The organism is Chryseobacterium sp. 2P (assembly GCF_059579425.1).
Window position 1 is genome coordinate 1,095,756 of sequence record NZ_CM184194.1, and the last position, 115,343, is coordinate 1,211,098.

General features: G+C 34.0%; 111 protein-coding genes, 1 pseudogene and 1 riboswitch (2 of these 113 cut by a window edge). Of the genes and pseudogenes, 60 read left to right on the forward strand and 52 right to left on the reverse strand.

All coding sequences use genetic code 11. The features are described from left to right. The 9 genes and pseudogenes from AC52CF_RS04960 to AC52CF_RS05000 form a co-directional block, all read right to left on the reverse strand. Positions 1–1,416, reverse strand: a pseudogene (locus AC52CF_RS04960) (TraG family conjugative transposon ATPase); it reaches 1,645 nt to the left of the window's first position. Between the two features lie 12 nt (positions 1,417–1,428). Further along, on the reverse strand, positions 1,429–1,734 hold the full coding sequence (locus tag AC52CF_RS04965) for a DUF4133 domain-containing protein (protein WP_002977321.1): 306 nt from the start codon (positions 1,732–1,734) through the stop codon (positions 1,429–1,431). Between the two features lie 3 nt (positions 1,735–1,737). Then, positions 1,738–2,073: a DUF4134 domain-containing protein gene (locus AC52CF_RS04970; RefSeq protein WP_002977322.1), complete on the reverse strand. Its 336-nt coding sequence runs from the start codon at positions 2,071–2,073 to the stop codon at positions 1,738–1,740. Positions 2,074–2,212: 139 nt separating this feature from the next. Next, entirely contained in the window at positions 2,213–2,749 is a 537-nt protein-coding gene (locus AC52CF_RS04975) for a hypothetical protein (protein WP_002977323.1), read from the reverse strand. A 6-nt stretch (positions 2,750–2,755) separates the two neighbouring features. After that, positions 2,756–3,142 (reverse strand): hypothetical protein, encoded by a 387-nt coding sequence (locus AC52CF_RS04980; RefSeq protein WP_002977324.1) that lies wholly within the window; start codon positions 3,140–3,142, stop codon positions 2,756–2,758. Then, positions 3,130–3,765 (reverse strand): ParA family protein, encoded by a 636-nt coding sequence (locus AC52CF_RS04985; protein WP_002977325.1) that lies wholly within the window; start codon positions 3,763–3,765, stop codon positions 3,130–3,132. The genes AC52CF_RS04980 and AC52CF_RS04985 overlap by 13 nt, the downstream gene beginning before the upstream one ends. Further along, complete coding sequence (locus AC52CF_RS04990) at positions 3,762–5,201, reverse strand: relaxase/mobilization nuclease domain-containing protein (protein WP_002977326.1); 1,440 nt, start codon at positions 5,199–5,201, stop codon at positions 3,762–3,764. Before AC52CF_RS04990 ends, AC52CF_RS04985 begins: the two co-directional genes overlap by 4 nt. Continuing rightward, a complete protein-coding gene (locus AC52CF_RS04995) occupies positions 5,198–5,572 on the reverse strand; it encodes a hypothetical protein (RefSeq protein ID WP_002977327.1) in 375 nt (124 codons plus the stop codon). The genes AC52CF_RS04990 and AC52CF_RS04995 overlap by 4 nt, the downstream gene beginning before the upstream one ends. 142 nt (positions 5,573–5,714) lie before the next feature. After that, positions 5,715–7,364: a helix-turn-helix domain-containing protein gene (locus AC52CF_RS05000; protein WP_164720332.1), complete on the reverse strand. Its 1,650-nt coding sequence runs from the start codon at positions 7,362–7,364 to the stop codon at positions 5,715–5,717. Positions 7,365–7,707: 343 nt separating this feature from the next. Between AC52CF_RS05000 and AC52CF_RS05005 the strand changes: the two genes are divergently transcribed. From AC52CF_RS05005 to AC52CF_RS05015, 3 genes are all read left to right on the forward strand, one after another. Then, positions 7,708–7,908 (forward strand): hypothetical protein, encoded by a 201-nt coding sequence (locus AC52CF_RS05005; RefSeq protein ID WP_002977329.1) that lies wholly within the window; start codon positions 7,708–7,710, stop codon positions 7,906–7,908. A 241-nt stretch (positions 7,909–8,149) separates the two neighbouring features. Then, a complete protein-coding gene (locus tag AC52CF_RS05010; protein WP_228457751.1) occupies positions 8,150–9,574 on the forward strand; it encodes a MauE/DoxX family redox-associated membrane protein in 1,425 nt (474 codons plus the stop codon). A gap of 28 nt (positions 9,575–9,602) precedes the next feature. Continuing rightward, the gene (locus AC52CF_RS05015) at positions 9,603–9,872 is read left to right on the forward strand and encodes a DUF6520 family protein (protein WP_002977331.1); all 270 of its coding nucleotides are present in this window, start codon (positions 9,603–9,605) and stop codon (positions 9,870–9,872) included. A 10-nt stretch (positions 9,873–9,882) separates the two neighbouring features. On the opposite strand, the gene AC52CF_RS05020 is transcribed toward AC52CF_RS05015, so the two are convergent. Genes AC52CF_RS05020 through AC52CF_RS05030 form a run of 3 tightly spaced genes read right to left on the reverse strand, consistent with a single transcriptional unit; the run spans position 9,883 to position 16,767 of the window. Further along, positions 9,883–12,375 carry an alpha/beta hydrolase family protein gene (locus AC52CF_RS05020; RefSeq protein ID WP_002977332.1) on the reverse strand — a complete coding sequence of 831 codons (2,493 nt, stop codon included), beginning with the start codon at positions 12,373–12,375 and terminating at the stop codon, positions 9,883–9,885. Beyond that, positions 12,375–13,748, reverse strand: a complete 1,374-nt coding sequence (locus AC52CF_RS05025) for a RagB/SusD family nutrient uptake outer membrane protein (RefSeq protein WP_027383741.1) — start codon at positions 13,746–13,748, stop codon at positions 12,375–12,377. The genes AC52CF_RS05020 and AC52CF_RS05025 overlap by 1 nt, the downstream gene beginning before the upstream one ends. Positions 13,749–13,758: 10 nt before the next feature. Continuing rightward, the gene (locus AC52CF_RS05030) at positions 13,759–16,767 is read right to left on the reverse strand and encodes a SusC/RagA family TonB-linked outer membrane protein (RefSeq protein ID WP_002977334.1); all 3,009 of its coding nucleotides are present in this window, start codon (positions 16,765–16,767) and stop codon (positions 13,759–13,761) included. Between the two features lie 642 nt (positions 16,768–17,409). Here AC52CF_RS05030 and AC52CF_RS05035 point away from each other — a divergent pair. Next, positions 17,410–17,670 carry a helix-turn-helix domain-containing protein gene (locus AC52CF_RS05035; RefSeq protein ID WP_002977335.1) on the forward strand — a complete coding sequence of 87 codons (261 nt, stop codon included), beginning with the start codon at positions 17,410–17,412 and terminating at the stop codon, positions 17,668–17,670. 31 nt (positions 17,671–17,701) lie between these two features. Here AC52CF_RS05035 and AC52CF_RS05040 read toward each other — a convergent pair whose 3' ends face one another. The 10 genes from AC52CF_RS05040 to AC52CF_RS05085 form a co-directional block, all read right to left on the reverse strand. Then, on the reverse strand, positions 17,702–17,851 hold the full coding sequence (locus tag AC52CF_RS05040; RefSeq protein ID WP_336690452.1) for a hypothetical protein: 150 nt from the start codon (positions 17,849–17,851) through the stop codon (positions 17,702–17,704). 28 nt (positions 17,852–17,879) lie between these two features. Further along, positions 17,880–18,434: a hypothetical protein gene (locus AC52CF_RS05045; RefSeq protein WP_002977337.1), complete on the reverse strand. Its 555-nt coding sequence runs from the start codon at positions 18,432–18,434 to the stop codon at positions 17,880–17,882. 45 nt (positions 18,435–18,479) lie between these two features. After that, complete coding sequence (locus tag AC52CF_RS05050; RefSeq protein WP_002977338.1) at positions 18,480–18,830, reverse strand: immunity protein Imm33 domain-containing protein; 351 nt, start codon at positions 18,828–18,830, stop codon at positions 18,480–18,482. Between the two features lie 24 nt (positions 18,831–18,854). After that, positions 18,855–19,205 carry a hypothetical protein gene (locus AC52CF_RS05055; RefSeq protein ID WP_002977339.1) on the reverse strand — a complete coding sequence of 117 codons (351 nt, stop codon included), beginning with the start codon at positions 19,203–19,205 and terminating at the stop codon, positions 18,855–18,857. 4 nt (positions 19,206–19,209) lie between these two features. Further along, entirely contained in the window at positions 19,210–19,554 is a 345-nt protein-coding gene (locus tag AC52CF_RS05060) for a hypothetical protein (protein WP_027383739.1), read from the reverse strand. A 48-nt stretch (positions 19,555–19,602) separates the two neighbouring features. Further along, positions 19,603–19,971 (reverse strand): hypothetical protein, encoded by a 369-nt coding sequence (locus AC52CF_RS05065; RefSeq protein ID WP_002977341.1) that lies wholly within the window; start codon positions 19,969–19,971, stop codon positions 19,603–19,605. Between the two features lie 10 nt (positions 19,972–19,981). Continuing rightward, positions 19,982–21,097 (reverse strand): RHS repeat-associated core domain-containing protein, encoded by a 1,116-nt coding sequence (locus AC52CF_RS05070; RefSeq protein WP_002977342.1) that lies wholly within the window; start codon positions 21,095–21,097, stop codon positions 19,982–19,984. A gap of 8 nt (positions 21,098–21,105) precedes the next feature. Continuing rightward, positions 21,106–22,212, reverse strand: coding sequence for a hypothetical protein (locus tag AC52CF_RS05075; protein WP_002977343.1), 1,107 nt, complete (start codon positions 22,210–22,212; stop codon positions 21,106–21,108). Positions 22,213–22,222: 10 nt separating this feature from the next. After that, on the reverse strand, positions 22,223–23,656 hold the full coding sequence (locus tag AC52CF_RS05080; RefSeq protein ID WP_027383737.1) for a transglutaminase family protein: 1,434 nt from the start codon (positions 23,654–23,656) through the stop codon (positions 22,223–22,225). A gap of 442 nt (positions 23,657–24,098) precedes the next feature. Further along, positions 24,099–24,833 (reverse strand): hypothetical protein, encoded by a 735-nt coding sequence (locus tag AC52CF_RS05085; RefSeq protein WP_002977346.1) that lies wholly within the window; start codon positions 24,831–24,833, stop codon positions 24,099–24,101. Positions 24,834–25,000: 167 nt separating this feature from the next. On the opposite strand from AC52CF_RS05085, the gene AC52CF_RS05090 reads away from it, so the two are divergent. The 11 genes from AC52CF_RS05090 (at position 25,001) to AC52CF_RS05140 (ending at position 34,178) form a co-directional block, all read left to right on the forward strand. Beyond that, positions 25,001–25,840, forward strand: a complete 840-nt coding sequence (locus tag AC52CF_RS05090; protein WP_002977347.1) for a hypothetical protein — start codon at positions 25,001–25,003, stop codon at positions 25,838–25,840. A 274-nt stretch (positions 25,841–26,114) separates the two neighbouring features. After that, a complete protein-coding gene (locus AC52CF_RS05095) occupies positions 26,115–26,798 on the forward strand; it encodes an AbiU2 domain-containing protein (protein ID WP_002977348.1) in 684 nt (227 codons plus the stop codon). 40 nt (positions 26,799–26,838) lie between these two features. Then, complete coding sequence (locus AC52CF_RS05100) at positions 26,839–27,828, forward strand: hypothetical protein (RefSeq protein ID WP_002977349.1); 990 nt, start codon at positions 26,839–26,841, stop codon at positions 27,826–27,828. 61 nt (positions 27,829–27,889) lie between these two features. After that, positions 27,890–28,591 carry a hypothetical protein gene (locus tag AC52CF_RS05105; RefSeq protein WP_002977350.1) on the forward strand — a complete coding sequence of 234 codons (702 nt, stop codon included), beginning with the start codon at positions 27,890–27,892 and terminating at the stop codon, positions 28,589–28,591. A gap of 124 nt (positions 28,592–28,715) precedes the next feature. After that, entirely contained in the window at positions 28,716–28,838 is a 123-nt protein-coding gene (locus tag AC52CF_RS05110; protein WP_002977351.1) for a hypothetical protein, read from the forward strand. 79 nt (positions 28,839–28,917) lie between these two features. Next, on the forward strand, positions 28,918–29,448 hold the full coding sequence (locus AC52CF_RS05115; RefSeq protein WP_002977352.1) for a hypothetical protein: 531 nt from the start codon (positions 28,918–28,920) through the stop codon (positions 29,446–29,448). A gap of 90 nt (positions 29,449–29,538) precedes the next feature. Continuing rightward, on the forward strand, positions 29,539–30,564 hold the full coding sequence (locus tag AC52CF_RS05120; protein ID WP_002977353.1) for a hypothetical protein: 1,026 nt from the start codon (positions 29,539–29,541) through the stop codon (positions 30,562–30,564). Between the two features lie 82 nt (positions 30,565–30,646). After that, a complete protein-coding gene (locus AC52CF_RS05125; RefSeq protein ID WP_002977354.1) occupies positions 30,647–32,392 on the forward strand; it encodes a DUF262 domain-containing protein in 1,746 nt (581 codons plus the stop codon). Positions 32,393–32,447: 55 nt separating this feature from the next. Continuing rightward, positions 32,448–32,897: a hypothetical protein gene (locus AC52CF_RS05130; protein WP_002977355.1), complete on the forward strand. Its 450-nt coding sequence runs from the start codon at positions 32,448–32,450 to the stop codon at positions 32,895–32,897. Positions 32,898–32,908: 11 nt separating this feature from the next. Continuing rightward, positions 32,909–33,757: a restriction endonuclease gene (locus tag AC52CF_RS05135; protein WP_002977356.1), complete on the forward strand. Its 849-nt coding sequence runs from the start codon at positions 32,909–32,911 to the stop codon at positions 33,755–33,757. A gap of 79 nt (positions 33,758–33,836) precedes the next feature. After that, positions 33,837–34,178: a DUF2511 domain-containing protein gene (locus AC52CF_RS05140; protein ID WP_002977357.1), complete on the forward strand. Its 342-nt coding sequence runs from the start codon at positions 33,837–33,839 to the stop codon at positions 34,176–34,178. A 16-nt stretch (positions 34,179–34,194) separates the two neighbouring features. Here AC52CF_RS05140 and AC52CF_RS05145 read toward each other — a convergent pair whose 3' ends face one another. After that, positions 34,195–37,269 (reverse strand): DNA polymerase III subunit alpha, encoded by a 3,075-nt coding sequence (locus AC52CF_RS05145; RefSeq protein WP_002977358.1) that lies wholly within the window; start codon positions 37,267–37,269, stop codon positions 34,195–34,197. 8 nt (positions 37,270–37,277) lie between these two features. Next, entirely contained in the window at positions 37,278–38,423 is a 1,146-nt protein-coding gene (gene dinB, locus AC52CF_RS05150) for a DNA polymerase IV (protein WP_027383735.1), read from the reverse strand. Positions 38,424–38,484: 61 nt separating this feature from the next. Here dinB and AC52CF_RS05155 point away from each other — a divergent pair, with 61 nt between their 5' ends. The 16 genes from AC52CF_RS05155 (at position 38,485) to AC52CF_RS05230 (ending at position 63,531) form a co-directional block, all read left to right on the forward strand. Then, positions 38,485–39,261 carry an XRE family transcriptional regulator gene (locus AC52CF_RS05155; RefSeq protein ID WP_027383734.1) on the forward strand — a complete coding sequence of 259 codons (777 nt, stop codon included), beginning with the start codon at positions 38,485–38,487 and terminating at the stop codon, positions 39,259–39,261. 145 nt (positions 39,262–39,406) lie between these two features. After that, on the forward strand, positions 39,407–40,012 hold the full coding sequence (locus tag AC52CF_RS05160; protein ID WP_002977361.1) for an alpha-ketoglutarate-dependent dioxygenase AlkB family protein: 606 nt from the start codon (positions 39,407–39,409) through the stop codon (positions 40,010–40,012). Positions 40,013–40,084: 72 nt separating this feature from the next. Then, positions 40,085–41,158: a ComEC/Rec2 family competence protein gene (locus AC52CF_RS05165; RefSeq protein WP_002977362.1), complete on the forward strand. Its 1,074-nt coding sequence runs from the start codon at positions 40,085–40,087 to the stop codon at positions 41,156–41,158. Beyond that, on the forward strand, positions 41,155–46,032 hold the full coding sequence (locus tag AC52CF_RS05170) for an NACHT domain-containing protein (protein WP_002977363.1): 4,878 nt from the start codon (positions 41,155–41,157) through the stop codon (positions 46,030–46,032). The genes AC52CF_RS05165 and AC52CF_RS05170 overlap by 4 nt, the downstream gene beginning before the upstream one ends. 56 nt (positions 46,033–46,088) lie before the next feature. Next, positions 46,089–47,360 carry an ATP-binding protein gene (locus AC52CF_RS05175; RefSeq protein WP_002977365.1) on the forward strand — a complete coding sequence of 424 codons (1,272 nt, stop codon included), beginning with the start codon at positions 46,089–46,091 and terminating at the stop codon, positions 47,358–47,360. A gap of 468 nt (positions 47,361–47,828) precedes the next feature. After that, positions 47,829–48,107 carry a DUF6660 family protein gene (locus tag AC52CF_RS05180; protein ID WP_496518207.1) on the forward strand — a complete coding sequence of 93 codons (279 nt, stop codon included), beginning with the start codon at positions 47,829–47,831 and terminating at the stop codon, positions 48,105–48,107. A 156-nt stretch (positions 48,108–48,263) separates the two neighbouring features. After that, on the forward strand, positions 48,264–52,628 hold the full coding sequence (locus AC52CF_RS05185; protein WP_002977367.1) for a CusA/CzcA family heavy metal efflux RND transporter: 4,365 nt from the start codon (positions 48,264–48,266) through the stop codon (positions 52,626–52,628). A gap of 4 nt (positions 52,629–52,632) precedes the next feature. Next, positions 52,633–53,946: an efflux RND transporter periplasmic adaptor subunit gene (locus tag AC52CF_RS05190; protein WP_002977368.1), complete on the forward strand. Its 1,314-nt coding sequence runs from the start codon at positions 52,633–52,635 to the stop codon at positions 53,944–53,946. 38 nt (positions 53,947–53,984) lie between these two features. After that, positions 53,985–54,749 (forward strand): methyltransferase family protein, encoded by a 765-nt coding sequence (locus AC52CF_RS05195; protein WP_228370503.1) that lies wholly within the window; start codon positions 53,985–53,987, stop codon positions 54,747–54,749. 17 nt (positions 54,750–54,766) lie between these two features. Beyond that, a complete protein-coding gene (locus AC52CF_RS05200) occupies positions 54,767–55,645 on the forward strand; it encodes a bestrophin family protein (protein ID WP_002977372.1) in 879 nt (292 codons plus the stop codon). A gap of 27 nt (positions 55,646–55,672) precedes the next feature. Further along, complete coding sequence (locus tag AC52CF_RS05205) at positions 55,673–56,566, forward strand: cation diffusion facilitator family transporter (protein WP_002977374.1); 894 nt, start codon at positions 55,673–55,675, stop codon at positions 56,564–56,566. Positions 56,567–56,726: 160 nt separating this feature from the next. Next, a complete protein-coding gene (locus AC52CF_RS05210; RefSeq protein ID WP_002977376.1) occupies positions 56,727–58,685 on the forward strand; it encodes an LTA synthase family protein in 1,959 nt (652 codons plus the stop codon). Between the two features lie 21 nt (positions 58,686–58,706). Further along, positions 58,707–59,159: an MgtC/SapB family protein gene (locus AC52CF_RS05215; protein WP_002977378.1), complete on the forward strand. Its 453-nt coding sequence runs from the start codon at positions 58,707–58,709 to the stop codon at positions 59,157–59,159. A gap of 30 nt (positions 59,160–59,189) precedes the next feature. Further along, positions 59,190–61,250: a heavy metal translocating P-type ATPase gene (locus tag AC52CF_RS05220; RefSeq protein ID WP_002977380.1), complete on the forward strand. Its 2,061-nt coding sequence runs from the start codon at positions 59,190–59,192 to the stop codon at positions 61,248–61,250. A gap of 95 nt (positions 61,251–61,345) precedes the next feature. Continuing rightward, positions 61,346–62,191, forward strand: coding sequence for a phosphatase PAP2 family protein (locus AC52CF_RS05225; protein WP_375181531.1), 846 nt, complete (start codon positions 61,346–61,348; stop codon positions 62,189–62,191). Between the two features lie 266 nt (positions 62,192–62,457). Then, entirely contained in the window at positions 62,458–63,531 is a 1,074-nt protein-coding gene (locus AC52CF_RS05230) for an endonuclease (RefSeq protein ID WP_002977387.1), read from the forward strand. A gap of 282 nt (positions 63,532–63,813) precedes the next feature. On the opposite strand, the gene AC52CF_RS05235 is transcribed toward AC52CF_RS05230, so the two are convergent. Then, positions 63,814–65,066 (reverse strand): IS3 family transposase gene (locus AC52CF_RS05235; protein ID WP_496517313.1). Its coding sequence is split into 2 segments (ribosomal slippage): positions 63,814–64,739 and positions 64,739–65,066, totalling 1,254 coding nucleotides; the frame shifts between segments, so codons are not numbered across the junction. Positions 65,067–65,170: 104 nt separating this feature from the next. Next, entirely contained in the window at positions 65,171–65,728 is a 558-nt protein-coding gene (locus AC52CF_RS05240; protein ID WP_214590570.1) for a hypothetical protein, read from the reverse strand. A gap of 113 nt (positions 65,729–65,841) precedes the next feature. Here AC52CF_RS05240 and AC52CF_RS05245 point away from each other — a divergent pair, with 113 nt between their 5' ends. Continuing rightward, the gene (locus AC52CF_RS05245; protein WP_214590569.1) at positions 65,842–66,357 is read left to right on the forward strand and encodes a DUF255 domain-containing protein; all 516 of its coding nucleotides are present in this window, start codon (positions 65,842–65,844) and stop codon (positions 66,355–66,357) included. Between the two features lie 50 nt (positions 66,358–66,407). On the opposite strand, the gene AC52CF_RS05250 is transcribed toward AC52CF_RS05245, so the two are convergent. The 4 genes from AC52CF_RS05250 to AC52CF_RS05265 all read right to left on the reverse strand — a co-directional run bounded on the left by AC52CF_RS05250 (position 66,408) and on the right by AC52CF_RS05265 (position 67,587). Then, complete coding sequence (locus tag AC52CF_RS05250) at positions 66,408–66,803, reverse strand: DUF7674 family protein (protein ID WP_214590568.1); 396 nt, start codon at positions 66,801–66,803, stop codon at positions 66,408–66,410. Positions 66,804–66,854: 51 nt separating this feature from the next. Next, the gene (locus AC52CF_RS05255; protein ID WP_256041157.1) at positions 66,855–66,986 is read right to left on the reverse strand and encodes a hypothetical protein; all 132 of its coding nucleotides are present in this window, start codon (positions 66,984–66,986) and stop codon (positions 66,855–66,857) included. Positions 66,987–67,064: 78 nt separating this feature from the next. Beyond that, the gene (locus AC52CF_RS05260; protein WP_214590567.1) at positions 67,065–67,421 is read right to left on the reverse strand and encodes a DUF7674 family protein; all 357 of its coding nucleotides are present in this window, start codon (positions 67,419–67,421) and stop codon (positions 67,065–67,067) included. Position 67,422: 1 nt separating this feature from the next. After that, positions 67,423–67,587 (reverse strand): hypothetical protein, encoded by a 165-nt coding sequence (locus tag AC52CF_RS05265; protein ID WP_214590566.1) that lies wholly within the window; start codon positions 67,585–67,587, stop codon positions 67,423–67,425. 208 nt (positions 67,588–67,795) lie between these two features. Between AC52CF_RS05265 and AC52CF_RS05270 the strand changes: the two genes are divergently transcribed. From AC52CF_RS05270 to AC52CF_RS05285, 4 genes are all read left to right on the forward strand, one after another. Then, positions 67,796–68,809 carry a nucleoid-associated protein gene (locus AC52CF_RS05270; protein ID WP_214590565.1) on the forward strand — a complete coding sequence of 338 codons (1,014 nt, stop codon included), beginning with the start codon at positions 67,796–67,798 and terminating at the stop codon, positions 68,807–68,809. A 384-nt stretch (positions 68,810–69,193) separates the two neighbouring features. Further along, entirely contained in the window at positions 69,194–71,386 is a 2,193-nt protein-coding gene (locus AC52CF_RS05275) for an ATP-binding protein (protein WP_496517913.1), read from the forward strand. Positions 71,387–71,411: 25 nt separating this feature from the next. Then, entirely contained in the window at positions 71,412–71,963 is a 552-nt protein-coding gene (locus tag AC52CF_RS05280; RefSeq protein ID WP_290266596.1) for a biliverdin-producing heme oxygenase, read from the forward strand. 203 nt (positions 71,964–72,166) lie between these two features. Beyond that, positions 72,167–73,093: a malate dehydrogenase gene (locus AC52CF_RS05285; protein ID WP_029294870.1), complete on the forward strand. Its 927-nt coding sequence runs from the start codon at positions 72,167–72,169 to the stop codon at positions 73,091–73,093. A gap of 59 nt (positions 73,094–73,152) precedes the next feature. Here the strand turns inward: AC52CF_RS05285 and AC52CF_RS05290 are convergent, their stop codons facing one another. The 5 genes from AC52CF_RS05290 to AC52CF_RS05310 all read right to left on the reverse strand — a co-directional run bounded on the left by AC52CF_RS05290 (position 73,153) and on the right by AC52CF_RS05310 (position 76,774). Next, positions 73,153–73,791, reverse strand: a complete 639-nt coding sequence (locus AC52CF_RS05290) for a hypothetical protein (RefSeq protein ID WP_214590539.1) — start codon at positions 73,789–73,791, stop codon at positions 73,153–73,155. A gap of 66 nt (positions 73,792–73,857) precedes the next feature. Then, positions 73,858–74,613, reverse strand: coding sequence for an ATP-grasp domain-containing protein (locus tag AC52CF_RS05295; RefSeq protein WP_214590538.1), 756 nt, complete (start codon positions 74,611–74,613; stop codon positions 73,858–73,860). An 85-nt stretch (positions 74,614–74,698) separates the two neighbouring features. Then, on the reverse strand, positions 74,699–75,235 hold the full coding sequence (locus AC52CF_RS05300) for a GNAT family N-acetyltransferase (RefSeq protein ID WP_496517914.1): 537 nt from the start codon (positions 75,233–75,235) through the stop codon (positions 74,699–74,701). A gap of 3 nt (positions 75,236–75,238) precedes the next feature. After that, on the reverse strand, positions 75,239–75,562 hold the full coding sequence (locus AC52CF_RS05305; RefSeq protein WP_214590536.1) for a hypothetical protein: 324 nt from the start codon (positions 75,560–75,562) through the stop codon (positions 75,239–75,241). A gap of 288 nt (positions 75,563–75,850) precedes the next feature. After that, the gene (locus AC52CF_RS05310; protein ID WP_214590535.1) at positions 75,851–76,774 is read right to left on the reverse strand and encodes a hypothetical protein; all 924 of its coding nucleotides are present in this window, start codon (positions 76,772–76,774) and stop codon (positions 75,851–75,853) included. A 523-nt stretch (positions 76,775–77,297) separates the two neighbouring features. Here AC52CF_RS05310 and pafA point away from each other — a divergent pair. Beyond that, positions 77,298–78,944: an alkaline phosphatase PafA gene (gene pafA, locus AC52CF_RS05315; protein WP_214590534.1), complete on the forward strand. Its 1,647-nt coding sequence runs from the start codon at positions 77,298–77,300 to the stop codon at positions 78,942–78,944. A gap of 53 nt (positions 78,945–78,997) precedes the next feature. On the opposite strand, the gene AC52CF_RS05320 is transcribed toward pafA, so the two are convergent. The 7 genes from AC52CF_RS05320 to AC52CF_RS05350 all read right to left on the reverse strand — a co-directional run bounded on the left by AC52CF_RS05320 (position 78,998) and on the right by AC52CF_RS05350 (position 83,505). Continuing rightward, positions 78,998–79,594, reverse strand: a complete 597-nt coding sequence (locus AC52CF_RS05320; protein WP_214590533.1) for a Crp/Fnr family transcriptional regulator — start codon at positions 79,592–79,594, stop codon at positions 78,998–79,000. A 217-nt stretch (positions 79,595–79,811) separates the two neighbouring features. Beyond that, the gene (locus AC52CF_RS05325; protein WP_214590532.1) at positions 79,812–80,120 is read right to left on the reverse strand and encodes a barstar family protein; all 309 of its coding nucleotides are present in this window, start codon (positions 80,118–80,120) and stop codon (positions 79,812–79,814) included. Positions 80,121–80,208: 88 nt separating this feature from the next. Next, on the reverse strand, positions 80,209–80,709 hold the full coding sequence (locus AC52CF_RS05330) for a ribonuclease domain-containing protein (RefSeq protein WP_214590531.1): 501 nt from the start codon (positions 80,707–80,709) through the stop codon (positions 80,209–80,211). 304 nt (positions 80,710–81,013) lie between these two features. Then, on the reverse strand, positions 81,014–81,805 hold the full coding sequence (gene nadE, locus AC52CF_RS05335) for an NAD(+) synthase (protein WP_375181568.1): 792 nt from the start codon (positions 81,803–81,805) through the stop codon (positions 81,014–81,016). A 27-nt stretch (positions 81,806–81,832) separates the two neighbouring features. After that, positions 81,833–82,342 (reverse strand): hypothetical protein, encoded by a 510-nt coding sequence (locus AC52CF_RS05340; protein WP_375181567.1) that lies wholly within the window; start codon positions 82,340–82,342, stop codon positions 81,833–81,835. Further along, on the reverse strand, positions 82,335–82,862 hold the full coding sequence (locus AC52CF_RS05345) for a GNAT family N-acetyltransferase (RefSeq protein ID WP_375181566.1): 528 nt from the start codon (positions 82,860–82,862) through the stop codon (positions 82,335–82,337). Before AC52CF_RS05345 ends, AC52CF_RS05340 begins: the two co-directional genes overlap by 8 nt. A gap of 4 nt (positions 82,863–82,866) precedes the next feature. After that, positions 82,867–83,505 carry a leucine-rich repeat domain-containing protein gene (locus tag AC52CF_RS05350; protein ID WP_214590529.1) on the reverse strand — a complete coding sequence of 213 codons (639 nt, stop codon included), beginning with the start codon at positions 83,503–83,505 and terminating at the stop codon, positions 82,867–82,869. A 51-nt stretch (positions 83,506–83,556) separates the two neighbouring features. Here AC52CF_RS05350 and gldB point away from each other — a divergent pair, with 51 nt between their 5' ends. From gldB to AC52CF_RS05425, 15 genes are all read left to right on the forward strand, one after another. Next, on the forward strand, positions 83,557–84,540 hold the full coding sequence (gldB, locus tag AC52CF_RS05355; protein WP_290266594.1) for a gliding motility lipoprotein GldB: 984 nt from the start codon (positions 83,557–83,559) through the stop codon (positions 84,538–84,540). Positions 84,541–84,595: 55 nt separating this feature from the next. Next, a complete protein-coding gene (gene gldC / locus AC52CF_RS05360) occupies positions 84,596–84,922 on the forward strand; it encodes a gliding motility protein GldC (RefSeq protein WP_076396489.1) in 327 nt (108 codons plus the stop codon). Positions 84,923–85,012: 90 nt separating this feature from the next. Then, entirely contained in the window at positions 85,013–86,152 is a 1,140-nt protein-coding gene (locus AC52CF_RS05365; protein WP_214590527.1) for a cystathionine gamma-synthase, read from the forward strand. Positions 86,153–86,312: 160 nt separating this feature from the next. Beyond that, positions 86,313–86,795, forward strand: coding sequence for a nuclear transport factor 2 family protein (locus AC52CF_RS05370; protein WP_250902177.1), 483 nt, complete (start codon positions 86,313–86,315; stop codon positions 86,793–86,795). A 60-nt stretch (positions 86,796–86,855) separates the two neighbouring features. After that, a complete protein-coding gene (locus AC52CF_RS05375) occupies positions 86,856–87,296 on the forward strand; it encodes a GNAT family N-acetyltransferase (protein ID WP_214590526.1) in 441 nt (146 codons plus the stop codon). A gap of 87 nt (positions 87,297–87,383) precedes the next feature. Continuing rightward, positions 87,384–87,887 carry a DinB family protein gene (locus AC52CF_RS05380; RefSeq protein WP_214590525.1) on the forward strand — a complete coding sequence of 168 codons (504 nt, stop codon included), beginning with the start codon at positions 87,384–87,386 and terminating at the stop codon, positions 87,885–87,887. Next, on the forward strand, positions 87,887–88,312 hold the full coding sequence (locus AC52CF_RS05385; RefSeq protein ID WP_214590524.1) for a hypothetical protein: 426 nt from the start codon (positions 87,887–87,889) through the stop codon (positions 88,310–88,312). The genes AC52CF_RS05380 and AC52CF_RS05385 overlap by 1 nt, the downstream gene beginning before the upstream one ends. Continuing rightward, positions 88,305–88,901 (forward strand): hypothetical protein, encoded by a 597-nt coding sequence (locus tag AC52CF_RS05390; RefSeq protein WP_496517915.1) that lies wholly within the window; start codon positions 88,305–88,307, stop codon positions 88,899–88,901. The genes AC52CF_RS05385 and AC52CF_RS05390 overlap by 8 nt, the downstream gene beginning before the upstream one ends. Before the next feature lie 119 nt (positions 88,902–89,020). Further along, complete coding sequence (gene tnpA / locus AC52CF_RS05395) at positions 89,021–89,446, forward strand: IS200/IS605 family transposase (protein WP_214590522.1); 426 nt, start codon at positions 89,021–89,023, stop codon at positions 89,444–89,446. 472 nt (positions 89,447–89,918) lie between these two features. After that, positions 89,919–90,467 carry an L-threonylcarbamoyladenylate synthase gene (locus tag AC52CF_RS05400; RefSeq protein WP_087709123.1) on the forward strand — a complete coding sequence of 183 codons (549 nt, stop codon included), beginning with the start codon at positions 89,919–89,921 and terminating at the stop codon, positions 90,465–90,467. A 100-nt stretch (positions 90,468–90,567) separates the two neighbouring features. Continuing rightward, entirely contained in the window at positions 90,568–90,912 is a 345-nt protein-coding gene (locus AC52CF_RS05405) for a nuclear transport factor 2 family protein (protein WP_214590521.1), read from the forward strand. A 24-nt stretch (positions 90,913–90,936) separates the two neighbouring features. Further along, a complete protein-coding gene (locus tag AC52CF_RS05410) occupies positions 90,937–92,358 on the forward strand; it encodes a CCA tRNA nucleotidyltransferase (RefSeq protein ID WP_214590520.1) in 1,422 nt (473 codons plus the stop codon). Next, positions 92,359–92,661, forward strand: a complete 303-nt coding sequence (locus AC52CF_RS05415; RefSeq protein WP_214590519.1) for a hypothetical protein — start codon at positions 92,359–92,361, stop codon at positions 92,659–92,661. Between the two features lie 105 nt (positions 92,662–92,766). After that, positions 92,767–93,810 (forward strand): hypothetical protein, encoded by a 1,044-nt coding sequence (locus AC52CF_RS05420; RefSeq protein WP_290266590.1) that lies wholly within the window; start codon positions 92,767–92,769, stop codon positions 93,808–93,810. Continuing rightward, complete coding sequence (locus AC52CF_RS05425; RefSeq protein ID WP_290266589.1) at positions 93,770–96,115, forward strand: hypothetical protein; 2,346 nt, start codon at positions 93,770–93,772, stop codon at positions 96,113–96,115. The genes AC52CF_RS05420 and AC52CF_RS05425 overlap by 41 nt, the downstream gene beginning before the upstream one ends. Before the next feature lie 57 nt (positions 96,116–96,172). On the opposite strand, the gene AC52CF_RS05430 is transcribed toward AC52CF_RS05425, so the two are convergent. From AC52CF_RS05430 to cdd, 3 genes are all read right to left on the reverse strand, one after another. Then, positions 96,173–97,216 carry a YncE family protein gene (locus AC52CF_RS05430; RefSeq protein WP_496517916.1) on the reverse strand — a complete coding sequence of 348 codons (1,044 nt, stop codon included), beginning with the start codon at positions 97,214–97,216 and terminating at the stop codon, positions 96,173–96,175. Between the two features lie 16 nt (positions 97,217–97,232). Then, positions 97,233–99,062 carry a TonB-dependent receptor plug domain-containing protein gene (locus AC52CF_RS05435; protein ID WP_496517917.1) on the reverse strand — a complete coding sequence of 610 codons (1,830 nt, stop codon included), beginning with the start codon at positions 99,060–99,062 and terminating at the stop codon, positions 97,233–97,235. Between the two features lie 31 nt (positions 99,063–99,093). Next, positions 99,094–99,269, reverse strand: a riboswitch (cobalamin riboswitch). Positions 99,270–100,211: 942 nt separating this feature from the next. Further along, positions 100,212–100,694 carry a cytidine deaminase gene (gene cdd, locus AC52CF_RS05440; protein ID WP_214590514.1) on the reverse strand — a complete coding sequence of 161 codons (483 nt, stop codon included), beginning with the start codon at positions 100,692–100,694 and terminating at the stop codon, positions 100,212–100,214. Between the two features lie 98 nt (positions 100,695–100,792). Here cdd and AC52CF_RS05445 point away from each other — a divergent pair, with 98 nt between their 5' ends. From AC52CF_RS05445 to AC52CF_RS05455, 3 genes are read left to right on the forward strand one after another with little or no spacing between them, the layout of a single operon-like run. After that, a complete protein-coding gene (locus AC52CF_RS05445; protein WP_214590513.1) occupies positions 100,793–101,845 on the forward strand; it encodes an NADH:flavin oxidoreductase/NADH oxidase in 1,053 nt (350 codons plus the stop codon). A 38-nt stretch (positions 101,846–101,883) separates the two neighbouring features. Next, positions 101,884–102,177 (forward strand): DUF2752 domain-containing protein, encoded by a 294-nt coding sequence (locus AC52CF_RS05450; RefSeq protein ID WP_214590512.1) that lies wholly within the window; start codon positions 101,884–101,886, stop codon positions 102,175–102,177. 17 nt (positions 102,178–102,194) lie between these two features. After that, the gene (locus tag AC52CF_RS05455; protein WP_214590511.1) at positions 102,195–102,527 is read left to right on the forward strand and encodes a CCC motif membrane protein; all 333 of its coding nucleotides are present in this window, start codon (positions 102,195–102,197) and stop codon (positions 102,525–102,527) included. A gap of 71 nt (positions 102,528–102,598) precedes the next feature. Here AC52CF_RS05455 and AC52CF_RS05460 read toward each other — a convergent pair whose 3' ends face one another. Next, entirely contained in the window at positions 102,599–104,659 is a 2,061-nt protein-coding gene (locus AC52CF_RS05460; protein WP_214590510.1) for an endonuclease, read from the reverse strand. A gap of 139 nt (positions 104,660–104,798) precedes the next feature. Then, complete coding sequence (locus tag AC52CF_RS05465) at positions 104,799–106,334, reverse strand: endonuclease (RefSeq protein ID WP_214590509.1); 1,536 nt, start codon at positions 106,332–106,334, stop codon at positions 104,799–104,801. A 222-nt stretch (positions 106,335–106,556) separates the two neighbouring features. Between AC52CF_RS05465 and AC52CF_RS05470 the strand changes: the two genes are divergently transcribed. Then, positions 106,557–106,871 (forward strand): hypothetical protein, encoded by a 315-nt coding sequence (locus tag AC52CF_RS05470; protein WP_336690488.1) that lies wholly within the window; start codon positions 106,557–106,559, stop codon positions 106,869–106,871. A 63-nt stretch (positions 106,872–106,934) separates the two neighbouring features. Here the strand turns inward: AC52CF_RS05470 and AC52CF_RS05475 are convergent, their stop codons facing one another. Then, on the reverse strand, positions 106,935–107,459 hold the full coding sequence (locus AC52CF_RS05475) for a DUF4136 domain-containing protein (protein ID WP_076396528.1): 525 nt from the start codon (positions 107,457–107,459) through the stop codon (positions 106,935–106,937). 1 nt (position 107,460) lies between these two features. Continuing rightward, positions 107,461–107,643 carry a C1orf53 family protein gene (locus AC52CF_RS05480; protein WP_029294953.1) on the reverse strand — a complete coding sequence of 61 codons (183 nt, stop codon included), beginning with the start codon at positions 107,641–107,643 and terminating at the stop codon, positions 107,461–107,463. A gap of 40 nt (positions 107,644–107,683) precedes the next feature. Between AC52CF_RS05480 and AC52CF_RS05485 the strand changes: the two genes are divergently transcribed. The 4 genes from AC52CF_RS05485 (at position 107,684) to hemL (ending at position 111,581) form a co-directional block, all read left to right on the forward strand. Beyond that, entirely contained in the window at positions 107,684–108,010 is a 327-nt protein-coding gene (locus AC52CF_RS05485; protein ID WP_235129940.1) for a hypothetical protein, read from the forward strand. 230 nt (positions 108,011–108,240) lie between these two features. Continuing rightward, positions 108,241–109,149, forward strand: coding sequence for a 1-aminocyclopropane-1-carboxylate deaminase/D-cysteine desulfhydrase (locus AC52CF_RS05490; protein ID WP_375180776.1), 909 nt, complete (start codon positions 108,241–108,243; stop codon positions 109,147–109,149). A 15-nt stretch (positions 109,150–109,164) separates the two neighbouring features. After that, on the forward strand, positions 109,165–110,223 hold the full coding sequence (locus AC52CF_RS05495; protein ID WP_235129942.1) for a glucosaminidase domain-containing protein: 1,059 nt from the start codon (positions 109,165–109,167) through the stop codon (positions 110,221–110,223). A 74-nt stretch (positions 110,224–110,297) separates the two neighbouring features. Beyond that, entirely contained in the window at positions 110,298–111,581 is a 1,284-nt protein-coding gene (gene hemL / locus AC52CF_RS05500; RefSeq protein ID WP_375180774.1) for a glutamate-1-semialdehyde 2,1-aminomutase, read from the forward strand. A 103-nt stretch (positions 111,582–111,684) separates the two neighbouring features. Here the strand turns inward: hemL and AC52CF_RS05505 are convergent, their stop codons facing one another. The 3 genes from AC52CF_RS05505 to AC52CF_RS05515 form a co-directional block, all read right to left on the reverse strand. Then, positions 111,685–112,848 (reverse strand): beta-helix domain-containing protein, encoded by a 1,164-nt coding sequence (locus tag AC52CF_RS05505; RefSeq protein WP_375180773.1) that lies wholly within the window; start codon positions 112,846–112,848, stop codon positions 111,685–111,687. 195 nt (positions 112,849–113,043) lie between these two features. Further along, positions 113,044–114,462: a beta-helix domain-containing protein gene (locus AC52CF_RS05510; RefSeq protein WP_375180772.1), complete on the reverse strand. Its 1,419-nt coding sequence runs from the start codon at positions 114,460–114,462 to the stop codon at positions 113,044–113,046. Positions 114,463–114,508: 46 nt separating this feature from the next. Further along, positions 114,509–115,343, reverse strand: partial view of a TonB-dependent receptor gene (locus AC52CF_RS05515; protein ID WP_496517918.1) — the 3' end only. Its footprint extends 1,967 nt past the window's final position; 835 of the gene's 2,802 nt are visible here — the last part of the coding sequence; its start codon lies off the right edge, out of view; its stop codon occupies positions 114,509–114,511.

The following is a 115,343-nucleotide window of genomic DNA, read 5'->3' on the forward strand; positions in this document are numbered from 1 at the left end:
TGAATATACTTCCCATTCTTATATTTTGCCGTCCCGCTGTAACTGTCTCCGGTGTCCACAATTACAACATCATAATTGTAGGCTAAATATTGTTCAATGATATTATTCATCAAAAAAGATTTTCCGCTTCCTGACGGTCCAAGAACAAATTTGTTTCGATTATTGATTCTGCCGATCTGCATTGGCAGATCAGCGGTGTCGACCTTTAACGGAACTCCCTGTCTGTCCGTAAATCTCAGGTAAAAACTGGATGGTTCATCTACGGGGTAGCTCTCTTTAAAAAAAAAAGCACAGCGAGGCTTCACTCGTTGTGGTAAACAAATCGTATTCTTTTAGTTCATTGGCATTCCCCGGTAGTGATGCTCGAAACAACTCCAATTGATTGAAAGAATTTTTACTGGAAATTACTCCTTTTTGAAAGAGCTGGTTCTCAATCATCGACTGGATTTTTTCCAAATCCTCAATAGTTGGGCAGCTGGTGACAAGACTGTAATGTGCGTCAACAATAAGCTGACCGTCCTTAGCAATATTATCCAGCAAAATACCTATTTCTTCGGCGCAGATCCTATTCAAAGGTTCATTCTGAAATCCTTCGTGACGATTTTTTTTATTGGCTAAAAATTTAACTCTTTCCGTCTGATCAGGAATGACAATAATTTGGTTGTAAATAATGGTATTGTACAGTTCCAGGTCATTAATAAAAGAAAAATTGTCAACTGCGGTATCTTTGATAGCTCCGTTTCCACCCAACGTTGTGTAAGGGTAAATTTCATTGGGCAGTTCAATATTTTCAACATCTACTAAAGAAATGGTCTTCACATAGGAATTACCAATCTGGAGATTACTGTCAAGTGACCTTATATTGTCAAAAGCTTTTGTTGATCTGCCAAAGTTCATGGAAAGAATAGAGGAGATGTAATACTCAAAATTCTTTTCAAAGAAAAAATGGGGCTCAAAATCATTTTCCTTCAGAAGCATAAAGATTTTTTCTGCTTTGTCTCGCAATTCCTTATACTTTTTATCTGAATATTTGTACTGGTTTTTCTTTTTGCTTTGATCGATCCTGTGGGTAAATACCAGAATGCTATCGATTGTTTTGTAAATTCTTCCCGCAAAATGTTCTGAATATTTTTGCTGTAAATATTCTTCATGTGCTTCCGCCTGGTAGATCTTTTTATCGAAAATGTCCAGCTTCTGAACGATATATCCTTCTCCAATAATACTGATAATATTAAGTAGTATTGAATGATACTTCAGATACAAGGCACGGTCTGCCGAATACTGTGTGACAATATTTTTAATTTGGATGGCAATGATCGGGTTTCCAAATTCACCGATAAGAACATCATAATTAACATTAAATTCTGAACCGTAGTCGTAGCCAATAAATGGCAGACTAAAGCTTTTCTTTTTCATTGTGTGTATTTCCTAACGTTTGTACTTCTGCTTCAGTTTTATTTTTACAGGAATCATAAAAATCTCATTTTTGTTAAGCGTTTTGTTAAAAAGACCTTTGGTTTTCTGTAATCTGAAGACATTCCAAATCAATCCTGCACCAATACCTAAAGCAAGAACTATCCCTATAAAGAATCCTATAACTTTGCTTAGAATGATGCCTAAAACCATTGTGCCGGCAAATGAACCACCGGCATAATAGATATACTTTCCTTTCAGACCTTTAAACACAAGGGGCTTCTTTAGCCCCTTGTATAGAAAGAAACTCTTTTCTTCCATTTCTTATATTCCAAAAAATGCCTGAATTACTGTGGGAACGAGAAGCAGGAAGATACAGGCACCTCCCCAGCCAATCAGTTCTTTATTGACGTCTTGGTCACCATTGTTCCATTTGTTGTAAATTCGGACACCTCCGACAATGCCTACGATCGCACCTATCATTTGAACTAAGTTTGAGACTGGCTCAACGTACTCTTCGATATCCGATGTTGCCGAAGATATAGCTCCGGCGCCTCCTGTCTGAGCAAAAAGTAAATTTGTGCATAATACCAAGATTGCGGAGAACAGCGCTTTTTTAATTTTATGGTGTTTATTAATGCTTGTAATATTATTTTTCATTTGATTTTTAAAATTTTAATTGAACAATAATTGAATTGTTTCATTTGAAACCGTCTGGTAAAAAAAGATTCCAAAGCTCCATAAAGTGCTTTGGAATCGAAACAGATACGGCGTTTTCCGTATCATTGACTGAATGTAATTAAAAAACTAAACTTGATTTGTAAAAACTCTGACCGCTTTCAGAGCCGACAACGATATGTCTTGATGCTTTTTCAAAGAAATTTCGAAACATCTCATCCGAAATAACTGACGGAATTATTTCCTTCTGATGAGGTATTGCCTCCGAATTTTTGCTTCCGATCACTGAACTTAAATTTGAAAGAAATGATTGACGCACTTCTTTTTCATCTTTGCCCTGTTGATTGTCGCCATAGAAGTTTTCAATTTCCCGCTCTTCCTCAAAACGTCGATGGTTAAAAGGTTCGCCGTTTTCTTCGGAGGATAATTCTGTCTCTTCATAATCATAGGAACTTGGTAAGTTTAAATTCTCTACGTCATCTTCATAAATATTTATTATTTCTCCTGGAGTTTCTTCAATAAAGTTCTCAAGGCTGATCAATTCGCCATCATTTTCATTTCTATTTACGATCTGTTTTTTTATAAATAAGTCATAAACTGCAATGCCGGTATAATATAGAATGTATAGTAAACCAGTAATCATTAGGACTTTTCCCATAAATTTTCACTTTTTTAAAATGTTTAAGAAATTTTCATAATCGTCAGATTTTAGAGCGAGATGCACCGCAAAACTTACAAATTCGCTTACAGATATCCCGTCAGCACGAAGGCCCACCAACTTTCTGTAATGATGATCCTGTATCCTTATCATTCTGCTGGTTTTGTCATTACTCTTGTAAGAGTCAACAAATTCATTAATTATGCATAAGGTTTTATCATCAAGTTCGGTTAGATTGGTTGGTTTTTTCTTTGTCCGAGTGTTTTTTGCTGCATCTGCTGTTTTGTGTTTAATGCCCTTTTTCGATAAGACTGCCTCGTCACTCAGAATATTGAGATTCTTTGCTAATTCCTCTTTATCTTCATCGGTCGTATAGCGGTCTAAAATTCCCATAGATGATAAATTAATTCATCGAATGTTTCTTTGACAGCTAACTTTTGTTCATATGTCAGTCCTTTTGTGTTGATGCTAAGCATACATTTTCTGGTTAGAACTGATCCGCCAATTACTTTCCCTATCGTATTGAATTCAGCATCCATTACAGGTTTCAATTCGTAGCTGTCGTCTTTGCGCATATTATTTCTGATGAAATATATTTTTGCCTTGACTTTGATAAGCTTAAGAAGATTGAGAAACAGTACTGTAGACATCATTGTAACACTGGAGTATCCATAAGGAATTATTATGGCATCACTGTATTGTAATACCTGCGTGTAATTATTCTGAATATTTCCGGCGGTATCAAAAAGAATAACCTCCTGACTTTCCTTTAACTGCATTAAAACTTTTTCATTCTGCGTGAGATGAATATTTTCTTCCGAAATTTTCTCTACTTCATAAAGATAATCTGCTTTTAATTCTTTGTCTTCTGACCATTGCCTGTAAAATGAACGCTGAAAATCAAAGTCGATGACATTTACCTTTTTATCGGTAAACATAGAAAGATAGTTGGCAAATGCAATGGCTAAAGTGGTCTTGCCAACTCCGCCCTTCTGATTTGCAAACGTAATAATCATCTCTTTTTTTTCTTTTTTCTTCTTCTATTTTCTAGTTCTTCGCTTGATGGCGGAGAAGCTGCTGAAATATCAAATAGGGAAGTGCGTTTTAACATTTCTTCTAAACTTGATGCTTCTGCAGCTTGCACGCCATTGACAATAGACTGGTGTCCTGGATTTTGAGGATTTAGTAATTGAGATAAATAAAGGTTGTAATAGTAATCTCCGACCAATTCTTTTACGGTAAAGACAACATTGTCAATCTTATTAATGACGAATGCCTCATTTGAGAAACTGACGATCTTTATTTTATCCTGCGAATTATTACTTACTTTCCTTAAGTTTAGGATGTGATCTATTGTTGAATTTCGTGTGTCTTTCCAGATATTATAATTTGTCTTTTTCGATTGTTTCAAAAAAAGCATATAATCCTGGATTTCGCATTTGTACTCTTGTTCCAAATGCTTTTTAAAAACGTTCTTCGTTTCGATTGTCAAATTTGAATTGGCCAGAATGTCAAAGATCTTTTTGTCTAATACTTGGGAGCTGATAATGAATAGGTCACTCATTTTCATTATATCACTGCCTTTGTAAATCGTATTGGTTTTGTGGTCGATGATGGAATAGCCGAAAGGCTGTTTATCATCTTTGAATGAAAGAACAACATCAATCCCAAATTTTTTCTTCAGATGGTATTGAAGCTCTGATTGGTAGGAGGCATGGTTTTTATCCGATACTCTGAAAACCGAGTTGGAAAATACCTCTTTGTATTTTTTGAATAGAGCAAATATCTGTTTTTTTCTTTTCTCGTCAAAACTTTTTTTTGAAAAATTTAAATCATTGACATTTAAAACTTTGATAAAAGCGCCGTTTTTTGTAATATTTAACTTATCATTTTTTTCATAATAGCCGTATCCATTAAGTTCCAGCAGTGTCTTAAACTGATGTAACGTACTATAATTATAATCAATCAATTTTTCTAAATTTTGATGTACGTCAGTACCGTACAACTCTTTAATTGTTTCCTGTAAAGCAGTTTGACTTTTATATTTTTCGAAATCTCTCTCAATACGCTTTGAGCTGTCTTTATTAACCCTTGTACTTACAATATGAATGTGGTTGTTGGCAGTATCATTATGAAAAACAACAATGTACGGTTGTTCACCATAGCCCATTTTATCCATGAATTTATCTGCTGTAAGCGCCAATTGTTCCTTAGAATATTCGCGTCCTTTTGCGGATATTGTAGCGTGAAACTGCGGATTTTTTATTCTTGAATTATTTTTGGAAACTGCTTTCAGATAGTTTTTTATGTCTGGAGCTCCCGAAGAGTGATTAAGATGAGCCGGGAAATTTTTAATTGATAAAAGTTCTCCCTTTCCTTTTTCAATTTTCTTGTCATTATAAATCACACCATTGAACTCACTGGATGATTTGTTTAATATTTTAACAATCATTTTGCAAGTTCAATATAGATTTTTTTGATTATTCTGTTTTGCTCAATTTTCAGACTGTTGAGAATTTCAAGCTTTGAATTATAATCAGATAAAAGGGTAGTGGGTAAGTGCTTGTTGGTGTTGATATGTTTTGCAATCTGATTGATATTATTCTCAATTTTAGAGAATAAATTAACCTGATTTTCGATGAAATTCATGATTTCTTTCCTGTCATTATCAAGTAGCTTTCCTTCGACGCCGCTAATGATATAATCGGAAAGATGAAGGTTGTATTTATTACAGTGATTCAGCCATTTTTCTTTTACTTCGTCATGTAGCCTTAAAGTAATTCGTGCAGTCTTTGATCTGCCTGAGGTTTTTAAATCTTTCATTTGGCAATTTTTTAAAATAGTTAAGGCAATCCTAATTAGGATTCGCACATTTCAATTTGCAAACGAGAAGATTCTTCTCCTGATTAGATCATCAAAATTATGTAAAATTCACTTGAAAATTATAGATTAGTATTTTCGATTTCTATTTACCGTTATTATTTTTTTGCTCTTCTTTCTTTTTTTTGATAAAATCTGTTGGACGCATCCCATTAATTTCATAAAAAAGATCTGAAAAATTCTGACGGGATGCTATACCGCATTTTTCAGCTAATGCTTCAATTGTGTATTTCAAGTAATTTTTATCAGTATTCATTAGATTGGTAATGTAATCAATTCTAAGATTGTTTAGGTAATTTTTAAAATTAACGCCTTTTGATTCGTTGATAAAAGTTGATAAATATGTTGTATTAGTATTGAATTGAGCCGCCAACTGATTTAATGTTAATCCTATTTGAGTATATTCTTGTCTATCCTCAAATGATTTTATTTTTAATAGTAAATCTTGGTAAATCTCCTTACTAATTATCGATGTCTTCTCATCCTCGTAAATGGTATCGGGACTATGTTGATGTAGCATTTTTTCAAGCTGACGATTGTCAAGCTTTATCTGCAGTATCCTGTAATTCAGCATGATCTTCTTATTCTTCCTATATTTAAAAATGTATAGTGTGATAAAAAGCAGCGAAAGACATATAAAAAATATTACCATTAAGGAAGTGAGAAGATTTCTCTTCTCTAAAGCTTCTTTGTTATCTAACAATCGCTTCGTGTCGTATTCTTTGTGAATTCTTGAGGTCAAATAGTAAAACTCTTTTCCTAATAAGCTGTCAACTGATAAGAGCTGTTTAGTGTAGTACAGCTCTTTCTTTGTGTTGTTCAGGTTATTAAAATGGTTTATTAAAATTTCGTAGCTATCACGTGTCTCCGGTAAAACAAAATTTTTATGAACGAAAATTGAATCTACCATCTCAAAATAATGGAGTGCTTTTTCCTTATCAGAATGATAGTAGCTCTTTCCTAAGTAAGAGTAAATTAATGATGCAGTCGCAAAATCATCTACCTTCAATATTTTTGGTAAAGATTTATTTAAGATATCGATTGCATGCTTATAATTTTGACGGTTATATGCTGAAATGCCTTTGCACTTTAAAAAATAACTCTTTTCCAAAGAAAATTCATCAATCCCCTCAATTTCTTTTAGCCCAACATTTATTAAACTATCAGCAGCAGCAAAATTTTTTAGATTTCTCTGACAGATTATTAACTGGTGAAGAGAGTTAAAATATCCCCTTTTATTATTGAAAACTTCATTTGGATGAAGTTGTTTAACTGATTCATTATTAAAAAATTTAATGCATTCTTCGAAATTTTCTTTAGATTCTGAATAATAGCCTAGGTAGCTTTTGACGACTCCCATATGATAGACGACCTTATATTTCAAATACTCGTCTTTAGTATTTTTTAAATAGTTATAAGCTTTTAAATATTCATCTAAAGCCGGATCAAATTTTTTATAGTTAAAGTAATAGATAATCCCTTTTCCCAAATAAGCTAAACCTATCAAATCTTTATCTCGTGATTTTAAAGCGGCATAGATCATACTATCGGAATATACTAATTTTTGCTTTTCATTTTTAGTAAAGAAAACGGCATCCCGATATCCTTGGGTTAAATGTTCAAAATCATTTTCATTTTTCGATTTTTGAATATAAGTCTTTACATAAGGAATTGCTCTTTTATCATTTTTAGGAAGATTCTCATAATTTTTTCGGATAATCTCATATTCGCTCATCTTCTGCGCATTTAACAGCAGAAAAAAGGGGAATAATATCAAAATGAATGAAAATCCTTTAAGCATGGTTAGTAGGCTTCAATTAAGAACCGCCAAATTTATGTAAAATCTCCATAAAACAGGGCTTTTCCCAATATTCTATTAAGATATTTAATTATTATTAAAAACAATTGATAATGAAGCGGTTTCATTGTTTTTTGTTGTCGTGCTTTATAAAACACGACGTCGTGCTTTGTAAAGCACACCCACATATGCTTGTTTGGACGGTCTTTTCGACAATACCTTTGACTCCAAGAATTCTGAGAAAAACCGGCCGGGATAATCCTTAATAAATTTTACTATTATGAAAAAAGTTATCCCATTTTTAATTCTTATTGTGGGTTTATGTGCGCAAAGTTGCAGACAAGTTGATGAGCAAGTAGATAATGATTTTGCACTATCTAGAGTTGCAAAGGAAAGTAATAAAACATCTGATTCAACTAGAATGAAAATTGAATTAGAAAAAGATCCCCCTGTAAAGGATGGTCAAGATTGGAAACACTAAATGAAATGATATAAAGATTCCCTATACCTCAAAAATATAATATCCAGCCAACGACGTTAGATCGGGTATAGGGAAATCTTTCAAAAATTGACGAAGAAGATAATAATGAAAGGGCAGATTTTGATTTTAAAGTTTTTTAATAAATTTTTTAGCCATGAAAAAATCAGTCTTCCTTCAAGTGCCGCTAATAACGGCCTGTTTTTTTATTCTTTTATTCTGCTACGCTAGCGCAAGCAAAATAATGGATTTTGGAAATTTCCAGGTTCAGATCGCACAATCACCACTTTTAAGTGCTTATGCTGGATTTATTTCTTATGCAACAATAATTGTTGAGCTTCTTATTGTAGTTACTCTTATAGTTCCCAAATTTCGATTAATTGGGCTTTATAGCTCTATGGGAATTATGATAGCCTTTACAATCTATATTTATCTTATCCTAAATTTTAGCGACTTTGTTCCCTGTTCTTGCGGCGGGATACTTGAGAAAATGGATTGGACAGAACATCTATTATTTAATCTTGGATGTATTTTACTTTCTTTTATTTCCGTAATTCTAGTTGAGGTTATTAATAGACAAAAATTCATCATCTATTTTGTGAAAATTTTTGTAGTCTTTGTCGCGAGTACTTCTCTTGTTGTTTATCTATTTTATTCTTCAGAATACATTATAAAAAAAGAGAATAATTTTGTTAGAAGATTTCTAATACATCCAGTACTAGAAGATAAATCAATAGATTTAAAGCTGGATTCATACTATATTGCAGGCTCAGATAGTAAAAAAATATATCTTGGAAATATAACAGCTCCATTATTATTTTCTGAAATTAATTATGATTTATCAAATTTAAGCCAACAAAGGATAGAGCTGGATGAGAAAGACTATTCCTTTAAAAATCTATGGCTTCAGACCTTTAAAAACGATTATTTTCTTTACGATGGAAGTGTCCCAATAATTTACAGAGGTAAAATTGGTGACCAATATGCAGAAACAATAAGTTATCAGAACGCATACTTTACTCAATTATCCGTTTTAGATTCGGCTAGATTTGCACTAAGAACGCAGAGTAAAAGTACACAGCAATACACTTTGGGTAGCCTTGATTTAAATCGAAATCCAAAAGTTGTATTGAATCCAGATATTCTTCAAAAACAAATTGACGGAGTATTTGACAGTGACGGAAAATTGTTGCTCAACCAAAATTTTAAAAATCTTATATACATATATAATTACAGAAATGAATATATGATCATGGATGAGGATCTTGAATTGAAATCTCGCTTAAAAACAATTGACACCATAAGCCGAGCTAGATTTAATGTGGTTAAAATTCCAGACGGTCGACATAAAATGAATGTTCCAAGTTTAAAAAACAATCAAAATCCTACAACTAATCAAAACCTCCTTTTTGTGGAATCAAAGCTTATTGGCAAGTATGAGTCTAAGAAAGCATGGAAGAAAAATTCAATCATTGATATCTACAGGATTGACCGACAGGAATATGTAGGAAGCTTTTATATTCCTAAAAAGGATGATAAAGCGCTAACACAGATGTATGCAACCGACATGTATCTTTTTGTTTTAATTGACAAAGAATTGAAAAGATACAAGTTTACTAGACTGATTCTTAATTTATATGAAAAGGGGAATGCCGAAAACCTAAAATAGAGTAGGCAATAATTCAAATTTCTTTAATATGAAAAAATTAATGATTCCTGTAGTCACAGTATTACTTGGCACAGGCGCAGCATTTGCAACTAGTGCTGCAAAAAGCAATTCAGCAAAAGCAATTGTTGACGCTTACAGAATTGATGCCGTTACTGGCGAATGTCTAAACGCACAACAACAGTGTAACACAGTGGGCACAGCCCCATGTGTTTGGTCGGGCGACAGCAGTTCGTCTTTGCACGAGAAAATTTCGGACAACCCGACAATGTGCGGAGAGGAACTTTTCAGACTGCAGTAAAAAAGGGATGCTATAAAGCATCCTTTTTCATTTGTTTGTTAATCCAATCTATGTTTGTTTTATCTTTTAAAAAATAATCCCACCATTCTAATGTTCGATAATAAAGATCTTTTCTATCCTCTGAATTAAAACTTGGATTATGCCCCTGATTTGGATAAAACAGAGCTATAACATCTTTATTATTCCTTTTTAACCCAATATAAAATTCCATGACCTGATCCCATTTTATGTTTTCGTCTTTTTTACCAGCCCATAAAAGAATGGGCGCATTCACTTTCTCAACATTATAAATGGGGTTGTTGTCAAAGTACAATTTTTTGTTTTCACTGAAAGGAAATTTCAATTCATATTGTCCATTTTCATATTGCCAGTAAAATGGGCTGTGGAAATTATAATTGTAAGAAAAATAGGAACGTACAATATCACTATTACCAGCACCAGATAAATACGCTGCAAAACGGTTTGAATGTGTAGCAATAAAGTTTGTCTCATATCCCCCATGGGAATGCCCTGTTAATCCGATTTTCGACTGATCAATATACGGTCTGTTCTGAATTGTATCCAATGCTTTATTGACGCAGTCTAATGCTGAAAGACCTGTTCCTTTTGGACCAAATACAATATCGGGTAAATAAACGAAATAGCCTTGGTCAAGTAAAGTTCTCAAATCAAAAGAAGCAGGATTATTATAGCCTATAATATCATATTGATTTGCCGAATCATTCTGAATTTGATAAATTCTTACAATCATAGGATATTTTTTTTTAGGCTCAAAGTTAGTTGGGTAATATAAAATACCCTTCAACTTCTGATAATCCGAATTAATATAATTTATTATTTCAATTTTAAGATTCTTTACTGCAGCATCTCGATTTTCATTGGTTAAAAGAATTATTGGTTCTTTTTTATGATCATCAACGTAATATAAAGACATCGGTTTGTTGTAATTTTCTAATGTATAAGCAAAAAAATTTGCGTTTCTGTTGTAGTAGAAATCTCTAATATAATTTTCTGAGGATTTTATTATTGATTTTAAATCTTTATTTACAATGGTATAATATGACGTTTTGTTTTCTTCGTCATCTCTGACTTTTATTAAAACTGAATTATCATTCTTTAGGTACGATCTGTAAATCTTGAAATAGCTCCCAATTAATGGTAGACTCTCTTTATTCAAAATTTTAACTTTTTTACTTAGATTTTCGCTAATTTTGATCAGTCTATCCTTCTGAATATTATAAACGAAAATACCTTTTTGAGAATCAAAGTAAATTAATGACGCGTCTTTACTAAAAACAGGATTTTGCAGACTGTGATCTTGAATATATCCTTTTTTCATCGTAGAAAGATTACATAACACCCATTTATCCTGCAAGTCTCTGTAAATACTAAATTCTCCATCTTTGGATAGAGTGAAATATGCACTTTTTACAATATCAAAGGGTTTGGCTGTATTATTCTGAGTATCTAAAATCTGTAAATCAATATTTTGATTATCTACTGTATAATTTTGAAGTTTTCCTCTTTTAAAAGCGAAAAGATATTTATCACTGCCAGATAAAAAAATCTTTTTCGAATCTTTATTATCAATTGCGCTTACATGATTATTGTTTGTAATTATCCAATATTTGTCAATTGGATCAAAACCAGTGTCATGCTTGCTTAAATCACCATCATTTCCATACCATATTTCGACATTTTTGTTTTTTGGTATCTTCGTTTGGCCATTTACAAAATACTTTCCTTCTTCATTCATTTCACTAACTACAATGTAATCTCCAGTATCTATATCTTGTAAAATTGGTTTTGAGATATTGCCAGATTTGATATCTAATAAAACTAAACTTTCCGTTTTATCAGTACTGTTTTGTTCAATTATATAAAGTGTTTTCTTTGAATCACTTATTTCAATTCTCTTGATAAGCACAGGGCTCTCGTAGATCTTTTTTTTATTTTGGGAAGAAGTGTCGTAGATTTCGTATTTATTTTCACCCTTTCTTACGACAAAAATTTTACTTACATTATCTTTCGTAATATTGACTACACTATCTATTTCGTAGTATGATGCCCCTTTGTTATTATAGACAGACAATTTATCGGCAGTGTTTAGTAATGCAAAAGTTCCTGTGTCTGAAGACGCAAAAACTCTTTTAATATTGTCAAAAACCTTCTGTCTTCTATCATTCAGACTAACTAAGACAGCTTTATCTTTTGCCAATGCTACCACAGCTTCTTCTTGTAAAAAAATTGGAATATCTAAGGTTTTCGTTAACAGATGAGGTTTTTGAATTTTATTCTTTGTTGAAAAAATTTCAATAGTATCTTTGTTAATATCATAATGTTTTCCTGCTATAACCCAGTTTCCCTTTGGAGACATCGCAAGAATTTTTATTCGATATTGCTGAGCCATTTTTTTTTCTAATGTGCCTCTCAACGTTTGACCTTGACAAAAAGAAATCCCTACAAGTAACAGTAAAATTATTATATTTTTAAATGATCTCATTAGTAACCTGGATTTTGGGGATTTAAATTTGAATTTAGTTCAAGATCTTTTTGAGGAATTGGCCACAGTTGATGATTAGTCTGCCAATTAGGTTTTGAGGAAATAAGAGAATTTAAATTGTTATTCCTTTTGAGATCAAAGAAACGATGCCCCATCTCTGTAAAGAATTCTCTACGGTTCTCACTTGCGATTTCAGTAATTAAATCAGACTGTGAAATGCCTGAAGTTACCGCCGAAAGTCCAGCACGTTGTCTTGTAGCATTTAAATATAGCAGTGCTTCATTGAGTTTGTTTTGTTTTGCCAAGCTTTCGGATAATAGTAGGTAAACTTCTTCAAGCCTGAAAACAATGGAGTACTCTGTGGTATTATTTGAGCGATTTTTATATTTATCGGCTCTATACCAAGTGTTTGCGCCCACAGTAATTACTGCCATCCAGTTCGATTTTCTGAAATCCGATGATGCAAAGGAGGACATAAGAGATGTCGATAGTGCGTAGCTCGAAGGTGCTGCACCTGTGAAATAATATAAACTTGCCTCTTTTGTTGCATCTCCTGAATTTTTAGGTTTTAATTGCCACAAAATATGTTTTCCTGACTTTTGAAAGACTTTAGCAATGTCAGTTTCGAAAGTATAAAGAGAACTTTGAGCTATTGATTTTAATTTAGCTTCCGCATCGGCTGGTCTCTGCTCTGCAAAATATACCTTTGCCATCATCAGTTCTGCAACTTTACGATTGACAAAAATTCTTTCGGAGTTACTGTATTCGTCTGCTAATAATATATAACATTCGTTCAAATCGTTTTCAAGTCGAACAAGAACATCATCAGAACTCAATTTTGATGAGGTGTTGTTAGCAGTGTAATCAGTTGTAGTTAAATAAGGAATATCTCCATATATTTGCTGTAAATAGAAATATAAAATACAGCGTATCAGTAATGCTTCACCTTTCATTCTTCTTTTGTCTGTGTTTGAAATTCCTGATGATTTTTCAAGACCTTCTAAGATAGAATTGGAGAAATAGATTTGTTGATATGTATTTGACCACAGTGAATAAACTGCAGCATTGCTGGAAATGAGTTGATTTTGTGAAATTTCATAGATTCCATTTGTTGCGGTAGTTGCATAACAAGTGAGATCATCTGTATAATTGCTCAAAAATAATCCCATCTTATCACCTGCCAGTAGAGAATTATCTCGTAAACTCGAATATAATGCCGATAATGCGGAATTTGCTGTTTGAGTGTCCTGAAAAACATTGTTTTTATCAATTTGATTTTCCGGTACATCAACTTCCAGCATCTCTTCACAAGAAATCAGATTGAGTAGTAATAGTGAGAATAATAATATAGTAATGTTTGTAATTGTTTTCATTTCAAATTTTTTAAAGATTGAACTGTAACCCAAAAGAGTATGTTTTCAGAGGTGGCAGATAGCCCAGTGCTAAAAACTCAGGATCAACACCAAAATATTTGGTTACCGTGAGAAGATTTTGTCCTTGAATGTATATTTTGACATTTCTGAAGACGCTGTTTTTTAATGGAATCTGATATCCCAATTGTACATTTTTTAATCTGATAAATGATGCGTCCGACACTGATGCTGTACTGTTTTGAAAAAATGTGTGAAGCGTGTTTACTCCGGAAGTATATGGCATATATGTACCAGTAGGGTTGTCCGTTGACCAGACATCTAAAACTTCGACTGGCTGATTATTCATACTGCCAGGAACAGTTATAATACTGTTGTAATTTCTGTTTTTTTGCTTAACGAACTGAAACAAAAATGAAACGTCCCAATTTTTATATCTGAAACTGTTCGACCACCCACCGAAGAACTTTACACTTATGTCCTGAGCAACTTTGTTATCTTCAGGTGAAGATATCTTTCCATCTCCATTGAAATCAGTAAAACTGTATTTTCCTGTTTTAGGATCGATACCTTCAAGTTGATACAATTTGATAATTGAAGTAGATTGCCCAATGATAAATTGATTGGCATACGTTGAACCTTCCAGTCCCGGAAATGAAACTAATTTGTTTGTTGGAAAACTAATGTTGAAATTAGTATCCCATTTAAGAGACCCTGTTTTTAGTGGCTGAGCTGCCAACTCAAATTCCCATCCTTTGTTTTCGACCGTAGCATCAAGATTTGCCAATACACTTGTAAAGCCAGTGATTGAAGGCAGCTGGTAGCCCACCAATTGATTTGAAGAAAGATTTCTATACCAAGCTGTCGTAATATTAATATGGTCTTTGAAGAGCCCAAGTTCTAAAGCAACTTCTAGCTTTTTAGTTTTTTCCCAACTATAGTTACCATTATAGAGTCTTGACGGAATCAATCCTGTAACTGAATTATAGATATATGATGATGAGACAGTATAAGTATCTAAATATTGATAGTCTCCAATGTTGTCACTACCTGCAGTACCATAACTTCCGCGAAGCTTTCCAAAACTTAACCATTCTAGATTTTCGGCAAATTTTTCTTTTTTAAATAACCAAGCTCCTCCAACTGCTGCAAAATTGGCAAACTTTTTATTTGGACCAAAGCGACTGCTTCCATCACGTCTGCCAGTCAGATTAATTATATATTTATTTAAATATTGATAATTAAGCCTCCCAAAAAATGCGGCGTATCTGTATTCATTTGTGATTTGGTCTGAAACTGTTTTTGTTCTTGCAGCACCGATATTTGTTATAAAAGCATTACTTTCAAAGCCTACACCTACAATTGACCCTTGTTCGTTTGTCTCTCTTTGAAATGTTCCTCCCGCCAAAGCATCGATTTTATGATGTTCAGATTGGTAATTCCAGTTAATTTGTGGTTCAATGATGAAAGAAAATCTGTCCTGATTATTCTTAGATGCTGTCGAAGTTGCGCTTGACTGACCCGCAGCATAAGCCGGATTATAAATTGTATTGGGCTGTAACGAAAGTTCTTCAAATGTCTGGTAGTTAAATCCACCATTAAGCTTTAGCAATAAGTTTTTATAAACCTCATACTGTGTTGTAATACTATTAAGAAATTGCTTGTTTTCATTTGTATAGGTGCTATTGTAGGCTGCCACAGGATTGGCAAATGTATTATTCTGCCAGTTTAATCCACCTTCAGAATTGTAAAGCTCAGGTGCATTTGGAACTAAATTGTACGCCTGCCTCGTAATATCTGTTCTAATGACATTGTTTTTCTGAATTGAAAAACTATTGGCAATATTCATCTGAAATTTATTGTCTGCAGATCGATGCGAGATATGGCTGGAAATGTTTTTGCTTTTGTATTTAAAGTCTTCCCCAAAAACAGTGGTCTGCTCATTATTTGAAAGGCTCAATAAAAAATTGGTTGTTTCTCCACCGCCATTTAATGATAATTGTGTGTTTGACAAAGCTGCTGTGTTCCCAACTAATTTATCCGGCCAGTTTGTATATCTATCTTGATTCCAAGTTCCATTGATATCATAAGCCGTTGCAGGATAAGTACTGATTCCATCATTTTCAAATGCTTTTTTTCTCATAGATAAATATTCTGATGTATTAATCAAATTGAGATTAGAAATCACTGTACTTAATCCATAGGATGTATTAAAATTTAAATTCAGTCGTTTTGACTTTCCTCTTTTAGTAGTTACCAAAACAACACCATTAGCACCACGGGAGCCATATATTGCTGTTGCATCAGCATCTTTTAAAATTTCAATTTTTTCAATGTCGTTTGGATTGATGCTGTTGAGAGGATTAAGACTTCTTCCGGGTAGAATAACAGTCGAATAGAGTGATGTCATTTCTCCACCCATCGGAACACCATCGATCACATAAAGTGGCTGATTTCCATCAATTGTGCTGTTGTCCTTGTTTCTTAAACTGTTTCTACCTCTTATTTGAATATCATAACCACCTCCGGGAACTCCTGAATTTTGAGTGATAGTAACACCCGCAAGTCGTCCCTGAACACTAGATAGAACATTAGTCACAGGCTGATTTTCTATATCCTTCGCTGAAACTTTTGCAATACTACCGGTACTTTCTTTCTCTTTTACTTTATAATATCCGGCATTGACAACAACTTCTTCAATGCCCTGTACTTTCTGATCTAATGAAAGATTAATAACAGCTTTACCATTTACGGTAATTCTTTTTTCTGCATACTCAGGATGTCGGAAAATTATGATGGGATTTTCACCGTTTATTTGTAAGATGTAAAATCCTTTCGAATTGGTCTGTGTAACTTGATCACTGCCTTCCTGAGATACATTGACTCCAGAAAGTGGTGTCTGATTCTCGCCGACAGTAACTGTTCCGGTCACTGTCTTGGTTTGTGCTTTTGCATTACTGCATAATGCAGTTAACAAAAAGACAATACCAATACTTCCTATTTTAGAATAGGATTTTTTCATAGTTTTGTATGGGTTTTTTGATTAAACTCCTTGATAAACCTAGCTCTTTCCTGAAGTCTGCAAACTGAATAGGGAAGGGCTTTCTTATTTATAAGGATTATTTTTTATTTCATTTTTTAGTTATTATTACTTCTGGATTCAGGTATTTGAAAACAAAACTTTCTTAGTGCCTTTTGGATAGGGGATAGTCGTTAGTTAACCGCAAGGCACCTAAAAGCCATTTAATATGAATGAAATTGTGTCCCGAGAAAGCTTTAAAAGCCGCAATGAGTTGTACACCTCATTGTATCATATAATCTGATACTATTTTTGGAAGGTGCTTAGAAGTAGAAAAGCGAACAGCATTGGAAAAAGACGGCGTGGAACTCTACATTATCCAATTCGGGGTACTGGTATACCTTGTATACAGATAAGAGAGCCCACGCCTAGGTCGTGAGCTTCCTGCTTATCGTCTCGTATACTAAAATTACCAGTTTTCGAATTGAGATTCTAAGCAATAGCTTCTATTATTCTTTGAAGTATCGCAAAATTACATATTCTGTAACTTATTTTACAAATATAGTAATTTTATTTATTGTATGGTAATATATTACCACGAATTTTCAAATCAAAAATCCAAAATTGCCCATAAATACATTATTTATGGATAGCAAAGAAGTCTTAAGATTATTTATGCTTGAGTTTTCAGAAAATTTGAAAAAGATTCGAGCTACAAAATATAACTCAATGGATGAGGTTGCGCAGAATTCAAATTTCGATTCAAGCAATTACAATAAATTTGAAAATGGAAAGGGCAATCCAACTATAGAAACGATGTTGAAAATGTCATCAGCTTTTGGTATTACCCCAAAAGAACTTTTTGACTTTGATTTCGATATTAATAAATATAAGATTGACGAATAAAAAAATCCTAACTAATTTGTTAGGATTTCTTTTACTTATTAATTTCCTGATAATACCAATCAGAGCATTGATCAAGAACTTCTTCTGTTTCTTTTAATTCTTTTTTAGTTGAGTAAACCCAGACTGAAAGTCCAACTATTACCAATGTTGCTACAATACTGTAGATTTTTATTGCTTTCATATTTATGCTTTTTGTAAATATATGAAATTTATCGCATCGGAGGAGGTGGTAATGACTTGCTTGGAAGATAATTATCAATTTGGTTCTGTGTAATGATTTCTTTTTCTACTTTTTTGAAATCTATAGGAGATGCTTCAGTTCTTTGAGATTCGTCCTGCAAATAAATTTTGTCTTCCAGCGAATCTATTACCTTCTTAAAATCAGAATCCATAAAAGGTAAAATAAAACATATTTTGTCTTCCTTTCCATTTACCTTAAAACTTAAGTAATTTCTACTGCCTGCATAACCTTGATTTGCATCCAGCGCTTTTTTTATTACATATTTATCCAAATTTTTATCTGATAAGCTATTGATTTCATCAAGTTCACTCTGGCTTAATTTATATTGATAATATACTTTATCTCTTTCTCTATCAAGATAAACATTTAGAACTCCATCTTTGTCCAAAGTGGTATAAGCACTAATGGACAGTTCGTTGTTTGATTTTATATCATAGCTTACGAGCTTAAAATCAGTAACCTTTTTTTGACAGCTAACAAATATAATTTGTATTAGTAGCAAGAAAAGAAGTTTTGTTTTCATAGTTATTTTATTGTTGATGATTGAAATTAATTAAAAGTTATAAGATTATACATCCAACAAACTTTCATCATACCAAATATCCTCGTAGCCGTTACTATCTATTAAAAAACGATTACCAGCCGGAAGCCCGAGATATTGAATTATAAAAGAAGCATCTTCCAACAAATGATAGGCGTGAGAAGGCTGAAAAAAATCATCTGCATAAGAAAACTCACCTGACCAAATATACCAACCAGTTAAACCTTTTGTTCGGGGATGTCTAAGTCCATTTATTTGAATGTTGGGATTAAAATTTCGACCCAATGCAATTACGGTATTTAACTCTACTACATCAGAAATTTGAGAATTCTTTTCACAAATTTTCAATTGGTCTTGTAAATAATCTTGAGTATCCATTCTTTTTGAGATTCTATAATTATTTTATATAAATGTTAGATTTCCTTTTTTCCACTCGTCTAAAGTAATTTCAGCTGTTGAACCAATTATTCCCGATTGCTTTATTATTTCTTTTAAAACTTTGACCGCTTTCTTTTCATCAAGATGTAAGATATAACAGGCAGACCATAATCGCGGACCTTTATGCTGATGGTTTAAAAACTGAAATAAACTTTCTATTGAATTTTGGTTTTTAAGAAATGAAGCTGCATTCATTACCTTCTCGTAATTTTTATTTCCTACTTTAAAATTACCATTTTCTGTAGATTCTACTTGAATAATTGAAGCCTCCTCAAACATTTTTAATGCAGTTTCAATGTCTACTATTTTCTTCATAATCTCATAATAATAGTTCTAATTTTCCTTCTTTCCACAAATGAAGAGTCGCAGAGGCTGTCATTTTTACTTTCGAATTTGTAGATAATTTTTTTAGGATGTTCTCAGCTATATCAGGTTTTGATTTTAAAGTAAAAATGGCCGCCCACAATTTTACATATTCGTCAGGATTATCCAACATTTCACTAAAAAGCTCTTCTTCACGTTGCTCCTTTGCATGGTTATAAAGGTTATGTAATTCTTTGTGAAGTTTATTTGCTTTTTTATAATCTCCGTTTACATAAAGTACTCCGTGTTGAACTGAATGTTGTAAAAATTTCTCTTCTATTTCTGTTCTGCTTATTTCCAATCTTTTAGTCAAAAATATTATAAGACATTTTCAATAATGTCATTGGGATTAATACTCGATATTTTCTTCGATAATTTTAACCGACTTTCCTTCGAGATAATACTTATAAACTAATTCAAACCAATCCTTACCATTTGATGTATTGTAAATAATAATAACATCGCCGATTTCTTTAATTTTAGCATCTACGCAAACTGCTCCAAACTCAGTGTTACCCTCATTAAAATCTTCTATAATAGTACTAATTAAAAAATTTTTCATTTGATCCGATGTAAGGTTTTCGTCATATGCGCCAAGATCAATCCATTCATTATTTTTAAATATTAAACCAAATGGAGCAAACTCTTTAAATTCATTTAAAAATGCTTGAGCAGTTTTGACAACTTGTTTTATGCCTGTAATATATTTGTCTTCCATAATATTTTAATTAAATACAACCTGGTATTCCTGCACAAGGATCTTTTTTTACTGGGACAGGTTTAATTTTTGGAGCTGGGTTGTTATTTACTCTAATGTTATCTGTTTTTGCAGGAGCTGGTCCTGTTAGGTTATAAGGTTGAATTTCAATCCCTGAATCTTTTAAAGGATTTGATAAATTTGCATCCTTGTTTATCCTCAAAATTAGCCTTTTTCCATCAACTAAATTGTCCTGAAATCTTAATTGTCTTGTAAGAGATTGATTTTTTACATTTTTTATTTCCACAGGATTTCCTTCTTTGGTGAATCCATCAGGTCTCGTTCCTCCTGTTTTACCTGTTTTCGAATCTGTTGCTTCAAAATTTTTAGTATTCTTTGTAACATTTTGTCCTTCTTCATTCATTCTGTTTATTTGCTCTGGTTCCATCTGCCTACCTCTGTTAAAATGTTCCTGAGATTTTGTAGTTGCTTCACTAGTTTTTGTCATTGTTTCAACAACAGGATTAGGCCTCACATTTGAGCCACCTTCAAAGATTGGCATAAATCTCACTAATCCACTTATACCAAAAAGACAACATTGTTCTGATTCTTCAACTGCATCTTCGGTAGACCTTCCATCCGGATCAATAAATCGCAATGGATTGTTCATTGCGTAGTTATATGGTGACCAACGTCTGTATTCTTCGCTTAGTGGATCAGGAGAAAACCAGCGACCTGCAGTATCAAGATATGGTTGTGAGTCAGCATTTTCTATGTTGATATCTAATAATTCAACAATTTCATTGGTTCTTGCATTGTAACGGACTGATCCAATGCTTACAATACTGTCTAAGTCGTGAGCTTCTAAATATTTACCTTTGCTTAATGTAGCAATTTTAGGATAGAAGCCATATTTCTTAAAAGGATTTCCTGCTTCAATGTTTTGTCTTCTCCGCTCTGCTTCGGCTGGTGTTAAAGTATCCCTCGTTTTTAGAACTTCGTCCATATAAGGACGCAATCTTTCTTCTTTGGTAAGTTTTACGGGATTTACGTAAATCTTTTCAGGATTGTTTGAAACATTCTTTTCTACTTGAGCATTGAGAAAAACTGCGATTATCAAAAAGAATACATAAAATAGTTTTTTCATTTTCGTGGTTATTTGAAGTTGTTTTTTAATTTTTTATTTTCATATTTATTTCTTTCTGTTTTCAGAGATACAAGCCAATCCAAATACATTCCTTCAGGCATTTGTCTGTAACCAAGCTTGTAAAGCGTACTGTATTCCTGAACCATCAGATCATATATTTCTTTTGCTTTCGGATTTTCTAAAGCCAGTTTGATATTATTTGAAGACCCACTCTTTAGATCTTGTCTATCCATTAATTTTTGAAATCTGGCTTTATACGTTTCAGCTTTTAGAATGCGTGCTTTTGCGAAATTTGGATAAACTTCGAGAGCTTTATTGAGGACTTTTAGGAGAAATTCGCCATCGTTGGAAGGAAAGCTTCTGTTGTAAGCTTGTGCTAGATCAAATAGGCATAATGCTAAACTTTCTTTGTTATCCAAAGCTTTCATAAACATACCGTTTCTGATGGCGTCCAGATGGATATATCCAGATGCCATTAACCAACCATCTTCAGGGAAAATTCCACTCGTCAATTCGGTATTAAACCATCCTAAAGACTTTACATTATGCTTGATGTAGACGTGATTAGGGGCTAAAGCCAGATTGGCATCAACTCCCAATTCTTCAGCAAGGATTTTGTACAAATAGGGCATCGAGTTGCAATTTCCTTTTTTTGTTGCAAGTAATTTGGAAACAAAGAGATTGGGTAAATCATCGTGACCAAAGACGTCGGTAAAATCGTAAGAGAAAGGTTTGTATTGAATGGTAGAGTCTTTCACAATCACTGGTATCGGTTGGCAGATGATCGAGTAAAGAGCCGCATATTTGCTGACTTTATCTTTATCATTTCCCTGATAGGTCAGTTCTCTGCTTTTAACTATTTGCTCTGCAAATGATTTCAGGAATTTGAGTTCATTATTAATCGCTATCGTGTCAATCTTTCCCTGGTAATAAGACTGCTCAACACTTAAGACAGCTTTCTTAAAACTATACTTTTCCTTGCCACTTAGCATATTGTCAATGTGTGCATAGGCCTCCTCGTAAAATTGATTACGCTGAGCTTTGACAGTAATAACCATTGAGACTATTACAAGCAAAGCAAATTGCATTGATTTTCTAAAATATTGATTTTTCATCTTGATGTTTTTATGTTAGAAGAGGTTTAGGTTTATTTTTTTCCTCCTCTCTTTTTTTCTCTTTTGCTTTTCTACGCTCTTCCTCCAATTTCTTTTGTTCTTCTTCCTTCTTTTTTCTCTGTTTTTCTAAATTGGTAAGACGAATTTTCTCGGCAAGCTCTTCGCTCCTTTGTTTGTTGGCTTCACGGTTCATATTGCTCAACCATTCTGAATAAGCTCCATCTGGCATAAATTTGAATCCGAGCTGGTCGATATTGTTGAACTGCATCTTTGTTTCTTTTAAAAGTTCCAGACCTTTCGGGAAATATTTTATATTTTCAAGTTCTGCAGGATTTTCTACATTTTGAATTCCTAATTCTGCTGCTACATATTCAAATCGCGCCTGCTGATACATTGATTTAAGTAAATTAGCATACATATTATTGGGATAAAGTTCAAGAGATTTATCCAATGCTTTTCCGACAAATTCATCCATTCCGTACTTATGAATATAGCCATTGGCTAAGTCTGCATATAACAATGACATAAGCTGTTTTTTACTTAAACTATTCATATAGACATCATTCAGTAAGGCTTCGGAGCCAATGTAACCGGATTCTAAAATCATAGCATTTGTACTAAGGATTCCATTAGTCAATTCTATATTCTGCCATTGATTATCATCGTCTTTGAAACGGATATACGTATGATTGGGAGCCATAGCCAATGAAGCATCTGCCCCGATTGATTCTGCTACCATCAAATAAAGTAGAGGCATTGAGTGACATTGTCCTTTTCCTGTTTTTAGTAATTTGGAAACAAACATTTTGTTCCATTCTTTCTTTCCCATAAAATCATCAAAATCATATTTGTAATTCTTTGAGAAATGCTTAAACAAAGCAATGTTTTTCAGAGTATTATCGACTGGGGTCACCTTTCCGGATTTCATTTTTTGCAAAACCTGAGAAGCTATTTTTGAAATGTTGGCTTTGAAATTAGAATAGTGTAGCTTCCTTTCAGAATAAGCATTTTCAACAATGAAATTCGCTTCAGCTAATGAATAATTGCTTTGATCTAAATTATTAAGTTGAGACAAGGCATCATAATAGAAGTTAGTTCCTGAATTAGCTGATAGTGATGGCAGATTATAACCGGAAATTTCTAGATTATTTACTTTTTGTTCAAACTGTTTTTGCTCTTTCTCTCGATTTTCTTTCTCTACGATTTTAAAATCGTTTTGCTGCATTTCCCAGTTTCTTCTTTCAATTTCTGACTTTCTTGAAGAATTATTAACTGAGGGAATGGATACCGTATTTTTTGACGTAGAATTGTTTCTGAAAGATATTTCAGAATAATTTTGAATTGGGGAAGTCGATGCACTTGGTCCTGTCGGCAGATTTGGAATCTGAGCGGATAATCCTGTACTAAAATACAGCAGTATAATAGAAATTGTACTGTTTCGCATAATTTGTGTTTTGTTTTTTTATTGCAATATTACTGGATGTCATTTTAAATTGATACCGTAGTATTACGGTGATTCCGTCCAATATTACTTCAGGGATTTTCATTATATTTTTAGTTTTTGGTTGTAGTTTTTGGGCATAAAAAAAGAGCGTGAATTAACTGACACTCTAAACTCAGGATACTGGTATAATCCCTCTAAGAAATGCAGCAAAACACGCCCCAGAAGGGCGAATCTTGCAGTTACATTTTCTTAGAATTCTTATAGTACCAGTATTTGAGTTTAGAAAATAACTGCTTAACGCAATGTTTTTATATGTATTTAAGATTTATTTATTCTTATACTTTTTTTATTTTTTGTTTACCACAAATATATTAAGAATACTTCATGGAGCAAAGTCTTAAGTGGATCAAAAAAATCCGAAGGACTGACAATTACATTAATACTATCTGGTTAGTGGTACAACAACTGTTTCTTCCTGAGTTGATATTGAATATCCAAATATTTTATTTTCTTTTTCATCTTTTATAAAATAGTAATTAGAAGTCTTATAAAGATAGAACCTTGTACTACTTTCCTCCGTAAGAATTGGTTGCTCCGAGTGTTGCTTTAAGTATATTGTAAATTTTGGTTTTTCTTTTAATATATACTTTGCTTCCTGTGCAGCGGTTGCGTACATATAGATAAATGCGAATGCTAAATGCATCCAAAATCCAAGATTTCGACTTTCAAAAAAGTAAACATAGCTGGAAATAGTGATAATTGTTATAAAAACAATATTTACTGGCGTAGCAAATTTGTACATATTGATTAGTACACCGAAACCACAAATTAATAATACGATAATTACAATTAATGTAATTATTGATAAACCTTTGCTTCTTGACTTTAAGTCAGTCAGCAACAAACAGACGATTCCTGGTGAGAATAACACTCCAATTAAAATCATTAACATTAGGTTTTCATATAGTACAGCAATTGCGTCCGACAGATTGAAATATCGATAGTAGCTAATTCCTAATAAATCAAAATAATGCCACAAATAAAATAATCCAAGTGCAGGCAATATAGCTGTTAATTCGGCAATTTTCACAAACGGCTTATCCTCTACTGGAATGTATTTTTTATTCAACTTATGATTAATAATTCTTAATTTTCGGATTAATCTTTGTCTGTTCATGTTTATTTCGTTTTAAAATTGTTTTGTATTTGTAATTTATTAGTTTAAAAGTAGAAATATTTTAATTTTAATAACATTAAGTTAGTTCGTAATTTGGATATGAAAATTTCTCTATTTTGAGAACTTATATTTGTATATTTACCTCATAACCAAAAAACTAATAAAACATGAAAACAATTATTCTGGGATTGTTTATGCTTTTCAGCATGATCACTTTTTTACATTCACAAACTAGCAGCTACAGACTCAAATTTCGTTATCACATTTCTAAAGAAAAATTGAAAGATTTAAATGATCAAGGGTATGTGATTACTGACGGTACTACGACTAATTACAGTTTTTGTCCTGCCTTAAATAAATCTTTTAAATGTTTAGTAACCAATAAGGATGGAGAATTATTTATTGACCCTTGGCAAATAGAGCATGATAAAGGAGGCTCTGATGCTAAAGGCGCAGTAGATCCCTGTTACGGTCAGGAAAGAATTATTAATGCAGCTACTCCTAATAAACTTAAACTTGTGAAATTGAGTAGAGATAAAGTGGGCGATCCTACAAGAAGCATTACTCTGCATTACCAGACCGTTATTGTCGGAATTAACGCTATAGGTGTAAAAGTTAGACCTTCAGTTGTCGACTATAATAATAATCAGTACTCTGCTAATGTCGTAACTGGGAATATTAATTTGGGTTTTTCTGTTGGATATTCATGGGGTTGGACAACTTTTTCACACAGGTCAAGTACCAGCTGGTCGGTAACTCCCGGAGCTTCATTCGGATTCTCATCAGCAAGCTTGGGAAAAGAACCGCTGAAGAAAAAAGTTGTTACTACTTATAATCCAAGTAATCTTGTTCTTTCTCCTTCAGCAGGTTTAACGATTGCAAGAAATGATATAGGAATTATTTTTAGTTATGGATATGATTTTATGACAGGAAGTAATGCAGATGCTTGGGCATATCAAGGAAAAAGATTCTTTGGATTAGGTATTGCAGCTGGACTAAAATTGTAAAAAAATTCTTTAATACTGTAACAAATCTATAACTAAACCTTAAAGATTATCAACCTAGATAATAATAAAATAAAAATATAAATCTTACAGAAGATCAACTGGAAACAGTTGCAAAAATTGTTAACCAAGAAATTAAAGATTACGCGGGGGTCTTGCATGAAGTCATTTGCGGAAAAGATCTGGATGATACTCGATTTAATGAGCTGAAAAAGCTTGTCTACACGGATGTAAATGTTTGGAGAAACAACTAAAAACAATTTTTTATATTAGTTTAATGAAAAATATTTTTACAAAAGATGAGCTGAATAGCTTTATGCAGTATTTCCAAATTATGATTCGTGATCTAGTTATCTGCACTTCAAATATTGACGAGATTATTGAGCAAAATAATGAAAGCAGAGAAAAAATTGCTCCTTTTAGTTATTTTTTAGGGCATTATGTAGCACTAGCTTATTCCTTTGCAACACTAACATTGTCTAAACTGTTTGTTCAGGATGAAAAACGCAGCCTGAAAAAATTGATGAATAAGTTAGAAAACAGCGATTTTGACGAAGAACTCAAAGAGATGCTGACTAAAAATCGTAAGCTTTCTGAAAATGGTAGTGAAGGTGAATATGACTATCTGTTTAAACATAAAGCAGATATTAAAAATGCTATTGCTATTTCCAGAGAAGAGATTAATCAGGCGGAGTTTTTGGTTGAGAAAATTAAAGCAAGACGAGACTCTTATTATGCTCACTTCGATCCTGATAAACTTGGTGAGATAGAAGTTGAAAGCCTCGCTGAAATAAAGCAACTTTCTGATATTGCGGAGGGAATCTATAACCGCTTTAATTCTGGATTTAATAATTCCACTTTTATGTTTACAAACCTTTGGAATATGAAAGATTTATTTGCCATAATTAATGACCATCATGACGAACAGGTTAAAAAAAGAAATGACTTAGATAAAGAATAACCAAATTATTGTAAAAACTAAAAACTAAAAACTAATTACTATGAGTGATATTTTATATTACCCTTATATCAATGTACCGGATAATGACTGGACTATAAGAACTCTTCTTTATTACAAGGATATTGCTGCGATTGTACCTCAGGAATATCTTTGGCAACCAGAACGGAATTATGACCCGTTTATGATGGAGCTTGTTAGAATGTCTCTGATAGTTCCTATAAATCCTATTGAGATATTTGATGAACCTTGGGAAGTAACAAAACCTTTCGTTACCGAGATTGAGAAGAATAAAAATTCACTTGAAAAAGCACAAAATCGATTCTATAATAGTCAAAGGAATTTAGTGCATTCTCAGAAGTTTTCTTCTGCCAGAATACACGCTGATAAGTTTGATGATAATGTCTTCTATAGTCTTGAAAATTTAGGGCTTGCCAGTAGAGCAGAGGGAAATTGGTATGCAGTGGAAACAAAAACGGCAGATCAATTAATGAAGTTCGTAGCTACCATAATTGGAGCTAAGACGAACAGAATTCCTATGACTGATAATTTAAGGTCAAGGTTTTACAGTATTAAAAATCTAAAAAACCAAAAAAAAAGGCAGACGATTTTAGAAAGTTTGATCCCATTTCCACAAAATATAAAGTTAGATAAAATGTTGCGCTTCAAGGAGAAGCATGGTGATCTGTTAGATGCTTTTACAAGCAGAGTTGAATTACTTGTGCTTGATCCCACAGTAATAGAGGGGACAGATTTATTTAACGAAAAGATCAGAGAATTGGTGATTAGAAAAGGTGAGCTAACCGCAAAAATGGGAGAGAGTCAAATAGGAAATATTATTTTCGGATCAGTATGTGGGATTATTGGTGCCACGCAAGGAATTGTAGCCACCGGAGATTTAAAATCTATGCTTTGGGGATTACCAGGATTTGCAAATGCTGTATATTCCGCGATGAAAATTGAAAAAACGGAAAATGTCTTTGACCAATCAGGAATGAAATATCTTGCTTTAGTAGACAAAAAACTCAGATAACTTTCGTATTTGAAGTAAAGCGGATTGAAATAAATAAAATATAAAAATTAAAAAACTATCTATGGAATTTGACGAAAAGATTGAACTAGTATCGAAATTACTAAATTTTGCATCTTCTAATAATAATCACGGTGATCTGGAAGATGTTAGAAACATAACAATGGATGCTATTGCATCAAGCATTCAAAATTACCTGATTGCTCTTAAATTATCGACACACTTAAGTGATATTAAATATCTTCAAGAAAATATTTGGGAAGGATTTGTAGAAAATGATCTGGTTGATCTAGATCATAATTTTAATGGATTCATTAAAGATGCCTTTTATAATGCTCTGTTTATTTCCATTGAAACCAACTTTAGAGCTATAGCAAAGCACTTTGAGGCAAGGGCTAATACAATTAATAAAACTTCTATAAAGGAGACTTTTGAAAAGTTATTAAGTATGATTTCCTTTTTTGCAGGTATTACAGCTTATGAAAGAGATGTGATTATCTATTTTTTCTATTTGCGAAATACAATGCACAATTTTGGAATTCACACTAAGCCGAATCATAGTTTAGAAATTGAAGATAACACTTCCGTAATAAATAAGTCAAAAGTTAAATTAGAATTGATTCAAAACCAACCTAATAATATTACTGGTAAAGAACAACTTCTTCTAATTGAGCAGGTAATTAAAGTTATAATAAGATTCAATTCTCTAATTCCGACCGCTGAAAGAGTAAAACATCCATTGGCTGATTTTGATTATAATGGATAGCTCCTAAAATAATTTCTTATTTTAACTTTTTTTAACATTTGGCACGTATTTCGATTACATGATCATGTCAAAACTAGCCCAACATCGACGTTAAAAGTAGTAGGCACTAAAACAAATTAAAATAATGAGTAATTCAAACAAAAACTGGCCAAGTAAAACAGGAAATCCTTCTGGAGGAAATAGGGGAAACAATCCTGCTAAAACTTCAAGTGGAGGAAGTAGTAAGCCTTCTACACCTAAAAAATAACTCTGTTTAAAACATTCTAAAGTCTGAATATCTATTCAGGCTTTTTTTGTAAATTTATAAAAAACTAATAATTTACGTTATGCAACATTCCATTATTGAATTCTTGAGAAGAAATAATTTAAAAATTGATCAGGATTTCAATTGTTTTTGCTCAGTTATCAAGAAACATGATTCTATAAAGCAAGTAGAGAAAAGCCCATTCAGAATCATTTTCCAAGAAAAGTCAGTCGTTCTTTTAAGGATTAATGCTCCAAAGCCAAAAGAATATCGTTTTGGGTACGAACATATTATAGATCATTCTTTGCATGGTAATAAACTTAGACTCTCAGTAAAAGATTGGTTCTACGATAATATGTACTTTGAATTTGACTTTCTATTTATTTTTAATAAATATATTCTTGATCCCTTTAGTGTAAAAAAAGCTGATTTTGAAACTGTTGTTGGTAAAGAATTATATGTAGTTTATTCAACTTCTTGGTATGACGATAAGAAAGAAATGGAAGGTGTTTTAACAAGAGTTGGTGATTTGAGAATATATATTGATGATATTAATAATCAAAAACAAGAAATTGAAATCTTTGATCTTGCATATTTCTTTGCGAGACTTTAGCAAACTAAGTCATTCACTCTAAATCTAAGAGTCACTTTCCCAGTGATTCTAAAAGTTATTTTCTTAAAATCCAAAACTAATTGCCACTTCATGAGAGAAGAATTTAATGAATTAAATGTACCGGATGGTCATTACCTTAAAATTGCAAAAAATTCCGGAAATATTTATTTTGATGAATTTATTGAATCTGTTTCAAAAATTAAACAGTTTATATCCAATAGAGATTTCAAGGATCTCTGGGGAAATAAGTTACAGCTAAAAAAAGCAAAATTTGACGAAAAAGCTTATATTCAAAGTGCCTGTGAGCTGGCAGTTGCAAATTATTTTTGTGAGAAAAATGGTTTCAGGGTCGAAGCTAAAGTAAACCCTAAAAATCAAAAAGATGTAGACGTTAAATTTCAGTCTAACAATTTCACATACAATATTGAAGTAAAATGTGCGGCTTTTACTAATAGAGAGAAGGTACAAAATACAGAATCTTTCAAATATCAAACTTATGGTCGACTTGACAATAGGCTAGACATAATGTCAATACTTTCCAATGCGATAGATGAAGGTTTAATAAAGCAAGGTAAATCTCTGAAAGAACATTCTGAGTTAAAAAGTATGGATAATAATCTTAAAGATTTTCTGATTAACGCGCACGAAAAATTTAATGATTTATCAAAAGAAAATGAGATCAATATTTTATTAATATGCTGTGGTGATAGAGAGGATATGCAGAGCTGGGTAGGTTATCTTAACGGCCCCGAAGGTCTGTTTACTAATGGTTCTTTTTGCGACCCTGCTGATTACAATAATGTAGACTTAGTGATTTTAACTAACTTATATTACAAGCACAAAGATTTCTATAATAAAAATATTGAGAATTCCTGGAACTTGAATGAAACCTTAAATCTAAGTATTATAAATCCTTACTGTAGATTACGTAAACCAAAAGGGATTGAAAATTTTGATAGTGAAATGATTAATTATAATTCAGAGATTAATCAATTTAAAGTGCCTGGACTAGCACCAGAAGTCCTGAAGGATGCCAGAAAAGTTGTGCATTTTGTAATCGACTATCTCGAAATACAAGAAGGCAAATATTTGTTTGATAAAAAGAGTAGTAATTGATATTCTCTTTGTTATCTCGACCTTTATAAGTGATCAACATAAAGTTCTTAAAGCTAAAAACATTAAAATTAAAAAATAAATTATGTCATTTTTTCCTCCGCTTTCAATTGCAGATGCAATCGATAAAATAGATTACAATCAATATTTACTTCCTGCAATTCAACGAGATTTTGTTTGGTCATCTGGAAAAATAGAGATGTTATTTGACTCACTTATGCAACAATATCCAATTGGTTCAATGTTGCTTTGGAGAGTTGAAGGTAATAACACACAAAACCAACGATTTTATGGGATCTTAAAAAAATATAGAGAAAGATTCCTCAATAGATCAGAAGAAGTTGATACAAAAAAACTTCCTAGCTTCGAAGTCGTTTTAGACGGGCAGCAGCGCCTTACTGCACTTTATCTGGGGTTGAAAGGTTCTTATGCTTATCACGAATATAATCTGGCTTGGAAAGATAATGAACACTCTATTCCTACAAGATATCTTTATTTAAATCTTAAATATAAAAAGGATTCTAGCAAGGACTTAAACGATAGTGACGATGATAGAAAATATGAATTCTTGTTTTTAAAACCTTCAGAAGCAAAAAATGAAGATGGAAATAAATGGTTCAAAGTCGGAGATATTTTGGGTATTCGCGGAATGGCACAGCTGAATTCTTATTGTAAGAAACACGAAATAGAAGATCAGGATGCTCAGGAGATATTGAGTCGGCTTCACGATATTGTTCATCTTGAGAAACTTATTCACTACTATCTTGAAAAAGGTTCTGATTTTACCAGAGCATTAGATATTTTTATACGAATAAATTCAGGCGGTATTAACTTAAGTTATTCGGATTTAGTAATGTCAACAACTATTTCAGGTTGGATGATTCTAGATGCCCGCAAAGAAATTAATGGATTAGTTGATGAAATTGTAAAGGAATACGGCTTTGCCGTAAACAAAGATTTGATTTTGCGTACCTATCTGATTTTGTACAACGATGATATTAAATTTAGAGTAACCAATTTCAGTATTAAGAATGCTAAAGATTTTGAAAGTAAATGGGAAAATATTAGGAAAGCAATTAAAGAAGTCTTTCAACTTATTGTAGACTTTGGATATGCTCCAAAAACACTGACATCATTAAATGCTGTTCTTCCGATTATATATTATTTATACAAAACTGATAAAGTAAAAGATTTTCATAAGAAAGTTGCATATAAAGATGATAGAGCAATTATTAAAAAATGGCTTCATGTTGTTTTGCTACATCAAATATTTGGCGGGCAAGCTGAAGGTGTATTAAAAGCTATCAGAGATACTTTGAAAAAAGAAATTGCTAAGTCTCCGGCAGTTTTCCCTGCTGCCGCTATTGCAAAGAGGCTTTCTAAAACCAATAAAAGTATAAACGTCGATAAAGAGTTTGTAGAAAATCTTTTATATACTCAGAAAGAAAATAGATACGCTTTTCCCATACTCGCATTACTTTATCCTAACTTAAAATATAAGGATGGAGATTTTAATCTTGATCATTGTCATCCGATATCAAATTTCAATGAAAAAAAGCTAAAATTAAATAATATCCAATTGACTGATTCTAATAGAGAATACTTTACAGATCCGGAGTATTTTAATTCCATTATTAATCTCCAAATGTTAGATGGTAATGAAAACAAGTCAAAAGGTGCAAAGCAACTTGCAGATTGGGTTTCTACAAATAAAATTAATAAGAAAAAGTACTATTTTCCCAATGATTTAAATTTTTCATCATTTGATAAATTTGCAAAACAGCGTCAAGTTATTTTGACAGTAAAACTAATGGAGGAACTTAAATTCTAATTTTTTTTGTTTAGTTAACAGTTTGATAATCTTATTTTTTAATAAAATGTACACTATGATATTAGAGATTAATGAATCCAGAAAGTTTATTTTTATAAGTACTAAAAATAATGTGACTTATCAATTTACTTCTAGATGTACTTATATGTTTAATGAGACATATAACGGTTTTACTTATGTATTTGAAGTGTATGAAGAGTCAAAGGAAAGTGATGATTCTTTTAGTCTCATTTTATTAGAGATGGAAAATGAAACTGATTTAAAAGTAGTTGACTTATATCCTGACAGTAGTAAGTACTATTTGGGGAAAGGAATTTCGATCAGCCTTCTTCTAAAGTGTAGAGAAATTTTTGGAAAGAGGATAATTTCCAGTAGTAATTTGAAAAAATCTGATAATTATTGTGAGTGGAATACGCCAGAAGCAATTGATAAAGTTTGGAATCCTTTGGTAAAATCAGGGAAGGCTATATATGATCAAGATGAAGACCTATATGTTGTAATTTGATGTGAAATACGATGGATGAATTAAACAGTCTTGATTGGAAGATTTATGAATCTCTGACAAAATATATTTATGATACTTTAAAAAAAGAATATCATATTCCAGTGGAGGGTTATGGGCAGAATTGTAAAATAAAAGGTAATTCAGGGGTTATGCATCAAATTGATGTGCTGACCGCTGAGTTTGATGGTTGCCAAACTTACAAAACGGCTATCGAATGTAAATACTGGAAAAAAAAAGTAACTAAAGATACAGTTATGAAGCTTCTTTCTATCATCAATGATACCGATATACAAAGAGGAATTATTGTGTCAAGGAATGGATTTACTCGGGATGCACAAATGTTTGCAGAACATCATAATATAAAGATAGTGCAGCTGAGAGAATCTGAAAATAATGATAATGAACAGAAGGAAGTTGAATTTGGAATTTTAGATTTATTTTTCAAGATCAATGTGAGCAGACCAGAGGTCACAAGAATAGTTGTTAAAACAAATGACGATAATGAAATTATACTTCCTGAAACACAGCAATATTTGGTTTATATTGAAAATAAAGATGGCACAAAAATAAGATTGTATGATTCTGTAATGGTTTTTAAAAAAAATCTACACACTCAAAAACCTTTTGAAATGGTTTTGAAATCTTACGATTTTACAGATCATAGACTGTTTTTTAATGGAAATTATCAAAAGATAAAAAGCATTACCTACACAGGTTTACTAACTATTATTAATAAGGACCATCAAAAAACATTTTCTCTAGTGGATAAAGTATGGATGATTATGAACCAAATCTTTGAACAAAAGACATTTCTTATAACCCAGCTTGGTATTGTTGTGAATAAAGAAGATTTGTCATAAATACTATTTATGTTCTTAGTAATACGGTTTCCCGTAATGTCAATTTAGTTTTCAAATCTATCTTTGACAAAATTAAAAAATGAAAGCTATTTACAGTTTATTACTTTTAGTATTAATATTATCGTGTTCTAACCCAGTCCAGCGAAATACAATAAAATTTTCAAAGCTGGAGTATGGAGAAAAATGGCCATTTTCAGTTGATGAAGTTGAAGTTTATTGTTCTGGATATAAAGAAATTTACTGCAAGGCCAGCAATGGAAAGACATATGCTTTAAATGGAACTGCTAAAGGTGTTTCACATAATAATGCTGCTATCAGTAAAGTTGATGAAATATGGTTGGATGATCCCAAATGGGCTGGATTAAAAATTTCATACGGAGATTTTATCACTAAAGGTCTGGAACTTTGTGAAAATAAATAACAAGAATACTAAAGAATCAGTTTATCTTTTTTCTTGGTAATCCAATTTCATGTTCCTGTGGATAGGGATTTCGGTGAGTCATACTAACGTCTTCCCGTAGACTTCTTTCCATTTCTTTAGATTTTTCATCATCCATCGAATATCGCGGATCGGCAATCAAAGGCATTTTTGCCATTTTAGTAATGGTAATAGTAGGAAAATGATAATCTACTTCAACAGTTCCTAATAAAAGGTAGACTCCTCCTTCCTTAAAGGGAAATTGTTTTAAACTGTCGGGAAAATGTGCCGTGTCAAAATACTCACCTTCAGCATCGATCCATGTTCCGAAATACATATCGTCTTTCTTTCCAGGATGATTTCTCATCTTGATAGGAACGTGTTTCCTGGAAATTAAATATGCCAGCATTTTAACCTGTTTTTTATGATACTTCAAGAGATCTTTAACCAAAACGTGACCTCTGTATTTAGTCTTGAGTAAATCAAAGATCGAATAGGAAACTGGAAATCCTAAAATTTCAATTTCATCAAAAGCGTCTTCAAAAGGGTTTCTATCTATTGTCGGTAGCTTATAATCTTTTTGAGGTTCCTCAAATAATGATATGATCTTGCTTTTATATTGATTCTTTGAAAGTAGGAATCTTGCTTCAATTAAAAGTTCGTGTTTCTGCTTTCCGGTAAATCTGAAAGCCCCGACAAAAATTAATATCTGTAAAGTTTCAATACCAATGTTGACTCTTTTTATAAAATCTTCTAATGATCCGTAATCGCCGTTTTCTTTCCTTTCTTCCGGGATATTTACTTTGATAGAAGCTTCAAGTTTTTCAATATGCATTAGACCTAAGTACACATCTGTTCCATATAATGTTGTATGAAATTCGCTTAGGTTAATGCAGGGGTTATGAATTTTAGCACCTGACATCTTCGCCTCGTGTACATAAACTTCTGTTCGGTAAAAACCACCGCCATTATTAATAGCAGATACCATAAATTCGATAGGGTAATAGGCTTTCAGAAACAGACTCTGATAGCTCTCCACGGCATAAGAAGCAGAGTGTGCTTTACAAAAGGAGTAGCCGGCAAAAGATTCAATCTGTCGATATACTTCCTGAGAAAGCTGCTCAGGATGTCCTTTCCTTTTGCAGGATTCAAAGAAATCATCTTTTAATTTTTGTAAAGCTGAAAGTGATCGTCCTTTACCACTCATAGCTCTTCGAAGAACATCTCCATTAGCTGCAGAAACTCCACCAAAGTGCATCGCAATTTTAATGACATCTTCTTGATAAACCATAATGCCATAGGTTTCGCCTAATTCTTTTTCAAATACATCGTGGAAGTATTCAAATTGACCGGGATGATTGTGTCGGAAAATGTACTCCCGCATCATTCCACTCTGTGCAACTCCTGGACGAATAATTGATGATGCAGCAACCAATACTTTGTAATTATCACATTTTAATCTTCTCAAAAGTCCACGCATAGCTGGAGATTCAATGTAGAAACAACCAATGGTCTTTCCAATGCTCAAAAATTCATTGCACTTGACTTCATCCTTAGAGATTCTGGTATCTTCAATATCTACATTGATTCCCTTTTTTTCTTTAATTAGATTAACGGTATCTTTAATCGTTCCCAATCCTCTTTGTGAAAGAATGTCAAACTTTTCCAGACCAATATCCTCAGCTGTATGCATATCAAACTGAACAATTGGAAATTCTTTTGGAGGAAATTCTAAAACTGAATAATTTGTAATAGGTTCTTCGGAAATAAGAATCCCACAAGAATGCATACTTCTTTGATTGGGAAATCCAACTAACAACTGTTCATACTTATAAATCTCTTGAACAATTGAATTTTGATCGTGTAGTTCTCTCGGTTTTTTTGAAAGCTGATCTAGTTCATCTTTCGGCAGTCCAAAGACTTTTCCCAGTTCTCTGAATCTCGATTTTCTCTTGAACTCCACATTAGTTCCACAAAAAGCAACGTGATTTTTTCCATATTTATCAAAAATGTATTCCAAAATAGTGTCACGATTCTTCCAACTCCAATCGATGTCGAAGTCGGGAGGACTTTTACGGTTTAAGTTTAGAAAACGCTCAAAGTACAAATCTAGCTCTAGAGGACATATGTCGGAAATGCCTAAACAATAAGCTATAATACTGTTAGCGCCACTTCCTCTTCCGACGTGCATAAAACCCATACGCTTACTGTATTGAATAATATCCCAAGTAATCAAGAAGTAGCCGCAAAAATTAAGTTGATGAATAACTGTTAATTCTTTTTCAGCTCTCTCAATAGCCTGTCTGTTATTATCAGGATATCTATGAGATAAACCTTCATAAGCAAGCTGGGATAACAATTTAAAGTCATTTTCCTTGCTGTCAGTATAATATTTTTTATTCTTCGGGGTTTTAAATTCAAAATCAAAACTGCATTGACTGACGATAAATTTCGTGTTTTCAACGATTTCTGGGTAATGCTTAAACTGATCGAGAAGAGTTTTCTTACTCATAAACAACTCATCTTTTCTACAATAATCTTTTTCAGCCAGTTTTGTAAAAAGAATATTACCATCTATGGCTCGTAATATTTTATGAAGTTCGTATTCGTCATCAGTCTTAAACGTTACCGGATGAAGGATAACCATTTTATGAGTGAGGGATTTGAATTCAGAATTGATTAAAAGGTTTAACTCATCTTGTCTGATTCCGATAAACTCGTGTTCCAATAATATATCAGGTTTATTTTGTAAAGTATAAATCACAAAGCAGTTTTCTAATTGAGGATTAGATTTTGGAATTTCAATATTTTCACAATTATAATCGGTCAAAAGCCTGTTGACTTCAGCTATTCCTTTCGGGTTCTTCGCTAAGCATATATAATACTGCTCATTTTCAACTCTGACATCAACGCCTACAATAGGTTTAATGCCTTTATCTTCACACAGTTTATAAAACTGATAGATTCCCGTTACGGTATTGATATCAGTTAGCGCAAGAACTTTCAGCTTATAATCCATAGCCAGATCAACTAATTCTTCAACAGAAATAGTCCCATAACGAAGGCTATGATAGGTATGACAATTGAGGAACATAATTTTATTTATTGAGTCAAAAAACCGGAAGCCCTTCCAAGGCTTTTAGCACCAAAACGGTCTTTCATTTTATCCATGGTCTGATATAATGAGATCAGCTCTTCGGTATCTTCAAAAAGATTCATCTGATGGCTTCCGTGAACCAGTCCTGTAAACTTGACACCTACAAGACGAATTCTCATTCTTCGGGTATAAACTTTCTTGAAGAGTTCCAGAATATATTTCAGCAATGTGTGGTCTGCTGAGGTATAAGCCACCTTACATTGTTTAGTCTCTGTATCAAAGTTGGCATATCTTATTCTTACTGATACCGTTGAGGTCAGCCATTTTTCCTGTCTTAACTGGTAGCATAACTGTTCAACCATTCCGGAAAGAATACTTCTGATATTCGGAATATCGATGGTGTCTTCGGAAAAAGTTGTTTCAGTTGATATGGATTTACGCTCTGAATATTGAATCACAGGATTTAAATCAATGCCATTGGCTTTTTTCCATAACTCAGTTCCATTTTTTCCAATTAATTCCTGAAGCACATCCACTGGCATTTTAGCAAGTGTTTCAATCTTTCTTACACCTAATCTTGAAAGGAGTTCAAAGGTCACATCACCAACCATAGGAATCTTTCTGACGGATAAAGGATTTAAAAAAGGCTGTATTGCGAGCGGTTTTAATTCTAATTTACCGGCTGGCTTTGCTTCACCTGTTCCAATCTTTGAAACTGTTTTATTGGTAGACAATGCAAAACTAATAGGTAGACCTGTATTTTTCTTTACCGCTTCCGCAATTTCGGTTGTCCATTGATAGCAGCCGAAGAACTTATCCATGCCCGACAGATCAAGATAGAACTCGTCTACACTTGCTTTTTCCATAACAGGAACTTTTTCCTGAATGATTTCAGTCACCAAATGTGACATTTTGGAATAATACTCCATATCACCTTTGATAACCTGCGCTTCGGGACATAAGCGTAAAGCCATTCGCAAAGGCATCGCAGAACGAACCCCAAATTTCCTGGCTTCATAGGAACAAGATGCTACTACACCACGATCTCCGCCACCTATGATCACGGGCTGATTCTCCAATACAGAGTCTCTCAGCCGTTCACAGGAAACAAAGAATGTATCCAGATCCATATGTGCAATCGCTCGTTCCATTTGACAAAATTATCACGATTTGTAGCAAAAAATTGTATATTTGTTGCTATAATTTATAGCAATGTCAATTTTATCAGAAAACATGCGGTATTTAAGAGGTAAGCTCAATCTGTCTCAACAAAAGGTTGCCGATGATCTTTTAATTACCCGAGGCCGATATAGTAAGTATGAAGATGATGCCGCAGCGCCACCCCTTGATATTTTAGTGAAAATTTCAAGATATTATAATATCAGCATCGATTTACTTTTGACCATCAACGTCAGCAAATATTCGATTGATGAGATTATGGAGCTCCCTGACAATAGGATTGTTCTGCCTATCAGGGTTGATCAGGATGGAAACGATCAGATTGAGATTATTCCACAAAAAGCCTCTATGGGTTATCTGAACGGTTATGGAGATCCGGAATACATAGAAAGTTTGGAAACGATATCCTTACCTTTTTTAAAAGGTGGGAAGTTTAGAGCGTTTCCAGCGGACGGAGATTCTATGCCGCCTTATAAGAACGGAACTTATATTGTTGGAAAATATGTAGAAAATCTTTCTGATCTGAAAACGGACCGGACTTATATTTTCATCACCACTAATGATGGAATCAGTTACAAAAGATTCCAGTTTCATGAAGCAGACAGTATATGGGTAAAAGCTGACAATCAATTTTATGAGCCATATAAAATTCCATTATCTGAAATTAAAGAGATCTGGGAATTTGCCTGTAGTATCAATACGATAGAATATGGAGCTGATGAATTTGCAGAACGTAATATTCAAAACTTTATGACAGAGATCAAGACCGATATCAAACAGATTAAAGAAAAAATAGGAGATAAGAATTGAATTCATTTGAATAAAGCTCAAAAATAAGTTTCCTAACATTACTTCATAAAAAAAAATCTCCTAAGGGAAGCAAAAACACAAATGATGAAAAAAATCCCGTATAAACGGGCCAGATCAAATATAAATATTTTAATAGAAAATTGCAATGAGTCAGCTGAGTTTATTTGATACGGAAGAGTTTTATAAATTTCCAAAAGACCTTTTGGAATACAAGGAACATTTCCTGAGCAGCAAAGAAGCCGATGAATTGAAAGATATACTGCTGAAAACGACACCTTGGGAACAGCGAACTCAGAAGATGTATGATAAAACAGTTGTAACACCCCGCCTTACTGCTTGGTATGGAGGAAATGATAGCTCTTACGATTCAGACGGAAATGTTTCAGGAACTAATCCTTGGACTCCCGAGCTTTATACTTTAAAAGAAAGGATAGAAAAAGAATTTGGGTATCAGTTCAATGGTGTTTTATTAAACCTGTATCGTGATAATAATGATTCCGTGGCATGGCACAGAGATAAAGAAAGCCGCTATGGAAAACGACCTGTGATTGCATCAATCAGTTTAGGTCAAACCAGAAACTTTGATTTCAGAAAAAAAGACCATCATCAGAGCAAATACAGTTTGCCATTGCCTCACGGTTCGTTACTCATTATGAAAGGGGATTTACAGGAAAACTGGGAACATCGAATTGCTAAATCAACAGTAAAAATGAAAGAAAGGATTAATTTGACCTTTCGTTTAATTATTTAAATAAACTCTTACTTATCCAATTAACTTTTCCTATTTTAGAAAAAATAAGAAAGTATTAATAACCATTATTTTATGACTCAAAAAACACATCGGATTAGTTTTCATTTTTTCGATATCGGCGGCGGTGATGCTATTTTTATCAGATTTTTAGGAACAGATTCCCAATGGCATAATATACTTATTGATGGAGGATATGGTAAAGAGTACAAAAATTCTTTTGCCCCATTAATAAAAGAAATTTTGTCTTCTGGCGAACAAATTGAAAATTGGATTATCAGCCATATAGATCGCGACCATATCGGTGCCGTAAAAGGTTTTGTCGTGGACAAAAAAATTGAAAATAAACAAGACGCTGTAAAGAATTTTTTATTTAATCATTCTCCTGAGATGATAAAGGAATCTAATGGGAAAATCTCAGTCGGTGACGGGATTTTACTTAGGGATTTTTTAACTGCAAATAATCTTCTTACCACAGTGCCAATAAATACTGAAACATTACCAATTGAATGTTTTGGTTTTAAAATGACCATTCTTTCACCTACACCTGAAAAGGAAGCTGCTGCAACAGAATTGTGGAAAGAAGAAGAAAGTAATGGTAAAATTGGTAGAAAAGAAAATCAATCCGACCATAAAAAAATAATTGAAGAACTTACAGGGAATGAATTTAAACCGGATACAGATCCTGTTAATGGAAGCTCTATTGCTGTTCTTGCCGAGTTTGATAAGGTAAAAGTACTCTTATTAGCCGACAGTCATCCCTCTGATATAATTGACAGTTTAGATGCATTGGGGTATAATAAAGATCGGCCACTGCCCGTGAAGTTTATGCAATTATCACATCATGGCAGTAAAGCCAATACCTGCCCTAAATTGCTGGAAATAGTTCAGACCAATTGTTATGTGATAACTGGAAACGGTATCCATAACAGACATCCGGATAAAGAGACTATAGTTAGAATCATTACGAACGAGAGAAGAAATTCTGAAATTATCAAAATTCATTTTGCTTGTGATACTCAAGAATTGAGAAATATCTTTGAGGTCGATGACGACGCTTTTGAAAGATATACATTTGAATGTGATTATTCACAAATAGGACCTGACAGCTTAGAACTTTCGTACCTGCCCTTAACTCATAAAATATGAATGAAAATATACCACAGCTTTCTACAATCAAAATCAGATGTAACCACGAAATTGCTACAGCAGTAATTTTCTACCCGAGTCCTGATGTTGATGACGTGTATGTCTTGACTGCAAAACATTGTTTAGAAGGTAAAAAGTTCGATAAAGAATATGTAAATACGGATATTAAACTTGAAGAGATTTTTAATCAGGAAACATCAGAATTTCATTCATACAATTTGACCGAAACAGATATTGTTATTGTGTCAGATGATGATGAGGATATGGCATTGTTGATTCTTTCTAAAAAGAATATTCTTCCACTTACAGGTAAACAATTTTTTTGTCAGGTAATTGATACTGATGAAATGGTGGAAGATTATCAAATTAGAGGGTATGCTAATTTTAATGATCAAGAGGCAGATCGATCTTTTCCTATGAAATTTATCGAAGATATCAAGAGCAATCGATATAAATTTACACTAAAGTCTGAAAATTCTCTCGATACATATTATCAACAGGCCTTGGAAAATGTTGAAGGATTGTCTGGAAGTGGCGCTTATTCTATCTTGTATGGAAAAACTTATTTTACAGGTATTATTCATACATACGAGGACGGTGGATTTTTTTTGGCGACCAAAGTTTTAGCATACAATAAGCTGATTCCATATCCTAAGTTCAGTCTGATCAATTCTATCAAACCGGAGACAGATAAAGATGTTCTCTTAAGTTATGAAGAAATGGAAAAAAATGAACAAACCACTAATTCTAGAACTAGAGAAAAAATCGGAGATTTTAATGTTCCTCGTGATAATATAGACCTCCTGCAATTGCTTAAAGAAAAGAATCTTGTAGTGGTTCATGGAAACCCGGGAGTTGGAAAATCGGCTTTGACAAAATCAGCTGTAAGTGATTTGAAAATGTCTGGAGATCGTAGTGTTTTAACTTTTACCGCTGAAAACCTGTATTGTGAAACAATTAGTGAAGCTTTGATAAAAGCCGGATGTAAAGTTAGTATCGAACAAATATTGGCAAGTCCTTTATCAAATAAGTATTTTTTAATTTGGATAGAAAGCTTTGAAAAACTAATAGAGTCAGGTAGCTCGGGAGCATTTAATGAACTACTTCAGATACTGGAAAAAAATAAAAATATAACTATAGTTTTAACAATAAGAGACTACTTATTACAGAAGTTTAAAATCGATTACTATTATGAGCTGCCAGAAAATATTGCTTATTTTCAAGTAGGTGAATTTAATGATGCTGAGGTTGAATTAATCGTTGAAAAAATTCCTGACTTACTGCCATTGATGGAAAATTCTAAGATTAAGCATCTTTTGAGAACTCCTTATTATCTTGATAAAGCTGTACGAATTATACCAGAACTATTAAGTGAGGAACACTTGGACGAGTTACAATTTAAAAGGTTAATGTGGAAATATATTGTTGAAGACAATCAATCACGACGAGGAACTGTTTTCTATGAGATTTGTCTTAAAAGATCTAGAGAAATGTCTCTTTTTACAACATATGAGAGCGATAACAGTGTGACTGCTGATCTTGTTAAAGATAATATTCTACAGTTGGATGATATGTCCGATACCAGTGCTTACAGTCCTTCTCACGACATATTGGAAGATTGGGCATTGATCAGATTTATAAGAAATCAAAAATCGGAGATTGCAAACTCAAAAGATTTTTTACTTTCGATAGAAAATACTCCCGCCATGAGAAGGGCATTCAGATTATGGATGGAAGAGTTTTATGAATATGAACCGGAAGCTTCCGTATATTTTATGCACGAGCTCTTAAGTGATGATACTTTGTCCCCTTCATGGAAAGATGAGCTACTGATTGTTTCACTTAGATCAAATCATTCCAAAGTACTACTGGATAGTTTAAAAGTACAGCTTCTTGAAGATGAAGCGAAATTGTTGGATCGCATAATCTATTTACTACAAACGAGTTGTAAAAAAATAGATCCTCAAAAAAGAAATTTTAATGATCTTCTGCCTATTGGCTCCGGATGGGATTATATAATTGATTTTATCAAAGCTAATATTAATGAAATTAAGCTGCAAAATTTTGAATTAAAACATTTGACTCTTATTGAATCATGGTCAAAACAGCTCCCTGAATTTAACCAAGGCATACTTCCATCTGGTGCAAAAAGCGCTGCTTTTCTGTTGGAAGATTTTATTTTTAGGTTGCAGGGTCGTTCAATTCAGAGGAGATTAGGCAGGAGATCTTCTGAATATTTAAAAAAATATATTAAAATTCTTTTTAAATTGACGGCAGCCGATCAGGAACTTATTGCTTCGATTATTCAAGCTTGCTTGATTCCTGAAACAGGTAATGAAAGATGGACTGATCCTGCTTTTCTACGAGAAATAAGAGCTTATATTACCGGAGGTGTTATTTCAGATCAAATTTGTCGCTTTTTCCCTGAAGAAGTTATTCAAATGGCTACTGAAGACTGGGCTCAAAAGGAAGAGAAATATGCACCGGGGAGTATTAATAGTATGCTTATTCGAGAGCCTAAAGTAAATGATTTTGGTTTAAATAAAGATTTAGAATATGATTATGGATTACCATCAGGTTATCAGACTTTTTTTTATTGGATGTTTTTGTATCACGGTGAAAAAGCTCTTGATTTCCTTATTCCATTTTTAAATGATGCTTTTGAAAAAAATTATGAAATTCTTCTGTCTTTAAAAAAGAGAGGGGTGGAAAGGATTGAGGTTGTTTTTGAAGATGGATCGTGTGGTGTATACTATGGGAATCCTGAGTACTGGTCTATGTACCGAGGATTTTCAATTTATGATAAGGTCTTAATATCAGTGCTGATGGCTTTGGAAAAGACTTTGTTAGAAATTGGGGATAAAAAAGATTTTTCAACAGCACGCATATTTTTAGACAGGTTGATAAGAGAGTCTAACAATATTGCCATTTTAGGAGTGGTCTGCAGCATTTTACAAGCATTTCCTAATTTAGTTGATGAAACTTCTGTCTCCTTATTAGGTGTCCCACTGTTTTTTAAGTGGGATTCTACAAGGTCTACTTCGGATATGATGAGAAGCAATGTCTATAATGACGAAGAATTCGAAAGAAAAGAACGAATTGCCGCAAATCAAAGAATTCATCGCAATAAGTATTATGTAGGTTTAGTTGGATTTGTGGCTGACTATATGTTTTATCAACGAGAGTATAATGAACTTTTATTCAAACAGGTCGACAGAATGTGGGAGAATGTCAAGGAAGATGATTGGCTTTTTAAAAAGTTTTTGTTTGATATGGATGCTAGAAAGTATGAATTTAAACATTTTAATCAAAAGGGATATGAAAATTATGTTCAGGTAGTTCCCGGATATGATGATACAATTAGAAATGTTGTAGAAAGTGGGAATGATTATACAGTTCCGACAGCTAATACGACTTGGGCAAGAAAAGTTTTCGAATACGAAGAAGTTGATGATCATAACTATGAAACTTGGAAAATAGGATATGAATTTATTTTGCAACTAGATGGTAGACGAGAAATTATGGTTTCTCCAGGTACTATGGCGTCTATTGCTCTTCGTGACTTTTCAAATCAACTTCAACCTGATGAAATTGCATGGTGTTGTGAAACTATTATCAATTTAGAAGCAAAAAAATTAGCGAAAACAGATCCATACGCTATTAATTTTGATTTATTGGATAATATACCTTCTCTTAAAGGATTATGCTATATTTTTAAAGTTGATATTGAGCAAGATTTAAAATTGAAGGTTAAAGAATTAATTTTCCGTTTACTTTTAAAGGGTCTTGACGCTAGGGAACGAATCGCTTTGCAGCACGCTATTTTACAGGAATTAGTATTATTTGAACCTGATTTTGTTTTAAACTGTTGGTATGGATTAGCAGAAGCCATCGTAATTCTAAAGGCACAAAATAAAGAAAGCGAGAGAAAGCGAATGTTATATCATCAAGGGAAATTAAGTGCTCGTGATTTTAATAAGTCGGAAGAAGACAATTGGTCGGAAGTACTAATTAATTCTGTTATCAAAGGAAGTATAAACATACCTGATGAAATTATCGTTTCATTAGACTTACATACTCAGTGGTACTTGGATGACATGCTTCGTATCATCCCATGGAATACGGCTCTTCCTGCTCACCACAAATTTATTCAGGATGTTCTGACACTACACACTGTTTTTTTAAATGATCCCAAATCAAGCATGCTGGATTTTTATGAAAGTAGACATGCATTTACTTTTTATTATCCACGATATCTGCTGAATCAGCCTACAGAATTATCATTACCTCTCTTAAAAAAAATACTTGATTCAAGTATAGAAACACCTGAAAAAAGTATCCCTGATGATTATTTAAAATTTATATATAAGTTAGTTGAAGAGTTTATTAGAGCAGCGATAGGTAGAATTCAACTCGAAAATTTCTGGATATTTTGGGAATTTTTGAAAGATTGGATGATCAATAACAGCAATGCGAGATTTCTACCAATTTTTCTTTTTGACATTGACTGGGTGGAGAGCTCTGAAAAATGGTCAGTATTGGATGGTAAAAGCTTATATTTCAAAGATTTTATAATTACTTTAGGATTTAACAGAATTAATTCATCGATAAAATTTTTAAGTGGCATTGCATTTTATAATTTTATGCCTAACTCAATATCATGGATTGTTCCCATGCTCCAAAGCCAAAATGCTGAACTGGTCGAGAACGATATTTTAGAAAAATTCGTTGAAAAAGCTTTTTATAAATATGGTGGTAAAATAAAAAGAGATAAAAATACTTTAGCTGACTTTCTATTTATTTTAGATTTTCTAGTCAAAAGAAGTTCTCCTAAAGCCTATATGTTACGAGAAGAATTACTTCAATTTAAATAATTAACATTTTGTCGTGAGATATTTTTGGGAAATATATTAATAAAATTGGAAAATAAATGAATACAGAAGATTTTATAAGATTGATTGAGGGTCAAACGGAAAGCCCTTCACTAGATTTTAAAGCAAACAGTCCTTGGGATTATAAGAAGCTAACAAAAGATATCTTGGCAATGTCAAATCTACCAGATGGAGGTCACATTGTAATTGGAATTGAGGAAAAGGATAATGAATTTATTAATGTAGGAGTTGACCAGAAAAATATTATCACTTACAAATATGATGAAATGCGAGATCAGGTTTCAAAATATGCAGAACCAATGGTAGATTTCAATGTCTATTTTCCGGAAGATAGAAACGAATTAAAATATGTGGTAATCAAGATCTTCTCTTTCAAAGAAATTCCAACTCTTTGTAAAAAAACTCTGGACGGAGAAATGAGAGCAAGTACTTTGTATTATAGAAATACAAATAAGAGACCTGAAAGCGCAGCCATATCAAATGTCAGCGATTTGCGAGATCTCATTGAGTTGGCAGCCGTTAGATTAATGCAACGCAGAAAAAGTTTTGGCTATACCATTCCCAATATTGACGCAGAAATATTTGACGCAGAAATAAAAGCTTTTCAGCAGACATCATCATATGAATTAATAAAATCGAAAGGCAATTGCGAAGTTTATATAACTCCTCTTCAAAAAGGTAATTTACATAGTCTTAAAAGATGTCTTGAAGTTGTCGAAAAAGCACAGGTAAAGGCGTCATGGTCATTGCCATTTATACCAAGAACGTTACACGAGGGTAGTTTAGTTACTGCTGAAAATTCTTACGAGGCTTTTTCCGATTTAGGAGCTCGAAAAGAACTGTGGAGAATGTATTTGTCAGAGAGTTTTTGCATGATTAACAGCTTTGTAGAAGACTGGCTAGAAGGTGATCATTTGAGAGGGGCTTGGGCATCAAAATTTCCTTCTGGTCAATACTTGTTTTATTATACAAGTATTATACATTATCTTACTCAACTATATGTTTTTATTGAACACTTAACAATAGAAGGATTATATAAAGAAGGTTTGAGTATTTCTATTATATTTAATGAGTTAAAAGATAGAAGATTACATTTGGACAGCGAGAATCACATGCCGCTTATGAAGATAAGAACGACAAAAACAGATAAAATCACTATTAATGAGGAATATTCACGATTAGAAATTCTGGAGGGAGGTATAAATATTTCAAGTTCTATAATTTTAAAAGTTTTAGATTACTTTAGTTTTTACCCTTCAAAAGAGTCAGTTTTACAGATTCAGAAACAGTTCTTAGAAAAAGGTTACTAAAGAAAATTACGTAAATTCAGTTCAATTTTAGAACCTATTTTAAGATGATTTTTTGAATATTTAATATGTACATCTATATTAAAGAAGTATTATAATTTGGAAAGACCAATATTGATATAAGAATTTAATATATTATTCATCTAAAAATCAAGTGTAAATTAATATATAATTTTGTTTTGAAAAAAATGAAAATTAGTTTACTGAAAAATTGAGTTAAAATTAAATTATGGTGGCAATATTATTTAAATGTACATATCTAATTTTATCTAAAAGCATCAGTTTTTTTCTATAATTATAAATGACTTAGATGTATTGTAGGTATTTTATTTTTTTGATTCGGCATAATCAAATGTATAATTTCCTTAAAATTTTAGGATAAAATATTTTTTTGGTAATTATATTTTATACATTTGCATTATGAAATTTGTAAGACTACTTTTCATCATCTATTTTGTGGCGTTATCCATAATGCCATGTCTAGATAGTGCAAATGCTCAGTCTTTTAAGCAAGATTTCAATTATTCTTTAAGTTCAAAGACACAAGAAGATTCACATTCGAAGGCAGATTCTTGTTCTCCATTTTGTTCTTGCAACTGTTGCAGAACCACGGTGGCATCTTATAAAATCGAACCAATTCTAGTTTTTTCAAGAATCGCTACTGCGTTTTTTTCTAAGAAAATCCATTTTCAGAAAAACGACTTCGCTTATTTGGTGTACGACCAAATCTGGCAACCGCCTAAAATATAATTTTTATTGATATGATGGAAGGATTCCCTTTCATCTAAATTGTCTTGGAAACTTTGCAATATCATTGCACTGTAATCCTATTCATCTTTGCATCATCTTTTAAATTCAGTTTTATACTGATTTTAACTTTGGGCAATCCAATAAAAATTAAATTCAATGTTAGATAAAATCATAAGATTTAGTATCAAGAACAAGATTGTCATTGGTATCATGACCTTGTTATTGATTATTTGGGGAGTTTGGAGCGCAACCAAACTGCCAATTGATGCTACACCGGATATTACCAATAATCAGGTGCAGATCATCACAGTATGTCCCACACTTGCTGGACAGGAAGTAGAACAACTTGTTACCTTCCCAATTGAACAAAGTATCGCAAATGTACCAGATATTGAGGAAACTAGGAGTATTTCTAGATTCGGTCTATCAGTGATTACAGTTGTTTTTAAAGAAGAGGTAGATATTTATTTTGCTCGCCAACTGGTTACTGAAAAATTAAAACAAGCAGAAGAAGAAATTCCCCAAGGTGTTGGAACTCCTGAACTTGCCCCTGTTAGTACTGGACTTGGAGAAGTTTATCAATATATCCTGCATCCCAAAAAAGGCAGTGAGAAAAAGTATGATGCTAAAGAACTGCGAACAATGCAGGACTGGATTGTGCGAAGACAGCTTAATGGAACACCTGGAGTTGCAGAGATCAACAGTTTTGGCGGTCAGTTAAAACAATACGAGGTCGCTGTAAATCCAGACAGATTAAGAGCGATGGGCGTAAGTATATCTGATATTTTTACCGCTCTCGAAAAAAATAATCAGAATACAGGAGGTGCTTATATTGATAAAAAGCCAAATGCATATTTTATCCGTGGAATCGGTTTGGTAACATCTTTAGAAGACGCAGGGAACATTGTAGTTAAAAATAATACGGGCAGTGTTCCAATCTTCATAAAAGATGTTGCTGAAGTGCGTCTGGGAAGTGCTGTGAGATATGGTGCAATGACTTTTAATGGTCAGGTCGATGCTGTGGGAGGTGTTGTTATGATGCTAAAGGGAGCCAACAGTAATGAAGTGGTGAACAGAATTAAAGAAAAGATACCAGTTATACAAAAATCTCTTCCTGCAGACGTTGTAATTGAACCTTATTTAGATAGAACCGACCTGGTTGGAAGAGCAATCGACACAGTAGAAAAAAACCTAATTGAAGGTGCACTCATTGTCATCTTCGTACTTGTTATCTTCTTGGGTAATTTAAGAGCAGGTTTAATTGTAGCATCAGCTATTCCATTATCATTACTGTTTGCATTAGGAATGATGAATGTGTTTGGTGTGAGTGCTAACCTGATGAGTTTAGGAGCGATTGATTTCGGGCTTATTGTTGATGGGGCAGTTATTATTGTGGAAGCTACCTTACATCATTTAGGCTTGAATAAATCAAAAAAAATGCTTACCCAAGCAGAAATGGATGAAGAAGTTTTTCTTTCTGCATCCAAAATCAGAAGTAGTGCAGCATTTGGAGAAATCATTATTCTAATTGTATACATTCCGATTTTAACATTGGTGGGAGTAGAAGGTAAAATGTTTACGCCTATGGCTAAAACTGTGGGATTTGCTATTTTGGGCGCTCTGATTTTATCATTGACTTATATTCCGATGATGAGTGCTTTATTCTTATCAAAAAAGATGAGCCACAAAGAAAATTTCTCTGATAAAATGATGAACAGAATTCAGAAAGTTTATCAGCCTTTATTGGAAAAAGCATTAAAAATAAAATATTGGCTGGTTGGAGGAACCGTAGCTCTCTTTGCTGTAGCAATATTTGTTTTTGGGAGAATGGGTGGTGAATTTATACCTCAGTTGCAGGAAGGCGATTTTGCATTCCACTGTATCCTTCCACAAGGAAGTTCCTTAAATCAAAGTATTGAAACTTCAATGCAGGCTTCAAGAATTATAAAACAGTTTGATGAGGTAAAAATGGTTGTTGGTAAAACTGGCGCTGCTGAAGTACCTACCGACCCAATGCCACCGGAAGCTACTGATATGATGGTTATCTTGAAACCTCAGAAAGAATGGAAAACAAAGAAAACGTATGACGAACTCGCTGATGAAATCTCAGAGAAATTAGAAGTGATTCCTGGAGTTTTCTTTGAAAAGAACCAACCTATCCAAATGCGTTTCAATGAGTTAATGACAGGTATTAGACAAGATGTTGCAGTTAAAATTTTTGGTGAAAACTTAGATTCTCTGGCAATTTATGCTGATAAGACTGCTAAGGTAATACAGTCTGTTAAAGGTTCTACATCTCCCCAAATTGAGCGTGTAAGCGGACTCCCTCAGATTAACGTAGAGTATGACAGAACCAGAATGGCCAATTACGGATTAAACATTGAAGACGTTAATAATGCAGTAAGTACAGCTTTTGCAGGTAAATCAGCAGGTCAGGTTTTTGAAAATGAAAGGAGGTTCGATCTGGTTGTAAGATTAGACAGTTTACACAGAACAAATATTGACGATGTTAGTAATCTAATGATTTCTACTGCCTCTGGAACGCAAATTCCACTCGCCCAGGTTGCTAATATTAGTTACAAATTAGGGCCTGCCCAAATCAGCCGCGAAGCGGGAAAAAGAAGGATTGTAATAGGTTTCAATGTGAAAGACCGTGATGTTGAAAGTGTAGTTAAGGACATACAATCAAAGCTCGATAAAGAAGTAAAACTTCCTGCAGGATATTATTTTACCTATGGAGGTCAATTTGAGAATCTTCAGGCAGCAAGTAAGAGATTAATGATTGCAGTTCCAGTATCGCTATTCTTAATCTTTATGCTGCTTTATTTTACATTTAATTCATTTAAGCAAGCCACTTTAATTTTTACGGCTATTCCTATGAGTGCGATTGGTGGTGTATTCGCATTATTATTGAGAGATATGCCATTCAGTATCAGTGCCGGAATTGGCTTTATTGCTTTATTTGGTGTTGCCGTTTTGAATGGAATTGTATTGATTGGAACATTTAATCAATTGGAAAAGGAAGGCGAGACCAATATTCTGAAAAGAGTAATGGAAGGTACAAAAACAAGATTAAGACCTGTTTTAATGACTGCAACAGTAGCTTCATTAGGATTTTTACCGATGGCTATTTCTACAGGTGCAGGAGCTGAAGTGCAAAAACCTTTGGCGACAGTTGTTATCGGAGGTTTGGTTACGGCGACTTTCTTAACATTATTTGTCTTACCAATGTTGTATATTATTTTTAATACCAAGATTAATTTAAAAAAGATCAATAACAAATCGGTAACCGCCATTGTGGTTTTAGGATTTTTATTTTTAGGACAGACTTTTAGTGCACAACAGGGAAGAACCATAACAGTCGAAGAAGCTACACGTACTGCTATTGAGAATAATCAATCAATCCGATCGAGAGATCTGGATATTAAAGCTACACAGGCATTGATTCCAACGTCCAAAGAGCTCCCGAAAATGAATGTGGATGCTCAATTGGGGCAGTATAACTCTAAGAAATTTGACCAATCATTTTCGATCTCCCAAACGATTCCATTTCCAACTTTGTTCAAAGCAAGAAAAGAGTTGATTGCGGAACAGATTAAAGGAAAGCAAATCAACAGGGAAGTTTCTATGAATGAATTAGCGAAACAGGTTCGAACGTATTATTATCAAATTGAGTATTTACAATTTAATAAATCCAAGCTTAGCAATCTGGATAGTTTATACAATGACTTTATCAGAGTTGCAACGGTTAGGTTTAAAGCCGGAGATATTAAAAAAATTGAAATCAATACAGCTGAAACACAGAGAGGGGAAATCAACTTATTGCTTAAACAGAATGAGGTTTATCTTACCAATGCCTATAAAAATTTAAAAACATTGCTAAATATTGAAGAGGATATTTCAGTTCCATTTGATCAGAACTATCATCCGCTACAAGCACAATATGTTTTAGACAGCAGTGCCATTGCACAGCATCCTACCGTAAAAGCTTTTTATCAGGAAATGCAGATTGCGGAAAAAAATAAGAAAGTTGAAAAATCTTTGGGACTTCCTGACTTTACCATCGGATATACTAATCAGTCATTGATAGGATTTCAAACCATCAACGGGATGGATCAGTATTTCAATGGAGGAAACAGGTTTCATTCGGCAACAATTGGTGTTTCTATTCCTTTGACATTTGGAGCTACGAAAGCAAGAATCCAGTCTTATGAATATCAGAGACAAATGGCAGAATCAAATGCAAAATTCCAGCAAAAGCAGCTTGAAGCGCAATTGCAAAATGCATTTAATCAATATCAGCAAAATGTTAATCAGTATGACTACTACGTTAATCAAGCGATTCCAAATGCTGAGAAAATTGCCAAAGCAGGACAATTAGGTTATAAAACAGGAGAAATTTCTTATGTAGAATATCTTTTTGCACTGCAGACTTCCACCAATATTCAGCTTAAATACCTGGAATCTATTCAACAGGTCAACGAATCTGTAGTTATCATTAATTCAATCATCAATAAATAGACAAATGAAAATCAAATATAGCATTGTATCTCTAGCCTTAATTTCTATTCTAGCGGTCAGCTGTGGAAAAAAAGATGCTCCGGCAGAAGGAGAAGAGAAACCAAAAACAGAACAGGCAGAAGAAAGTCACGAAGAAGCTCCGCAAACTATTGCGGAACTGACTGAAGAACAGATGAAATCTGTAGGAATCAGTCTTGGAACTTTAGAAATGAAAGATTTAGCCTCAACTATTAAGGCAAATGGTGTTCTTCGTGTACCCAATAACAGAAAGGCAACGGTCACTTCACTGTATGGAGGTGTCATTAAGACATTAACCGTTCAGATAGGAGATTATGTAAGACAGGGACAGGTTATTGCTACAATCAGTAACCCTGAATACATTCAGTTACAGGAACAATATCTGACTATTAACAGCAGAATAACTTATGCAGAGCAGGAATTCAGAAGGCAAAAGGAGCTTTTTGACAATGATGCCGGAGCAAAAAAGAATCTGCAAAGTTCTGATGCGGAGCTAAAAAGTTTAAGAACCCAGAGATCATCGTTACAAAGACAATTACAGCTAATGGGAATCAGTCCTGGGAAAGTAAGCAATGGAAACCTAAGATCAGGCTTGGTCATTACATCGCCAATCAGCGGAACAGTTAGTACGATTAATGCACAGATAGGAAGTTATGTTGATGTATCGTCACCGGTTTTGGAGATCATCGATAACAGCTCAATTCATTTGGATTTACAAGTCTTTGAAAGAGATCTTCCCAAAATGAAAGTTGGTCAGATTGTGCAGTTTAAGCTCACCAACAATCCGGAAGAAACCTTTAATGCAAAAGTGTACAGCATCGGATCATCTTTTGAAAATGAAAGTAAAACGATTTCAGTTCATGCAATGGTTACCGGGAACAAAGCTGGCTTGATTGACGGAATGAATATTACAGGAAATGTAAGCCTTGGAAATTCACAAACTCCCGCCGTTCCAAATGAAGCTATTGTAGAAGCCGATGGTAAATTCTATGTATTTGTACAAACTTCTAAAAAAGTGGAAGAGCACGCTGAAGAAAAAGGAGATGACGATCATGGTCACGGGCATGATGAAGGAGAGGCGGAACACGGTCACAAAAATGAAACCGAAGCAGGAAACCATGCAAAGGAGCAGGCTAAGAAAATGAATTTTGAAAAAATTGAAGTGGTAAAAGGGACTTCAGATATGGGTTACACAGCGATTACGCCTGTGAGTGCAATTGCACCTGATGCAAAAATTGTGGTAAAAGGCGCATTCTTCGTGAATGCTAAGCTTTCTAATGCAGGAGACCACGGACATTAATTAATCAATAATCAAGTGAAATCCTATCTTGATTTCACTTGATTTTAAAAATATTAGTTATGCCTTTAAAACAAGAATTAGAAACCCAGGGAAATTGGCTGTTCAGATACAGAAGTTTTTTGCCGATTATCGTTCTGGCGCTTGGCTTAGGAGTTTTTATCCAAAATGTTTTGCTGAAAAACGATAATGATTGTTCACTTTTCTTTGAGATGCTTTGTTTAGCTGTAAGCATTTTAGGTTTGATTATAAGAGTGTATACTGTTGGTTTTACTCCGCATAATACTTCAGGAAGAAATACAAAAGCAGGGCAGGTTGCAGATGAATTAAACACTACAGGTATTTACAGTACAACCAGAAATCCATTGTACTTAGGTAATTTTTTTATGTGGCTTGGGCTTGCGATGTTTACTGAAAATCTGTGGTTTGTAATTTCATTTGTGTTTTTTTATTGGGTCTATTATGAAAGGATTGTTTTTGCTGAAGAGCAATTTTTAGAAAGAAAATTTGGAGAGCAATATACTAAGTGGGCTGATAAAGTACCGGTTTTTATACCGAATTTATACCTTTTCAGAAATACTCATCTTAGCTTCAGTTTAAAAAAAGTTCTATTAAAAGAAAAAAACGGACTTTTTGCCATGTTTCTGATTTTTACTGTTTTTGAAATTACCGGAGAAATTATCCTAAGACATACGCATTATAATATGATTTTTATTGTAGGCTGTATTCTTACTATGATTCTATACATTATTTTAAAAGTAATAAAAAAACGTAAAACAATGTTGCAAAATAAATTTAGTCAATAATTAAAAAATCCTCAATTATGCTTTTAAACAAAAGAATTTCGGTTTGGTATTTTGTTAAACAGATTAAATTTCAGATCGTTTTGATTGTCAGCTTTGCTTTTCTAATAGGCTTTTTAGACGACATTGATTTTTTGAAAAAAATTACCATACCATTGAGTATTCCTGCACTTTTAGGAACTGCTGTCTCTTTACTTTTAGCATTCAGGACTGCACAATCTTATGAAAGATGGTGGGAAGCAAGAACCGTTTGGGGCGCTATTGTGAATGATTCAAGATCATTTATGAGATTAATAAAACAATTTTTCCCTAACTCAGAAAACGATACATCTGAGTTTGCAGAACGACATATCATCTGGCTGAATGCTTTAGGAGAAAGTTTAAGAAAAGTACCTTTTTCAATAAGAGTAAGAGAATACTTAGAATCGCAAAACATCAATGCTTTAAATATTCCCAATGCCCTTTTAGATAAACATTCTGATCACCTTAGGAAATTGGCAGAACAGGAGAATTTATCTGAATACAAATTGGTACAGATGAACGATATGGTCATCAGGTTTTGTGACAGTATGGGAAAATGTGAGCGTTTAAAAAATACTGTTTTCCCTCGTGCCTACAGCATTTTGCTGCATACATTGATTTACGTTTTTGCATTTCTTCTGCCATTTGGACTGGAAGACTCACAACTTGGTGTTGAGATTGCCACGACAATTATTGTACCTGTGATTTTTATAGCTATTGAGAAAACAGCAATCATAATGCAGGACCCCTTTGAAAATACACCGGTAGATACTCCAATGACATCATTAGCAAAAACAATTGAAATCAATCTTTTGCAAATGATCGGAGAGAAGAATGTACCAGTTAAAGAAGTGAGTACAAGCTATTATGAAATGTAGGCTTAATCTAATACAAATCTTAGTGTTATGAACGATCAGAATAAAAATATTTCGGCTTCTGCAAAACATAAAAGAAATCTTTTAATTGTCTTATGTTTAAGTGGCACTTATATGATTGCCGAAGTTATTGGCGGTTTAGCTACTAAAAGTCTTGCGCTACTTGCCGATGCAGCTCATATGCTTACTGATGTGGTCGGATTATTCCTTGCTTTTATAGCAATCAAAATTGGTGAAAGAAAAGCCGATGCACAGAAAACATTCGGCTATTACCGAACAGAAATTCTGGCGGCAGTAATCAATGCGGTAGTTCTGTTGGGAATTTCTGTATATGTATTGTTTGAAGCATGGCAAAGGTTCAAAAATCCCCCTGAAGTACAGAGCACAGCTATGATGATCGTTGCCGGAATAGGCTTGCTGGTGAATATTATCGGAATCATGATTATTAGAAAAGATTCAGGTGAAAGCCTAAATATGAAGGGTGCCTACTTTGAGGTTCTTTCTGACGCGCTTACCTCAGTAGGAGTAATGATTGCCGGAGTTATTATGTTGACGACAGGATGGTATTATGCTGATCCCCTTATTTCCGCTGTGATAGGGTTATTAATATTTCCGAGAACCTGGAAGCTCTTGAAAGAAGCTGTGAATGTTTTATTAGAAGGAACTCCAAAAGATGTCAATATAGAAGAGCTTAGAAATTCTTTGGAATCTGTAAAAGGAGTTATTAAACTTCATGATCTCCACGTTTGGTCATTGACTTCCGGCGTTAATGCGATGAGTTCCCACGTAGTAGCCGACCATCAGGAAGATCTCAATAAACTTTTGAAAAATTTGTCAGATAAAGCCACCTCTGAATTTAAAATTAGCCATACTACATTCCAAATTGAAACTGAAGGGCACCAAGAGGGGGAGGTTCATCTATAATAGCAGTTGTGCCATCTTGCATTAATAGATGAAATAAGTAAATGGGAAAATTTCTAAAACATCAAATAGACTATGAATTATAAAAATCTGGGTCTATTCAAGATGAATTACATACTTACGTATTTTTTTACGCAATTAATCATTTCAAATATTTAGATATATGAAATTAAAACAAAACTATTGGGGCAATTACACATTACTGGTTTATTCTTTTTTATTTTATCTGGTATCGTCTTTACTTCTCCGATTTGGATTTTTAGCAGTCAGTTTTCAAAAGGCTGATTTATCTCTGTTACCTATAATGAAAATTTTTCTTCTGGGATTTTTGTTTGACTTTGGAGTTGGATTATTCTTTCTGCTACCATACAGTTTTTATCTATTGATTTTTCCTCAGAAATACATAAGGTCTTTATTCAATAAAATTATTACCTACAGCACTTTTATTATTTTTCTTCTTATACATTTATTTTCATTTTTTGCCGAGGTTACATTTTGGCAGGAGTTTGAGAGCCGATTTAATTTTATTGCTGTAGATTATTTGGTATATACTTACGAAGTTATTAATAACATAAATGAGTCTTACCCTTTACCCGTTTTGATATCATCGATACTTCTGCTTATGACCTTAATATTTATTTTGTTTTACAAAAGCAAAATATTCTTTTTTTCATTTAACGGACAACATAAATTTTCGGTTAGACTAATTGTTTTTTTAGGATTTTTCTGCCTTACCATAATATACTCTTTGTTTATCAGTAATAGTTTAGCAGATAAAAGTGTCAATCGTTATCAAAATGAAATTTCTAAGGCAGGAATTTATTCGTTTTTCTCCGCCTATAAAAACAATGAAATCAATTACGATCATTTTTACAAACTAATTGATAACGAAAGCGCTTTTAAAATAGTTAGAACTGATTTGAACGATAATCAAAGATTTTTCTCAAATAACCTTTCTATAGAACGAAAAATATCCAGCAAACAAAATCTTATAAAGCCAAATGTTATAATGATAACAATGGAAAGTTTCAGCGCGGACTTTATGGGTACTTTCGGGAATAAACAAGGGCTTACTCCAAATTTAGATTCTTTAGCCGGCGGTGGCATTTTATTCTCACAAATGTATGCTACAGGAACCAGAACAGTGCGTGGAATGGAGGCTTTGTCGTTAGCTGTCCCACCAACGCCAGGCAACAGTATTGTCAGAAGAGAAGATAATGATCATCTTACAACTATAGGCTCAATTTTTAGTGCACAAGGTTACGATAACACATTTATTTATGGAGGAGATGGATATTTTGATAATATGAATAAATATTTTGGAAATAACGGATATGATATTATAGATAAGAAGAGAAATCCTTTGGCAAAAGAAAACTATCAGGCATTGAGGACGCCGATCAACCAGAAAGAAATTACGTTTGAAAATGCATGGGGGATTTGTGACGAAGATTTATACAATCAAGTGATTAAACAGGCAGACCAGAAATATAAACAAGGAAAATCTTTTTATGATTTTGTGATGACCACTTCCAATCACCGTCCGTTTACATATCCTGATGGCAAAATTGATATACCATCCGGTTCGGGTAGGGAAGGTGCAATAAAATATACAGATTATGCTATCGGACAATTCTTTAAAAAAGCTAGAAGTAAGCCGTGGTTTAAAAATACAGTATTTGTGATTGTAGCTGATCACTGCGCAAGTAGCGCAGGTAAAAATGAAATTGATATTTCCAAATATCATATCCCAGCAATGATTATAAATCTTCCGAACCAAAACTCTTTAAAAATTGAAAAAATGTGTTCACAAATTGATCTTTATCCAACTTTATTTGATTTAATGGGATGGAACTACAGAAGTAACCTTTATGGTAAGAATGTTTTGAGCGACAATTATATTCCTAGAATTTTTGTAAGTACCTATCAAAAGTTGGGATATATGGAAAACGATAAACTTGTGATATTGAGCCCTCAGCAGAAAGTGGAAGCTTATTTATATAATAAAACGCAAAATCAACAGATACCAAAGATTTTTTCTGATCAGTATATTAACAAGGCTGTCGCAAATTATCAAACTGCATATTATCTCTATAAAAATCAAGGTTTGAAACAAAAATAATCAAGTAATGTTAGATACAACATGGATATAAAATTTGAACTTATTCTTTCAGGCAAATTGCTGCTATCTATATTATTCGGCAGCATTATAGGTTATGAAAGAGAAGCAGCTCATAAAGATGCCGGTATACGAACGTTTGCTATTCTTTGCTTGGCATCTTGTCTTTTTGTTGCGGTTGCCTCTCATCTTACAGATGATAAATCAGCGATAGCCAGAATGCTTGCAGCAATTCCGGCAGGACTTGGATTTATAAGTGCTGGATTAGCATTAAAAGATAAATCAAGCAATATGCAGGGATTAACAACATCTACAGCACTATGGGCAGCGTCAGCTATTGGAGCGGCTCTTGCCTTAAATATGTTTTTATTGTCATTTTTAGCAACTGTTCTCACCCTTTTTGTATTAAGCCTGAATAAATTCAAATGGTATAAAAACTGGATTGCAAAGAAGGAGCAAAGTAAAAATTTAAAATAAAAAATTAAAAATCACTTAAAATATACTTCTATGAAACATCAACACACTTACGATGAGCAAGGTAACCAGCTTTGCTGTACGCCTCAGGAAGGCAAGATTTATAAGGATGCAGGAGCCAAAAAACTCATTGTTGAGGATAATGGCTGTTGTTCAACAAATGTAAAGAAAGAAGTACAGCATCATTCCGATGACGATGGACATAACCACGATCATGACAATAGTGATAAGAGTACTTTTCAGATGTTCCTTCCCGCAATAGTTTCATTGTTATTGCTTCTGTTGGGAATTGCGTTAGATAATTATTTTAAACCAGACTGGTTTAAAGATTGGATTCGTATTGTTTGGTATGCAGCAGCTTATGCCCCTGTCGGGCTTCCTGTTTTAAAAGAAGCTTTTGAAAGCATTAAGGATGGTGATGTTTTCTCTGAATTCTTTTTGATGAGTATCGCAACTATAGGAGCTTTTATAATTGGTGAATATCCTGAAGGTGTAGCTGTTATGTTATTTTATGCTGTAGGGGAAGTTTTTCAAACACTAGCAGTAACAAGAGCAAAAAGTAATATTAAAGCTCTTCTTGATCAAAGACCGGATGAGGTGACAATTATTGAAAATAACGAAACAAAAACTATTAAAGCTTCCAATGCAGAGATAGGGCAAACCATACAGTTAAAACCTGGAGAAAAACTTGCTTTGGATGGAGAGCTTATTTCAGATTCAGCATCTTTTAATACGGCAGCACTAACCGGCGAAAGTAAACCTGATACAAAAAATAAAGGAGAGACTGTTCTTGCAGGGATGATTAATATGAATAGTGTTGCTTTGGTAAAAATCAATACAGCTTATGAGGACAGTAAACTCAGTAAGATTTTAGAATTGGTTCAAAATGCGACTGCGCAGAAGGCACCTACGGAGCTGTTTATAAGAAGATTTGCAAGAGTTTATACTCCGATTGTTGTTGTGTTAGCAGTACTGATATGTCTTATTCCATATTTTTTTGTCGATAATTATATTTTTAGAGATTGGTTATACAGAGCTTTGATCTTTCTGGTAATTTCTTGTCCTTGTGCTTTAGTCATTTCAATTCCTTTAGGGTATTTTGGAGGTATTGGTGCAGCAAGTCGAAACGGAATTTTATTTAAAGGCAGTAATTTTCTAGATAAGATTGCCGAAATAAAAAATGTTGTGATGGATAAAACCGGTACTATGACGGAAGGAGTATTTAAAGTTCAGGAAGTCGATATTAAATCAGAATTTGATAAAAATGAAATCCTTAAGATGGTTAATGTTGTAGAGAGCAAGAGTACCCATCCTGTGGCAACTGCTATCCACGAATATGTTGGCGATTTGGATACATCAATTAATGTTGAGAATTCTGAGGAAATTGCAGGTCATGGTCTTAAAGCTGTAATCAACGGTAAGGATATACTCGTAGGGAATTTCAAGCTTATGGATAAGTTCAATATTCAATATGATGTTGATCCTTCAAAAATTGTTTACACCGTTATTGCAATTGCTTATGATAAAAAATTTGCAGGCTACATAACTATCGCTGATAGTATTAAAGACGATGCTAAAAAAACTTTAGAACTGTTACATAATTTAAATGTAAAGGCAACAATGCTTAGTGGTGACAAAACAAGCGTTGTAAAATATGTCGCAGAACAAATAGGAATTGACAACGCTTTCGGTGACCTTCTTCCTGAGGATAAAGTGAACAAGGTGAAAGAAATAAAATCCAAAAATGAGAGCGTTGCATTTGTTGGTGACGGTGTTAATGATGCCCCAGTGGTTGCTTTAAGTGATGTCGGTATTGCCATGGGCGGCTTAGGGAGTGATGCGACCATTGAGACTGCTGATGTCGTGATTCAAGATGATAAACCTTCAAAAATACCAATGGCTATTAACATTGGCAAAAAAACTAAAAGAATTGTCTGGCAGAACATCATTTTAGCATTTGTGGTCAAAGCAATTGTTTTAATTCTTGGAGCCGGAGGATTGGCAACAATGTGGGAAGCTGTTTTTGCAGATGTAGGTGTTGCATTGATTGCAATTCTAAATGCTGTACGCATCCAACGAATGAATTTCAAATAAAAATAACATAGCATTCTAATTTCACTAATCACTTAAGAAAAGTTCCAACAAATATCAATTAAAATAAAGTTCTCAAACCGAGAACAGGTTGTTTATTGAAAATATTCAACAAAACTATTTACTCTAATTTTTCAATTAATGCAATGATAATCAATATTATAAATAAGATTCCAGTTCTTTTTTTTATGCTAGTATGCAATTTGGCTTTAGCACAGGATAGCTTAACAGTAAGTGAAAAAATTGGGGATACGATTGCTGTCCAAAAACCTGAAAATAATTTTAGTTATAAGAGACTTATAGCCCCTACAAGTTTAATATCCATAGGAGCGATGAGTTTCGCTATTCCTAAAATGAAAGAATTTGATGCAGGAGTACGAAAAGAAGTAAAAGACCATAATCTTCATAATTCTACATTGGATAATTATACCCAATTCATACCTGCCGTGATGGTTTATGGATTTAATATTTCAGGTTTGAAAGGCAAGCATAATTTAAGAGAAAGAACAATTATTCTTGCAACATCGCAGCTAATATCGACAGCAATCGTAATACCTTCAAAATATTTAATTGGAGAAGAACGCCCAGATAAATCCAACAATATGTCTTTTCCGTCTGGGCATGCAGCAATTGCTTTTTCAACAGCGCAGTTTATGTATAGAGAATATAGAGACAGTAATTATTGGCTCAGTTTATCAGGATATCCATTTGCAATATTCACAAGTGTTTACAGAGTTATTAATAACAAACACTGGGTAACAGATGTAGTAGCGGGCGCTGGGGTAGGAATACTTTCAACCGAATTAGCTTATTGGCTATTTCCGAAAATCAATATGTTTTTATCAGCTAATAAAAACAAAAAATCTGTCTCTATGCTTGCCCCTCTTTATCAAAAGAATGGTCATAGCAATACTTTTGGGATTAATTATCAGATAACCTTCTAATTTAGAACATGGGATTTAAACGACGTTTTAGAAGAAAAATTATTCGAAGAGGTAAGCACAGGCTTACTTCTCAAGATCTTTTTTTTATTGTTGGCTGGCTTCTTTTTATGCTCCTTTTGGTAATTCATCAGGTATACAATTTTAATATCAAATATGTTAAGATTCATTCGCATCCTTCGGAAAAAACACACACTCATAATGACGGAAAATGACAAATTATCAACAAATTTTTTAAACCATAATATTAACCCTTTATTTAAATCAAAATGAAAAAACTTGTACTAACTCTTTTGGTAAGCCTTGTATTAAATTCTGTTTATGGACAGGCTCCGTCAAACTATTATGATGGCACTGCGGGATTATCAGGAGCTTCTTTAAAGTCAAAGTTGAAAACTATCATTACCAACGGCCACCAAGATAATGGCTATGGCAATTTGCTGACAGCTTTTCAAAGCACAGATAGGGATTATTTCTACGAAAATGATGGAACTGTAATGGATATGTATTCTGAAAATCCGACAGGAACAGATCCATATATTTATAATCATGGAGTCAAACAATGTGGAAATTATAGTGTTGAAGGAGACTGTTACAACCGAGAACATGTCGTACCGCAAAGTTTATTTAATCAGAATTTACCGATGAGATCTGATGTCCATTTTGTTACACCTACTGACGGAAAAGTCAACGGAATGCGATCAAATTATCCTTTTGGAAAAGTAGGATCAACCTCATTTACATCACTAAACGGTTCTAAACTGGGAAGTTCAGTATCTGCAGGTTATGCGGGGACTGTTTTTGAACCAATTGATGAGTTTAAAGGTGATATTGCCAGAATGATATTATATTTTGTAACCAGATACGAGACGCAGCTATCAGGTTTCAGCAGCGGAAACATATTAGGTAGTACAGCCTACCCTGGCTTACAGACATGGGAATTAAAACAATTACTCGAGTGGAATAATTTAGATCCTGTTTCTCCTTTTGAGATAGCAAGAAATAATGCGGCATTCACTTACCAAGGTAATAGAAATCCATACATCGATCGTCCTGAGTTCGTCGCTTTAATTTGGGGTGCTTATATGGGAGTTGCAGATGTAGATTTGTCAAAAAGTCTTGTGATCGTTCCTAATCCCGTAAAAGATAATAAGATTTATGTGTTAGGCGGAAAAAATCTAGGACAATATAAAATTGCTTTGATTTATAATATGACTGGTCAATTAGTACAGACAATTGAAAATCCATTTCAAAAAGATAATACAATTATTCTTACAGATCTTCCTAAGGGTATTTATATTTTGAAAACTGGCGATCTGAATACAAAGTTTATTATAAAATAAATCAATAAAAAAGATTATTTATAAAATACTGTTCTAAGTCAAAAAAATTATAATATTGGTTAGATTGTAAATTATAATATCTCCCATTAGTTGAGAAGGTTTTTATGTGTAAATATTTAATACATAAATAAAGAATAACTTTTTTGTACCATATTTGTACCATAAAAATATAACTATTTGATTTATAGTAGTTATTATATTAGAAGAAGTGAAATAAGACTTAATAAGTTAGATAATGACTAGTCCTGAAAAAGGTTAACTAGTTTTATATCACAAATATACTTAAATCAGAGTAGGAATTTTCCTATTCTGATTTTGTTTTTTATAGGTTTTTAATTTCACATTATTTTTCATGTGTACTTGGTTTGGAATATTATAATGTAAAGAAAAATGCGGTCTTAAATTGTTATAGCAATAAATTGCTTGTTCAAGCTGTTGGGAAAGATTTTTAAAATTTTCAAAAGTATCAATCAATCCAAATTCATGTTTCAGAATACCATTCACTCTCTCTGCTATAGCATTTTCATAAGGATCCGAATTTTCGGTCATACTGATAAGCATATCACTTTTCTTGAGTGTTTCAGTATATTCTTTACTGCAATACTGCAACCCTCTGTCTGAATGATGAATGAGTGAATGCTTGTACAGTCGATTCTGTATGGCTTGCTTTAATGCTTTCAACGTAGAGCTGGTCTGTAAATTATCACTCAATTCGTATCCTACAATTTTCTTAGAATAGGCATCGGTAATCAGATGAAGATAATAATTCTTCTCTTTGGTCTTGAGATAAGTAATATCTGCAACCCAAACTTTCTCCGAACATTTCAATTCTTTTCCTTTGATAATATTGGGATATTTTTTCATCCAATGTCTGGAATTGGTTGTTTTAAAATAGCTGTGCCTTCTGGGAATTAAAAGATAATTTGATCTCAAAATGCTAAACAACTGATCCCTTCCTACATGAATTTCTTCCTTTTCAAAATCATTCTTAAGTAAAACATAAAGTTTTCTAGTACCTATTTTAGGCATCTTTTTACGAATTGATACAACCAATTCTATAACTCTTGTTTCATGATCTGTAGAAACAGGCTGTTTTTGTCTCTTGTAATAAGCTTGCTTACTGTAGCCAAACAATCGGCAGATATTCTCTGTTGAAAGAGTCGTATTTACCTTTATTTCCTGGATTGATTGGAACCAGACTTTTTTACAATCTCAACCTTAAGCTCACGCTCTGCAATTTCTATAAATTTCCTGAACACTTTGATTTCTTCTTCCTTTTTGGCCAATGCTGCTTCAAGCTCTTTAATCTTCTGTTTCTGTGGATCTTTCATGGGTCTGCCTTTACTTAATTGTTTTTCATAAGTAAAGTTACCATATTTCATTAACCATCTGGGAATGCAGGAATTACCCCTGATATTATAGCGGGTTTGTAATTGTGATTTTGTATATAATCCCCGCTCATATTCGGAGACAACTTGTCTTTTAAATGCTTCACTGTATTCTTGAACAGGGGCGGATACTTTTTTTAATCTCATTAGGATGACTGGTTTTTTGGTATTTAGTAGTCAACCTTTTTCAGGACAAGACAGAATATAGAAAATCCCCGAGCGAAAGCTCGGGTATTTTTGCTTTCCGGAAATTATTTTCCGGAATCAATTTTTTTAATTTCATTTAAAAAATATTCTACGCTTTTTATTTTCAAGGTTTTATAACCTTCATCATTAATGCTTTTTAATTGAGCTTTAGTAAAATTATCTGTTTTTTCTTTTAAAATAGAATCTCTAATGGTAATGATCTCTTTTGCGGAATAAATTTCACCTTTGAAATAAGATTTAATATCATTTCTTTCTCCAACACAGCCATCTATATATTTCATGAATAAAGGATTGTCATGATAATATTGATAGATCTCAAGAAATCTCTTATCGTTTCTTTTAAAAAGTTCTTTTCCGGAATATAATCGTAAAGAATTGCTTCCGTTTTTTGCCAGATAAAAAAGCTCATCATTGGTAGCAATTTTTGATAATTTTCTGAAATCATCATACAGTTTACTTCTTTCACCACCTATTCCGATGTGTGAAGATTCTGCATACTGTATTGTATCTAAAGGTTTGGCTAACATTTTTACTTTTTCAGAAATCTGCGCTTCACAAAAGATAACTGTAAAAAGTAAGAAGATTGTACTGTTCCGCTTCATTTAAAGTATTTGTTTACAAAAATAAAAGGATTGGAGATAATTTAATTTTTTACCTGAATATTTTAAAGCACAGAGAAAATGTTTACATTCGTAGAAATTAAATCAGATCCAAAATGAAAATTTCTAAAATTCTATTGCTTTTAGGCTTGTTATTATTTCAGTTACATTTTGCTCAGGAAAAAGCGGATGTTGTTTTAAACAAAGCGCTGAGCGAAGCTAAATCTAAAAATAAAAATGTTTTGCTCATGTTCCACGCTTCGTGGTGCAAATGGTGCCACGTCATGGAAAAGAACATGAATTTACCGGAAACAAAGCCGATTTTTGATAAAAAATTTGTTACCGCTTATGTAGATGTTCAGGAAATGGGCGAAAAGAAAAAACTTGAAAATCCGGGTGGAGAAGCATTAATGGAAAAATACAAAGGCAAAGAAGCCGGACTTCCGTTCTGGCTTGTTCTGAATCCGAAAGGGGAGGTTCTTGCAGATTCTTTCAATGATAAAAACGAAAATCTGGGATGTCCGTCAACGGCTGAAGAAGTAGATACTTTTGTTGCCAAACTTAAAAAGTCTTCAAGAATGAACGACAAAGAACTTCAGACAGTCAAACAGACTTTTTTAAAGAAGAATTAAAAAGTTTCGGCGAAGCCAAAGGCTTCGCCGAAACTATATTTAAAGATAATTTACTTTCCGAAAAAGATTTTATCCTGCTTTCGCTGATCATTGTAGATCACCTGAAAAGTCACAGGCATATATTGGTAAAGAAGTTTCCAGTGGGAAATCTTAGCGTGCTTTTTAAAGCTTTCAAAAGACCGCACAAAAAGATTTTCGATCATATCTTTCACATAAGAATCTCCTCCTTTATAGATCATTTCCATCAGTTTGATGTGGTGGGCAATAATATTTACCTTAGCTTCCTGAAGAAGTTTTTTAAGATAATTAATGGTTGCCTGCATAATCCCTGCAAAATTATCCTGTGAAGACAATTGGGTAATTTCTGTGCGAAGGGGTGGATAGAAAAATTTTAAATACTCACTGGCTATTTTTTGATTAATAGTTGGCATCTGTACATTCATCATAATTAATATTTTTCGTAACACTTCCTATTGTGGCGAAAACTGTACCAAAGTTTACAGAATGGCTGCAAAAACAAAGACGCCTACGATTACGGCAATGTGCGTTGCCAGAATTTCAATATTATGTCTGTTGGTGGTGGTTTGAAGCGTTTTCCAGTCAGAAATTCTTCTTATTTTAGATTTCATAATCGGTTGATTTTTAATGATGTTTTATTTTTAATTTTTGATACTTCTGTAATAACATCTTCAAAAAATGTAATAAGCTCAGATGTTATGACTGTAGATTTGTCTGGAATAGGCGGTCTGAAGATCTTCGGAAATATGACTAAAGATCATTTTTCGGTATTCGTCGCTACAGAAAGCGGTAGAATTGTCCAGAGAAAAAATAAACGTATGTTCCACAGCGTTTTTAAGAACAGCATCTCCGTTTCTGTAAATATCATCCATCTTTTTCAGGCATTGAAACAGAATATTCCGGTCATTTTGTTTAATTCTGGATCTGATGTTGTCTGTGAAAGTCTGGATAAGACCATAAGAGTTTTGCTTTCTGTTCTTTTTCAGTTCATTTTCAATCTCAGGAATTACTTCTTTAATTTCCTGTGCAGCTTCTAAATAGTTCATATTATTGTTGATTAAGTTCCAAAATTTTAATACATGCCCCGAAAGTAAAAACCGCCAAAAAAGCAACAATCAGAAGATGATAGGGTTTAAGCCATTTCGGCGTTTGCGGTCCTTTGCTTTTTAATCTTCTCAGCTTATCTATTCTGTTCAAAGTTTTTAAGTCCATATTCTTATGTTTTGAGAATGATGCTGCCAAAGAAATGCCTTTGAATTTTAATTTAAATTAAAGTGTTGATTATTAATGTTTTGTTTATTTGTTTTGATTTTTAAAATCCTTCAAAATCTTATCAAAATGATAGCATATTTATCATTATGGAAATCCTCGCGATTGTCTGATTTAATTAATATCTTTGCAGTCCAAAAATATTCAGGAAATGTTTTCAAAAATCGTAGTACACAGAGTCGGAAATAAAATCAACGGAGAATCTTTAACACTTTCTCAGGAAGAACTGCAATTGGAAGAAGGAATGGCAGAACTGTTGGAAAATTACTTCTTAGGTTCCTTTAAATCGGAAGAAACTTTCCATTTTTACAGCGATTCTTATCTGGTGAATAATCCGGTGTACAGTTCTGTTTCCGAAATTTTTGATGACAAGTCGAAATTCCTTTGGGAATCTGAAAACATCGCCAAACATCTTTTTGAAGCTGCTGAAAACCCGAGAGTTCAGGGTGGAGAATTATTCATTGTATATTTTGAAGACGAAAGGGAAGGAACTGAAAGAGTAGACAAGATCGGAATTTTTAAGACCGAAAAAAGAGAATCTTTCCTTAAAATTGCTCCCAATGATGAAACTTTCGACATCGAAAAAGATCAGGGAATCGGTTTATCTAAAATAGATAAAGCGGCATTAATCTATAACAACGATAAAGAAACGGGATACGTACTTTCTGTTGTGGATAACAACAAAAACGGAGATATGTATTACTGGTTCGAAGATTTTTTAAAAGTAAAGCAGCGCGACGACGAATATTTTCATACACAGGAAGCGTTAATGGTGTATAAAGATTATATTACCAAGCAATTGCCTCAGGAATTTGAAGTTTCCAAAGCCGATCAGGCAGATTTTTTAAATAAATCGATCAATTTTTTCAAAGAAAAGGAAGAATTTAAGCTTGATGAATTTGCTGCCGAAGTTTTGGGCGACGAACATGTAATCGAAAGTTTCAACAATTTTAAAACCGATTACGAACAGGATATGCAGATTAATATTGCAGAAGAATTCCCGATTAGTGAAGCCGCTGTAAAGAAAACGCAGAGACATTTTAAAAGCATCATCAAATTAGACAAAAACTTCCACATCTACATCCACGGCGACCGACAGAAAATTGCACAGGGAGAAGATGAAAACGGAAAATATTATATGCTGTACTTCGATAAAGAAGTGTAACCACAGTTGCCATATACAATTGGTATAAAGCAGGATTGTATTTCTTCGGTGTAGAATAGGAGAGGGATTAATTTCGTCATTTCAATCAGCTGGAATTCTGAAAGTTGTATTTTTTATAAAAATGATAGTCTCTTTCTGATTTTTATCTGCAGATAAATAAAAATTATACCGTTAGAAAAAAAAATAACGGTTTATGGTTAAATTTAATTAGGCTTAGTGTAAAATATTCTGGTTTTGAATTTCCTGTATATCCTATGAATAAAGAAAAATATTCTATAAAACTCATGTTTTGCTGAAATATTGTAACTTTTTGTGGTACGCGTTTATAGAGAAAAAATCCGATTAGATAAAAAAAGTCGTATATTTGATAGGTCAAAATATTATATGAATTTTGTTGAGTGTCATGAGGAGCCTATCCATATTCCGGGCTACATACAAAGTTTTGGTTATCTGATTGGCATTGATGCAAAGTCTCATTCCATAGCTTTTTTTAGTAAGAATATCGAGGATATATTTAATATCGAAAATGCAGATCAGCTTTTTGATAAGAAGCTTACGGATTTTCCGCAAAGCTTTAATAGCATTATAGAATCTGATATTTATAATTCTTTAGCCGACTTTACGAAAAGAGAAAACGAAACCTATTTTGATAAAATCTTTATTGGAGGTGCAGAATATCATTTTTCTGTTTTCAGAAGCAAGGATAATATTTTCCTTGAGTTTGAAAAAGTTATCATTAATCCCAATAAAAGAATCTCCAACAAATACGATAATTTTTACATTATTGATGATGAACAGGAGATCTGGGATCAGCTTTTAAATACGCTTTCAAAAATCGTGAATTATGACCGGATGATGGTTTACAAATTTATGATGGACGGTTCGGGAAAAGTAATTGCGGAGAAAAGAGGCGAGAATATCGAGAGTTATCTCGGACTGCATTATCCTGAATCCGACATTCCGAAACAGGCAAGAGAACTTTACCTTAAAAAAAGAAAAAGAATTTTCAGTAACGTTCATTCGGAGACAATTCCAATCCTCAGCAAATCCCGTGAAACCATAGATCTTACCTATTCCGGATCGCGTGGTATGTCGCCTATTCATGGTCAGTACATCAAAAACTCCGGAGCATCTTCCAGTTTCAGCATATCTATTATCATTGATGATTATCTTTGGGGGCTGGTTACCTGCCAGAACTCAGAGCCAAAACATATTGATCTTGAAGATCGTGTTCAGGCAGGAATTTTTACGGCTTTGGCTTCCAATGCCTACTCGTCCTTCAAAGCAAAAAAAGAGCTTGAATACCGTCTGTATCTTAACGAAAAATGTTCCAGATTAAAAGAGGAATTTTTAAAATATAACAATCTTTTCGATTCTTTAATTGAAAATAAAGCTCAGATAAAAGATCTTCCTGAAGCGGACGGGCTTGCTATTATTGCTGACGATAAAATCGTTACCGATGGAGAAACTCCCAGCCAGGAAATCATTGAAAATCTTGTACAGTGGGCGCATAAAAATATAGACGAAAATATCTATCTCAGCAGAAGTTTTCTGAAAGATCACGGAAAAGACATTGGTCTTGATGAAAAGTGTGCCGGAGTGGCTTTTTATTTCATAGAAAAGTCTAAAAATAATCTGCTGATCTGGTTCCGTAAAGAATTTGATGAACACATAAACTGGGCGGGAAATCCTGAAAAGAAGATCGATGTAATTGTGAAAAACGGAGAGGAAACACGAGTGGTTTCTCCCAGAACTTCTTTTCATATTTTTACCGAAGACATTAAAGGAAATTCCAAAAGATGGAACTCCAGAAACGTTGCGGCATTACAGGCAGTTCGTGATCTGATCCTTGAAACGTCTCATAAAAATTATATTACCATTAAAAGGCTTAATGATGAGCTTAAAAAAGTGAATGAAGAACTCGACAGTTTTTCTTACACGATTTCCCATGATCTGGGAACGCCGCTTACGGTAATGAAACTTAATGCTCAGATGCTTCTGAAAAGTCTTACGGACGGTTCGGATAAAAGCAGAAATAAGATCAATTCCATCATCGAGGAAATCGATAATATGGCGGAAATGATGCATGATGTGCTCCAGTTAAGCCGTGCCAAACACAGCGAAATAGAACTGGAAAGATTACAGACCGCACAAACCATTGCAAAGATCGCCGAAAATGCAAAAATAACTTTTGATACTTCCGAAAGTGAAGTTATCATCAATGAATGTCCGGATGTTCTTGCCGATAAAACCATGCTTCATCAGGCGTTCCTGAATATCATCAATAACGCCATAAAATATTCTTCTCATCAGGAAAATCCAAAAGTAATCATAGGAGGACAGGAAGAAGAGAATATGGTAGTCTACAGAATTGCAGACAACGGAATCGGAATTCCGGAAGAAAATAAACATAAAATGTTTAAAATTTTCAACAGAATGGATAATGCGAAGAAGTTTAAAGGAAACGGAGTAGGACTATCGATCGTGCACAGAATCATGCAGAGACTTGGCGGAAGCGTAGATTACGAAAGCAGTAAAAACGGGACGACTTTCATTCTTACCTTCAAAAAACCTTAATTAAAAATTACTTTAAAATTCCGTTATGGTATCTGAATATCTAAAACAAAATACGGCAGAATTTCACGATGCCGCGGAAAAACTTTTTAACTCTAAAAAAATATTCGACCGAACTTTTACATTGGAAGACTATAAAAAGATCATTGACAGAAATTACCTTATGCTTCTTCATTCCGAAGATCAGATTTTCGGCAGTCTTTCAGAAAAATTCTCTGACAAACTTCAGCTTGAAGAAAGAAAAAAACTTCCTTTGATTGAGCAGGATCTTAAAAGTCTGGACATGGAAAATCGCAAGGCTTCAGGAGAACTCAGTTTTTCCAATGAAAATGAAGCTTTAGGAGCAATGTACGTGATCGAGGGTTCTACTCTGGGAGGAAATGTTATTGCAAAACAGCTTTCCAAAACAGAAGGATTTGATGATGTTACGTTCAACTTTTTCGGCTGTTACCGTGAAAATACAGGATTTATGTGGAAAAACTTTAAGGAAGTTATTGATAATGAGGTTTCTGAGAAAAATTATGATGAGGTTTTATCGGGAGCTAAAAAACTGTATGCCTTTCTTCTAAACGTCCGTTAACTGCTGTCTACAACATAAATATCACTTTTAAAGATAATTAAATTCCTGAAAGATTGCCTAATTTTTCAGGAATTGTTAAATTTGGGAGTTTTCAATTGTAAGCCAAAAGTAAACAAACAATTCAAATAAATAAATTTTAAAAGTTATATTATGAAACTGTAAAGTTCCGTAATACCATTAAAAAACAATAAATTAAGTATATTATGAAAGTAACTGTAGTAGGTGCAGGCGCTGTAGGAGCAAGCTGTGCAGAATACATCGCAATGAAAAACTTCTGTTCAGAAGTAGTTTTAGTAGACATTAAAGAAGGTTTTGCAGAAGGTAAGGCAATGGATTTGATGCAGACAGCATCGCTTAACGGATTCGATACAAAAATTACCGGAACAACAGGAGATTACAGCAAAACTGCAGGTTCTCACGTAGCGGTTATTACTTCAGGTATTCCAAGAAAACCGGGAATGACGAGAGAAGAATTAATCGGAATTAACGCGGGAATCGTAAAAGAAGTTACTGAAAACTTAGTAAAACATTCTCCGGAAGTAATTATCATCGTGGTTTCTAACCCAATGGATACAATGGCTTATCTGGTACACAAAACTTCAGGTCTTCCTAAGCATAAAATCATCGGAATGGGTGGTGCATTAGACTCTGCAAGATTCAAGTACAGATTGGCAGAAGCTTTAGAAGCTCCGATCTCTGACGTAGACGGAATGGTAATCGCGGCTCACAGTGATACAGGAATGCTTCCTCTATTGAGCAAAGCAACAAGAAACGGAGTACCTGTAACAGAATTCTTAGATGCTGAACAACAGAAATACGTTATTGAAGAAACTAAAGTAGGAGGTGCAACGCTTACCAAATTATTAGGAACTTCAGCTTGGTACGCTCCGGGTGCGGCTGTTTCTGTAATGGTTCAGGCAATTGCGTGCGACCAGAAAAAAATGATCCCATGTTCTTTAATGCTTGAAGGAGAATACGGACAAAACGATATCTGCCTTGGTGTTCCTGCGATTATCGGAGCAAATGGGGTAGAAAAAATCGTAAATGTAACCCTTACTGCGGAAGAGCAGTTGAAATTCGCTGAAGCTGCCAATGCAGTGAGAGAAGTGAATGGAGATTTGAAATTTTAATATTTTAAACTTTATATACAAGGAATCCGCGCCCGAAGGGCGCGGATTTTTTATTGCATTTAATTATTTTTTACGGTTCCGAATTTACTGAAAAATCCTTCTCTGCCTTTTTGATTATAAATGTAAGGATCGGCAAAAGTTCGAGTCCAGTCATTTTTAATTTTTGAAATATTTTTGCCAACAAATTTCTCTAATTGGGATTTTGTAATATTGATTTGATAAGTTTTATTCTCAAATGGCAATATTATTTTTACTTCATTGATAAAATCAAGATTCTTCATTAATCTTGCCGGACTTCCAACAAGTGTTTTTTGAATTTCATTACCTGTTGACCAATATAATTTTAAATCATTTTCTGTTAATCCTGATGAAGGGTTTAATTCCTTATATTCATTGTAATTTTTGACATATGTAATGACAGCTTTTCCGTTTTCAAGTTTAACTTCTTTTATTGAACCTCCACCATTTAGTCTGGATGCTTCGGTTTTTAGTTGTTCGAGATCTGTTCCATTTGTAGAATTTATAGATCTCTGAACTAGTCTGGGTTTTGAGCTTTGTCCATTAATAGTATTTGTTTCTTCTTGAGCTATTGATAAAATACTATCATTTTCCGTTGTTGTTCTTGGATTGGTTTTATTATTACCGCAGCCTAATAATAAAAAAACGGATAAAGTAAAAAGAGTAAGTTTAATTTTCATGATTATTGTTTTAAAGATTTTCAAAACTAAAAAATCATTGCAGGAAATAATTATGGAAAACCATAATTACAGATTTAAATTACTTTCTTGTAAAATTTCCTCCCATCTGCTTAAAATCAGATCAGTATAGATTTCTTTGTCCAGACCATAAGAACCTAAGGCATAACCATCATTCCACTCAACTAATGCGGTTTCTCCACTGCTCAGAATTCCGAAGTCTATTCCATAAGCATTTGTTCTTTCGTCTGAATTTTCAAAATCTTTAATAGCAGTTTTTACCATATCCATATCCAACTGAAGATTTTCGTTGCCACTGTAATTTTTTATTCCGACAATTTCTGACTGATTCACGAAAACCCGAAATTCAGAAAGCCATTCAACAACAGATGAACAGAATAAAGCTGTTTCTTTTGAAAATGATTCCAGACGGAGAAGATCATGTTGCGAATTGATTATAAATCCTGTGAAAAGTTTGATTTTAGATTTTGGCTTTACAAAAATGTTTAAAGATTCTTCATGACTTTGCATCATGAGTTTTTTTACAGTTGTTTCCCAAACAGTCCGCTTTAAATAAGGTCTTAAACTTTGAGGATAAGATGAGGTGAATGGACTGATTCCCAATCTTTTGAAAGTATATAACATTGATGAATGATCTCCGACAATCAGCGTTTCTTTATTAAGCAGGATCTGATTTCGATGTAATTTTTTGATGGTAAAAAATTCGCAATCAGCTCCTCTTGATTCCAAAACGTTTTTTACCTCCAGAAATTCAGGTTCTGTTTTTCCATTGCCATATTCCTGAATGTAAGCTTTTGTAATCATTATCGGTTCTTAAAATTGTTAGTTGTTTGTGGATAACCTTTAAAAACTGTGGATAAGTTAAGTTTTAACAGAAAGTGAAAATTTATTACATCAGCTCAAAGCTCATAAACAAAGCCGTTTCTGTTGAGTTGTTATACAGTTTTGTATTGATCCCTGTAAACTGAAATCCTGCTTTCTGAAAAAACTTTATTGCAGGATAATTCGTGTTCTGGGTTTCTGCTTCCACTATTCTGCATTGCAGTTCTCTGGCTTCACGATTGATATTTTTAATCAGCAATCTCCCGAGATTTTGTTTTCTGAACTTTTTATGAATCCACAAATTCTCAATAAAAAGACTATTATTTTTCCTTCTGTAATCACAGATGATCCATCCAATAAGTTCTTCATTTTCAAAAATTCCGAAAGAATGACCTTGCTGTGCTACTGCGTTTAAATGTTCAATATCATGAAGTTCTGTTTTACATTTCTTTTGATAATATTGATTTTTCTCTCTCAGATTAAATTCAAAAGTGTTGTTCGATTCAATTGCCGAAACCACAAAAATCTTTTCGGTTTCGTAATTGTTGAAATCGGTATCAGGAATGAAATTTTCTTCAAATACCGTCAGTTTTCTGATTTCCATGGCTTAAAACTTGGAATTCTGAGCATGAAAATTACCTTTTGTAGCGTAAAGCAGAATCTGGATCAGGACAAGAACTGAGATAACAGCAATTCTTATCATGGCATTTTCCGAAAACCTTTCCCGGATTACTTCCATAGAGTTAATTTTTTTGATGGTAAACTCCTTTAGCTGATCAATATTGCTGAATGCATTTACCTTTCCGATTTCAGAATTGATTTCTGCTTTATTCAGCGTTGCGGCAACGTTAATGAGATTAATATTGCTAATAAACAGCCATCCGAATAACAACAGAGATACCGAAAAAAGAAAAGGTCTGAAAATTTTCATGATTAAAAAGTTTTTGTTACGAAACATATTTACATATTTGTGTTAATACCAAATGTAAAAAAAATCAACCGGAGAATCGCATTAAATTCACAAAATGTGTATAAAAGCTTTATCATTCAATATATTTTCCAGAATTAGTTTTTCAGTCTCTTATTCGATTGTAATATTATGACTGTAATGGTATTTTTTCGCGTACTTAAACTATATTTCGGTAGAAAGTTTACCTTTTAAAGCATTGTATTTGACCTTAGATTTCGGAACTTTTACATCAAAAATATTTCATTAAATTTATAACTTACTCGCAAATTCAGTCAGTATTTCTTTGTTTTTTTGATCATAATTTTCACTAAACATGTCAAGTTTTTCATTTTTTTCTGATATTTCCTTAAGATCATTTCTGCCGGATAAATCCGCTATTCTTGACATGAAAAAATTTCCCTCAAAAATAAAGTCATTATAAGATTCTTTAAAGCGGCTAATCAGAAAACTTAATAGTTCTTTGTCATTTGGCTTTGCAACAAGATCCAGCAATCCTAAATCACTGTAATCTAATTTTTTTTGTGAAAGAAAATAAAGTCTTAATTTTTCTTTTTGATTGTCGTTTAGTTCAAATTTTCTTACAAAAGTATCTTTATCGCGATCATAAAAAGACATAAAATCACTTTCAGGAGAAAGTTCATAAGTTCCTTCCCATTTTGTGGGTTTTTGCAATGCACATTCTACAAGCCAATCTACTGTTTTAGCATGTTTTTCTTCTTCATTTATAATTTTCAAAATATCCTGCATTTCAAGAATTCTCTTTTTATAAACAGAATATTCTTTTTTTTCTAATGTTTTTGAGCCATACGATAAAGAATGGGTAGAATATCTGTCTTCTTTTTTCTCCTTATACAAAAAGGCCAATGTTAATTTTCCCTTTTCGTAGTATGCAGGAGCAGGGCAGGATATTTCCGAACTTGTGTATACTTCGATAATTTGACCGGACTTAATATTTCCGTGTAAAACATCGTATACTTTTAAAACAACAATTTCAGATTTAAACCAGTCATGTTCTTTTACTTTTTTGTTATTTTTTATATCTAAAACTTCACCATATACAATGTTTTCAGATTCAATGATTAATTTTCTTAATGGCATTGGAGAAATCGGATAAGCGAACAGGTTACAACTTAAAACGCTTAAAATCAGAAATAAGAATAATTTGGTTTTCATAATGGTAAATTTTATTTCTGATATAACGATAAATTCAAAAAAAAATTTTGAAAGGCTATAACCAAATTTACAGTAAAAAGTAAAACTAAAATTTATCAATTCAAAAACGGCAACTGCTCAATTCTTCAAAGTCAAGATCATCAGATGCTGTACTGATAAGGCTGTAAGGAATGTATTGTTCTATTTTTAAAGCTAAAGAACCGGGATTTCCGCCCTTCCCATAAAACCAATGATCTTTGCATCTGATTTACTTGTCTTTCATTTTCAAAATAAGAAGGTATTTTTCTTCTTGTATTCACTTTAAAAGCTGAGAAAAATATTTTTCACTTCCGAGCATAATAATGATGGCGGAAAAAAAATCATAATGCTAAAACCAGATAAAAGAAAAGTTTGATCATCATTAAAAAGGATATTAATTGAAATTTTAATGCAGATGAACTCAATAGAAATCAAAATTAAATAAAATTTCACACATCAAAACTTTCAAAACCCGTAAATTTGTCCTCAATAAAAATTTTACGGGATGCTTAGGAAAATTTCGGTTGCAGCGGCTGCTTTTTTGTCCGTACTTACAATCAATGCGCAAAAGAACAAAAATTCTCAGTTGGAAAGACCAAAACTTGTAGTAGGTTTAGTTGTGGACCAGATGAGATGGGATTATCTGTACCGTTTTTATAACAAATATGGAAACGACGGTTTCAAAAGACTTTTAAATACAGGATATTCTTTAAATAATGTTCATATCCCGTATGTTCCTACTGTTACGGCTTTAGGACACACGTGTATTTACACAGGTTCCGTTCCTGCAATTCACGGGATCGCAGGAAATGACTGGATGGATAAAGAAACCGGACAAAATGTTTATTGTACTACAGATGAAAGTGTAAAGCCTGTAGGAACAGCTAATGCAAAAGTGGGAAGCCATTCTCCGAAAAATCTATGGTCTACCACTGTTACCGATGAGCTTAGGTTGGCAACCAATTTTCAGGGTAAAGTAATCGGGGTTTCTTTAAAAGACAGAGCTTCTATTTTACCGGCAGGACATACGCCGAACGGAGCGTTCTGGTTTGATGATTCCACAGGAGATTTTATTACAAGCTCTTGGTACATGAATGATCTTCCACAGTGGGTAAAAACCTTCAATTCTCAGGATCTACCGGATAAATTGGTTGCCAACGGCTGGAATACCTTACTTCCGATCGATCAGTATACAGAAAGTTCTCCGGATAATTCTTCATGGGAAGGCTTGTTGGGAAGTGCCAAAACACCTACTTTTCCTTACAGCAATTTAGCCGCAGATTATCAGGCTAAAAAAGATAATATTCGTTACACACCATTCGGAAATACATTAACGCTGAAATTAGCCGAAGCCGCAATAGAAGGTGAAAAGTTAGGAGGAGACGATATTGTGGATATGTTAGCGATTAATTTGGCATCAACGGATTATGCAGGGCATAAATTTGGTCCGAATTCTATCGAAGTGGAAGATGTTTATCTGAGACTCGATAAAGATTTAGCTCAGTTTTTCAGTTATCTGGATTCCAAAGTAGGAAAAGGACAGTACACCGTTTTTCTTTCGGCAGATCATGGCGGTGCTCATTCTGTAGGATTCTTGCAGGAACATAAAATCACGACAGGTTTCTTCGGAGACGGAATGGATAAAAACGTCAATCTTAAATTAAAAGAAAAATTCGGGGTTGATAAATTAATCAATGCGGTGGATAATTACCAGATTTATTTCGACAGAAAATTACTCAAAGAAAACAATATTAAATTAGAAGACGTTGTAGATTTCACCGTAAAAGAAATTGAGAGTGATCCTTCAGATTTATATGCTGTTCCTGTAAATAAAGTTTCAGAATCTTCTATTCCTGAACCGATTAAACAAAGAATTATCAACGGGATCAACAGGCAGAGAAGCGGTGATATTCAGTTGATTTCACACGATTCCATGCTTCCTCCGTATTCAAAAACAGGAACAACGCACAGCGTATGGAATTCTTACGACTCGCATATTCCGTTAATTTTTATGGGGTGGGGAATTCAGCATGGTGAAAGCAATAAAGCTTATTTCATGACCGATATTGCACCTACCGTTTCTTCATTGCTTAAAATACAGTTTCCGAGTGGAAATGTCGGGAATCCGATTACGGAAGTTATTGGCAAATAATATTTTACTCAAAAAATGATAATGAATCCTTGGCTGTTTGGTTAAGGATTTTTTTATATAAAAATTTTACTGTTGTCTATTCTTACAATGTTTTGCTGTTCCATTTTTTTGATTGCGCGGATCACAGTTTCTATGCGCATTCCTGTAAGCGAGGCTAATTGCTGTCTGGTGTAAGGAACCGGAAAAGAAAACTGTTCTTCAAAACCGAAATGAGCTTTCACGTGGGACATAAGGAGATTAAGCTTTGTAATCGGATCCCGGAAAGAAAACGGAGCCGAAGTAATATGTTTGTAGCGCATTCTGTCCGCAGTGTAAGAATATATTTTAAGGAGAAGTTCGGGTTTTTCTAATACGAGTTTAATCAGTTTATTTTTTTCCAGCCTGATGATTTCGCAATCTGTAACCGCAACAGCACTTACTGCATACTTTCTGCTGTGGAAAATATACGTTTCGGCAAAGCAGTGACCATCGAAAGGAATTCCGTGGATAAATTCCTTGCCGTCTTCCAGAAAGCTGCTTAATTTTACCGTTCCGGACTTTATCTGCAGATAATATTTTGGAGTGCTTTCTTCTTTAAAAATATAATCGCCGGAATTATAGTGTTGGAGTTCAGCGCCATGAGAAAACAAAAGGTTTTCACAAATGATCATAAGCCTTTATTATTAATTTGATCTAAAATTAACAATTTGAAAGGTTTGTTAAAAATTTATTAATACCACACAGATGCCTTACAGATGCCTTACAGATGCCTTACAGATGCCTTGATTTTAAGTGATGGATTAGCAGTATTTTGAGTATTTTCATTAGATATTAAAAACTTTATTAAATAAAAAAACGCAGATTATTCCGCGTTTTTTGTCATTTATTTTATTCTTGGTCTTCAACCAGATCATCATCATCTTCATACTGTTCGAGAAAATAAGTGAAAGTGAAGTCTTCCATTTCTTCCTCAGCATCTTCGAGCGTGAGAAGAAGATCTTCAAAAGTTTCCAGCTGATCGACCGTCATATTTACAAACTCAATGTGAAGAGGCATTTCCAGTTCTCCTGTAATTACATCAGAAAGTGCATCCAGATTATCTCCGAAATGCTCAGGAAGTTTGATCTTTTCTTTCAGTTGGGCATAGAAGTCTTCATAATCTCCGATGTCTGTAAAATCTATATATATTGTACTCATAACTTTATTTTTAATTTTAAATCAGTGAGCGTAAGTCATTGCGAGGAGCTAAGCACAGGCTAACTTCAATCCTCGCAATGACCAACAACTACTGCTTTTCAAAACTCTTATAATGGTTTTTCGTGAGATAAACATCACCGTCTTTCGTGAAAACAATCCGGTCTGCATTTCTGTTTCCGCAATGATAGTTTACATCAGCCTCAAAATACTTTTCATCTTCAGGCAATGTTCTTTCCCTATTGCTGAAGTGATCTCCGCCAATTGCTTTTCCCGGCAAAACCTCACACAGATTTCCTTTGGCTGGATTCCAGCCCATCTTTCTTGCTTCATTTTTGGTGATGTAATACTCCGGAAGCTGATGATTTTTTTTAACATAAGCAATAACCTTTTTTTCTTCCGTCAGCCGATCGATAGATTCCTGACTCGAATATGCCGAGCCTGAAATATCAGAACTGCCGTATTCAATTCTTGGATTTTTAGAGGAAATTTCCTTTTTATTCGCAATGAAGTTATTATAAACGTACATTACAGACATCCCGAAAAGAAGCCCTAAACAAATGAAAAATATAGATCTTATTTTACCATTCATAGTATTAAATTAAAAAATGTAACAATAAGTTTGTTTAAACTTTTATTAAATCGCAAAAGTAACAAAAGACAATCTAAAAGTGAATTTCTATAATAACCAAAACGCTCAAAAGAATAAAAATCAGAGATTTTTAAAAACTATTGTGAACTTTTTCATTTATAATGATCAACTTTAAATAAAAGTTTAATTCATCTTTTGTGACTTTTACGGTTAATTCTGAAAAGTTTAAACAACTTTAATGTATCAATCTTTCAGTTTAGCAATCAATTGTTACATTGTTAAACTTTTAGATTGTTACATTACTTTATGCTCTCCAGTCTTCCGGAATATCGCAGATCGGGATCGGAACCATTTTATGTTTTGCTGCTTTATGCATTCTGTCGAAAATCTGGAAAACCTCTTTGTCTCTGCCTTCGTAATCTTCTGCTGTTTTTGTTCCGTATTCTTTCTGTATTTTTTCCAGTTCAGGGTAGGTTGCCCCGATCTGGTCTTCGTCCGTTCTTTCTGCATCCCAAAGTCCGTCCGTAGGAATTGCATTCTGAATGCTTTCAATTAAATTTAAAGCTCTTGCTAATTCGTAAACTTCCGTTTTGTAAAGATCCGCGATTGGAGAAACATCCACACCGCCGTCGCCGTATTTGGTGTAGAAACCGATTCCGAAATCTTCTACTTTATTCCCTGTTCCACACACTAAAAGTCCGTGAAGCTGTCCGAAATAGTATAAATTCAGCATTCTGAAACGTGATCTTGTATTCGCAAGAGCCAGATTGTTATTAGGATTTCCTTCTGAATGTGCGCTGACAATATTTTCAAAACTTTCGAAAACAGGAGTTAAGTTAACGGTTTCTGATTTTACGTTTGGAAATTTCTTTTTCAGATCCTCAATATGATCCTGCGCTCTGTTTACCTGATCTGCTTTTTGACGGATCGGCATTTCCAGAGCCTGAACTTCAAGCCCTGTCATCGCACAAAGAGTAGAAACGACACCCGAATCCACACCCCCCGAAACTCCGATTACATATCCGTTTACTTTTGCTTTTACTGCATAATCTTTCAGCCAGTTTACAATATGGTCTATAACTTTTTGTGTCTGCATTGTTTATATTTTTCTATGAGTTTATATTTATTTTTCTTCTGCTTTTAAGATGATAAGATAACTTTGAAAATGGAATTTGGTTCCTTGTGAAATACTATATTTATTATAATCATCAGGTATTCCAACGAAACTGCCTGATTCATATGCATTTATTTTATATGTTTTCCCTACAAAATTGTTTTTAATTATTTTTATTGTATCTTCAGTAATAATTTCTGCTTTTTTATTGTAAAGAATCTCATAAAATTCAAAATTATCACTTGCAAGTTTACCACTTTCATCTTGAAAGTTCAATGTTATTTTTTCATTCAAAGTCTTGTTATTAATTGAGCTTATTTCTAATAAATAACTTCCTTCAGTTGCTTTGATATGATAGGAATCTCCATCAATTATTTTTACTTCCATAGGAACAATTGCTCCGAATGGAACATTCAAGGCAGGAACAATACTTTCATTAATTTGTGATGTATGATGATTAGTTTTGCTACAACTAACACAACTGATTATGAACAGAATAGATAATATAATTTTAGTCATTATAATTTTGATGTTGAAGCTCATACCAGAAGCAAATTCCGTCCGGTCCGGTGAATTCGCCGGTTTTTTCGAAGCCTAATTTTCTTAAAATATGATTGGAACCTTCATTTTCAGAATGAGCGTGAGCATAAATGGTTTCAGCTTTCAGATCGTTAAATCCAAAATCAAGCGAAGCTTTTGCCGATTCCAGTGCATAGCCTTTTCCCCAGTATTCCGGGATGAAACGATAGCCGAGATCGTAAATATTATTGTAGCCGTTTATTTCCTGAGTAATTAATTTCAGTCCGCTCCAGCCGATCAGCAGTCCGCTTTCTTTTTCAATTACAGCGAGTCTTCCGACACCGTTATCAAGATATTGCTGCTGAATCATTTTAATTACATTTTCAGATTCGCTGATATCGGAAAGAGGAGGCACTCCGATGTATTTCATCACTTCAGGATTGGAATCGAGGAGAAACAGGCGTTCTGCATCTGTTTCTTCAAATTTTCTCAGAATAAGTCTTTGTGTTTCTAAATACATAAAATTACTGTTGCTGAAATCCGAAAATCGTCACATTGGCTGCTCCTTTCTTAATGTCTGTTTCCTTCAGCGGATTTTTCATCACATTTAAGGTTTCCAGATTCATGTTTTTGGAAATATCCAGTTTTTGAACCAGATTATGCTCAAGATTTAGTTTTTTCAGATATTTGAGCGAACTCACATCAATGGTTTTTATTTTATTTAAAGATACGGTTAATTGGTCAATTCTGGGCGTCGTTTTCAGCGAAATATTTTCAATCTGGTTGTTGTCGAGATAGAGAGAAGCCAGATTTTTAAGATTTTCAGCTTTGAAATTTGATATTTTACATCCTGTACAGGAAAAAAGCTGGAGATGATCCATATTTTTCAGGGAAAGATTTAAAATACTGTTGTCGTCCAGCACGATCATTTTAGCATTTTTAAAATACGCGAGGTCTTCGGTATTTGTAATCCCTTTATTCACTAAAAATAAATTTTCAATCCTTTCGGCTTCAAACTGATTCATTTTTCCGTCTTTGTTCAGATCAGAATTTTCAATCACTGCTTTTTCAAGATTTTTATCCTTAAAAATAAGGCTTTGGCTATAGAAACAGGATACAGAGAAAATCAGAATAAGCACCGGAATTATTTTATTTTTCATCATTATATTATGTTTAAATCCGTATTTTTGTACACTTAAATTTCATGTAAAAGTATGAAGATTTTCAGAATTACTGCACTTTCTTTAGTATTAATTTTAGGATTGAATTCCTGTAAAAAAGAATCTCAGAATCAATGGAACGTAGAGATTACAACTCCCGCGGAAAAAGTAGAAATTACAGATATTTCCAAGGAACTTTACGATCCGAATGTTTCATCGGAAAGTTTTAAAGCTAAATTTCCTTGGTTTCAGGGAACGGTAAGCGATGCAGATTTTGCCAAAAGAAGAGTAGATCCTGAAGAAATTAAAATTTACAAGGAAGCAGCTGCAAAAATAGATCAGAAAAAACTCCAGACCGATCTTCAGGATTTGTTTTCGCACATCAGATTTTATTTTCCTTCCTTTAAAAGTCCGAAAGTATTTTTATTTTCATCGGCTTTGCAGATGGTTCAGGATCCTATTTTTTATGATGCCAAAGGAAATCAGCTTTTTATTGATATGACAGGCTTTATGGGAGACGGAAATCCCAATTATAAAGGACTGGAAATGTACTTCCAGAAATCCATGAACCCGAATAATATTGTTCCGAAAGTCGCGCAGATTTTCGCGGAAGGTTTTGTGAAAGAATCTCCGGATCATCAGAAATTTATCGATATGATGATTCTCAACGGTAAAATCATGATTCTTAAAGATGCTTTTTTACCCACATATCCGGAATATCTGAAAATGAACTACACCCAGAAGCAATATGAATGGGCAGTCTCCAACGAAGCGAATATCTGGAATTATTTCGTGGAAAATAATATCATTTTTGGAGACGATCACAGATTGGAAGACCGTTTTATCGCTCCGGGACCATTCTCGAAATTTTATACGGAAATTGATAACGAATCTTCTCCGCAGATTGCCATTTTCACAGGATGGCAGATCTGTAAAGAATATCTGAAGCAAAAACCGGAAACCAAACTTCAGGATTTCTTAGGATTAGATGCAACCGTGATCTTTAATCAGTCTGGCTATAAACCGAAAGTAAAATAATACGCTGAATGTAAAATATTTGGCAAACAATATACAGTAGAATAAATAGAAAATTATGAGAAAAACTCAGATTACGATAGATGTAGAACTGGATGAAAACCACATTCCGGAAAACATCACCTGGAATGCACAGGACGGCGGAATTGAAAAAGAAGAAACAAAAGCAACCATGATCTCCGTTTGGGACGAAAAAAATATGGAAGCTTTGAGAATTGATCTCTGGACAAAAGAAATGCCGGTGGATCAGATGAAAATGTTTATTCATCAGGTACTTGTTTCTATGGGAAATACCTACCAAAGAGCAACAGGAGAAGAAGATGTGGCACAATGGTTGGAGCAGATGGCAGAAGAGTTCGCAGTAAAATCGGCGATAAAAATGTAAAAAAAGCTGGATGAGGGAAGCCTGATGTTGGAAGTTTACAAAAGCATCCAGCTTCCATCATCCCCAGCTTCAAATCAAAAATATAAAACAATGAATTTCAATACAAAAGTAATACACGGAGGACAGCATCACGAATCTGCAACAGGTTCTGTGAATGTACCTGTATTTTTAACATCTACCTTCGCACAGAAAAGTCCGGGAGTACATTCCGGTTACGAATATTCTAGAGCGGCAAACCCTACAAGACAGGCTTTGGAAGACTCTTTGGCAAGCATCGAAAACGGAGCGAGAGGTCTGGCTTTCGGTTCCGGTCTGGCGGCAATCGACTGTGTTTTAAAATTATTAAATCCGGGAGATGAAGTGGTTGCAGTAGACGATTTGTACGGAGGAACATACAGAATGTTCACCAGACTTTTCGAAAAATATCAGTTGAAATTTACCTTCGTGAATTTTGATGATGTTTCTAAAATCAATGACGTTATTACAGATAAAACAAAATTAATCTGGGTAGAAACGCCAACCAATCCTTTAATGAAACTGGTTGACATTAAAGCAGTTGTTGAAGTGGCAAAAGGAAAAGATATTCTGGTTGCAGTGGATAACACTTTTGCAACGCCTTATCTTCAGAGACCTATTGATCTGGGAGCCGATATCGTTATGCACTCTGCAACAAAATACTTGGGAGGTCACTCCGATGTTATTGCGGGAGCTTTAATTGCAAAAGATGCAGAACTGGGAGAGAAACTACACTTCATTCAGTTTGCAAGCGGAGGAATTTTAGGACCTCACGATTCTTATTTGGTGTTGAGAGGAATTAAAACACTGGCTTTAAGAGTTCAGAGACACTCTGAAAACGGAATGGCGGTAGCGAAATACCTTGAATCTCATCCTGCTGTAGATCAGGTAATTTATCCGGGATTAGAATCTCATCCGCAGCACGAACTGGCAAAATCTCAGATGAAAGATTTCGGAGGAATGGTTTCTTTCACTTTCAAATCAGGTAAAAAAGAAGATGCCATCAAATTTTTAGAAAGAGTAAAAGTATTCACTTTAGCTGAATCTTTGGGGGGAGTAGAATCTCTTGCGAATCATCCTGCTTTGATGACTCATGCTTCCATTCCTGCAGAAAAACGTGCAGAATTGGGAATTACAGACGATTTGGTTCGTTTAAGCGTAGGAATCGAAGATGCAGAAGATCTTATCGCAGATCTGGAAAGAGCTTTTTCTTAATACAAAATAATAATTAAAATTTTCGCTGAGGTCTTTGCTGACTGAATAGTTTATGCTGAGCTTGTCGAAGTACCTTTGCGAACTTAAAAGCGTTTAGTAGTCAAAAAATCTTTGTGGACTTTGCGTTAAAAATAAATTATTAATTATTTTAAATAAAAACATGATGAGAAAGATCCAGATTTTATTCCTGTTAATGGTAAGCCAGATTGCCTTTTCTCAGGTTAAAAATACCGATGAACTGTACAAAACGGCGAAAAAATTAGACAGTCTGATATTCAATGTCGGATTCAATAATTGCGATCTTTCTCATTATGATTCTATCGTAAGCGAAGACTTGGAATTCTACCACGATAAAGGCGGAATTACTTCCGGAAAAGAAGCCTTTAAAGCCTCCATTAAAAATAATATCTGTGGCGGACCTAATAAAGTGAAACGCGAACTGATTCCAAATTCCATGAAAGTATATCCTTTGTACAATAATAATGTTCTGTATGCTTTCATTCAGGAAGGAGAGCATGATTTTGCTGAATTTTACAACGGAAAATGGAACAAGGGAAGCCGTGCAAAATTTACCATTCTCTGGATTCTGGACGGAAAAAACTGGAAAATGAAGCGCGTTCTCAGCTACGACCATCACTTATAATCTACTTTGTCAAATCTTTATGAAGTTTTTTGCGCTTTGACAAAGTTTTAAACTCCCATTATGACAAGAAAAGCCCAACTTGCAGATGTACAGCAATTAGCTGAGCTGTTCGATCAGTACAGGATCTTTTATCATAAAGATTCCGATATTCCTGCTGCGGAAAAATTTTTAACAGAAAGAATTGAAAATAATGATTCCGAAATTTTTGTTGCCGAAAATGAAGGGAAATTAGTCGGTTTTGTTCAGTTGTATCCGTTATTTTCCTCCACAAGAATGAAAAGATACTGGCTTTTGAATGATTTGTATGTGAATGAAAATTATCGGGGAAAAGGATTTTCAAAACAACTGCTTGAAGCATCCAAAGAACTTGCAAAATCAACCGATGCCGCCGGAATTCTTCTTGAAACCGGAAAATCCAATGATATCGGAAATAAGCTTTACCCAAGCTGCGGATTCGAAATCTACGATGAAGTGAATTTTTACGAATGGAAGATTTCATAACGTAACAATTTACCAGAGTAACAGTTTACGAAATCTTAATTGTTACTAAAATATTACTCATTACCAATTACTTATTATTCATAATTTATGACTGATTTTCAAAAATACGTTCAAAGATATTTAGATTTAATTCCTTCAGAAAACTGGCTGGAAGAACTGAAAAGATCCGGAGAAAAAACTGTAGGAATTTATTCTGAACTTTCAGAAGAACAATCTCTTTTTGCCTACGCGGAAGGAAAATGGACGCTGAAAGAACTCCTTCTGCATTTATCCGATACCGAAAGAATCTTTCAGTACAGAATATTGGCTTTTGCGAGAGGCGACCAAAATGAATTGCCGGGTTTTGATGAGGAATTGTACGCTAAACAGTCTTTCGCGAATGAAAGAACACTGAGTTCACTGTTGGAAGAATATCAACTGATCAGAAAATCTTCTCAGATTCTTTTAGAAACTGCAAATTCCGAAGCCTTAAAAAATGTAGGATCTGCCAACGGAAACCAGATTTCTGCCGAAACCATCGGAAAATTAATTGTTGGTCACAATATTCATCATTTGAATATTATTGAAGAAAGATATTTGCCGAAGTTGTGATGCATTTAAAAATAAATATTGTAATTCTAATCAGTTCGGTGATTTTTTTAATATCATTGACTCAAGATTGTGTAAATTATCAATATTTTGGCAGCATACATTATCCATCTTATCTAGCTTTTTTATTGGGTTGGACTTATTTTGACGGATTTCGTTGGGAAGGTTTTGTTTGGGTTGCAAATCTTCTTTATTTTTTAGGAATAGTTTTGACAATCAAAAGAAATTGCAAAGCAGTTTTAGCTCTTATTATTTCGTCATTTTTAGCAATTTCATTTATGTTTTTTGATAATATAACAATTACAAAAAGTGGAAGAATAGCTTCAATAATTGAATTAGAATCAGGTTGTTTTTTATGGCTGATTGCAATTTTATTTCTGACTTTTTCTTCGCTTTATTTAAAAGTAACGCAGAAAAGCAATGCGTAGTTTAAAGAATCTTAATATTACCAAAAGCATTGAATCTGGAAAACTTATTTATGATGAGAGTATTTTAGATAAAATTGACAGGTATACCAATTATTTGATTTTTGGAGCCCTGATTTATTTTTCAATAGTTGGTTTATACAAAATTACTCCATCTACAAATAGTGATTTTGAATATATTATATATAGTATTATTCTAATTTTTGTACTTTATTCTTCATATTGTTTATTTACAGAAAAAAGACTGAAAGAAATCACCTTCAGTATTCATAAAGAAGAAGCCAAAAGAAGAGTTTTAGATTATGGCAAAAAGTATCATTACAGAATTTCAAATATTTCCAATAATCTGATTTATCTTAATGAACCAATAAACAGCTTTAGTTTTCTAGACGAAGAAAGAACAATTATAATTTTTTTTAAAGATCAGTCGGTTTTATACACGGTGATTAAGAGTGGAAGGAGAATAAATGCTCCGGTTTTATTTTCACAACATATCATCCGAAAAGATATAAGAAAAATTCTGCACCAGAAAAAATTTACTTTAACTAGGAAAAAAAGTTACTTTGACAGGTTTTTCAATGATCCTTCTTGATGATAAAACTGTCATTGATCAATAGAAATGGGCTTTAGTCCGTTTACTGATTTAAAATCATTCTTTCGGCTTTAGCCAAAACTTAATATAGATTTCATATTTTTGGCTAAACAACACAAATGCCATTTATTAAAATTTATATCCATGTCGTTTTCTCAACGAAAAATAGAATTCCCTATTTCAATACTCCGGAGTTACGAATAAAAGTCTGGAAACACATAAAAGAAAATGCCTCGCAAAAAGGAATTTTTCTGGATATTGTGAATGGTTATTCGGATCATTGTCATTGTTTAATTTCTCTGGGTTCCAATCAGAATATTGAAAAAATTGTTCAATTATTGAAAGGAGAATCTTCATATTGGATCAATAAAAATGCATTGACAAAAGAAAAGTTTTTTTGGCAGGACGAATATTTTGCTGTTTCAGTTTCTGAATCTATGATTGAAACAGTTAGAAATTACGTTAAAAATCAGGAAAGTCATCACAAAAAGAAATCGTTTGCGGAAGAATATCAGGAATTTTTGGATAAATATAATTTTAAATAATCTGAGTTCAAGATAAGTCTTCTTAAACGCCATGTTAAACAAAGAGATTCAATTATCAGTAATTCAGCTTTTAAGATATACAAAGGCGTAAAATTGATCAAAGTAATATCGTTTTTGTCTTTTTTAAATAAACGAAATGGCTTTGTTTACCTTACCAACTTTCAATAAGTAAAAAAAAAATCTTTTGTTTTTCTTTGCGATAAATTATATAATTTTATAAATCAATTATTTAAATTTATTTCTTATTCCGAACTGATGTTAAATAATAAAGTTTGGCTAAAGCCAGATTTGATTTTAATGATTTTTAAAATGGGCTAAAGCCCATTCTATTGAATATAAAAACTCTGTTTTCGAAAATTTCACGCGAAGATTTGTAAATTTACACAGATAAATTAATAGAAGCAGAATGTAATCCTTCTATTAAAAATAAATTATAGTATTGGCTTTAGTTAAAGCGTAAAATGTATTATACATGGAGAAAATAATAGAAATCTTAAAATCCGGCGGCACAATTCTTTACCCAACAGATACCATTTGGGGAATTGGCTGTGATGCTACCAATATAGAAGCCGTAAACAAAATATTCGACATCAAAAAACGGGAAAAAAACAAATCCATGATCATTCTGGTGGAATCTGAAAAGAGATTGCAGGATTTGGTAGATGTTCCGGAAATGGCTTGGGAAATTATCGATTTAAGCGAAAAACCTGTAACAATTGTTTATGAAAACCCGAGAGGATTGCCAAAAGAATTGTTGGCTGAAGACGGAAGCATTGGAATCCGTCTGGTAAAAAACGACTTTTGTAAAAAGCTGATTACAAAACTCAACAAACCTTTGGTTTCTACTTCTGCCAATTTCAGCGGTGAAAAAAGTCCTTTGAAATTCTCGGATATTTCTCCTGAAATGATTGATCTTGTAGATTATGCAGTAGAAGAAGACCGCGAAAAAGTTTCAAAATATTCGGGTTCGTCGGTAATAAAAGTCTGGAGCGACAACAGGATAAAAGTACTGAGAGAATAATCGACTTTTATCATTTATTTTAAAGTCTTATTCATCCGCATCGGCAGGATTTCTTTTTTTAGTTTTATCTTTGCAGAACTTCAATTTTAAAACAATCGCTATGAATCATCAAAAGTTTGCCGAAGAGTGGATCAAAGCATGGAATTCGCACGATCTGGATGTTATTTTATCTCATTATTCAGATGATATAGAGATTGTTACGCCGATGATAAAATTAGCAACAGGAGGAAAAGAAAGTTCACTTAAAGGAAAATCTGCGGTTCGCGGATATTGGAAAGCAGCACTGGAAAAATATCCTGATCTTCACTTCGAGCTTATAAAATCTACGGAAGGAGTAGATTCTGTGGCTTTGTTTTACAAATCTATTATGGATAAACATGCAATGGAAGTGATGTTTTTTAATGAAGATGAAAAAATTAATAAAATGTATGCTCATTATGATTAATGAACGGCATTAGTGTATTACAAAATGAAAATTAATCTTACTCAAAATAAAAATTTAAAACTTTTTAAAATCATTTCGGAGGTTGCAGCCCGGAACAATCAGTCTGTATATGTTGTCGGAGGTTATGTACGCGATCTTTTGATGAAAAGAAAAGCATCAACGGATATTGATTTTGTGACCGAACAAAGCGGTATTGAACTTGCCCAAAACGTCGGAAAGGAAATTGATCCGAAAATAAAAGTTTCTGTTTTCAAAACGTACGGAACGGCGATGATCAAATACAAAGATCTTGAGCTGGAATTTGTAGGGGCGAGAAAAGAAAGTTATACCGAAAACAGCCGTAAACCGGAAGTTGAAGGAGGAACCATAGAAGACGACCAGAAAAGAAGAGATTTTACGGTGAATGCCATGGCAATTTCTTTAAATCAGGATAATTTTGGTGAACTGATCGATCCTTTCAACGGAATAGATGATCTGGAAAAAGGAATTTTAAGAACGCCTTTAGAGCCCGCTCAAACCTATTCTGACGATCCGTTGAGAATGATGAGAGCCGTTCGTTTTGCCTCCACTTTAAATTTTAAAATTGAAGAAAAATCTTTGGAAGCCATTAAGCAGGAAGCCGAAAGAATAAAAATTGTTTCGATGGAAAGAATCATGGTGGAATTTAATAAAATCATGCTTTCCAAAAAGCCATCTATTGGTCTTAAATTAATGGAACAGACAGGTTTAATGAAATTAATTATTCCTGAACTGATTGATCTGAAAGGAGTAGAAGAAGTGGAAGGACAAACCCATAAAGACAATTTTTACCATACTTTGGAAGTGGTAGACAATATTTCTGAAAACACGGAAAACCTGTGGCTTCGTTGGTCTGCATTGCTCCACGATATCGGAAAAGCACCGACCAAAAAATTTGTTGAAGGAACAGGATGGACGTTCCATGGACACGAGTTTTTAGGCTCAAAAATGGTAAAAACATTATTCCAGAGATTGAAACTGCCTTTAGGTCCGGATATGAAATATGTTCAGAAGATGGTAAAACTTTCGTCTCGACCGATTGCTCTGATTACCGATGATGCTTCGGATTCTGCGTTGCGAAGATTATTGTTTGATGCAGGAGAAAATATGGAAGATCTGTTTACCCTTTGTAAAGCCGATATTACGACCAAAAATTCTAAAAAGCAGGAGAAATTTAAGAAAAATTTTGAATATGTTGCTGTTAAGATTAAAGAAGTTGAAGAAAAAGATCAGGTAAGGAATTTCCAGCCGCCGATTTCAGGAGAAGAAATTATGGCAATGTTTAATCTGAAACCGGGTCGCGAAATCGGAATTTTAAAGGAAAAAGTAAAAGAAGCCATTCTGGAAGGCGAAATTGCAAATGACAGCGAGGAAGCGAGAACTTTTGTGATTGCGGAAGCGGAAAAGCTTGGATTGACACTTGCCTAAATGCTTTTCGGGACATTTGATTATATCATTTTAGTATTAATTTTCCTTATCAACATTCTTGTCTGGAAATTTAAAATAATTAAAAAACGCAACTGGATTTTATATCTGGTTGCGTTTTTATTTTTCGGATTTGTTATTCCGCTTTTATCTGTTGATTTTGAAATTGAAAATGCGACAAAAAATCAGCCAATTGTTGATAATTTCACGCTTTTGTACACGTATTTCAGGTTTCCGGTTTGGTGGTTTATTGGGGTGGTGGAGACTTTTATTTTAGGTAATTTGATCACGAAAATAAAAACATAATAAAATCCTAATGAAATGTTAATAAAATCTTAAAAAGGTATTGGTTTTGTTTTTACATTTGCAGAAATGTTTTAATTCAATTGTAACCTATTTAAAATTTTATTGGTGAAAAAGATCTTTTTAGTTCTCCCTCTTCTTTTCCTTATTCTTTCCTGTGAAAATAAAGTGGAAAAAGTTCATAATGCCTTTTACTATTGGAAAACAGATACGTATTCTGAAGTTTCTGTTCCCGAAAGGAATATGCTTGAACAGCAGAATGTCGAAAAGCTGTATGTAAAATATTTTGAAGTGGATTACACCGAAGCGATGGGAAGTTTTCCGATTTCAAAAACCAATGTAAGGTTATCATCTTACTGCGAAGAAAATTTACCGAAGAAATACACTGTTATTCCGACTGTTTACATTAAAAATATTGTATTTAAAAAAAGTTCGGAAAAGGATCTTGATAAACTGGCAGATAATGTAAACTTTCTCATCAATAAATTTACCAACGAGAAGTTTGACTCCATTGCTGTTAATGAAATTCAGATCGATTGTGACTGGACGGCTTCTACAAAAGACCGATATTTTTACTTTCTGAAAAAATTAAAGCCGATATCCCAAAAGGAAATTTCTGTTACCCTGAGATTGTATCCATACAAATATCCTGAAAAAATGGGTGTTCCGCCGGTTGATAAAGTTACTTTAATGTGCTATAATTTAATCAATCCTTTGGCAGATGATTCTAAAAATTCAATTTTAGATCTTAAAGAGATGGAAAGTTATCTCAATACAAAGAAAAAATATCCGCTGCATATAGATATTGCGCTTCCGTTATATTCCTGGATGCAGTTGTATCAGAACAATCAGTTTAAAGGAGTTCTATATAACGGAAATGATCTGAAAAAAGTACTTAAAGAAACAAAACCGCTGTGGTACGAAGTAACGAAAGATACCGTGATTGATTATAAGGATTATCTGAGAGTAGGAGATAAGATCAAATATGAAGAAATTACACCAGAACAAATCAATAAAGCTATTACATTAATCAGGAAAAATATAAAGCTGGATAAAGAAATTACCGTATCACTTTTTCATTTAGATGCCAATCAGTTAAATAACTACACCAATGAAGAGATCAGCCATTTTTATAGCGATTTTACTAAGTAATCTGTTTTTTGCGTGTGGATTTTATCCTTACGGCGATGATGTACGGTTTTATTTTCTTGACCCTGATAATTTTTCTTATCAGGAATATCGGTCTTTTTACTATTCATCCCTTTATTTTGGCTATAATAATGACGGTGAAGAACCTGAAATTAAAGATTTGCAGAATGAAGTTCTTTGGAGAAAATACTGTAAGAATAAAGTTTCATTGGATGAAATTAATTTTGCTCTGGAAAAATATGGTTTTTCGGATATCAATGAAAAAAGCAGCAACGATTTTATAAAATATTTATATTCAGCTAAAGATAATGAAGCAATTAATTATCTGAAATTTGCCAAAAACTGTGAGTTTTTCAATTCATGGCAGGAAGATCCGTGGGAAAGAAATGAAAATACAGCGGCTCATAAGAGAACAGTTTTATTACATCAGGCAATTGCTTTAGCTTCCAAAACCAAAAATTCAGAGATCAGAAAAAGATATGCATTTCTTGCGGTTCGTCTCGCTTTTTACAATGGGGATATGAAGTCTTTGGCGAAGATTTATGCTCAATATTTTTCTGTGGAAAAAGCAAATGATATTATTGATATTTGGGCTTTGTATTTTAAGGCAATCGAAGAGAAAAATCAGGGGCTTAAAAATATTTACTTTGCCAGAGTTTTTGCTAAATGTCCCGAAAAGCGTTTTGTTTCATGGCAGGCTTTCGATCATAAATTATCAAAAGAGGAAGTCTTACAATCGATAGATGATCCAAAAGATAAAGCGCGGGTTTTAATGATGTACAGCATCTACAATTCCGGTAAAAATATCGATAATCTTAAAGAAATTTATGCCTGCAATTCTAATTTTGATGGACTGGGCTTTTTGGTGTCACGTGAGATCAGTAAACTGGAAGACTGGATTTTTACACCTTATTATTCTTTGTTTGAGCCAGCCATTCCGGATTCCGGATATAGTTCTCAGTATGACCAGGAATATCAGTCGGTAAGAAATGTATTTGGAAGAGTGGAAGCGGACAGAGAATATGCAAAAGAACTTTTGGAGTTTATTAATTCTGCAGATTTATCGAAGGTACAGAATCCCGATTTCTGGAAGTTTGCCAAAGCTGAACTTTTATTCATGACGAAAAATTATTCTGAAAGTCTGAAGCAAATCAGCAATCTGGAAAAAACGTTGCCGGCAGATTCTAAAATCCGGGAAAATGCAGAGCAGATCAAGGCATTAAATCTTTTTGCAGATCAGACTTACGGAAAAGCTGTAATTCCTGATGCCGCAAAAGAAATTATCATTGAAAACAGAAAAAACGAACGGTTTATTTTTGCACTGGGAAGAGAACTGGAATATCTCGGAAATACGGATGATGCAGCACTTTTGTATGCTTCTCTGGATGAGAGGCTAAACAGTCTGGTTTATTTCAAATCGTTAAAAAGTGACCGTCATACTTACGGAGATTATTTTGTAAATTATTTTAATTATATGGATGCAGTCTATTCTCCTGAACAGGTGCAGAGTTTCATTAAAAAGACTGAAAAAGTAAATTCAGGAAACGATTTGTTTTTTAGTAATTTTAAAATGAAACAACAGTCGGTTAATAATCTATACGATCTTCTGGGAACAAAATATATAAGACAAAACAAACTAAATTTAGCCTTACATATATTTAAAAAACTGGGTGCAGAATATTATGAAGCGCAGAATACACTTTGGGAGAATGATGGAAAAGACAGTTATTCTGCATCAGGTAAAATTTTTGATCAGAATCCTTTCTATCATCTAAAATATACTCCTGATTTTATACAGGAAAAGGAAAAATTCAGAGTGACTAAATTATCTGTAACCCAAAAACTGATCGAATATCTCGGCAAAGCCAATAATCCACAGGAAAAAGACAGGGATTATTACTATTTTCTGGTTGCCAACTGTTATTACAACATGTCGCAGTATGGGAATGCGTGGATGATGAGAAGATACTTCGTAAGTTCAGCAGGAAATTTTTCTATCCGTGAAGATAATGAGGAATTTAATACGGCTGGTCTGGCAAAATTATACTACGGAAAAGCTATGGAAAACGCGAAAACTGAAAAATTCAAAGCGTTATGTCTCAGAATGCAGGGAAGGTGTGAAAATTATAATTATGATTTTAATGGTGAGGAAAATGCGGACAGTTTTTCCCGATCCGATGACTATGAAGACAGAAGGCTCGAAAAAAACAGATATTATCAGGATCTTAAAAATAAATATGCAGGACAGTATGAAGATATGATGAGCGGATGCGAATTTTTTGAGGATTACTTTAAGGCAAGACGTTAAAAGATTACGGCGGAGCTTTCAGCTCCGCCGTAATCTTTTAATATTATTTCAAAAAAATTAATTCATATAAGCGGAATTAGATCCGATTCCTGTTACGAATTTTTTCAGAACTGTTCCCGAAGTATTGTATACCGTAACTTCTGACGGTGCAGTAAAATTCTTCACATCAGACGCAAAGATTTTCCCGTCTTTTACAGAGAAACCATACAGCGTAAAATATTGTCCTCCGTCTACAAAATTGATAAGAGGAGTAGAAGGTGCTGTTGTTGCATTCATATCCATTGTGTAAATCTTGTTGGAAGAGGTGAAATAGTATTTTCCGCCATCAATTTCAAGATTTCTTGCATTGGCGATGCCTGTTAAAGTTGTCGTTTTTGTAATTGTTCCTGCAGGAGAAATTTCATAAATGTAAGAATTAGATGTTCCTGAAGCTATTACGTACACATTATTATTGTAACTGATGGTTTTTTCGATTTCACCATTTGGAACAGAAACTGTGTTGATGATCTCATTGGTTGAAGTATTGATTCTTGTAAGCGTACTTCCGTAGCTGTAAGTCGCATTCTGAACAAATACTGTTCCTCCAGCTTCAACCACTCTTTCCGCTGTAGAAGTGGAAGCGAAAGGAATTTTCTTCACAAAAGAAAGATCAGAAAGCTTGTAAACATTCACATATTTTGCTCCGTTATACTTATCGTTGGAAACATAAAGATTTCCGTTACTGATCGTCATGTATCTCGGATTATCCAACTGAGCCGTAATTTCTCCGGTTTTTTTGAAATTATAACGGTTAACAACCTGTACTTTATTCGAATTATTCAGAAGCAAAAAAGCTCTGTCGTCACTGAATGTGATCGTCTGCAAAACATCACCCAGATTTTCGTTATTATTTTTCTTATAAATATCGTTCTCCAATACAGAAAGATCTTTAGAAATAAAAGAAACACTCGCTGTAGGTGTTCCGAAGTTTCCTTCATTCGCAATAAAATATCCGTTTTCATAATCACCTCGCGACGGCATTACATATTCATCATCACTACATGAAACATTAATCACAAGGATCAAAGCCAGTAAAAGCTGAAAAAGTCTGTTGAATTTCATAATATAATAATTGATTTTAAAAATTTAAGTTGATGTAAAAACTGTAGTTTCTTTTAGGTAATGGATAATAAGCCATCGTTTCATAGATCTCATCGGTAATATTATTTACCCTCAATCCTAAAGTATACTTTTTGGCAACAGTTGCAGACAATCCTGCATTCAGGACGAAATACGGTTTTATAAGATAATCGTTATTCTCATCAGAAGTGGTAAAAGTCTTACCCGTAAACATTCCCTGAACATACAGATTCATAAATCGGTACTGATAATCTGCATTACCGAAAACTTTATGAAGAGGAACATACATCAGCTGATTTTTCGTCTCAAGATCTACAGATCTCGTATAACTGTATCCCGTATTTATTTTTAAAGAATGTTCTTTCGAAAACTTTTGATGAAACCCAATTTTAGACTCAAGACCATAAGATTCAACATCTCTTACGTTTCTTGGTGACCAATATCCGAGAGAAGTAGGAACCCACTGAATCATATCCTTTATTTTCATGTAATAAGGCGTGAAGCTCAGCATGAATTTTCCGAACGCCAATTCGTGGCTCATTTCAGTCTGCAAAGACGTTTCTGCCTTCAGATCCAAATTTCCGCCTGGATTCCAGTAAAGATCATTAAAAGAAGGAAATCTGAAATTCTTTGAAAAACTTGCCCCTAAACTGTACCAGTTAGAAACTTTCCACTTTCCTGAAAAAGAATAGAGTAAAGGCGATTCTATATTTTCAATAAAATCCTTCTTGATTCCGGTTTCCAGTCTCAGTTTCTGGGTAGGGAAATATCTCAACAATCCTGCAACAGAATAAATATTTCTTTTTACATCCTCAATTCCGGATTGATAGCCTTCTCCTTTATTGATCTGAAACTCCCCGATAAGATTGACATTCAGTTTAGGCGTGATGAAATAATTGAAATCATCTTTAAAAATCAGATTTTTTCCCGTTCCGCCACTGGTTTTAGGAGCCTCAAAAACCCCGAAATACTGGAAGTTTTCTTCCGTGTAAGCCGCTTTCAGGCTGTTTGAAATCGATTTCGAATTCATATCGTGGGTAAGAAGACTGCGAAAAGTCTGCGCTGCATACTTCGTCCGGTTACCGTTTTCCGTGAAAATAGGATAATTCTGTTCCGCGTCGTACAACTGACTTTGCCAAGAAATTTTCTGATTTCGGGCAATTTTATAGCTAAAACCTATATTCGCTGTACCGTTAAAATATTTACCGTTTCGGTTGATATACTGCTTTTCAGGAACCTCATAATTATTTTGACTGATGAAATAATTTCCGGATGCCTTAAAACTGAAATCCGCATTGCTGAAAGAAGTTTTAAAATAATTCTGGAACGTCTCATAAGAAGCCACTTCACTATGTAAAGTTGCATGAAAACCCTCATTAAATTTCAGCTCATTGTTAAGGTGAATACTTCCTCCTATCGCACCGCTTCCGTAAACCACACTTCCGCCGCCGGCTTTCACTTCTATCGCATCATAACCGAAAATCGCGATATTATTAACATCTCCCTGCCCCAAAAAAACAGAATTAATATTAATCCCATTCCACACAAAAGCAGTCTGCTGCGCCGTTGTTCCCCTGAAAGAAGGCGAAGAAACCGCACCGCGGCCATTTTCCTTAATATAAACAGCCGACTGAAAACGTAACGTTTCAGATAGATTAGCGGAATTTTTTTCGATGTCTTTGGGAGTAATTGTAGTAACCGGATGAAAAAGTTTCACCTTATTCATCTGATTGTCAAAAACATAAACGGTGTCAATAGCTTTCTCCTGCGCGTAAAGAAAACAACCGTATGATGCAAAAAGCAGTACTAAAGATCTTTTTAATGCCATTCCTATTTTACTTTTCCTCCGAAAGCAATGTTTTTAAGATTACATTTTGGCAGGTCTCCTGACTTTCGCTTTCTACACCTTCCCGTTTTCACAGTGGTTTATCGTAGAAATCTTATATGCGATTTACAGTTGCGGGGACAGTTTGGGATTTTCGCCCAATTCCCTTTTCATTCCAAATTAATGGAAACCAAAATTTTTGCAAAGATAACTTTTTTAATTTATTGACAAAAAAAATACCCATTAAGTATCTTTTTAATAAAACAATGATTTGTTGCATTACATACGAAAAACAATTTCAGGAGCTTTTTCCAGCTTTCGCTACTCGCTTTTTTTGGATTCGGCGGCGGCAAAAGCCGCCGCCGAATCCAAAAAAGAGCTCAGACATGCCGCTCAATCTGGGCTAGGAAAATAAAACCGCAGAAAATAAACATTTTTATAAAATTCAGATTCTATTGAAAAATAAATAATCATTTTCAGCCAGAATTATTTAAAATGTATTAAAAACCTACTTTAAGTTTCTTTAAATTCATTTTAAATTTAGCCGCAAAAAAGACAAAAGACTTTATTGAATTGATTTAAAGTATTTCAAAAGTCTGCAAAGAGAAAAAAAAATAATTTTTAAACTTATGTGCTCTTTTTTTTCCATTTAAGGATTAAACTTAAAAAACTAAAGTGTTTAAATCTTTTGCATATTTTGTAGTAAAAGTTTAAGCAAGTTATTTAATTACTTTAAAATAAACATCACTAAAGAAGAAAATCATAGATTTTTAAAGACTAATGTGTTCTTCTATTTTAAATACGCATCATTCAAAATCTCATGTGACTTATGTGATGAAAGAAAGTCCCTTCTTAAAAAACTTTCCCTTAAATCATTAAAATACAAATGAAAAATTCAGACAGAATTTAAGAGTTTGTTTAAATTTTTTTAAAATAAAAATACTCTTATTGAAAAAAACTAAGGCGCAAGGTTTGATAAAATTTCTATTCTTTTAAGACGCAAGGAGAAAATTAAAGATTTTCCTTTATAATGCTGATAAAATTTTATCGCAGATAAAATCCTTGTGCTTTAAAGCATACTATCTTAAACAACTTTGTGCCTTTGCGAAAATCCAACCTGAATTCTTATTTACTATTATTTAAACATTTTAACTATAAAAAAGTACCGTCAAAATAAAACGGCAGAAGATCTTTAATAGAATGTACCTTCACCACCTCATCATTCAGATTAGAAAAATAAAGCTCAATATTTTCATTCTGCTTCGTTTCATATTCAATAATACTCTGTCTGCACGATCCGCATGGAGGAATCGGTGGATTTTTCTCAGAAAACTCCTTTGGTCCGCCTACAATAAAGATTTTCTTTATTTTTTCAGACGGAAAATTTGCCCCGATCCAGAAAAGAGCAGTCCTTTCCGCGCAAAGTCCGGAAGGATATGCCGCATTCTCCTGATTGTTTCCGGTATAAATTTCTCCGTTTTCCAGAAGCACAGAACAGCCAACCAAAAAGTTAGAATAGGGAGCATAAGCGTTCTCGCGCGCTTCTTTTGCTTTTGCAAATAATTTTTTTTCTATATCGTTCAGTTCAGCGTTATTGTTGAAATATTCGTAACTGATATGAGTTTCTTTTTTCATATATTGTGGGTTTAAAAAAAGGGGGATAAATTTACTTTTTTTTCATGAGGTGGGCAACACCATCACATTCTTTAAAAATTTTAAAAATCAGATCAAAAATGTTATACACTCCAATCAGATTCAGAAATGTTGAATTGAAAAACCGTTGGGTAATGTCTCCAATGTGTATGTATTCTTCCGAAAACGGATTAGCCAACGATTTCCATTTTGTACATTACGGAAGCAGAGCGCAGGGCGGAACCGGACTAATCATCCTTGAAGCAACGGGAGTAGAACCCCGCGGAAGAATTACCAACCATTGCATGGGAATCTGGAACGACGAACAGGCAGAAAAACTAAAGAAAATTGTAGAATTTGTACACCGGAATTCAGAAACCAAAATAGGCATTCAGCTTGCACATGCCGGAAGAAAAGGATCTGCGTGGAATAATGTACAGATCCCGATAGAAGAAGGCTGGGAAACCATCGCACCAAGTCCGATTCCGTATCATCCGACCGAAAGAATTCCACATGTTTTAACCATCGAGGAAATCAAAGAACAGGTTGAAAACTTCAGACAGGCAGCGAGAAGATCTGTAGATGCAGGTTTCGATGTCATAGAAATTCACGCGGCACACGGTTATCTTATCCATCAGTTTTTATCACCGCTTTCCAACATCAGAACCGATGAATACGGCGGAAGTTTCGAGAACAGAATACGGTTTTTAATTGAAATCGTAGACGCAGTTAACGGCGAATTAAATGAAAATGTTGCCTTATTTGTAAGAATTTCCGGAACAGAATACGCAGAAAACGGCTGGGAAATAGAAGACAGTGCCGAACTTGCTAAAATCCTTAAAAACCATTCGGTAGATCTTGTTGATGTTTCCAGCGGAGGAAATATTCACGGAGTAAAAATTCCGGTTCACGAAGGCTATCAGGTTCCGCTTGCGTCACAGGTAAAAAATGATTCAGAAACAAAGACAGGAGCAGTAGGATTAATTACGAGAGTCAATCAGGCAGAGGAAATTCTGCAGAAAGGAGAGGCAGATTTAATTTTCATTGCCAGAGAAAGCTTAAGAAATCCTTACATTGCCGTTCAGGGTTCCTTTGAAATGGATGAAGACTGCTTTTTTCCTCATCAGTATTTAAGAGCAAAAATTTCTAAATAATTTTTTTATATATTTGAGAATCATAACCCTGCATTACAATGAAAATTGAAGACTTTATGCTGCCTTGTCCCATCAAGAAATTCTTTGGAATAGACTGTTTTGGGTGCGGAACGCAGAGAGCTATCGTCATGGTTTTTGAAGGCAGGTTTGACGAAGCATTTCATATGTTTCCGGCGGTCTATACTTTATTGCTGTTTTTCGGAACGGTCTTCCTGAATTTTGTAGACAGAAAACGGAATTACAGTAATATTTTGGTTTTTCTTGCCATTATCAATGCCATTATTATGGTTACTTCTTATTTTTATAAACATTTATACTTACCTATACATTAATCAATTAAATTATAACTATGGAACAACAAAAATTACCTAACGCAACGGCGGTATTAATCTTGGGAATTGTATCAATTGTCGGGTGTTGCTGTTACGGACTTCCGGGACTTATTGCAGGGATCATTGCATTGGTTCTGGCTAAAAAAGACGGAGAACTTTACAGAAAAAATCCGGCGGCTTATTCAAATTACGGACAATTGAATGCCGGAAAAATAATGGCAATCATCGGAATTGTATTAAGTATTTTATACGTGGTTTACGTTGTTGTCATGATCTCTACCCTTGGATGGGACGCTATGAAAGACCCACAACTGATGCAGGAAAGAATGAGAGAACTGATGGGACAGTAATTTCTTATTAATTTAAAAATAAAAGCCTTCTTTCAATTGAGAGAAGGCTTTATTATTTCTTAAAGCTAAATTTATTTCACAATAAACTTCAATGAAGAAGCATCTAATTTTAGAATATAAATTCCCTGCTCCAGATTTTTAATTTTAATAGAATTTTTACCGTTTTTAAAAGGCTGATCGATTGTCTGCATTACTTTTCCGTGAAGATTGTATATCTCCGCTTTTTTTATATTCTGCGTTTCTCCTTTTACAAAAACCTCATTATTGGAAACAGGATTTGGCGAAACCTGTAATGTATTCTGATCTGAAATGGTTTCAGTAGAAAAACTTTGAACCTGCTTTGCCGTTCCCGAATAACACGTCCAGCTCAGATCATCAAGAGCAACTCTGTTGGTGGTAGAATTATTTTCTAAAGTTACCACCACATTCCCCGGAATATTAATATTGCTTATTGTGGTAGTTGCTGCACTGATGTTGTAAGGAATAGTTCCAACAGCCGTTCCGTTTACTTTAACGGTGAAAGTTCCGTTAGAACCTGTAAATTTCAGTTGAGTAGTTACAGTCAGTGATCCGATTCCATTCGCTGAACTGCTTGAAGTTAAAGCGCCGTCTCTTATTGTAATCGCTTTGTTGGAAATCGTCTGATCTGTTCTTGCATCCGTTGCTGTCCACGTAATGCCGTTGTTTGTCCATGTTCTCGTTAAATATCCTGTTGTACCTGCAGGAATATTTTCAAAATTTTCATAGACGCAATTTGTCGGAGGAGGAACAGCATCCGTAGTTCCCGAAACTGTAGAGCTGTTGGCGGAAGAATTTCCTGCAGCATCTTTAGCAATCACATTAAAGGTATAAGTGGTGGAAGCATTTAAGCCTGAAATGGTCGCAGAAGTTGCACTTACCGATGTTTTTAAATTTCCGTTCATGTAGACATCATACGAAGTAACGCCAACATTATCTGACGAAGCATTCCACGACAGCGAAATGCTGCTTGGCGAAGTTCCCGTAACCGCAAGACCGGTAACAGTGGAAGGAGCCTGTGTATCGATCGGAGCATTGGTTGTGCCTGAAACGATAGAGCTGTTCGGAGAAGAATTTCCTGCTGCATCTTTCGCTACAATATAAAAAGGATAAGTAGTGGAAGGACTTAATCCGGAAATAGTTGCAGAAGTGGAGCTTACAGTTGCCTGTAAATTTCCGTTCATGTAAACGTTATAAGAAGTAACCCCAACATTATCGGTTGAAGCATTCCATGAAAGCGAAATGCTGCTTGAAGTAGTTCCGGAAACACTAAGCCCTGTCACAGTTGTCGGAGCCTGTGTATCAGCGGGAGCCCAGATCTGGTTTACATAATTCGGATTATCGATGAAAGGATTTCTGTTTCCCTGATAAGCATAGGTAGCATTGTTCCGGTTGATTTCCGCCTGAGAAACAGGATCCTGATTGTGCCAAGCCAACAGAACATTAAGTTCCCAGGTCTGCAACCCCGGAAAAGCAGAATTACCTAAAATATCTCCAGAAGAAAATGTAGCAAGCTTACTCTGATAGCGCGTTACAAAATAAAAAATCATACGCGCAACATCCCCTTTAAATTCATTAACAGGTTCAAAAACAATCCCTGAATATCCGGGTGAAGCAGAACTTCCAAGTTTAGAACCGTTAGACGATAGGGAAGTCGCAGTTCCTACGATTCCAAAAGGATAATCTGCCCTCATGGCATTTACTTTTCCGTCTGTTGCTCTGATGAAATTGATGTCGGAATACATCGGTGAAGCAGAATTAAATAAGCTCTGAGGAATAATATGCTCTCTGTTATAGCAGTTTCCTTCTTCTGTATACGTTCCGCATTGGTTGGTTACAGGAATAAAATTGTAAGGATCTGCACCGGTCGGATTTTCAGAATAAATATCCAGAATAGAACCGTCATTTTCATAATTCTTGTCAATATCGGTTATTTTAAAACCTGTCCAGAGTGCGTTATAGCCTTTGTCCTGATGACCATTCGTAATGATTGAACTCAGTGCTGTTTTCAGAGAAGCTCCGGAAAGTCCGTTTGCCGAATTGTAATATCCCGAAGGAGCCTGAGCATTTGCTAAAACTGAAGCAAAGCCCAAAATGAATAACTGTTTTTTCATGGTAAATTTTTAAGATCGTAATATTACCATAAAATTTATGAATATAAAATTACATAATCGTTAATTTTTAATAAGATTCATACAAATAAAAGCCTTCTTTCAACAGAGAGAAGGCTTTTGTTATTTATTAAGCTAAATTTTATTTCACAATAAACTTCAATGAAGAAGCATCTAATTTTAAAATATAAATTCCCTGCTCCAGATTTTTAATTTTAATAGAATTTCTACTGTTTTTAAAAGGCTGATCAATGGTCTGTATTACTTTTCCGTGAAGATTATAGATCTCCGCTTTCTTAATATTCTGCGTTTCCCCTTTTACAAAAATTTCATTATTGGAAACAGGATTTGGCGAAATCTGTAATGCATTCTGGTCAGAATTTGATGCTAAAGAAATACTTGGAGCCTGTCTTGCCGTTCCCGAATAACAGGTCCAGCTAAGATTATCAATAGCAACTCTGTTGGTGGTAGAATTGTTTTCTAAAGTTATAACAACGTTCCCCGAAACATTAATATTGCTGATAGTGGTGGTTATTGCAGAGGTATTGTAAGGTACGGTTCCTACCGATGTTCCGTTTACTTTAACAGTGAAGTTGTCATTAGAACCGGTAAATTTCAGTTGAGTAGTTACCGTCAAAGATCCGATTCCGTTGGCTGAACTGCTTGATGTTAATGCGCCGTCTCTAATTGTGATTGCTTTGGTGGAGATCGTCTGATCTGTTCTGGAATCTGTTGCCGTCCATGTAATACCATTATTTGTCCATGTTCTTGTTAAATAAGAAGCCGAACTTTCAGAAGGAATGGTCTCAAATGTTTCATTGCCGCAGCCTGATGAACTTGGCGGAGTAGAAGTTCCTCCCGAAGCAGAACCTGAACCCCAGATTTGATTTACATAATTTGGATTATCAATAAAAGGATTTCTGTTTCCCTGATAAGTGTAAGAAGCATTATTTCGGTTAATTTCCGCCTGAGAAACAGGATCCTGATTATGCCAAGCCAATAAAACATTCAATTCCCAAGTCTGCAAACCCGGAAAAGAAGAACTGCCCAACATATTTCCGGATGTAAACGTGGAGAGTTTGCTTTGGTATCTCGTAACAAAATAAAATACCATTCTTGCTACATCGCCTTTAAATTCATCAATAGGCTCGAACACTGTTCCCGAGAAACCTGAAGAAACAGAATTTCCAAGCTTAGAACCGTTTTTTGAAGTAAACGTTGCAGTTCCCACCTTTCCGAAAGGATAATTGGAACGCATTCCGTTTACTTTTCCGTCCGTAGCTCTGATAAAATGGATATCTGAAACCATAGGAGAGGCTTCATTAAAAAAGCTTTGAGGAATAATATGTTCACGGTTATAACAATTTCCTTCCACCGAATACGTTCCGCATTGGTTGGTAACCGGAGTAAATTTGTAAGGATCTGTACCCACAGGTTTTTCCGAATAAATATCCAGAATAGAACCGTCATTCTCATAATTCTTGTCGATGTCAGTGGTTTTGTACGCCGTCCAAAGTCCGTTGTAGCCTTTGTCCAGATGTCCATTCGTGATAATAGTGCTTAATGCCGTTTTTAATGAAGCTCCGGAAAGTCCGTTAGCAGAGTTGTAGTATCCCGAAGGAGCCTGAGCATTTGCTAAAACAGAAGCAAATACAATCATTAGTAATCGTTTTTTCATGTCAAGATTTTAGACTTTAAGATTACTATAAATTTATCAATAAAAAATTACGGAATTGTTAAATTTAATTATGCATAGAATTGTATACGGTGTTAAATCTTTACTTTTTATTGAGAATAAACTTGTTCTGAATATTTATTGCATACTTTTTTTGCGAAAAAAGATGACTTTTCAAAATTATTTTTGGCAGATATTTTGTGTTATTCTTTAAAAATCACCATTATGAATCACAAAATAAAAATTGCACTGGCATTAATTACCGGCGGAACTTTGGTTTATCTTAGCCGAAAGCTGAAAAACTCAAAGAACGAACCCGAAACTTTCACAGGAGAAGACGGCAAAGTCTATCAGAAAGATGAAACTTACTTTACAGCAGACGGTAAAATATACAAAAACGGAAAAGAAGTTCATTTTAAAACACCTGAAACATCAGAAAAAACTTCAAATCAAAAATTTCAGCAGGAAACGATTCAGAAAAATTATGAAGTTCATCCCCAAAATGTCGGCTATCATCATAAAGGAACCAGACATCACTAATTCAATAAAAAAGTCAATGCAGTTACGGCATTGACTTTCTTATATATTTGATTGATTTATATCTTATTTCATCGGAGGATAATTCTTCATGATTTCCGCCATGATCTCAGGAATTTGCTTTTGTTTCGCTTTAGGTCTGTCAACAGAAATTCCGCTTCCGATTCCCTGCCAAACCAGTTTATTGGTTTTCGCATCTACCAGATCCACAATAATTGCCCCTTCATTATAGTTGCTCGTCCATGTTCTGTTCATGCCGATTCCCCATCCGAAAGGTCCGCCCCAACCCCAGGCTCCGTAAGGTGAAGTGGTGGTTACGTCCGTTACTTTTTTATGGTTGGCTTTTACATTTACAATCAGATCAGGATTTTCTCCGGATTGAAGACCTTTGCTTTGAAGCTGTCTCGAAAGCTCATTCAAAACTCTGTCTTTATCAATATCATTCAGTTTTAAATCATCAATTCTTAATTTATAAGTTTTGTATGAATTAAAATTTGCCGTGTCCGCATAGTCAGAACGCACGTTGAAAGGACTGCAAGACGTTAAACCCAAAGTAGCCGAAGCCAACAGTAAGAAGATATATCGCTTCATTTTATTTATTTTTTTTATCGTTTTTAATAAATGTATCGGTCTTTTTATCGTATCCGTAAGGACAATGTCTACAGCCACTTTTACAGCAATGTCCTCTCTTCAGATGAAACTTTTCCGTAAAAACTTTATAACCCTGTTCGTTGTAGTAAAAGTCTTCACCTTCTTTGATGTCAAAAAGTGCCATAGGTTAAATCTCTAAGTCAAAAAACTTTATATTTGTTAGTATGATAATTATATGCCAAAAGCCTTTAAAAAAATTAAAAATCAACGGCATTGCTCTGTTCCCTTTTATCTTCATTAGGAATCCCGAAGATAAGAAAAATAAAATATTGATTAATCATGAAAAAATACATTTAAGACAGCAGTTGGAAATGCTCATCATTTTTTTCTACATTTTTTATGTAATCGAATATTATTACTGGTTTTTTAAACTGAAAGACAGTTATCAGGCGTACAAAAGAATCTCCTTTGAAAGAGAAGCTTATTCCAATGAACATAATCTGAATTATCTCAGGAAAAGAAAATTCTGGAGTTTTCGAAAATATCTTTAAAATCAGGAAGGGTTAACGGATAATTGTTGTGAGAGATTAGATTTCTAATAACACGTCACAAAATTCCCCTCCTTTGGAGGGGTGGCGAAAATTCGAAAGAATTTTTGACGGGGTGGTTAAATAAGTAAAAATAAAATTGCCCATCCTTATCTTCAATGATAAACCTCACCTGTTCAAAGCAAGACTAAACACCCAAAAAACACTATTTTTGTAAAATAGATTCAGCCTAAATGCTATTAAATGTTCCATTAGAAAAGATCCCGATTCAGGAAATTCTCATTGATAAAAAAGTAAAACTTTTTATGAAAAGAGAAGATTTAATTCATCCTGAGATTTCAGGGAATAAATACTGGAAGCTTTTTTTCAATATTAATAATTATCTCTCCGGAAATCCTGAAAAGCCCTACATCATTACTTTTGGCGGAGCATTTTCAAATCATATTTCTGCGGTTTCTGCGGTCGGAAATTTAGCTGGAATTCCGACTTTGGGAATTATAAGAGGAGAGGAGCTGAAAGACAAATGGCGCGACAATCCGACTTTACTTTTTGCTAAAAGAAACGGGATGAATCTGCAGTTTGTAACCCGCGAAGAATACCGCCACAAAGAAAAACTGACTGAATTTTTACAAAAAGAGTTTCCGGAAGCGCTCGTTGTACCGGAAGGAGGAACCAATGAAGCCGCTGTAGAAGGCGTAAAAATGATGCTGAATGACGATACAAAAGATTTTGATTATCTTTGCACCGCAGTCGGAACAGGAGGAACGGTTGCCGGAATTTTAAAATTCAGTGAAGAAAATCAGAAAGTTATAGGATTTAAAGCGGTTGATGACGATTCGCTGGAAAATAAAATTTCAGAACTAACTTCTAAGAAAAATTTTGATCTAATAAATTCAAGTTTTGGAGGTTATGGTAAAATAAAGGATGAAAATATCCGTTTTATCAATGATTTTAGAGAGAAATACGGAATTCCGCTGGAGCCGGTCTATACAGGAAAGATGATGCAGAAAATTTTCGAATTGATAGATGAAGATTATTTTCCTGAGAACAGCAAAATTTTGTGCTTCCACACCGGCGGTTTGCAGGGGATTGAAGGAGCCAATTTGCTTTTAGAAAAACAGAACAGAAATTTAATTATATAATCTAAATTGAAAAACATGAAAAGACTTTTCACCATCGTAAGCCTTTTAGTTTTATCAAAATTCTCAGCCCAGACCTGGGCAACCGAAGATCAGTACATCCAGAAGTTTGCAAAATATGCAGTGGAAGAAATGGAAAAATATAAAATTCCGGCTTCTATCACGCTTGCACAGGGACTTTTGGAAACAGGAGGCGGGCAAAGCCGATTGGCTTTGGAAGGGAAAAACCATTTCGGGATTAAATGTAAGGAAGACTGGACCGGAAAAACCATGAAGCATACCGATGATGCTCCGAACGAATGTTTCCGGGTTTATGACGATCCGAGACAGTCGTATGAAGATCATTCCATCTTTTTATCGACTAGGAAATACTACGCTAATCTTTTCAATTTAGATATGAAAGATTATAAAGCGTGGGCAACAGGTCTTAAAAAAGCGGGTTATGCAACAAATCCACGTTACGCTTCCATATTAATTGGAAAAATAGAAAGGTATAAATTGTACGAATTCGACAATACCAATTCAAAAGAAGCTTTATACGCCGTTCTGAAACTGTATCCGGATCTGAAAGACGACAGAACTTTCATGGCTCAGCTGGAACCTGAAAAATATACCAGAAAAGTAAAAGAACCTGTAACCGTTGAAGTTCCTTACAAACAGACTTCTTACGCTCAGCAACAGAAAAGAGTGGAAAGAATTAAAACAAAAGCAGAAATTCTGAATACCATTTTAATTAAAAGTCATCCGAATGACGGATTAAAATACATCATCATTCCTGAAGATACCAACGTAGAATTCATTGCCAAAAAATTCAAGATCAGTGAAAGCAAACTAATGAAATGGAATGAACTGGAAAGCGATGTGCTGAAGAAAAATGAAATTGTTTTCCTTGAATCTAAAAACTCAGACGGAAATACTGCAACCTACAAAGCCGAAGCAGGCGAAGATATGCATGATATCGCCCAGAAATTCGGAATTAAATTAAATAAATTATACGCTAAAAATAGGATGGACGAAGGACAGAAACCTTCCGCCGGACAAGTAATTTATTTGATTGATAAAAAACCCAGAAATTAATTTTCGTTGATGGTTTATAGTTGTTGGTTGATGGTTAAAACTAACAGCTATAAACTGTTAACTAACAACTATATATGAAATATCAAAGAAGTTCAGCTTTATTCGAAGAAGCTTACAAATACATTCCGGGAGGTGTAAATTCTCCGGTAAGAGCATTCAAATCTGTAGGAGGAGTGCCTGTTTTTATGAAATCTGCAAAAGGAGCCTATCTTACGGATGCGGATGATAATACGTACATCGATTACATCAATTCGTGGGGACCTGCCATTTTAGGACATACAAATCCCGAAGTTTTGGAAGAACTGAAAATTCAGGCTGAAAAAGGATTTTCTTTCGGAGCTCCGACAGAACTGGAAACAGAAATCGCAAAATTTATTACAGAAAATGTTCCGAATGTAGATCAGATCAGAATGGTTTCTTCGGGTACGGAAGCGTGTATGAGCGCGATCCGACTCGCAAGAGGATTTACAGGAAGAGATAAATTTATAAAATTTGAAGGCTGTTATCACGGTCATTCAGATTCTTTTTTAATTAAAGCGGGAAGCGGTGCGGCAACTTTCGGAAATCCGAATTCGCCGGGCGTAACTGCTGGAACAGCAAAAGATACTTTACTGGCAAGATACAATGATTTTGAGCAGGTTGAAGATCTTTTCAGACATAATCCGGGTGAAATTGCAGCGGTCATTATTGAGCCGGTTGCCGGAAATATGGGTTGTGTTCTGCCGGAAAATGAATTCCTTCAGAAATTGAGAACAATCTGTGATGAAAACGGAGCTTTATTAATCTTTGATGAGGTGATGACAGGTTTCAGACTTTCTTTCGGAGGGGCTCAGGAACTATACAATGTGAAGGCAGATCTTGTAACGTACGGAAAAGTAATCGGAGGCGGACTTCCGGTAGGTGCTTTTGCAGGAAGAAACGAAATTATGGATCATCTGGCTCCAAAAGGAGGCGTTTATCAGGCAGGAACATTAAGCGGAAATCCGTTAGCCATGAGAGCCGGACTGAAAACTTTACAGTTAATTAAAAATGATCCTGAATTTTTCAACAGACTGGCAAAAACAACAGAAACCTTAGATTTTGAAATCGGTAAAATTTTAAACGAAAAAGGAATTGCCCACAAAATCAACAGAAAAGGATCGATGATGTCGGTTTTCTTCCATATCAACAGTGTTTCTAATTTTGATGAAGCACAGGAAGCCAATCATGCATTGTTTAATAATTTCTTCCATCAGATGCTGCAAAACGGAGTTTATCTTCCGCCGAGCGGTTATGAGACTTATTTCATCAGTGATGCGATTAAAGACAGAGAAATAGATATGACGCTGGAAGCAGTTAGAAAATTCGAATATTCTTAGTTGAAAAATATTAAAGGAGTAGATTTATTTCTGTCCTTTATTGAAACAGCATCGGCTTCAGATTTATCTGAAGCCGATGTTTTTATTTTAGACCATAAACTTTTTACTGTAAAGTAGACCAGCCGATTGCCCAAGCCGGATTTCCCAATTTGTTTCCTGCACCTAAAGCATCCGATTTCTCGTTGTAGGTATTGCTTAAAAGTGTTACTGTAGAGCCGGAAGTAGAAGTGGCAGTTACTTTATTCGTAACGTTCGTATCAAAAAAGGCATCTTTAATTTTACTTTGCCCGTTAAAATAAGTTACAGTAGGATCACTTTCAATAGAAAATCCGTTCGTCCAGTTAGAAACCACTACATTTTCAAAACTCGCATACGTTCCGGAATATAATCTGATGGCTTTGGATTCTCCGGAGGTTCCGCCCAAAAGCGTTACATTTTTAATAGTAGGTTTTGAGACCGGAGTTGCTGCAGTATTCGAAGCATTGTTAAGCCCTTTTATTGCAGTATTTCCAGAACCGTTTGTTTTTCTTTTAGTGAAAATATTGGTAGCGGTTCCGATCCATCCGTCTGTCCATACAAAAGCATCATCCTCGCTTCCGATGGAGACAATATTGGAAAGATTTACCGTTCCTCCGTACATCTGGATTCCATCTTCAGCACTATTAATCAAAGCAACATTCTCAACTTTTGTATCGCTGCCAACTCCAAAAAGAGAAAGTCCGTTGAATTTTACACTGGTAGAAAAACTGATTCCTGCATTTTCGATTTTTACATACGTCAGAGAACCGGAATTATCTGTTGCCGAAGTTCCTCCGTAAGCAGAATTTAAAATTTCAGAAGTATTGGCTGCACCGGTATTTACAGGAGCCTTTCCGCAAATAACAACGCCGCCCCAGCTTCCGGAAGTTTCTGTAGAAGAACGGAAAGAAACCGGTGAATTAAGGGTTCCGTTTGCAAAGAGCTGCCCTCCCTGTTGCACCAAAACATAAGATGATGCGCCCGCTGTGGCAACAATTCGCGTTCCCGCCGGAATAACGAGTTTTCCTCCGTTTTTTACAGTAACAGCACCGTTAAGTACGTATACTTTTGTGGCATCCAGTGTTACAACCTGTCCACTGGTAACCTCCCCCTTGAAATTACCTGGATCTTTTGCAATCCCTACCACCGGAATAGTGGCAACGTCATCATCCTCTTTATTACAGGAATGAACAACAAGTGAGGTACTTATAATAAGGGCTGCTAAAATATGCTGAAAGCGGTTTTTCATAATGTTTTTAGATTTTACTTCTTTAAACAGATTTTTAAAGATCTGTGTTTTATTTGAAAAGACCAAATTACCATTTTTCTTCTTATTTTCCCAATGGTATTTTTTGCTGAATTAAATTTACTTACTCATGAAAGCGGCATCGGAAAATTTTTTCCGATGCCGCTTTTGAATTTAATATGAAGAAACTAATTACTATTACAAATTGTAGTTAGTCCAGCCTGCGTACCAAGTGTCGGTAGCATCTTTAACAGCTCCTCTATAAGTTACTGCCGTAAACCAGCTGCTTAACTTTGGATGAGTAAATACACCTCCTGTTAATAATGGAGATCCTGAAGCCGGAGAGAAGTTCGGAGTTGTTCCTGCAGGTGCCCAAGCTCCTGTTAATTTAACGTCAGCAGAATAAGTCAGCGTAGAATTTCCGTTTGAGTTATACCAGTTCGTAAGATCTGTTAATGAGAAAGTTGTAGGCGTTGTAGTAGATCCCGCGAATTTTAACGGTGTAATATTTCCTGCTAAAATATTGTTTTGGAATACTAAGCTTGAATTTCCGATGTTATTGTCTGTAGGAGTACCTTTTGTAGCATCAATAAATAAACCTACCGGATATCCTGTGAATACAGAGTTGAATACAGAAATTGCAGAATTTCTTCTTATTTGTAATGCATTCTGGAACAATGCGTTAATTGTACCTGCATTTGTACTTGTAGAATTAGAGTTTACAGGTCCTATAATCGTCATGTTTGAGAATGTTGCACCCGTTTGAGGAGTTAAAGAAGATCCGTTAGCGTCATTGTCTGATTCAAAAGCGTTAGATCCTGAAACGTCTGCTACCTGAGAATCTCTTACGCCGATACCGAACTGAATTTTTCCTGAGAAACCGTTATCTGTATCAAAATCATCATCAAGACCTTTATAGGCAATAAGGTGAGAACAGTTTACCGTTCCTCCAAACCATTCGAAACTGTCATCGTTTGCATAAGCAACTTCTACATAATCCACAGTTGTTCCGTTACCTACACCTCCGAAAGTAATTCCGTTGATCTCTTTATCCGGTAAAAATGCATATCCTGCATATTCTACTCTTACATATTTTAATACACCACTGTTGTCTGCAGCATTTGTTCCTCCATAAAGACCTAAACCTTCACTGTTGTTGATTCCTCCTTCGATTTCACCTACACCAGCCTGACCATTGAAAGAAGAATTGGTAGGAGCAGCTCCTAAAACTACAAGACCTGCCCAGTCTCCTCTTTTCGGACTTGGTTTTTCAGAAGTGAAAATAATCGGGTTCGCAGCTGTACCTTCTGCCATGATCTTACTTCCTCTTGTAATAATCAATGCTCCGTTTTTATCCGCTTCCCCTACGATTTTAGTTCCCGGTTCGATGGTTAAAGTAGCACCGTTTGTTACATATACCAATCCTCTCAACTTATAGATATTGTTAGCTTTAAGAGTAAGATTTGAAGTAATCTTTCCTGAAAGAATAAGATTTTCAGTGCTTCCGCTGCCTGAGTTCTGAACTATAGTTTGTCCATCTTCTTCTATGTTTCTACATGCTGTAACAGTAGTTGCTAAAGTACCAAGCATTAAAGAGTATAAAACAAATTTTTTCATGTTATAAGACTTATTATTTTTTATTAGATAATTGATTTAATTGTAATTAGAAGTTGTATCCGAGAGTTAAACTGAAGTTTGTTCCTGTTACTCTGTCGATTGCCAGTGCATCAGCACTGTCGTATTTTTTATTGTTGTTCAGATCATGGTAGAATTTCGCATGACGGTTCAGGATATCCGAAACATTCAGCTTAATTTCTCCTTTGTTCTGCCATAGTTTTTTAGCGATCTGGAAATCAAGAAGCGGTCTTGGATTTTCCCAGATTGGCGGAACCTGATCATTTCCTACATAAAGAATTCTTCTTCCAATCATATTAAAAAGTACTGTTGAAGACCATCCGGATTTTTCAGAATCATACTGCATGCTTAAGTTTACGGTATAAGGAGACTGTCCCTGCATTGGTCTGTCTACATTGGTTGCAGCATCTGTTACCCTGTTTTTAATTAAAGCAAAGTTACCTCCCAGTGTAAAGTTTTTAAATGCACTTACAAAGTCTAGTTTCTTTCTGAATTCTAATTCCGCTCCATAAGCATCTGCCTTGTCAACATTTAAGTAATTGAATGTATTACTGGTTCCCACTCCGGATTGGTTGAAATATAATTCGATAGGATTTTTAAAGTTTTTATAGAATCCTGCAACCGAAAGAATCTCCCCGTTTCTCGGATACCATTCCCAACGAACATCCGCATTGGTAATTTTTGTTCTCTGGATATATTTATTACCGATTACGGTAGCTCCCAAATCAAAATCATAATAAGCTAATGGAGAAACCTCTCTGAATTCAGGTCTTACTACAGTCTGTGAACCAGCAACACGTAAATTCATGTTATTGGTAAGCTTGAATGTCATATTCAGAGCAGGTAAAAAGTCTGTAACACGG

Bases quoted from the DNA above. Each gene is read 5' to 3' on its own strand.
- AC52CF_RS04965 (WP_002977321.1), bottom strand. From the start codon at position 1,734: ATGGAAGAAAAGAGTTTCTTTCTATACAAGGGGCTAAAGAAGCCCCTT.
- AC52CF_RS04970 (WP_002977322.1), bottom strand. From the start codon at position 2,073: ATGAAAAATAATATTACAAGCATTAATAAACACCATAAAATTAAAAAA.
- AC52CF_RS04975 (WP_002977323.1), bottom strand. From the start codon at position 2,749: ATGGGAAAAGTCCTAATGATTACTGGTTTACTATACATTCTATATTAT.
- AC52CF_RS04980 (WP_002977324.1), bottom strand. From the start codon at position 3,142: ATGGGAATTTTAGACCGCTATACGACCGATGAAGATAAAGAGGAATTA.
- AC52CF_RS04985 (WP_002977325.1), bottom strand. From the start codon at position 3,765: ATGATTATTACGTTTGCAAATCAGAAGGGCGGAGTTGGCAAGACCACT.
- AC52CF_RS04990 (WP_002977326.1), bottom strand. From the start codon at position 5,201: ATGATTGTTAAAATATTAAACAAATCATCCAGTGAGTTCAATGGTGTG.
- AC52CF_RS04995 (WP_002977327.1), bottom strand. From the start codon at position 5,572: ATGAAAGATTTAAAAACCTCAGGCAGATCAAAGACTGCACGAATTACT.
- AC52CF_RS05000 (WP_164720332.1), bottom strand. From the start codon at position 7,364: ATGAGCGAATATGAGATTATCCGAAAAAATTATGAGAATCTTCCTAAA.
- AC52CF_RS05005 (WP_002977329.1), top strand. From the start codon at position 7,708: ATGAAAAAAGTTATCCCATTTTTAATTCTTATTGTGGGTTTATGTGCG.
- AC52CF_RS05010 (WP_228457751.1), top strand. From the start codon at position 8,150: ATGGATTTTGGAAATTTCCAGGTTCAGATCGCACAATCACCACTTTTA.
- AC52CF_RS05015 (WP_002977331.1), top strand. From the start codon at position 9,603: ATGAAAAAATTAATGATTCCTGTAGTCACAGTATTACTTGGCACAGGC.
- AC52CF_RS05020 (WP_002977332.1), bottom strand. From the start codon at position 12,375: ATGAGATCATTTAAAAATATAATAATTTTACTGTTACTTGTAGGGATT.
- AC52CF_RS05025 (WP_027383741.1), bottom strand. From the start codon at position 13,748: ATGAAAACAATTACAAACATTACTATATTATTATTCTCACTATTACTA.
- AC52CF_RS05030 (WP_002977334.1), bottom strand. From the start codon at position 16,767: ATGAAAAAATCCTATTCTAAAATAGGAAGTATTGGTATTGTCTTTTTG.
- AC52CF_RS05035 (WP_002977335.1), top strand. From the start codon at position 17,410: ATGGATAGCAAAGAAGTCTTAAGATTATTTATGCTTGAGTTTTCAGAA.
- AC52CF_RS05040 (WP_336690452.1), bottom strand. From the start codon at position 17,851: ATGAAAGCAATAAAAATCTACAGTATTGTAGCAACATTGGTAATAGTT.
- AC52CF_RS05045 (WP_002977337.1), bottom strand. From the start codon at position 18,434: ATGAAAACAAAACTTCTTTTCTTGCTACTAATACAAATTATATTTGTT.
- AC52CF_RS05050 (WP_002977338.1), bottom strand. From the start codon at position 18,830: ATGGATACTCAAGATTATTTACAAGACCAATTGAAAATTTGTGAAAAG.
- AC52CF_RS05055 (WP_002977339.1), bottom strand. From the start codon at position 19,205: ATGAAGAAAATAGTAGACATTGAAACTGCATTAAAAATGTTTGAGGAG.
- AC52CF_RS05065 (WP_002977341.1), bottom strand. From the start codon at position 19,971: ATGGAAGACAAATATATTACAGGCATAAAACAAGTTGTCAAAACTGCT.
- AC52CF_RS05070 (WP_002977342.1), bottom strand. From the start codon at position 21,097: ATGAAAAAACTATTTTATGTATTCTTTTTGATAATCGCAGTTTTTCTC.
- AC52CF_RS05075 (WP_002977343.1), bottom strand. From the start codon at position 22,212: ATGAAAAATCAATATTTTAGAAAATCAATGCAATTTGCTTTGCTTGTA.
- AC52CF_RS05080 (WP_027383737.1), bottom strand. From the start codon at position 23,656: ATGCGAAACAGTACAATTTCTATTATACTGCTGTATTTTAGTACAGGA.
- AC52CF_RS05085 (WP_002977346.1), bottom strand. From the start codon at position 24,833: ATGAACAGACAAAGATTAATCCGAAAATTAAGAATTATTAATCATAAG.
- AC52CF_RS05090 (WP_002977347.1), top strand. From the start codon at position 25,001: ATGAAAACAATTATTCTGGGATTGTTTATGCTTTTCAGCATGATCACT.
- AC52CF_RS05095 (WP_002977348.1), top strand. From the start codon at position 26,115: ATGAAAAATATTTTTACAAAAGATGAGCTGAATAGCTTTATGCAGTAT.
- AC52CF_RS05100 (WP_002977349.1), top strand. From the start codon at position 26,839: ATGAGTGATATTTTATATTACCCTTATATCAATGTACCGGATAATGAC.
- AC52CF_RS05105 (WP_002977350.1), top strand. From the start codon at position 27,890: ATGGAATTTGACGAAAAGATTGAACTAGTATCGAAATTACTAAATTTT.
- AC52CF_RS05110 (WP_002977351.1), top strand. From the start codon at position 28,716: ATGAGTAATTCAAACAAAAACTGGCCAAGTAAAACAGGAAATCCTTCT.
- AC52CF_RS05115 (WP_002977352.1), top strand. From the start codon at position 28,918: ATGCAACATTCCATTATTGAATTCTTGAGAAGAAATAATTTAAAAATT.
- AC52CF_RS05120 (WP_002977353.1), top strand. From the start codon at position 29,539: ATGAGAGAAGAATTTAATGAATTAAATGTACCGGATGGTCATTACCTT.
- AC52CF_RS05125 (WP_002977354.1), top strand. From the start codon at position 30,647: ATGTCATTTTTTCCTCCGCTTTCAATTGCAGATGCAATCGATAAAATA.
- AC52CF_RS05130 (WP_002977355.1), top strand. From the start codon at position 32,448: ATGATATTAGAGATTAATGAATCCAGAAAGTTTATTTTTATAAGTACT.
- AC52CF_RS05135 (WP_002977356.1), top strand. From the start codon at position 32,909: ATGGATGAATTAAACAGTCTTGATTGGAAGATTTATGAATCTCTGACA.
- AC52CF_RS05140 (WP_002977357.1), top strand. From the start codon at position 33,837: ATGAAAGCTATTTACAGTTTATTACTTTTAGTATTAATATTATCGTGT.
- AC52CF_RS05145 (WP_002977358.1), bottom strand. From the start codon at position 37,269: ATGTTCCTCAATTGTCATACCTATCATAGCCTTCGTTATGGGACTATT.
- dinB (WP_027383735.1), bottom strand. From the start codon at position 38,423: ATGGAACGAGCGATTGCACATATGGATCTGGATACATTCTTTGTTTCC.
- AC52CF_RS05155 (WP_027383734.1), top strand. From the start codon at position 38,485: ATGTCAATTTTATCAGAAAACATGCGGTATTTAAGAGGTAAGCTCAAT.
- AC52CF_RS05160 (WP_002977361.1), top strand. From the start codon at position 39,407: ATGAGTCAGCTGAGTTTATTTGATACGGAAGAGTTTTATAAATTTCCA.
- AC52CF_RS05165 (WP_002977362.1), top strand. From the start codon at position 40,085: ATGACTCAAAAAACACATCGGATTAGTTTTCATTTTTTCGATATCGGC.
- AC52CF_RS05170 (WP_002977363.1), top strand. From the start codon at position 41,155: ATGAATGAAAATATACCACAGCTTTCTACAATCAAAATCAGATGTAAC.
- AC52CF_RS05175 (WP_002977365.1), top strand. From the start codon at position 46,089: ATGAATACAGAAGATTTTATAAGATTGATTGAGGGTCAAACGGAAAGC.
- AC52CF_RS05180 (WP_496518207.1), top strand. From the start codon at position 47,829: ATGCCATGTCTAGATAGTGCAAATGCTCAGTCTTTTAAGCAAGATTTC.
- AC52CF_RS05185 (WP_002977367.1), top strand. From the start codon at position 48,264: ATGTTAGATAAAATCATAAGATTTAGTATCAAGAACAAGATTGTCATT.
- AC52CF_RS05190 (WP_002977368.1), top strand. From the start codon at position 52,633: ATGAAAATCAAATATAGCATTGTATCTCTAGCCTTAATTTCTATTCTA.
- AC52CF_RS05200 (WP_002977372.1), top strand. From the start codon at position 54,767: ATGCTTTTAAACAAAAGAATTTCGGTTTGGTATTTTGTTAAACAGATT.
- AC52CF_RS05205 (WP_002977374.1), top strand. From the start codon at position 55,673: ATGAACGATCAGAATAAAAATATTTCGGCTTCTGCAAAACATAAAAGA.
- AC52CF_RS05210 (WP_002977376.1), top strand. From the start codon at position 56,727: ATGAAATTAAAACAAAACTATTGGGGCAATTACACATTACTGGTTTAT.
- AC52CF_RS05215 (WP_002977378.1), top strand. From the start codon at position 58,707: ATGGATATAAAATTTGAACTTATTCTTTCAGGCAAATTGCTGCTATCT.
- AC52CF_RS05220 (WP_002977380.1), top strand. From the start codon at position 59,190: ATGAAACATCAACACACTTACGATGAGCAAGGTAACCAGCTTTGCTGT.
- AC52CF_RS05230 (WP_002977387.1), top strand. From the start codon at position 62,458: ATGAAAAAACTTGTACTAACTCTTTTGGTAAGCCTTGTATTAAATTCT.
- AC52CF_RS05240 (WP_214590570.1), bottom strand. From the start codon at position 65,728: ATGAAGCGGAACAGTACAATCTTCTTACTTTTTACAGTTATCTTTTGT.
- AC52CF_RS05245 (WP_214590569.1), top strand. From the start codon at position 65,842: ATGAAAATTTCTAAAATTCTATTGCTTTTAGGCTTGTTATTATTTCAG.
- AC52CF_RS05250 (WP_214590568.1), bottom strand. From the start codon at position 66,803: ATGATGAATGTACAGATGCCAACTATTAATCAAAAAATAGCCAGTGAG.
- AC52CF_RS05255 (WP_256041157.1), bottom strand. From the start codon at position 66,986: ATGAAATCTAAAATAAGAAGAATTTCTGACTGGAAAACGCTTCAAACC.
- AC52CF_RS05260 (WP_214590567.1), bottom strand. From the start codon at position 67,421: ATGAACTATTTAGAAGCTGCACAGGAAATTAAAGAAGTAATTCCTGAG.
- AC52CF_RS05265 (WP_214590566.1), bottom strand. From the start codon at position 67,587: ATGGACTTAAAAACTTTGAACAGAATAGATAAGCTGAGAAGATTAAAA.
- AC52CF_RS05270 (WP_214590565.1), top strand. From the start codon at position 67,796: ATGTTTTCAAAAATCGTAGTACACAGAGTCGGAAATAAAATCAACGGA.
- AC52CF_RS05275 (WP_496517913.1), top strand. From the start codon at position 69,194: ATGAATTTTGTTGAGTGTCATGAGGAGCCTATCCATATTCCGGGCTAC.
- AC52CF_RS05280 (WP_290266596.1), top strand. From the start codon at position 71,412: ATGGTATCTGAATATCTAAAACAAAATACGGCAGAATTTCACGATGCC.
- AC52CF_RS05285 (WP_029294870.1), top strand. From the start codon at position 72,167: ATGAAAGTAACTGTAGTAGGTGCAGGCGCTGTAGGAGCAAGCTGTGCA.
- AC52CF_RS05290 (WP_214590539.1), bottom strand. From the start codon at position 73,791: ATGAAAATTAAACTTACTCTTTTTACTTTATCCGTTTTTTTATTATTA.
- AC52CF_RS05295 (WP_214590538.1), bottom strand. From the start codon at position 74,613: ATGATTACAAAAGCTTACATTCAGGAATATGGCAATGGAAAAACAGAA.
- AC52CF_RS05300 (WP_496517914.1), bottom strand. From the start codon at position 75,235: ATGGAAATCAGAAAACTGACGGTATTTGAAGAAAATTTCATTCCTGAT.
- AC52CF_RS05305 (WP_214590536.1), bottom strand. From the start codon at position 75,562: ATGAAAATTTTCAGACCTTTTCTTTTTTCGGTATCTCTGTTGTTATTC.
- AC52CF_RS05310 (WP_214590535.1), bottom strand. From the start codon at position 76,774: ATGAAAACCAAATTATTCTTATTTCTGATTTTAAGCGTTTTAAGTTGT.
- pafA (WP_214590534.1), top strand. From the start codon at position 77,298: ATGCTTAGGAAAATTTCGGTTGCAGCGGCTGCTTTTTTGTCCGTACTT.
- AC52CF_RS05320 (WP_214590533.1), bottom strand. From the start codon at position 79,594: ATGATCATTTGTGAAAACCTTTTGTTTTCTCATGGCGCTGAACTCCAA.
- AC52CF_RS05325 (WP_214590532.1), bottom strand. From the start codon at position 80,120: ATGAGTACAATATATATAGATTTTACAGACATCGGAGATTATGAAGAC.
- AC52CF_RS05330 (WP_214590531.1), bottom strand. From the start codon at position 80,709: ATGAATGGTAAAATAAGATCTATATTTTTCATTTGTTTAGGGCTTCTT.
- nadE (WP_375181568.1), bottom strand. From the start codon at position 81,805: ATGCAGACACAAAAAGTTATAGACCATATTGTAAACTGGCTGAAAGAT.
- AC52CF_RS05340 (WP_375181567.1), bottom strand. From the start codon at position 82,342: ATGACTAAAATTATATTATCTATTCTGTTCATAATCAGTTGTGTTAGT.
- AC52CF_RS05345 (WP_375181566.1), bottom strand. From the start codon at position 82,862: ATGTATTTAGAAACACAAAGACTTATTCTGAGAAAATTTGAAGAAACA.
- AC52CF_RS05350 (WP_214590529.1), bottom strand. From the start codon at position 83,505: ATGATGAAAAATAAAATAATTCCGGTGCTTATTCTGATTTTCTCTGTA.
- gldB (WP_290266594.1), top strand. From the start codon at position 83,557: ATGAAGATTTTCAGAATTACTGCACTTTCTTTAGTATTAATTTTAGGA.
- gldC (WP_076396489.1), top strand. From the start codon at position 84,596: ATGAGAAAAACTCAGATTACGATAGATGTAGAACTGGATGAAAACCAC.
- AC52CF_RS05365 (WP_214590527.1), top strand. From the start codon at position 85,013: ATGAATTTCAATACAAAAGTAATACACGGAGGACAGCATCACGAATCT.
- AC52CF_RS05370 (WP_250902177.1), top strand. From the start codon at position 86,313: ATGATGAGAAAGATCCAGATTTTATTCCTGTTAATGGTAAGCCAGATT.
- AC52CF_RS05375 (WP_214590526.1), top strand. From the start codon at position 86,856: ATGACAAGAAAAGCCCAACTTGCAGATGTACAGCAATTAGCTGAGCTG.
- AC52CF_RS05380 (WP_214590525.1), top strand. From the start codon at position 87,384: ATGACTGATTTTCAAAAATACGTTCAAAGATATTTAGATTTAATTCCT.
- AC52CF_RS05385 (WP_214590524.1), top strand. From the start codon at position 87,887: ATGCATTTAAAAATAAATATTGTAATTCTAATCAGTTCGGTGATTTTT.
- AC52CF_RS05390 (WP_496517915.1), top strand. From the start codon at position 88,305: ATGCGTAGTTTAAAGAATCTTAATATTACCAAAAGCATTGAATCTGGA.
- tnpA (WP_214590522.1), top strand. From the start codon at position 89,021: ATGCCATTTATTAAAATTTATATCCATGTCGTTTTCTCAACGAAAAAT.
- AC52CF_RS05400 (WP_087709123.1), top strand. From the start codon at position 89,919: ATGGAGAAAATAATAGAAATCTTAAAATCCGGCGGCACAATTCTTTAC.
- AC52CF_RS05405 (WP_214590521.1), top strand. From the start codon at position 90,568: ATGAATCATCAAAAGTTTGCCGAAGAGTGGATCAAAGCATGGAATTCG.
- AC52CF_RS05410 (WP_214590520.1), top strand. From the start codon at position 90,937: ATGAAAATTAATCTTACTCAAAATAAAAATTTAAAACTTTTTAAAATC.
- AC52CF_RS05415 (WP_214590519.1), top strand. From the start codon at position 92,359: ATGCTTTTCGGGACATTTGATTATATCATTTTAGTATTAATTTTCCTT.
- AC52CF_RS05425 (WP_290266589.1), top strand. From the start codon at position 93,770: ATGAAGAGATCAGCCATTTTTATAGCGATTTTACTAAGTAATCTGTTT.
- AC52CF_RS05430 (WP_496517916.1), bottom strand. From the start codon at position 97,216: ATGAAATTCAACAGACTTTTTCAGCTTTTACTGGCTTTGATCCTTGTG.
- AC52CF_RS05435 (WP_496517917.1), bottom strand. From the start codon at position 99,062: ATGGCATTAAAAAGATCTTTAGTACTGCTTTTTGCATCATACGGTTGT.
- cdd (WP_214590514.1), bottom strand. From the start codon at position 100,694: ATGAAAAAAGAAACTCATATCAGTTACGAATATTTCAACAATAACGCT.
- AC52CF_RS05445 (WP_214590513.1), top strand. From the start codon at position 100,793: ATGTTATACACTCCAATCAGATTCAGAAATGTTGAATTGAAAAACCGT.
- AC52CF_RS05450 (WP_214590512.1), top strand. From the start codon at position 101,884: ATGAAAATTGAAGACTTTATGCTGCCTTGTCCCATCAAGAAATTCTTT.
- AC52CF_RS05455 (WP_214590511.1), top strand. From the start codon at position 102,195: ATGGAACAACAAAAATTACCTAACGCAACGGCGGTATTAATCTTGGGA.
- AC52CF_RS05460 (WP_214590510.1), bottom strand. From the start codon at position 104,659: ATGAAAAAACAGTTATTCATTTTGGGCTTTGCTTCAGTTTTAGCAAAT.
- AC52CF_RS05465 (WP_214590509.1), bottom strand. From the start codon at position 106,334: ATGAAAAAACGATTACTAATGATTGTATTTGCTTCTGTTTTAGCAAAT.
- AC52CF_RS05470 (WP_336690488.1), top strand. From the start codon at position 106,557: ATGAATCACAAAATAAAAATTGCACTGGCATTAATTACCGGCGGAACT.
- AC52CF_RS05475 (WP_076396528.1), bottom strand. From the start codon at position 107,459: ATGAAGCGATATATCTTCTTACTGTTGGCTTCGGCTACTTTGGGTTTA.
- AC52CF_RS05480 (WP_029294953.1), bottom strand. From the start codon at position 107,643: ATGGCACTTTTTGACATCAAAGAAGGTGAAGACTTTTACTACAACGAA.
- AC52CF_RS05485 (WP_235129940.1), top strand. From the start codon at position 107,684: ATGATAATTATATGCCAAAAGCCTTTAAAAAAATTAAAAATCAACGGC.
- AC52CF_RS05490 (WP_375180776.1), top strand. From the start codon at position 108,241: ATGCTATTAAATGTTCCATTAGAAAAGATCCCGATTCAGGAAATTCTC.
- AC52CF_RS05495 (WP_235129942.1), top strand. From the start codon at position 109,165: ATGAAAAGACTTTTCACCATCGTAAGCCTTTTAGTTTTATCAAAATTC.
- hemL (WP_375180774.1), top strand. From the start codon at position 110,298: ATGAAATATCAAAGAAGTTCAGCTTTATTCGAAGAAGCTTACAAATAC.
- AC52CF_RS05505 (WP_375180773.1), bottom strand. From the start codon at position 112,848: ATGAAAAACCGCTTTCAGCATATTTTAGCAGCCCTTATTATAAGTACC.
- AC52CF_RS05510 (WP_375180772.1), bottom strand. From the start codon at position 114,462: ATGAAAAAATTTGTTTTATACTCTTTAATGCTTGGTACTTTAGCAACT.